Below are 110,463 nucleotides of genomic sequence, written 5' to 3' on the forward strand. Positions count from 1 at the left end.
AAGGCTCTTGGCTGGATGGGAAATTTCTCGCAACAGCTAACGCAGACATAGCGAACTCATTCGCCAAAGGCGGCGCAGCCGTCCCGGCTGACCTTGCAGGGCAGACCTTCGGCCTGCTTGGCGATTGAAATCGCCCCGACAGATATGTGCCAAGAGCGACGTCCATCACAGCCTGCAACTTGGCCGAAAATATCTCCTTTTGACCTGATCTATCGTTCTGCACCTACTAGGCTGCTGACAGAATCGGGACAAACAAGGGCCGCGTCACCAGCAGAAAAAGAAAAGCCCAATAAGAACAAACCCTTAGAGCTTGTGATCAGCATGACTAGCGCGATCAGCGTCGAACGTGTGTGCATGGAGTTCGGTGATCCGGGGCAGGGCGTGAAGGCCCTCGACGAAGTGTCCCTGGAAATCCGCGCCAACGAGTTCTTCACCCTCCTCGGCCCGTCCGGCTGCGGCAAGACCACCCTCTTGCGACTCATCGCGGGCTTCGAGCAACCCAGTTCCGGCGCCATCCGCCTTTACGGCGAACCGATGCAGGGCCTCCCCCCCTTCCGTCGTCCCGTCAACACCGTCTTCCAGAGCTACGCCCTGTTCCCGCACATGACGGTGGCGCAGAACATCGCCTTCGGCCTGGAGATGCGCGGCCTGGGCCGCGACGAGATCGAGCAGACGGTGCAGCGCATGTTGGAACTGGTGAAACTGCCGGACGTGGGCCGGCGTCGAGCCGACCAGCTCTCCGGCGGCCAGCAGCAGCGCATTGCCCTGGCTCGCGCCCTGGCCAACAAGCCCAAGGTGCTGCTGCTGGACGAATCGCTCTCGGCGCTGGACCAGAAGCTGCGCAAGGACATGCAGATTGAACTCAAGCGTCTGCAGCACGAAACAGGCATCACCTTCATCTTCGTCACCCACGACCAGGAAGAAGCCCTGACCATGTCCGACCGCATCGCGGTGATGAGCAAGGGGTGCATCCTCCAGGTCGGCACCCCGACGGAAATCTATGAAGCACCGCTAAACCGCACGGTTGCGGATTTCATCGGCGAAACCAACTTCCTCGAGGGCGAAGCCCTGGAGCGGGGCGTGCTGTTGCCAGACGGCCAGTTGCTCAGCGCCTTCAGCCCGCGCCGTGGCGCCGTGACCCTGGCGATCCGCCCGGAGCGCGCCTGCCTCGACAAGCAGGGCAACCTGGCCGGCGAAATCGAGAACGTGGTCTATGTCGGCACCGACACCGTCTACCACCTCAACATCGCCGGGCAGAGCGGCTTCCGCGTCCGCCAGCAGAACCGCAACGGCGCGCTGAACGCCTACTCCGCCGGCGAGAAGGTGCGGGTACAGGTGCCCAGCGAAGCCATCCGGGTGCTGGCCGAATGAGCACCCCGCGCGCCCGGGCAGAACGCCGCCAGCTGCGCCGACGCTTGCTGCTGACCAGCCCGGCCATGCTCGCCCTGCTTGTGTTTCTGGTGCTGCCGCTGGGAATCATGTTCCTGGTATCCGTCCTGGTGCCGGGCGATTACGGCGGCGTGAAATGGGACCAGTACTCGCTGGAGGCCTATGTCAACTTCCTCTACGAACGCGACCTGGACGACAGCCTGGTGTTCAACACCGATTACCTGCAGATCTTCCAGCGCTCCTTCTGGCTCTCGGTACTGACCACCGTCGGCTGCCTGCTGATCGGTTTCCCCACTGCGCTCTACCTGGCACTGCAGAGCGAGCGCAAGCGCAACCTGCTGCTGTTCTTGGTCACCGTGCCCTTCTGGACCAACCTGCTGGTACGGGTCTATGCGTGGATCCTGCTGCTGCGCAACGGTGGCCTGGTGGACAGCGGACTTGGTGTCTTCGGCCTGTCCGACGGCGCCCTGGGCCTGCTCTACACCGACGTGGCCGTGGTGATCGGCCTGCTCTACACCTTCCTGCCCTTCATGGTACTGCCCATCTACACCAGCCTCGAGAAGCTTGACTGGCGCCTGGTGGAAGCCGCCTTCGACCTCGGCGCCAACCGCTTCCAGGCCCTGCGCCGGGTCATCGTGCCGCTGGCCATGCCGGGCATAGTCGCCGGCGCGATCCTGGTGTTCATTCCGTCGCTCGGCAACTACATCATTCCCGAGCTGCTCGGGGGCGGTAAGTCGCTGATGATCGGCAACCTGATCCAGCTGCAGTTTGGCGCCTCCCACAACTGGCCGCTGGGCGCGGCGCTGTCCTTCGCCCTGCTGGGCTTTGTGCTGCTGGCGATGCTGTTTTACAGCCTGCGCTTCAAGCAGGCCGCCGGAGGCCATCCATGAACACGCGCAATCCGCTCTGGCGCTTCACCGGCGTACGCCCCACCGCCTGGCTGTTCTTCGCCTTTCTCTACCTGCCGATCTTGGTGCTGGTGGCGCTCAGCTTCAACAGCGGGCAATCGGCGACCATCTGGGAAAGCTTCAGCCTGAAGTGGTACTCGGTGGTGGCCAACGATCCGGAAATCGTCCGGGCGGCGAAGAACTCGCTGATAGTCGCCACCTTCGCCACGCTGATCGCCACGTCCCTGGCCACCCTCGCCGCGCTCGGCATGCGCGGCCGCGCTTTCCGTGGGCAAACGCTGATGAGCGGCGTACTCGGCCTGCCGCTGCTGGTGCCGGAAATCGTCACCGCCGTCGCCACGCTGATGTTCTTCGCCTTCATCGGCCTGAAGCTCTCGCTCTTCACCATCCTCATCGCCCACGTGGTGTTCTGCCTCCCTTTTGCCTACCTGCCGATCCGCGCCCGCCTGGAGGGCATGGACCCGCGCCTGGCCGAAGCCGCCGCCGACCTCTACGCCTCGCCCTGGAAGGCCTTCTGGAAAGTGACTTTCCCGCTGCTGATGCCCGGCATCCTTTCCGGCGCCATGCTGGCCTTCATCATTTCCATGGACGACTTCGTCATCACCTACTTCGTCGCCGGAGCCGGGTCCACCACCCTGCCGGTGTACATCTTCAGCTCTATCCGGATGGGAATTTCGCCAAAGATCAACGCGATATCCTCGATCATCCTCGTGATTTCCATAGCTTTCGTTGCATTGTCCTACTACGTCGGGCAGCGCAAGCGCTGACCCGCTTTCGACCAGCAAGGAGCTTGACCATGACCCGCCGTACCCCGCTTGCATTCGCTGTACTGCTCGCCACCGGCCTGACCGGTTCCGCCCAGGCCGCAGGCACCCTTCACTTTGCCAACTGGTCGGACTACTTTCCGCCGGAGCTGCTGAAGAAGTTCGAGAAGGACACCGGCATCAAGGCCACCCTGGACGCCTACGACAGCAACGAAACCCTGTTGGCCAAGCTCAAGGCCGGGGGCGGTGCCTACGACGTGGTGGTGCCGTCGGACAGCTTCATCCAAATCATGGCCGGCGACGGGCTGCTGCAGAAACTCGACAAGAGCAAGCTGCCCAACCTGAAGAACCTCAAGACCAACTTCCAGACCCTCGATTTCGACCCCGGCCACGACTACAGCGTGCCTTACCTCTGGGGCACCACCGGCTACAGCTATGACAGCAAGCAGGTGCCGGGCGGCAAGCTGGACGAGAGCTGGAAGCCCTTCTTCGAGCCGTCGGCCGAGCTGAAAGGCAAGGTCGTGGCGCTGAACTCCATTGAAGACCTTTACATTGCCGCGTCCCACTACCTGTCCATCGACCAGTGCACCGAGGACCCGAAGGACGCGAAGAAGATCCAGGACCTGCTACTGGCGCAGAAACCGCTGCTGGCGATGTACAACAGCGATGGCACCATCGAGCGCATGGCCGCCGGCGAAGTGGCCATGCACATGCAGTGGAACGGCGCCTTCCACCGCGCCCATGCCCAGCGCGAAAGCCTGGTTTACGTCTATCCGAAAGAAGGCATCCACGTCTTCATCGACAACCTCGTGATTCCCAAGGACGCGGTGAACGTCGAGGAAGCCCACGCCTTCATCAACTGGATGATGCTGCCGGAAAACATCGCCGCCGCTTCCAATTTCGCCAAGTACAACAACGCCATCGAGGGCTCGGACACGTTCATGGAGAAGGAACTGTTTGACGACCCGGCCATCAACACCCCGCAAGACAAACTCGACCGCCTGCGCACCTTCAAACTCTGCTCGCCCAAAGCCCTGAGCCTGCGCAGCAAGGTGTGGACCAAGCTGAAGAAATAAGACACCAGCCATAGCCCGTAGGATGGCGTGGAGCGAAGCGATACCCATCGGCGATGGTGATGGGTATCGCAGGCTCCACCCATCCTACTCAGCTGAGGAAGCAAGCACCCCACCTCATCAACCGGCCATTGAAGTTGGCCATTTCGATCCCATTTTGACCCTTTGCGGGGTTCTGCCCCCGATTGGGCGCTGACAGAATCGAAGCGCATACAGCTAGCAGGTGCCCCACAGACGGGTGCCGATCCAACAAGAACAACGGCTAGAGAGATATCAAAATGCCCTGTGCACATGCGCTTCGCACCGCCCTTCCTCCTTCCGTCCAACGGACGCCCCAACTCCACCCTTACTGACTGCCCGCGCACAGCCGGATGCGCAACGGACCCGGCCTAGCACCTGCCTGGATGGCTCGCCTTGCGACCCAGGCGCCGCCCAGCGGCGCGCAGTAAATCGGAGAGAAGAACAATGTCCAGCCCGTCCGCCCGCCTCGACAAGAGCGGCAGCCTACCCAATGAATTCACCCACAGCGCCCAGGGCACGGCCCTGCGCCGGATACTCGGGTTGCCCGCCCTGGTGTTCTTCGGCCTGGTCTACATGGTGCCGCTGACCATCTTCACCACCTACGGCGTCGTCACAGAAATGACAGGCGGACGCACCGCCCTAGCCTACGTGGTGACCCTGCTGGCGATGATCTTCACCGCCCTGTCCTACAGTTTCATGGTCCGCCGCTACCCCATCGCCGGCTCCGCGTACTCCTACACCAGTCTGAGTTTCGGCCCCAGCGTCGGCTTCCTGGCCGGCTGGTCACTTCTGCTGGATTACCTGTTCCTGCCGATGATCAACTACCTGGTGATCGGCCTGTTCCTCAATATCGCCTTCCCCGAGGTGCCCGCCTGGGTCTTCGTGGTCAGCGCCATCGGCCTGGTGACCGTGCTGAACGTCCTTGGCATCAGCTCAGTGTCGGGCATGAGCAACCTGATCGTGGCCGCCCAGGTAATCTTTGTCCTGGTGTTCCTGGCCATGGCCGGCAAGAGTCTGTTCGGCGCCCCCATCGACTTCACCGCACCCTTCATTGGCGATGGTAGCCAGCCCGGACTGGCGCCGTTGATGGCCGGCGCAGCGGTGCTTTGCCTATCGTTCCTCGGCTTCGACGCGGTTTCGACCCTGGCCGAGGAAGCCCGAGACCCGAAGCGCGACATCCCGCGTGCGATCATCATCACCACCCTCTGTGCCGGCGTACTGTTCTTCGTGCTGTCGCTGGTGGCGCAACTGGTGTTCCCCGGCAGCAGCTTCAAGGATGTGGATGCCGCCGCCAACGAAGTGATGTTGCAGGCTGGGGGCCAGTTCCTCGCCGCCTTCTTCACCGCCACCTACGTGGCTGGCGCTGCCGGTTCGGCGCTGGCTTCCCAGGCGTCGGTTTCGCGCATCCTCTATAGCATGGGTCGTGACGGCATCCTGCCACGTCGCCTGTTCGCTACCCTGTCGGCACGCTTCCACACCCCGACCGTGGCTATCCTGATCGTGTCGCTGGTATCGCTGCTGGCAGTGGTGATCGACCTCGCCACCCTGGCCTCGATGATCAGCTTCGGCGCCCTGGTTGCCTTCTCTGCCGTGAACCTGGCGGTGATCCGCACCCACCTGTTCGACGGCCGCCCGCGCCGGCCGGGCGACTTGCTGCGCTACGGGCTTGTCCCGCTGATCGGCTTCGCGCTGATCGCCTGGCTCTGGACAAGCCTGTCGGGGCTGACCCTGGCCATCGGCCTTGGCTGGTTCGCCATTGGCCTGGCCTACCTCGCCGCGCAGACTGGCGGCTTCCGCCGCAAGGCGCCGCAGGTGCAGTTTTCCGAGCACGAATGAACCCGATGACGCGCTAGCCGAAAGGAGACGCTGATGCTGACGATCTATTCCGACGACCACCACTTGCACCACGGCAAGCATGAGCTGATCGGTGGCCAGTTCACCCCCTGCTTCGAGAAGCCGAGCCGCGCCGACATGGTGCTGGACCGCGCCAGGGCGGTGGACCTGGGCGCCATCCAGGCGCCGACCGACTTCGGTCTATCGCCCATCCTGCGCGTGCACAGTGAAGGCTTCGTCAATTTCCTGAAGAACGCCTGGGGCGACTGGCAGGCCAAGGGCCGTAGTCATGACATGCTGCCGATCGCCTGGCCGACCCGGCGCCTGCGGCAGGTAGAACCCACCGATATCGATGGTCGCCTGGGCTATTACTCCTTTGACGCTGGCGCGCCCATCACCGCCGGAACCTGGCAGGCCATCACCAGCTCGGCCAACGTCGCGCTCAGCGGCCAGACGGAGCTTCGCAAGGGCGCACGCGGCATCTTCTCCCTGTGCCGTCCGCCGGGCCACCACGCCGCCGCCGACTACATGGGCGGCTACTGCTACCTGAATAACGCAGCCATTGCCGTGCAGGCCATGCTGGATGCCGGCGCGAAGCGGGTTGCTGTGCTGGATGTGGACTACCACCACGGCAATGGCACCCAGGACATCTTCTACGACCGTGCAGATGTGCTTTTCACCTCGATCCACGGCGATCCGCGCTTCGAGTACCCGTACTACCTGGGCTTCGCGGACGAGAAAGGCGTGGGTGCGGGCGAAGGCTTCAATTTCAATTACCCGCTGGCCTCGGGCATCGACTGGTCGGTTTGGAGCCTTGCCCTCGCCGACGCCTGCCGGCAGATCGCCGAGTACGCGCCGGATGCGCTGGTGGTATCGCTGGGCGTGGATACCTTCAAGGAAGACCCCATCTCGCAATTCAAGCTGGACAGCCCGGATTACCTGCGCATGGGCGAAATCATCGGCAAGCTCGGCCTGCAGACGCTGTTTGTTATGGAAGGGGGCTATGCGGTGGAGGAGATCGGCATCAACGCGATCAATGTGTTGCAGGGGTTCGACAGCGTGGCGTGAGGCGCTTTGTAGGAGCGAGCTTGCTCGCGAATGGTCCACGATGCCGGGCGATTCGCCAGCAAGCTGGCTCCTACGGTCGTAAACACGTCGTTACTTCACCTGCTCGACGAATTCCACATCCACTTCGCGGCCCATCAGGTCGCGGTCCACTTCACCGGTCAGCTTGACGGTGACCTTGTCGTCGATGGTCATCGGCGGCCAATCCTCGTCGTCGATTTCCACCTTCATGGTTCCGGTGGCGTCCTTGAACTCGTAGATATCGCCCTTGATGCGCTTGACGATCTGCCCCTGCATCACCACTGGTGCATCGTCGGCGGCCTCCAGCGCGGCCGCGACAGTGGTGATCTGGGAAGCGGCACCAGGGCCGGTGTAGTTGCTGGCCATGACGGCGGTGGAGAACAGCGGAACGGCTAGCAGAGCGAGGTATTTGGCTTTCATGGAGATGATCCCGTGTATGTGTGGAAGACGGGATCAGGCTACGGCGGCTGGCTGAAACGAGGCTTAAATGCGCCTTAAGCGAAGCTTAACGGCGGGTGCCCTAACTCGGACCGACGCTGGCCACCAGCTGCTTTCGGAACACGTAGAACAGGTTCGGCTCGCTGACGACGTAGATGTCGCCACTCTCGTCCATGGCCACGCCTTCGGCGCGGGGGATGCCGCTTTCAAGACCATTCATGCCACCGAGCAGGCTGATGAAGCTGACAGGCTCGCCCTGCTCGTCCAGCTCCAGCAGGAGATTGGACTGGGCGGAAAGCACCAGCAGGTGCCCAGTACGCGGGTCGATGCTCAATGCCGAAAGATTGCGCATGCCCAGGCCATAGCTGGGCAGCGGTCGAAGTACATCGCTGTGGGCTTCGCTGCCGTCGCTGCCGAGGCTGAACAACGCAACGGGGCCACGCTCCTTGCCGAGAATAAGCCGGCCCTGGGCCGGGTCCCAGGCGATGCCTTCGAAGCCCTTGTTGCCCGAATCGGGGAAACCGAGGTCGAACTCAGGCGTACTACCGGCGCTCAACTCGCGTGTTTCCGGGTCCAGCTCGAAAATCGACAAGGTGCGGCGGCGTTCATCGGTCACCGCCACATGACCACCTTCGAGCACGGCCACGCCTTCGGGATTGGAGAAGCCTTTCAGCGGAATCTTGCGCAGCACCTCGCCGTCTCGGCTCAGCTCCACCAGGGTCGGTGACTTGCCGGTGACGGTGAACAGGGTACCGGTAACCGGGTTGTAGGCCAGGTCCGAGGTTTCGTCGTTCTCCAGGCCAGCCAGTGGCTTGCCCTGCAGCACGGCCCTGTAGCCCGGCAGCCAGATGCTGTCGGCGCGCTGCGCCTGGGTCAGTTGCTGCTCACCCAGCCATACCAGGGCGCGGTCGTCCCAGTGCATGTAACGAGTCAGGGCGGTGGTCCCGGCGAAGGCGGCGACCAGTCCCAGCATCAGCCTGCGGCGGCGGATGAACGGCAGGAGGCGGAGCGGCATCGGATACTACTCAACGAAAGAGTGGCTAATAGATAGCCATATGCCAGTGAAAGTTTCGTGAAATGCATCTCCGCCGGTCGGCCGGATCAGATGACCCGGCTTTCGAAGCGGCTGTGGCCAACCAGTTCCAGCACCAGGTTATCACCCTGGTTCAGCGGGCCGACGCCCACCGGGGTACCGGTGAGGATGACGTCACCCGGTTGCAGGCTGAAGTGACCCGCCATGTGCTGGATCAACGGAAGGATGGGGTTGAGCATGTCACGGCTGTTGCCGTCCTGGCGGACTTCGCCGTTGATGGTCAGGCGAATGCCAATGTCGTCCAACTGTTCCGGCGCGTCGCCCGGCACGAAGGGCGCCAACACGCAGGCACCGTCGAAACTCTTGGCGATTTCCCAGGGCAGGCCCTTCTCCTTGAGCTTCGCTTGCACGTCGCGCAGGGTCAGGTCAAGGGCGGGCGCAAAGCCGGAGATGGCGTCACGCACTTCCTCTTCGTTCGGGTGGCGCGACAGCGGTTTGCCGATCAGCACGGCGATTTCCGCTTCAAAATGCACCGCGCCACGGTCCTGGGGAATGCTGAAGCCACCGGCCAGCGGCACCACGCAGGAGCCCGGCTTGATGAACAGCAGCGGCTCGGTGGGCACGGGGTTGTTCAGTTCCCTGGCGTGCTCGGCGTAGTTGCGGCCGACGCAGACCACCTTACCCAGGGAAAAGTGGATCGAGGTGCCATCGACATAGTGATGCTGGTAGCTCATTTACCGACTCCTGAACGGTCCATAAAGCAAAACGGCGGATGATCCTTCCGGAGTCATCCGCCGCTTTCTTGCTTATTTGAAAATCTTTCCGGGGTTCATGATCCCGTTTGGATCAAATACCGCCTTGATCGCCTTCATCACCGCGATCTCCGGCTCCGAGCGGCTGTAGCCGAGGTAGTCGCGCTTGGTCATGCCCACGCCGTGCTCGGCGGAGATCGAGCCGTTGTACTTCTCGACGGTCTCGAACACCCACTTGTTCACGGTGGCGCACTTGGCGAAGAACTCGTCCTTGGACAGGTTGTCCGGCTTGAGGATGTTCAGATGCAGGTTGCCGTCGCCGATGTGGCCGAACCAGACCACTTCGAAGTCCGGGTAGTTGGCTTCGACGATGGCATCGATGTCGTGCAGGAAGGCCGGTACCTTGGAAACGGTGACCGAGACGTCGTTCTTGTACGGCGTCCAGTGGGAGATGGTCTCGGAGATGTACTCGCGCAGCTTCCAGAGGTTCTGCAGTTGCTGCTCGCTCTGGCTCATCACGCCATCCAGCACCCAGCCCTGCTCGACGCAATGTTCGAAGGTGGCCAGGGCGTCGTTGGCGATCTCTTCGCTAGCGGCTTCGAACTCCAGCAGCGCATAGAAGGGGCAATCGGTTTCGAACGGAGCCGGCACGTCGCCGCGGGCCAGGACCTTGGCCATGGCCTTGTCGGAGAAGAACTCGAAGGCGGTCAGGTCCAGCTTGCTCTGGAAGGCATGCAGCACTGGCATGATCGAGTCCAGGTCAGGCGAGCCCAGCACCATCGCGGTGAGGTTCTTCGGCGCACGATCCAGGCGCATGGTGGCTTCCACCACGAACCCCAGGGTGCCTTCGGCGCCGATGAACAGCTGGCGCATGTCGTAGCCGGTGGCGTTCTTGATCAGGTCTTTGTTCAGCTCCAGCAGGTCGCCAGCGCCGGTGACTACCTTCAGGCCGGCTACCCAGTTACGGGTCATGCCGTAGCGAATAACCTTGATCCCGCCGGCATTGGTACCGATATTTCCGCCAATCTGGCTGGAACCGGCAGACGCGAAGTCCACCGGGTAATACAGGCCCTTTTCCTCGGCGAAGTTCTGCAGCTGCTCGGTAACCACGCCCGGCTGGCAGACCACGGTGCGGTCGAACTCGTTGAATTCGAGAATCTGGTTCATATAGTCGAAGGCGACCACGACCTCGCCATTGGCTGCTACAGCCGCGGCGGAGAGGCCGGTACGGCCGCCTGAGGGGACCAGCGCGACCTTGTGCTGGTTGGCCCAGCGAACGATTGCCTGTACTTGCTCGATGCTCTTGGGGAAGACGATGGCGCTGGGGGCAGGGGCGAAATGCTTGGTCCAGTCCTTGCCGTAAGCCTCCAGGGACGCGGCGTCGGTCAGCACCTTGCCGGGCTCAACCAGGGTCTTCAGCTCTTCGATCAGGGCAACGTTGGTCATCAGCGGAACTCTCAAATCATTCATGGTCGCCCTGAGAACGATTCAGGTCGCAACCGAGCAAGGGAAAAGGAGATCATGCTAGCATACGCACCCCGCGAATCGTGCTCTCCAGCCGATTTTCCGGGTAGCAGCCAAGTCCCCCCACGGCCCGCTTCTGTCATTTTTACCGGGATACATAGGTACGCAGATGAGCAAGACCTCTCTCGAAAAGAGCAAGATCAAGTTCCTTCTCCTCGAAGGTGTCCACCAGAATGCCGTGGACACCCTGAAGGCCGCCGGGTACACCAATATCGAGTACCTCAAGGGCGCCCTCTCGGGTGATGAACTGAAAGAGAAGATCGCCGACGTCCACTTCATCGGCATCCGCTCGCGTACCCAGCTCACCGACGAGGTGTTCGACTGCGCCAAGAAGCTCATCGCCGTCGGCTGCTTCTGCATCGGCACCAACCAGGTCAACCTGAGTGCCGCTCGCGAGCGCGGTATCGCGGTGTTCAACGCCCCCTATTCCAACACCCGCTCGGTCGCCGAACTGGTGCTGGCCGAAGCGATCCTGCTGCTCCGTGGCATCCCGGAGAAGAACGCTTCCTGCCACCGCGGCGGCTGGATCAAGTCCGCAGCCAACTCCTTCGAAATCCGCGGCAAGAAGCTGGGTATCGTCGGTTACGGCTCCATCGGCACCCAGTTGTCGGTCCTGGCCGAGGCCCTGGGCATGCAGGTGTTCTTCTACGACACCGTGACCAAGCTGCCGCTGGGTAACGCCACCCAGGTGGGCAACCTGCACGAACTGCTCGGCATGTCCGACATCGTGTCCCTGCACGTGCCCGAGCTGCCGTCCACCCAGTGGATGATCGGTGAGAAGGAGATCCGCGCCATCAAGCAAGGCGGCATCCTCATCAACGCCGCCCGCGGCACCGTGGTGAAGCTGGACGCCCTGGCCGAAGCCATCAAGGACGAGCACCTGATCGGCGCTGCGATCGACGTGTTCCCGGTCGAGCCCAAGTCCAACGACGAAGAGTTCGAGAGCCCGCTGCGTGGCCTGGACCGCGTGATCCTGACCCCGCACATCGGCGGTTCCACTGCCGAGGCCCAGGCCAACATCGGCCTGGAAGTGGCCGAGAAGCTGGTCAAGTACAGCGACAACGGTACCTCGGTGTCCTCGGTCAACTTCCCGGAAGTGGCCCTGCCGTCGCACCCGGGCAAGCACCGTCTGCTGCACATCCACGAGAACGTGCCGGGCGTGATGAGCGAGATCAACAAGGTGTTCGCCGACAACGGCATCAACATCTCCGGTCAGTACCTGCAGACCGACGAGAAGGTTGGCTACGTGGTGATCGACGTCGATGCCGAGTACTCGGACCTCGCCCTCGAGAAGCTGCAGCACGTGAACGGCACCATCCGCAGCCGCGTCCTCTTCTAAAGAGAGGCTGCTGCGCGTCGGCGACGCTTCGCCGGACATGAAAAAGGGAGGCTTCGGCCTCCCTTTCTCGTTTCCGACGTCTTTACTTGACCGTCACCGTGATCGTTTCCGAGATCACTGGCGGGTCCAGCGGTACGTGGTTCCTGTCGCCTACGAGCAGCCGCAGGCTGTGCTTGCCGGGCGGCAGGGTCAGTTGGGTTTCCGTCTGGCCCTTGCCGAAATGGCGGAGGTTGTCAGTCATGGGCAGCGGCATGTCCATCGCCGGCGCGTCATCCTGATTGATCAGCAGGTGATGGTGGCCGGTGGCGGGCGCATCAATACCGGCGGGCGCGACGCCCATGCCCTTGAGACCGAACTTGACGGTAAAGGTCTGGCCGACAGTGGCGCCATTGGCCGGTTCGATGAAGTACACCTGCGCACCTTCGGGCGAGGGGGTACGTGGAACGGCAGCCTGGGTGGCGGTGGCAGCGCCAAGCAGCAGGGCGCCAAGGCTCAGGAAAGACGTTGTCCTCATTGCACATCTCCATGTTTTTGTGAACCAGACACCAGACCCTATGCAACCAGATAGGTTCACTTGCTGTCCGAGCATGCGCTGCACCCCGCGCCAGCCGAAGAAAACATAACGAAACGAGGAAGTTCCCCATGCGCCTGCTGCACTGCCTGCCCGCCCTGTTCGCCCTGCTGAGCCCCCTCGCCCAGGCCGAACTGCTCGACGATATCTGGGAACGCGGCAGCCTGCGCATCGCCCTGGAAGACAACAATCCGCCCTACAGCTACCGCGAGGGCGGCAAGCTGATCGGCTTCGACGTCGAACTGGGTCGCGCCCTGGCGGCGGAGCTGAATGTCGAGGCGGACTTCGTGGTGGACGACGGCGGCAAGATGCTGGAAGGCCTGCAGAGCGGCCGCTACGACATTGCCCTGGACCCGCTCGAACCGTCGGAAGAAGGTCAGGACACCCTGGAGTTCAGCGAGCCTTACGTCTTCCCCCTGAGCGAAGCTGAAGGCGAAAGTCGCACAGCGGCCCCCATGACGATTCCCTTCCAGCAGGGTAACCCGGCCTTCCGCGACAGCCTGAACCGCGCCCTGACCAAGCTCCGTAGCGAGCGCAGACTCAGCGCGCTGTCCGAGCAATGGCTGGGCAAGGACCTCAGCCAGCCGCCGGCCGCTGCCTCGCGCTGAGTCTCAGGCGTCGTCCAACTCGGCCAGGCGAGCTGCCGCCTCGGCCAGTTCCTCCTCGCTGAACACCTCGACACCGACGCGGCGCAAGGCCGCAGCGGTGACGCCCTCGCCAGCGACACGAACGCCGCTGAAGCTGCCGTCATAGTTCTCGCGATTGCCGCAGGAGGGGCTGCGCGCCTTGAGCAGCGCAATGCGAATACCGTAGGTGGCCACCAGTTCGAGGGCGATGCGCGCCCCGGCAACGAATTCGGTCGTCACATCCTGACCGTCGTTGGTAAGCACCGGCAGCTCGCCGTCCAACACCGCAGCACCACGCCCACCGGCAATCTCTGCCGGTGCCCGCGGTGTCGGCAGCCCACCGGCCACCTCCGGGCAGAGCGGCACGATGCGGCCCTCCGCCTGCCAGCGCTCCAGCAAGCCGAACGGCCCGTGGGCGCCACCGTCATAACGCACCCGCTGCCCCAACAGGCAGCGGCTGACCAGAATCTTCTGCATCCTCTTCTCCAAAGGGGCAACCCTTGAGGTCACCCCGGGTAACACCCATTTCACTGGCGCGAACCGGGCACTGATCGAAGGTAGGGCCTTGGGCGGACAACTGCCAAGCCGCCTCATGGAGAAGCCGACGAGCTTCCCCATCCTTAGACGGGAAGCGCCCTGCGTCAGTGGCTGTGGCTCACGCGGCGCTCCAGACTCTGCGCGCAACCTGCACAGGAGCGTGCCATGCCCAGAACAACAAACAACCTCCGCCTTGCCCTGGCTTGCGGCACCGCCCTGCTCAGCGGTACCGGCCAAGCCGCCCTGGAATCCCTGGACAACCAGGCCCTCAGCGAGATCAGCGGCCAGGCCGGGATCAACCTGCGCCTGGACGTGATGGCCCGCATCGACAGCATCAGCTGGAACGACGATGGCGGCAGCCTGTCGCTGCGCAACGTGCGCATCGACAACGGCTGCCTGAAACCCGGCGATTGCCCCAACGGAGCTGGTGGCAACTTCCTCCTGGGCCCGGCGCAACTGGGCCTGACCGTCCCTGCCCTGGGCGCCGACCAGCCGACGCTCAAGCTGGACGTGGTCAAGTCCGCTTCAGGTACTCAGCAGATCCGCCTGGAGCTGCCCGACCTGACCACCATCAACGAACAACTGCAGGCCAGCTTCATTCCGGCCCAACGCATCCGCGTGCGAGTCGCCGCCGACATGCACATCGGCGAGAGCCGGCTTGGCAGCCTGGAAATCCGCGACATCACTGACCTGCGCGGTAACTTCCGGGTCTGGGGCCACTAGCCCCGGCGATCAGAGCGCTCCGCCGCGCCGCCGGAACCAACCCGCCAAAGACAGGCGCTCGCGGTTCGCCGGCAAGACTTCGTGGGGTAACTCGGCGGACAGGAACACCACCAGACTGCCGCCCTCGGGTTGCACGTCATGTTCGCCGTCGGCCAGGTACAGGCGCAGAGCGCCGCCCTGATCCGGCTGCCAATCGGGATTCAGGTACGCCACCACCGACACCGCACGACGGTCGTCGTCGCGGAAGCGGTCCAGGTGCTTTTGATAGAAGGCGCCGGGAGGATAGAGGGCGAAATGGCACTCGAAATCCTCCAACCCCAGATAGAGCTCACGGTTGAGCCGCTGGCGCAGCTCGTCCATCAGCGCCAGGTAGGCGTCGCTGGCGGCCGATTGGCCGGGTTCCAGCCAGTGGATACGGTCGCCACGCACCCCCTCGCGAATCTGCTGTCCCTCGCCACGACCGACCGAAGCCGGCGCAAGACTCCCGGCAGCGGAGCGGGTGCGGCATTCTTCGGCCAAGGCGGTAGTGAGGTCAGCAGGCAGCACGAGGTGCTGGTGGGACCAGCCCTGATTGGCCAGGTCGTCGACGATCAGGGCAGTTAGCGGGGATTCGGCAGGTGCAGTCATGATGGCGGCATTCTATCAGCGCATAGGACATCGCCTACATGACTTGCAGCAGTTTCCGACACCTCGACAATAAAGCCCAAGTCCGCTGAGAATAGCCGCACGCTCAACCCCGCCTCACCTGCCCGCCGCCAACGCCTTCCCCCGCCGAACCGATGCCGTACGAGTGGGTCCGATACGAACAGCGGACTGCGTCATCAAGGAGTTTTCATGCGCCTGCTCTTCGCCGTTACCCTCCTTTTCTTCGGCCTGCCCGCCCTGGCCGACGATCACGCCAACCTTTACCAGGCGGCCGGCTGGCCAGAACAGCGTGCGCACTTCAACGACGCCCTTGCAGCGGCTCAGCAGCGCTACCAGAAGACCCTGCCGCCGGCGGTCTATCAGGCCCTTGTGGACAACAGCAATCGCCGCTTCCAGCCCCAGGCCATCGACCAGCGCGCCCAGGTTGCCCTACGCGGCCAGTTGAACGACCCACGCCCGGCCCTGGCCTTCTTCCAGTCGCCTCTGGGACGCAAGATCATCGCCGCCGAAACCCTGGCCACCCGACGCGACCAGTTGGCCCTGCATGTCAACGGCCTGCCACGCATAGAGGCCGACGCCACGCGACGCCTGCTGATCCGCCACCTGGCCCAGGCACTGCCAGCCCGCGAAGCCGGCGCCGAAGTCAGCCTTGCCCTGGCCGGCGTCGCCGCTGACAGCCTGAGCCAGATGCTCCCCGGCCTGCTGGGCGGCGGTCAGGCCCAGGGCATGATCGACGGCCAGCGCCAGCGGCTGATGGAGCAGATTGGCAACGACCTGGATAACACCCTGCTCTATGTCTACCGCGAACTGTCTGATCCGGAACTGGAAGAGTTCGTCACCTTCGCCGAATCCGCCGATGGCAAGGCCTACTACCAGGCCGCCCTGGCCGCCGTACGCGCCGGCCTTGCCGTGGGCCAGGAGGCCTCCGCACAGCAGGGCCTCTGAGCCGTCGGGCAACGACTCCGGGCGGGATTCAGTGCGTAGGATCGGTCGGGCGGCGCTCCGCTCAACCCTTCCGAAGACTCCTGCTGAGCTAGCCCAGTCGCTCCCGCAAGAACCCGAAGTACTGCTCCCGATAGGCTGGCGCCTCGTTCACCAGATGGTGGCCGGCCCCTTCCAGCATCAGCACCTCCGGCCGATCGAACTTATCCGCCAGCACCCGCAGGTTGTGCCGCCAATCCACTGTCATGTCACCGCTCCCCTGGATCACCAGGGGCCGGCGCGTGCTGCGTTGCGCGTTCTCGATGCACGGCACCCAGCGCGCCAGGGCTCCCACCCAGGCAGTGGGCAGGGTCTGCGGCTGCAGCGGGTCCTTGTGGTGGACGAACTCAATGAACTCGGCGTCGCTGGAGTTGACGCTGAAGCGCCGTGGAATGCCTTCGACAAAATGCCGCATCAGCTGGTAGCTGAACTTCGACCAGCCCCAGGCGCGCGGCCGCACCAGCGGGGCGAACAGCAGGGTCTCGCCCAGCTCCGGACGCGGCGCACCGGTCAGCAGGTAGTCCAGCAGGATGGCACCGCCAGTGCTCTGCCCAGCCAGGTGCCAAGGCTGTGGAAGGTTCAGGGCGGCAGCCTCTCCCAGCAGCGCCTGGAGTGTGGCCTGATACTCGGCGAAATCGCCGATGCTGGCTCGCGCGCCGCTGGATAGCCCATGGCCCGGCAGGTCGCAGGCGATCACCGCGAAGCCCATGCCCAGTGCCCAGTCCACCAGGTGGCCATAGAGCCCCATGTGGTCGTAGTAGCCGTGCAGCATCACCAGACTGGCGCGGGGCTCGGGCGGCAACCAGAGCTGGGTGACCAGTGAGTACCCGGCCGCCTCGACACAGCCCATACGGCTCAGTACGCCCGGATGGCGCGTGGCGAAATCCAGCCGGTAGAACGCGCGATAGCTCTGCGCCTGGCGCAAGTCGGCAGCACCTGCGGCCAAGGGTCGCAACAGCGGGCGCAGGAGATCGGGCTGGAACGGGTCTGGCATCGGGTTTTCCCTGAGTGAAGCAACTCTATCCACAGGACCACCTGGGTCCCTGGCCGGCTGCCGATATTCTGCTGCCCAGCGCAACGTGGCAAGCTACGCGCCCCCGCACAGGCCTTTCACCATGCGTGCACCCAAGCTCAAGACACTGATCACCAGCCTCGTCCTCCTCGCCGGCGTCTGCGCCATCCTGCTGGCCCTGCACTGGTACGAGTCGCGCTATGTCCGCCCCTTCAATACCCAAGCCACGGTATTTTCCGGCGAGCAACTGCGCCTGCCAGCCGAGCTCGCCGGACCTGGACCGATCCGCCTGGTGCATTTCTGGGACCCAGCCTGCCCCTGCAATGCCGGCAACCAGCAACACCTGGCCGAGCTGATCCAGCGATTCGCCTCCCAGGGCGTGACCTTCCATGCGCTGCAAAAGCCCGGCAGCAAGGGCCAACTGCCGCCGGGCCTGGAAGCCTTGCAACCCCTGGTCGAGGTGCCCGGTGCCGAGCAACTGCCGGCGGTGCCCGCTGTCGGCATCTGGGACCGCGACGGCCGTCTGGCCTACTTCGGCCCCTACAGCGAAGGCGCCGTGTGTAATTCGGCCAACAGCTTCATCGAGCCGATTCTCGAGGCCCTGCTCGACAACCGCCCGGTGAGCGCCGGCAGCACCCTGGCGGCAGGTTGCTTCTGTGCCTGGCGGAGCCCGTCCTAACCCGCCCGCAAACGCTCCCGATAGGCGTCCGGCGGCATCCCGTACCAGCGGCGGAAGGCCCGGTAGAACGGCGACAGCTCGGAAAAACCGCAGGCTCGGGCCACCTCACGCATCGCCTTCCCGTCCTGCAGCAGTTCCACCGCGCGGACCTGCTGTACCGACTCCCGCACCCGCCGCAGGTTGCTGCCCTGCTCCGCCAGGGCCCGCTGCAGGGCACCGCCGCTCAAGCCCAGTTCGGCGGCGCAGGCTTCAAGTGAGCAATCCGCCTGACCGAGTCGCACGCCCAGCAGGTAACGCAGACGGTTGAGCAGGTCGTTGCCCACCAGCGCATCCAGCTGCGTCTCCGCGTGTTGCCAGAGCACCTGATGCAGTTCCGGGTTGGCGGTGCGCGAGGGGCGTTTCAGCAGCGCCGCCGGGAACAGCAACGCATCATGCTCACAACCGAATGCCGGCAACAGGCCAAACAGTCGCTGGTGCTCGCTCACCCGCGCCGGTCGCCCATGACGGAACTGCACGCCCTCCAGGCGGAATTCGCCGTCGGTGATGAAACCCAACAGCTTGGTGAACAACAGGGCCAGGCATTCCATCTGCTGGCGCAGCGAAGAGAAGCCCAGGTAGTTGAGGTCGATCACCAGGCGCGCCTGCGCCCCCTCTGCTTGCAACTGGGCGACGAAACCACCGGAAAGGATGTGCTGGAAGCGCAGGAAGCTCGTCAGCGCCTCACCCAGGTCACGGCTGGCCAGCAACAGGTAGCCCACCACGTCGAGCAGACGCGGCTTCATCACCTCCCCCAGGTGCAGGCCAATATCGGGGTCGCCGATCAGCGTGTCAGCGGCCAGCCAGAACTGCGGCGCATCGTCATGGCGCAGGCGGCCGTCCACCGGGGGCGGCCCGAGGCGACGGTGCTGGTTGACGCCGAGATAGATCTTCCCCGGGTCCAGGCCGAGCTCCGCCAGCGCCTCGTAGAGCAGACGGCGCAAGGTGGCGGAATGGGTCAGCGGAACGAAGCTGGCGGCATCGGGCTCAGCGTTGGACATGGCGGCTCCTCGGTATTGACCGAAGAGTTTCAGCTTGCAGGTCTCCGGTCAATGCCCGCGAAGGTCGGCTTGGGGAGAATGCCGCGACCATAACAACAAGGAGATTCGTGCATGAAACGCACCCTGACTGCCCTGGCCGTCATCATCGCCGCGACCGCCGCCGGCGCCACCTGGTACAGCGAGAGCAAGAAGCCCGTGCGCGACGGCGAACTGTCCCTGGCCCATCTCCAGGCTCCAGTCACCGTCCACTACGACCAGCGCGGTGTACCGCACATTCAGGCCGCCAACGAAGCCGACATGTACCGCGCCCTGGGCTTCGTCCATGCCCAGGACCGCCTGTTCCAGATGGAAATGCTGCGCCGCCTGGCCCGTGGCGAACTGGCCGAGATCCTCGGCGCCCGCCTGGTGGACACCGACCGCCTGTTCCGCACCCTGGGCATTCGCGCCCACGCTGACGAGTACGCCCTCAGGATGGACAAAGACAGCCCGGCGACCCAGGCACTGCAGGCCTACCTCGACGGCATCAACCAATACCAGGACAGCCGCCCGGCGCCGGTGGAGTTCGACCTGCTGGGCATCGAGAAGCGCCCCTTCACCGTCGCCGACACCCTCTCCGTGGCCGGCTACATGGCCTACAGCTTCGCCGCCGCCTTCCGTACCGAACCGGTGATGACCTATGTGCGCGACGAGCTGGGTGCCGGCTACCTGACCGCCTTCGATGTCGACTGGCACCCCGAAGGTGTGATCAGCCAGCCCCTGGCCAGCGCCGACTGGCAGGACCTCAACCGCCTCGCCCAGCTCAGCCAGCAGGCGCTGGTGGAAGCCGGCCTGCCGCAGTTCGAGGGCAGCAACGCCTGGGCCGTGTCCGGCAGCCACACCGCCAGCGGCAAGCCGCTGCTGGCCGGCGACCCGCATATCCGCTTCGCCGTGCCGGCCGTGTGGTACGAGGCGCAGCTGAGCTATCCGGGCTTCGAGCTCTATGGCCACCACCAGGCTCTGAACCCGGTCGCCTCCCTGGGACACAACCGGCAGTTCGCCTGGAGCCTGACCATGTTCCAGAACGACGACCTCGACCTGATCGCCGAGAAGAGCAATCCGGACAATCCCGGTCAGGTCTGGCACCAGGGCCAGTGGGTCAACCTGGAAAGTCGCGAGGAAACCATCACGGTCAAGGATGGCGAACCCGTAAAGCTGACCCTGCGCCGCTCGCCCCACGGCCCGATCATCAACGATGCCCTGGGCGCCGCCGCCGGCAAGACGCCCATCGCCATGTGGTGGGCCTTCCTCGAAACCGAAAACCCCATCCTCGATGCCTTCTACGACCTCAACCGCGCCAGCAGCCTGGACCTGGCCCGCGCCGCCGCCGAGAAAATCCACGCCCCCGGCCTCAATGTGATCTGGGCCGGCGCCAGCGGCGATATCGGTTGGTGGGCCTCGGCCAATCTACCGCAGCGGCCGGAGGGCGTGAACCCAACCTTCATCCTCGACGGCAGCACCCACGAGGCGGACAAGCCGGGTTATCTGCCGTTCAGCGCCAACCCGCACGAGGAAAACCCGGAGCGTGGCTACATCGTCTCGGCCAACTACCAGCCGCTGTCGCCTACGGGCGTGGCGATTCCCGGCTACTACAACCTGCCGGACCGCGGCCAGCGCCTGAACGAGCGCCTCGCCAGGCCCGGGGTCAAGTGGGATGTGCAGAACAGCCAGGCACTGCAACTGGAAACCGGCACCGGCTACGGCCCGCGCCTGCTGGCGCCATTGCTCGACGAGCTGCGCGCGGCGGCGGCCGACGACCGGGAGAAAGCGCTGGTGGAACAACTGGCAGGCTGGGACGGCGACCACACGCTGGACTCAGTGGCCGCCACCCTGTTCAACCAGCTCACCTTTGAACTGGCCAATGCGGCCATGCGCGACGAACTGGGTGACGCCTTCTTCGACAGTCTGCTGCAGACCCGCGTGCTCGACACCGCACTGCCGCGCCTGGCGGCAGACGTCGGTTCGCCCTGGTGGGACAAGCGCGATACGCCGCAGAAGGAAAGCCGCGCGGAGGTGGTCAAGGCCGCTTGGCAGGCCAGCCTCGCGCACCTGAAAAAGACCCTCGGTGAAGACAGCTCGAAATGGCTCTGGGGCACCGGCCACACCCTGACCCACGCTCATCCGCTGGGCCAGCAGAAGCCGCTGAACCTGCTGTTCAACGTCGGCCCCTTCGCCGCACCGGGCGGCCACGAGGTGCCCAACAACCTCTCCCACCGCGTCGGCCCGGCACCCTGGGAAGTGTTCTATGGTCCCTCGACGCGCCGCCTGGTCGACCTGGCCGACGCCGAACACGCCCTGGGCATCAACCCGGTGGGCCAGAGCGGCGTGCCCTTCGACCGTCACTACAAGGACCAGGCCGAGGCGTACATGCGCGGCGAGTACGTGCCAATGCACTTCGCCGAGAATGAGGTGAAGGCCAATAGCCGTGAGGTGCTGAAGCTGGTACCTGGGAACTGACGCCCAGCCCCTCTCCTTGAACGGGAGAGGGGTGACTCGCGCCGGCAAGGTCGGCGTTTTCCTGAAGCACCGTCCCCGGATTGCATCCAGGCTACCAACGCACGCCGAACTGCCCCCTCTCCATGAGGGAGAGGGGTGGGGTGAGGGGGAAAGCCATCAGCCAGCGCGGGGTCGACCCTGGATGGCCGCCTTCAAACCCTCCCCAACGCCTGCGCCAGATCCGCGCGCAGGTCATCCACATCCTCCACCCCAACCGACAAGCGCACCAGCGAATCACCAATGCCCAGCTCCGCGCGGATCTCCGCCGGGATGCTGGCGTGGGTCATGATCGCCGGGTGCTCGATCAGGCTTTCCACGCCGCCCAGGCTCTCCGCCAGCGTGAAGATGCGTACCGCCTCGAGGAAGCGCCGGGTGCCCGCCAGGTCGGCCCGCAGGTCGAGTGAAATCATGCCGCCGTAGCCATGCATCTGCCGCCGCGCCAATGCGTGCTGCGGATGGGACTGCAGGCCGGGGTAGTAGACCCGCGCCACCTGCGGCTGCTGCTCCAGCCAGTAGGCCAACTCCAGGGCGTTGCTGCAGTGACGCTCCATGCGCAGCGCCAAGGTCTTCACCCCGCGCAGGGTGAGGAAGGCGTCGAAGGGACCGGCGATGGCGCCTACGGCGTTCTGCAGGAAGCCCAGGCGCTCGCGCAACAGGTCGCAGCGACTGTCTCCGGAGACGATGGCGATGCCACCGATTACATCGGAGTGGCCATTGAGGTACTTGGTGGTGGAGTGCACGACCACATCGAAGCCCAGCTCGAGCGGGCGCTGCACCCAGGGACTGGCGAACGTGTTGTCCGCCACCAGGATGATGCCCCGCCCCTGGCAAAGCTCCCCGATGGCCTCGAGATCGGCCAGCCGCAGCAGGGGGTTGCTCGGGGTTTCCACCCAAAGCATGCGCGTATCGTCGGTCAGCGCCGCACCGATCGCGCCGATGTCGCTGAAGTCGACGAAGCTGAAGCGGTGTCCGGCGCTGATCCGGCGTACCCGTTCGAACAGGCGAAAGGTCCCGCCGTAAAGGTCATTGCTGGCGACGATGTGGGAGCCACTGTCCAGCAGTTCCAGCACGGTGGCGATGGCAGCCAGCCCGGAGGCGAACGCGAAGGCCTGGGTACCGCCCTCCAGATCCGCGACACAACGCTCCAGGGCCCAGCGCGTGGGGTTGTGGGAGCGGCCGTAGTCCAGGCCCTTGTGCACGCCGGGGCTTTCCTGGGCGTAAGTGGAGTTGGCGTAGATGGGCGGCATGATGGCCCCGGTGGAAGGGTCGGGGGCCTGACCAGCGTGGATCACGCGAGTGGCAAAGGCACGTGCTTCGGCGTCTTCCTGCTGGCTCATGCGAGGGTCCTCCGCAGGTGGTTGAGCAGGTCGGAACGGGTAATCAGGCCATGGAAGCCGGAAGCATCGGCGATGATGGCCACCAGGCCACGGTCCAGCTCGGCCTGCAGTTCAGCCAGGCTTGCGCCCGGCGCCAGCGTCTCCAGGCGCGTGGTCATGACGCTCGCCACCGGCTGGCGGAAGTGCGTGGCATCGGCATGCACGCCGAGCAGGATGTCGGATTCGTCGACCACCCCCGCCAGTTGCCCATCCCGCAGCACCGGCAACTGCGAGACATCCGCCAGGCGCATGCGCTGGAACGCAGTGAGCAGGGTGTCGTCAGGCCCCACGCTGATCACCCGTCCGTCTTCGAAGCGCCGCGCGATGATGTCGCGCAGGTCGCCGTAGCGCTTGCGCGCCAGCAGGCCCTGGTCGGTCATCCACTGGTCGTTGTAGACCTTGGACAGGTAGCGGGTGCCGGTGTCGCAGACGAAGCTGACCACGCGTTTTGGCGTCTTCTGCTCGCGGCAGTAGCGCAGCGCCGCCGCCAGCAGGGTGCCGGTGGACGATCCACCGGGAATGCCCTCGGCGCGCAGCAGCTCGCGAGCGTGGGCGAAGCTCTCTGCATCGCTGATGGAATAGGCGTGGCGCACGCTGGACAAGTCGGCTATGGACGGCACGAAGTCCTCGCCGATGCCCTCCACTGCCCAGGAGCCTACCGTGCCCAGGGTGCCGCTGCGCACGTACTCGGCCATCACCGAGCCCACCGGGTCCGCGAGGATCATTTCCAGCTCGGGCTGTACCCGGCGGAAATAACGGGTCAGGCCGGTGAGGGTACCGGCGGAGCCGACACCCACCACTATGGCGTCCACGTCCTGGCCGGTCTGCTGCCAGATCTCGGGGCCAGTGGTGGACTCGTGGGCCAGGGGGTTGGCCGGGTTATTGAACTGGTCAGCGAAAAAGGCCCCGGGAATCCCCGCCGCCAGGCGACCGGCCAGGTCCTGGTAATACTCCGGATGGCCCTTGCCGACGTCGGAGCGGGTGATGTGTACCTCGGCGCCCATGGCTTTCAGGTGCAGCACCTTCTCGGTGGACATCTTGTCCGGCACCACCAACACCACCCGGTAGCCCTTGGCCCGTCCCACCAACGCCAGGCCAAGGCCGGTATTGCCGGCGGTGGCCTCGACTATGGTGCCGCCAGGCTTCAACCGGCCGTCACGCTCGGCCGTATTGATCATGGCCACGCCGATGCGGTCCTTGATGGAGCCGCCGGGGTTCTGGGATTCGAGCTTGAGAAACAGGGTGCAGAGGCCGGTATCGAAACGCGTGACCCGCACCAGCGGGGTGTTGCCGATCAGGTCGAGGACCGCGGGACGGACATCTTTGGCACTGTTCATGGCGTCACCTCCTTGCGCGACCAGGCAGGCGCGAAGCAGGCGCCCCACGCTGGAAAATAGGCCGCAAGGCGAGGTGCCGCCACGGGTTCCGACGAAGGGGAGAGATGCAGAAAAGGGGAAATGGTAGGCCCTGATGTGCCCGTAGGAGCCAGCTTGCTAGCGAATGGGGCCTTTTCGCCAGCAAGCTGGCTCCTACAAGGACGAGCGGCTCAGCGTGCGTTGAGCACCGACACCTGGGTGTTCAGGGTCCAGAAGTCGTAGAGCACGCCGATCAGGAAGAAGCCGCCGGTGAGCAGGTAGAGGATGCCGCTGATCCACTTGCCTTGGTACATGCGGTGCACGCCGAAGATGCCGAGGAAGGTCAGCAGGATCCAGGCGACGTTGTAGTCGTACTGGCCGGCGTTGAAGCGCAGGCTAGCCTCGCGGTCCATGGACGGGATGAGGAACAGGTCGATGATCCAGCCGATGAAGAACAGGCCCAGGGTGAAGAACCAGAGGGTCCCGGTCACCGGCTTGCCGTAGTAGAAGCGGTGGGAACCGAGGAATCCGAAAATCCAGAGCAGGTAGCCGATGGCCTTGCTGTGGGTGTCCTGACGGGTGTTCATGCTGCCTCCTGCAGGGTGTGAATGTGTCCGGGCACGAAGAAGCCCGCCGAGGCGGGCTTCTTCTTCGGGCGCAAGCTTAACGGAAGCGGCGACCCGGGTCTTCTTCCGAAACCTGCAGCGACAGGCCGTCGCTCATGTGCTGCAGGTGCTCGCCGTCGGTCTCCGAGCCCAGCTTGATCAGCAAGCGCAGGTCGTTTGCCGAATCGGCGTAGAGCAAGGCGTCTTCGTAGGTGATCTCGCCCTGGGAATAAAGGTTGTAGAGCGCCTGGTCGAAGGTCTGCATGCCGTGCTCGGTGGAGCGTTTCATCAGGGCCTTGAGCTCATGCACCTCGCCCTTGCGGATGAGGTCGGCGGCCAGCGGCGTGTTCAGCAGCACTTCGATCACTGCGCGACGGCCCTTGCCATCGGGGGTCGGCACCAGTTGCTGGGCGACGATGGCCTTGAGGTTCAGCGACAGGTCCATCCACACCTGCTGCTGCCGGTCGGCGGGGAAGAAGTTGATGATGCGGTCCAGCGCCTGGTTGGCGTTGTTGGCGTGCAGAGTGGCCAGGCACAGGTGGCCGGTTTCCGCGAAGGCGATGGCGTGGTCCATGGTCTCGCGGGTCCGCACCTCACCGATCAGGATCACGTCGGGCGCCTGCCGCAGCGTGTTCTTCAAGGCCACCTCGAACGACTCGGTGTCAATGCCCACTTCACGCTGCGTAACGATGCAGCTTTGGTGCTGGTGAATGAATTCGATCGGGTCTTCGATGGAGATGATGTGGCCGCTGCTGTTCTTATTGCGGTGGCCGATCATTGCCGCCAGGGAGGTGGACTTGCCGGTACCGGTGGCGCCCACGAAGAGCACCAGGCCACGCTTGGTCAGCGACAGCTTCTTGAGGATTTCCGGCAGCTTCAGCTCGTCGATGGTGGGAATGGTGGTCTCGATCCGGCGCAGCACCATGCCCACCAGGTTGCGCTGATAGAAGGCACTGACCCGGAAGCGGCCGATGCCTCGCGCGCTGATGGCAAAGTTGCACTCGTGGTTCTCGGCGAACTCGCGGCGCTGCTGCTCGTTCATCACGCCGATCACGGTTTCCCGCGTCATTTCCGGCGACATGGGGTTCTTGGTCACCGGCATGATCTTGCCGTTGACCTTCATCGACGGCGGCACGCCTGCCGTGATGAAGAGGTCGGAACCGCCTTTTTCCACCATCAGGCGCAACAGTTTCTCGAATTCCATGACGTTCTCGCTGGCCGCTCAGGCGGATCAGAAGTTTTCTGGGCTCTTGGCCTTTTCCCGTGCGCTCTCGCGGCTGACCAGCCCCTTGGCGACCAGCCCCTTGAGGCACATGTCGAGGGTCTGCATGCCGAGCGAGCCACCGGTCTGGATGGCGGAATACATCTGCGCCACCTTGTCTTCGCGAATCAGGTTACGGATGGCCGGGGTGCCGATCATGATCTCGTGCGCCGCCACCCGGCCGCCGCCGATCTTCTTCAGCAGGGTTTGGGAAATCACCGACTGCAGGGATTCTGAGAGCATGGAGCGGACCATGGACTTTTCCTCGGCGGGGAACACGTCGACTACCCGGTCGATGGTCTTGGCCGCGGAGGTAGTGTGCAGGGTGCCGAACACCAGGTGGCCGGTTTCCGCGGCGGTCAGCGCCAGGCGGATGGTCTCCAGGTCACGCATCTCGCCCACGAGGATGATGTCCGGGTCTTCACGCAGGGCCGAGCGCAGGGCTTCGTTGAAGCCAAGGGTGTCACGGTGCACTTCCCGCTGGTTGATCAGGCACTTCTTCGACTCGTGGACGAATTCGATCGGGTCTTCCACGGTGAGGATGTGGTGGTACTTGGTGCTGTTCAGGTAGTCGAGCATCGCGGCCAGGGTGGTGGACTTACCCGAACCGGTGGGGCCGGTGACCAGCACCAGGCCACGGGGAACGTCGGAGATTTTCTTGAAGATCTCGCCCATCCCCAGGTCTTCCATGCTCAGGACCTTGGAGGGAATGGTCCGGAACACGGCGCCAGCACCGCGGTTCTGGTTGAAGGCGTTGACCCGGAAACGCGCGACACCAGGAACTTCGAAGGAGAAGTCGGTCTCGAGGAACTCCTCGAAATCCTTGCGCTGCTTGTCGTTCATGATGTCGTAGATCAGCGCGTGGACCTGCTTGTGGTCCAGGGCCGGCAGGTTGATCCGACGCACATCGCCATCGACGCGAATCATCGGTGGCAGGCCGGCCGAGAGATGCAGGTCCGAAGCGCCCTGCTTGGCGCTGAAGGCAAGCAGCTCAGTAATGTCCATTCGGTTCCCCAATTCGAAGCAAACGGTTTGCAGACCGCTGAATGATCACTGCGCCGGGCCCGCGGCTATCGAAGCCGACCAGCCTGGCCGTCGCTCGCTACATTTTTCAGCGGCAGTTAGAATGCCGCAGACCCCACTCAGGCCGGGCTGTAGAGCGCAGGTAATGTCCACGATAGCAGACAATATTGCAAAGGTTCGCGCGCGTATCCGTGAGGCGGCGCAAGCCTCTGGGCGAGAATTTTCCAGCATCGGCCTGCTGGCCGTGAGCAAGACCAAACCCGCCACGGCCATCCGCGAGGCCTTTGCCGCTGGCGTGGCCGATTTCGGCGAGAACTACCTGCAGGAAGCCCTGACCAAGCAGACCGAGCTCACCGACCTGGCGCTGACCTGGCATTTCATCGGTCCCATCCAGTCGAACAAGACCAAATCCATTGCTGAACATTTCCACTGGGTGCACTCGGTGGATCGTTTGAAGATCGCCGAGCGCCTCTCCGCCCAGCGCCCACCGCACCTGGCGCCGCTGAACATCTGCCTGCAGGTGAACGTTAGCGGCGAAGTCAGCAAGTCCGGCTGCGCCCCCGAGGAGCTGCCGGCCCTGGCCGCTGCCGTGGCCGAACTGCCGAACCTGCGCCTGCGCGGCCTGATGGCCATCCCGGAGCCCACTGACGACCTGGCGCAGCAGCACGCCGCCTTCGCCCACCTGCGTCAGTTGCAGGCCGCACTGAACCCCGCCCTGGACACCCTATCCATGGGCATGAGCCATGACCTCGAAGCGGCCATCGCCGAAGGCGCCACCTGGGTGCGGATTGGCACCGCGCTGTTCGGCGCCCGCGACTATGGCCAGCTCCCGCAATCATAAGGAAGCATTCATGAGCACTCCCCGCATTGCATTCATCGGCGCCGGCAATATGGCCGCCAGCCTGATTGGCGGCCTACGCGCCCAGGGCGTCGCCGCCGACCATATTCGCGCCAGCGACCCGGGCGCCGAGCAGCGCGCGAAAGTCGCCGCCGAGCACGGTATCGACGTAGTGGAAAGCAACGCCGACGCCGCACAGGGTGCGGACGTGGTCGTCCTGGCGACCAAGCCGCAGGTCATGAAGACCGTCTGCCAGGCCCTGGCGCCCAGCCTAAAGGGCGGCCAGCTGGTGGTCTCCATTGCCGCCGGCATCACCTGTGCCAGCCTCGCCGCCTGGCTCGGCGCGCGACCGATCGTGCGCTGCATGCCCAACACCCCGGCGCTGCTGCGCCAGGGCGTCAGCGGCCTGTACGCCAACGCCGAGGTCAGCGCCGCCCAGCGCGAGCAGGCCGAGCAGCTGCTGTCTGCCGTGGGCATCGCCCTCTGGCTGGAAGAAGAGAAGCTGATCGACGCGGTGACCGCCGTGTCCGGTAGCGGTCCGGCCTATTTCTTCCTGCTGATGGAAGCAATGACCGCCGCTGGCGAAAAACTCGGCCTGCCTCGCGCCACCGCCGAGCAATTGACCCTGCAAACTGCCTTGGGCGCCGCGCGCATGGCGGTTTCCAGCGACGTGGACGCCGCCGAGCTGCGCCGTCGCGTGACCTCGCCCAACGGCACCACCGAAGCGGCGATCAAGACTTTCCAGGCCGGCGGCTTCGAAGCCCTGGTGCAACAGGCCCTGAACGCCGCCGACCGGCGTTCGGCCGAACTGGCCGAACAACTCGGCCAATAAGGAGCTTTCGATGACCGGACTCAACACCGCAGCCATCTATGTGATCCAGACCCTCGGCAGCCTCTACCTGCTGATCGTCCTGCTGCGTTTCATCCTGCAACTGGTGCGTGCCGACTTCTACAACCCCTTGAGCCAGTTCGTGGTGCGCGCCACCAAGCCGCTGCTCAACCCGCTGCGCAAGATCATCCCCGGCCTGGGCGGACTGGATCTCGCTTCCCTGGCGCTGGCCATCCTCGTCCAACTGCTGCTGATGGTCATCACCCTGACCCTGATGGGTTATGGCGTGGGCGGCTACCTGATGCAGTTGCTGATCTGGTCGATCATCGGCGTCACCTCGCTGTTCCTGAAGGTGTTCTTCTTCGCCCTGATCATCAGCGTGATCCTGTCCTGGGTCGCCCCGGGCAGCTACAACCCCGGCGCTCAGCTGGTGAACCAGATCTGCGAGCCGTTGCTGATGCCGTTTCGCAAGCTGCTGCCGAACCTCGGCGGCCTGGATATTTCGCCGATCTTCGCCTTTATTGCGCTGAAACTGCTGGACATGCTGGTGATCGGTAACCTGGCCGCCATGACCGGCATGCCGCAGATTCTCAGTCCCTTCCTATGACCTGGTTCCGCTGGGCAGGCGAGGACCTGATCCTCGACTGCCATTTGCAGCCCAAGGCGAGCCGTGATGAGTTCGCCGGGCTGCACGGCGAGCGCCTGAAGATCCGCCTTACCGCCCCGCCGGTGGAGGGCAAGGCCAATGCCCAGTTGATGGCGTTCCTGGCGGACGCCTTCGGTGTTGCCAAGAGCCAGGTGAGCCTTGAAATCGGCGAACTGAACCGCCAGAAGCGGGTGCGCATCCAGCGCCCGCGCACCCTCCCCAGCCTGCCCGGACTGACCGCTCGGCAACCCTGACCGACCTTAAGGCGGGCTTAGCGCGCCCGGCAATTGACGGCCAACCCCCAAGGCGCATAATGCCGAGCAATGACCAGCTGGCACTCTGCCTTTACCGCATACCGGAGCAAGTCCCCGGATGACGCCGTATGACCGCCAGCACCGTCGACAACCGAATTCGAAGTTCGTCCATTCCCGTACGCAGGATGCGTGATCACGAGGAGAGTCTGAATGAGCATGGAGCGTCTCAGTCAGCAAGTCGACGCCTACGTTGCCTGGAAACGTGAGCTGCTGCGGGAGATCACCCGCTACCGGAGCTGGCTGGAGCACAACCGGCTCAATTCCGACGCGCTCTCGGCCAAGCTGGAACGGGCCCAGCGCCTGCTCCGCACCGATCACATCACCCTGGCCTTCGTTGGCGAGTTCTCCCGCGGCAAGACCGAGCTGATCAACAGCCTGTTCTTCTCCGAGTTCGGCCAGCGCATGCTGCCGTCCCAGGCCGGGCGCACCACCATGTGCCCCACCGAACTGTTCTACGACCCCCGTTCCGAGCGTTCCTACATTCGCCTGCTGCCCATCGAGTCGCGCACCGCTTCCGCCAGCGTGGCCCAGTTCAAGCGCGCACCGCGGCACTGGGTGAACATTCCGCTCGACCCGAGCGACCCGAACAACATAATCCAGGCCTTTGCCCAAGTGGCGCGGACCAAGCCGATGCCAGTCGAGCAGGCCATCCAGCTCGGTTTCCATCCGGACATGCTCGACCCCACCGGCCGCCCGGGTGAAGTGTTGGTGCCGGCCTGGCGTCACGCCATGGTCAACTTCGACCACCCACTGCTACGCCAAGGCCTGCGCATCCTCGACACTCCCGGACTGAACGCCCTTGGCAGCGAGCCCGAACTGACCCTGTCGATGCTGCCCAGCGCCCAGGCCATCATCTTCCTGCTCTCGGCCGATACAGGCGTCACCGCCAGCGACATGAGCGTCTGGCAACAGCACATCCGTCAGCTGGATGAGGACACCCAGTCCCATCTCTTTGCCGTGCTGAACAAGATCGACGTGCTGTGGGATGACCTGGCCGGCGAGACCTTCGTGCAGAACGCCATCCGCCGTATCCAGGAATCGACCGCCCGGCAACTCGGCATCCGCAGTGACGAAGTGCTGCCGCTGTCGGCCAAGCAGGCACTGCTGGCCAAGGTGCGCAAGGACAGTGAACTGCTCGCCCGCAGCCAGATCAGCGCCCTCGAAGAGCTGCTCTGCGACCGGATTGTCACGCAAAAGGAGCGCCTGATCGAAGACCGTGTGGCGCATCAGATGCTGACGTTGCTACAGAACAACCTGCATGTGCTCAACCTCCGCCTGGAGAAGGTCCGCGAGCAGCAGACGATGCTCGACAACCACCAGCAGGACAACGGCCAGATGCTGTTCGAGCTGACCGCACGCACCAAGGAAGACCATGCCCAGCACCATCGTCGCCTGCTCGGCCTGAAGACCAACCAGCGCCTGCTCAAGCGCCAGGGCGATGTCCTGCGCAACGCCGCACGCACGGAGCGCCTGGACGAGCACCTGGCACGCCTGCGCCGCGAACTCACCGGAAGCTGGACCACCGTTGGCATCAACCAGAGCATCCTGCACTTCTTCCGTTCGCTGGAGCATGACCTGCGCAGCCTGGAGCACGAGGCTGACATGGCCAACAAGATGGTCGCGGCCATCTACCGGCGGCACAACGAAGAAAACCCGCTGAACGGCGTCGATGCGCCGCAGTTCAATGTCCAGCGCTACCTGCGCGAGATTGCCCAGCTACGCACCAAGGCCGATCAATTCCGCCTGCACCCGAAGACCCTACTGACCGAACAACGCCAGCTCGGCAAGCGCTTCTTCGACACCCTGGTGCAGGAAGTCATCGGCATGCACCAGCGCCTGCGCCTGGAAGTCGCGCAGTGGGCCAGCGACGCGCTGATGCCGTTGATGCAGCACACCCTGGAACATAAGCAGTTGCTGGAAACCCACATGCTGCGACTCAAGGCCCTGGCCCAGGAAACCCAGCTCACCCGCCAGCGCGGCCAGCAGTTGGAGCGCTATACCGAAGAGCTGGAGCAGCAGATCACCGAGGCCAACGAGATGCTGCGCACCTTCCGCCTCCCTTCACCCATGCGCCGTATGGGCAAGGTGGTCAATCTGCCGGTGGTACCCCGCAAACAGCGTGGCAACGAGTCCGCCTGAACGCCCGCGGCGCCTGATTATTCAACGCTTTAGCCGCCGCCCCCTGCGCTTGCCGCAGGGGGCGGCGCTCTTTAGACTGGCGCCCTTCCCAGATTGAGAGCAGGGTCGCGATGCCCACCGCCATTCCCGCAGATTCCGTCGGCCTGGTAACCCCCCAGGTGCAGCGCTTCAGCGAGCCGCTGGCACTCGCCTGCGGCCGAAGCCTGGCCGACTACGAACTGGTCTTTGAAACCTACGGCGAACTGAACGCAGACCGCAGCAATGCGGTGCTGATCTGCCATGCGTTGTCGGGCCATCACCACGCCGCCGGTTACCACAGCATGGAAGACCGCAAGCCGGGTTGGTGGGACAGCTGCATCGGCCCGGGCAAGCCCATCGACACCCTGAAATTCTTCGTCGTCAGCCTGAACAACCTCGGCGGTTGCAACGGCTCCACCGGGCCATCCAGCATCAACCCGGCGACCAACACGCCCTTCGGCGCCGACTTCCCGGTGATGACGGTGGAAGACTGGGTCAACAGCCAGGCGCGCCTGGCCGACACCCTCGGCATCCAGCAATGGGCCGCCGTGGTAGGTGGCAGCCTCGGCGGCATGCAGGCCCTGCAGTGGACCATCAGCTACCCGGACCGCGTGCGCCACTGCCTGGCCATTGCCTCGGCCCCCAAGCTCTCGGCTCAGAACATCGCCTTCAACGAAGTGGCGCGCCAGGCCATCCTCACCGATCCGGACTTCCACGGCGGTCACTTCCAGGACCAGGGCGTGATCCCCAAGCGCGGCCTGATGCTGGCGCGCATGGTCGGCCACATTACCTACCTGTCGGATGACGCCATGGGCGAGAAATTCGGCCGCGGCCTGAAGAGCGAGAAACTCAACTACGACTTCCACAGCGTGGAGTTCCAGGTCGAAAGCTACCTGCGCTATCAGGGCGAAGAGTTCTCCGGGCGCTTCGACGCCAACACCTACCTGCTGATGACCAAGGCGCTGGACTACTTCGACCCCGCCGCCGCCCACGACGGCGACCTGGCGCGCACCCTGGCCGGTGCCAAGGCGGACTTCTGCGTGATGTCCTTCACCACCGACTGGCGCTTCTCCCCGGCCCGTTCGCGAGAGATCGTCGACGCCCTGACCGCGGCAAGGAAGAACGTCTGCTACCTGGAAATCGACGCCCCGCAGGGTCACGATGCCTTCCTTATTCCAATCCCGCGTTACCTCCAGGCCTTCAGCAGCTACATGAACAGGATTGTGGTGTAACCCATGCGTGCCGACCTAGAAATCATCCAGGACTGGATTCCCGCCGGCAGCCGGGTGCTCGACCTCGGCTGCGGCCGGGGCGAACTGCTGGCCTGGCTGCGTGACAACAAACAGGTCACCGGCTACGGCCTTGAGATCGACCCGGAGAACATCGCCCACTGCATCGACCATGGCGTGAACGTGATCGAGCAGGACCTGGACAAGGGCCTGGGCAACTTCGCCAGCAACAGCTTCGACGTGGTGGTCATGACCCAGGCCCTGCAGGCCGTGCATTACCCCGACCGCATCCTCCAGGAGATGCTGCGGGTTGGCCGTGAGTGCATCATCACCTTCCCCAATTTCGGCCACTGGCGCTGCCGCTGGTACCTGGCACGCTATGGACGCATGCCGGTGTCGGAGTTCCTGCCCTACACCTGGTACAACACGCCGAACATCCATTTCTGCACCTTCAAGGACTTCGAGGCACTGTGCCGCGAAATGCAGGTGAAGGTCCTCGACCGCCTGGCCGTGGACCACGCTCACCGGCACAATCTGCCCAGCCGCGTTTGGCCTAATCTGTTGGGTGAGATCGGCATCTATCGCGTCAGCGGTCCGGGCCTTGCGGACCACCGCGTCGCGGTCTGAATCAAAGGAGTCCTGCCATGCGTCGTCTAGCCCTGTTCCTTTTCGCCCTTTGTCTGGCCCTGCCGGCAGCTGCCGAGCGCAAGCAGACCTTTGGGGACTTGGACGTGCACTACAACGCGTTCAATTCCAGCTTCCTGCAACCCGACATCGCCGCCGCGGTGGGTCTGACCCGCAGCAAGACCCAGGGCGTGGTCAACGTCGCCGTGCTCAAGTCCGGCAAGGCCAGCACCGCCCAGGTCAGCGGCCAGGTGAAGAACCTGCTTGGCCAGGTCACCGTGCTGAAGTTCAAGCAGGTCACCGAGGGCGAGGCCATCTACTACCTGGCGCAGTTCCCCTTCGACGAGCGTGAGATGCTGAACTTCACCCTCAATGTGCAACGCGGAGATGAAGCCCCCCACAGCTTCAGCTTCGACCAGGAATTCTTCCCCGACGAATGATGCCCTTCAAAGAACTGGTGCTGGCCAGCCACAACGCCGGCAAACTCAAGGAACTCCAGGCCATGCTCGGCGACAGCGTGAAGGTACGCTCGATCGCCGAATTCAGCGCCGTCGAACCGGAAGAAACCGGTCTGTCCTTCGTCGAAAACGCCATCCTCAAGGCCCGCAACGCGGCGCGGGTGTCCGGCCTGCCCGCGCTGGCCGACGACTCCGGCCTGGCGGTGGACTACCTCGGCGGCGCCCCCGGCATCTACTCGGCACGCTATGCCGACGGCAAGGGTGACGCAGCGAATAACGCCAAGCTGCTGGACGCCCTGCGTGACGTGCCTGAGGCCGAGCGCGGCGCCCAGTTCATCTGCAGCCTGGCGCTGATGCGACACGCGGAAGATCCGCTGCCGATCCTCTGCGAGGGCATCTGGCGCGGCCGCATCCTGTTCGAAGCCCGCGGCGAACAGGGTTTCGGCTACGATCCGCTGTTCTGGGTCCCTGAAAGCGGATGCTCCAGCGCCGAACTCTCCCCCACCGACAAGAACCAGCTCAGCCACCGCGCCCGCGCCATGGCCCTGCTCAAGCAGCGGCTGGCCATATGAAAGCCAGCGTCGCGCACCCGGGGGCGGGAAGCCAGGCCATCGGCTTCCAGCTGCCCCAGCTGGCGCTCTACGTCCATATTCCCTGGTGCGTGCGCAAATGCCCCTACTGCGACTTCAACTCCCACGCCGCCGGCTCCGAGCTGCCTGAAGAGGCCTACATCGACGCCCTGCTCGCCGACCTCGAGCAGGACCTCGGCCATGTCCATGGCCGCGAGCTGACCTCGATCTTCTTCGGCGGCGGAACCCCCAGCCTGTTCAGCGCCAACGCCATCGGCCGGCTGCTGGACGGCGTCGAGCAGCGGATACCCTTCGCCCGCGATATCGAGATCACCCTCGAAGCCAACCCCGGCACCTTCGAGCAGGCCAAGTTCGCCGCCTACCGCCAGCTCGGCATCAACCGCCTGTCCATCGGCGTGCAGAGCTTCCAGGAAGCCAAGCTCAAGGCCCTGGGGCGCATCCACGATGGCGAGGAAGCCGTGCGCGCTGCCGACATGGCACGCAAGGCCGGCTTCGACAACTTCAACCTGGACCTGATGCACGGCCTGCCAGACCAGTCCCTGGAGGACGCCCTGGAAGACCTGCGTACAGCCATCGCCCAGGGACCGACGCACCTGTCCTGGTACCAACTGACCATGGAGCCGAACACGGTGTTCTGGAGCCAGCCACCGGAGCTGCCCGAGGACGACATCCTGTGGGACATCCAGGAAGCCGGCCAGGCGCTCCTGGCCGACCACGGCTACGCGCAGTACGAGGTATCCGCCTACGCCCGGGACGGCCTGCGCGCACGCCACAACCTCAACTATTGGTCCTTCGGCGACTTCCTCGGCATCGGCGCCGGTGCGCACGCCAAGCTGAGCAGCCCGGAAGGCCGCATCATCCGCAGCTGGAAGACCCGCCTGCCGAAGGACTACCTGGACTCGGCCAAGCGCTACCGGGCCGGTGAGCGCCACCTCGATCACAACGAACTGCCCTTCGAATTCCTCATGAACGTGCTGCGCCTCACGGACGGCGTGCCCGCGGAGTTGTTCACTCAACGCACCGGTATGCCACTGGCCAGCCTGGCGGCGGCCCGTACCGAAGCCGAGGCACGCGGCCTGCTGCTGAAGGACCCGCAACGGCTGGTCGCCACTCACGAAGGCCAGCTGTTCCTGAACGATCTGCTGCAGCACTTTCTGCCTTGACGGGCAGCGTGCGGATTTGGAATCGTCTGCCCCCGAACCACTTCGCCAAGGACCCCCTGGATGGACGTCGTACTGGACCTGATCGCCACCTTGTCGCGCTGGAGCCGCGGCCACCTGCACGATATCGCGCTGGCCATCATGGCCACCGTTCTGGTGCTGTTCGGACCCTCGCTGAACGCCTGGGTGCAGCAACGCATCGGTAGCCTCAACTTCCTCTTCCGTACCCTGCTATTCGTGCTGCTCTGCGCGGTCGGCTACGGGCTGGCCATGATCTACCTCACACCCTGGCTGGCCCAAGGGCTGGGCTACTTCAACAACTACACCCTGGCGCCCGTCCTGCTGCTAGTCTTCTTCGTGATTGGCGTGATCGCTGATCGCAACTGAGAACCCGTTGTACGACCTCGCGAGCTAGAGCCATGCACGGCGAAAACAGGCGAGGACGCGGAGTTTACGAGCTGTAAATGAGCATTACTCACTTCGCTCACCCTTCGGGCCGCGCTGAAGCGCGTTAGCCGCAAGCGGCTTTCCGAGCGTGTTTTTAGCGCAGCAGGGCCGACGCACAGCAGGTCGTAAATGGGTTCTGAGGCCGGCGGCGGCCCCGGCGGCCAATGGCCGCCACTCCAGGGAGCACGCCCATGAAGCCGATCAAGCACCTTTACCTGCACTTTCAGGATGGCCAGCGCCTGGCCCTGCGTTTTCCGCAGCAATCCGCCGACCCGGTGGAAGTCGCCCGCGGCCTGCGCCGCCAGCTGGAATCCCCTTTCCTCAGCATCGAAGTGGATGGCGACCTGCTGCTGATTCCTCGGGAGAGCATCAAGTACATGCAGATCAGCCCTGCGCCCCCTTCGCTGCCGGAATCGACCCTTACGGGGGCAGAGCTAATCAATTGAAAGACGTGCTGAAGGGACGTGGGGGGCACGCCTTTCGCTGCACCAATCGTGGCCAGGCCTGATATCGACCCACTCGGGCTGAGGCTGCGCCCATTAAAAAGCCGCCCCGAGGGGCGGCTGGGATGGCCAGGCAGGCCGGAATCAGTTGCCTTCGCGTCGTAGCGCCTGGGGCGTGAAGTCCCTCGGGCTGAGCGCGGCTTTGAAATCATACATGGGTTCGTTGTTGTCGAGACCATCGACGAAGTAACGATTGCCCACGAAATCGTAGATGGTTTCCAGCGTACTGCCGAACATGGGGACATCGTAGTAGCTGATCGGATGGCTTTCCTGCAGGCCGCTGAGGCGACCGCCCTTGTCGTAGAGGTCGACGGCGAGGATCTGCCAGCTGTCCTCATCCAGATAGAAGCGGCGCTTGGCATAGGGATGGCTGAAGCCCTTGCGCAGGGTCGCCTCCACCACCCAGACGCGGTGCTGCTCGTAGCGCAGCAAGTCGGGGTTCACATAGCTGGCGCTCAAAATCTGCTCATAGGCAATGCCCTTCTGGTGCACCGCGTAGCTGTTGTAGGGCACCAGCATTTCCTGCTTGCCGAGCAACTGCCACTCGTAACGGTCCGGCGCGCCGTTGTAGGCGTCCACCACGTCGGCCGTAGCCAGGCCATTGGTGTCGGGCTGCAGGGTGTCGTACGCCAGCATCGGCAGGCGTCGCACCCGACGCTCGCCACGGTTGAAGCGCCAGGCCTTGCGGATCGACAGCACCTGGTCGAGGGTTTCCTGCACCACCAGCGCCGACCCGGACAGCTTAGCCGGCGCCACGACGCGGTACTTGTAAAAGAACAGGGTGTTCTCCAGGTTCCCCGGCGTCATGCCCTCGCGACCGTAGACGAAGTAGATGTCCCGCTCCAGCTTCAGCAGGTTGTAGCTGCCGTTGGCGAGGACCGCCGCCTGGTTGGTGGTGAAGTGAATCTGCTCACCGCGATAGCGCAGGATGTGGTTCCAGATGGCTTCCAGACCGTTAGCCGGGAGCGGGAAGGGAACACCGGCAGCCACACCTTCCACGCCGTTGCCGCCGGCAATCAGCGAGCCGTTCTCGGCATTGAAGCGGGTCGCGTCGTAGATACGCTGCGGAGCGGCAGCACTGCGGTGGGTCGGGAAAACCCGCAGCCTGTAGTCCGGATGCGCCTGAAGCAGGGCCTTGTGGCCCGGAGTCAGGAGTTGCTCGTACTGGCCGAGGTTCTTGCCGTCGATGACAAAGCGCAGGGCTTCGCCAGCGTAGGGGTCGGGGTGGTGCATACCCGGCTGGTAGCCGGCCGGCGGGGTGGCGAGACCGCCGTCCCAGGCCGGGATGGTGCCGGCGGCATTGCCGGCGCGCTCGCCGCCCATGGGGGTGAGGTCCTGCCCGAGACGGGCGGCCTGGGTAACGTCGACCTTGGCCTGGGCCTGCAGTGCGCAACTGGCCAGAAGCAGATATCCGAATGTTTTCAACAACACAGCCTTCTCCTAACGACGTACTTGGCGCTACGTCGCTCTTATTCTTATGTCGCCCGCTCAGTGGCAGGCGTTGCTATCGTCGGATCAGGTGAGGTGCCGGGTCGACCCGGTCTAGTCAGGTGTACCGATGCGCCGCTGGGCGGCGCCCGGTCAATCGATGCGCTGGAACTTGAGGTCCCAGACGCCGTGGCCGAGGCGTTCGCCGCGGCGCTCGAACTTGGTCACCGGGCGCTCGTCCGGACGCGGGACGTAGCGACCGTCCGCGGCCAGGTTGCGAAAGCCCGGCGCGACGTTCATCACTTCCAGCATGTGTTCAGCGTAGTGCTCCCAATCAGTGGCCATGTGCAGCACACCGCCGACCTTGAGTTTCTGCCGCACGAGTTCGGCGAAGGCCGGCTGGACGATGCGTCGCTTGTGGTGGCGGGACTTGTGCCAGGGATCGGGGAAAAACAGCAGAACGCGGTCCAGACTGGCGTCAGCGACGCAGTCGCGCAGCACTTCCAGGGCATCGCAGCTGTAAACGCGGATGTTGGAGAGGCCCTGGGTCATGGCGCCGTTCAATAGCGCACCGACGCCCGGACGGTGCACCTCAACGCCGATGAAGTCCTGCTCCGGCGCGGCAGCAGCCATCTCCAAGGTGGCGTGGCCCATGCCGAATCCGATCTCGAAAGTGCGCGGCGCACTGCGGCCGAACAGGGCGTCGAAGTCCTGCGGCCCATCGGCCAGCTCCAGGCCGAATTTCGGCCAGCCCTGGTCGAGGCCGCGCTGCTGGCCTTCGGTCATGCGCCCGGCACGCATCACGAAACTCTTGATGGTGCGGCGGTGGCGCGTTTCGTCGGCGGCGGCCGGCGAGCCCTGTTCTTCAATCATGCGTACGAAACCTGTCAGTAAATCTCAGCGGATCAGACCATCCAGCGGCGACGAGGCGCTGGCGTAAAGCTTGCGGGGCATGCGTCCGGCCAGATAGGCGAGACGACCCGCGACGATGGCATGCTTCATGGCCTCGGCCATCATCACCGGGTTCTGTGCGTGCGCGATGGCGGTGTTCATCAGCACAGCCTCGCAGCCCAGTTCCATGGCGATGGTGGCGTCAGAGGCAGTGCCGACACCGGCATCCACCAGCACCGGAACCTTGGCCTCTTCGAGGATGATGCGCAGGTTCCAGGGGTTGCAGATGCCCATACCCGAGCCAATCAGGCCAGCCAGGGGCATCACGGCGATGCAACCCATTTCGGCCAGTTGGCGAGCGATGATGGGGTCATCGCTGGTGTAGACCATGACGTCGAAGCCGTCCTTGACCAGCTCCTCGGCAGCCTTGAGGGTTTCGACGACATTGGGGAAGAGCGTTTTCTGGTCAGCCAGGACTTCCAGCTTGACCAGGTTGTGGCCATCCAGCAGCTCGCGAGCCAGACGGCAGGTGCGTACGGCCTCTTCGGCGTTATAGCAACCGGCGGTGTTCGGCAGGATGGTGTACTTGTCCGGGGAAATCACGTCCAGCAGGTTCGGCTCGCCCGGGTTCTGGCCGATGTTGGTGCGGCGCACGGCAACCGTGACGATCTCGGCACCGGACGCCTCGATGGCAACGCGAGTTTCCTCGAGGTCCTTGTACTTGCCCGTACCCACCAGGAGACGCGACTGATAGGTGCGGCCCGCGAGGGTAAAGGGCTTGTCGATCGGCGTTTGGCTCATGCTGGACTCCTGGCGGGCAGAGGAAAGTGCGCGAAGCGCGGAACGGATGCTGCAAATGGGGCGACCGGGCAGGCACATGGCCCGCGCGACTAGCCGCCGCCTATGGCGTGTACCACCTCGACGCGGTCGCCCTCACGCAGGGCGGTGCTGGCGTGCTGGCTGCGCGGCACGATGTCGAGGTTGAGCTCGACCGCGACGCGGCGGCCGGCCAGATCCAGGCGGGCAATGAGGTCCGCGACGGTTTGGCCATCGGGCAGCTCGAAGGAATCGCCGTTCAACTGAATGCGCATGACGGATCAGTCACAACTGGAAAGGGGACGGCATTCTAGCCCGATCACCGCGCGGGACCAAGGCAAAAGGACGCCATTCGTCCCGCAATTTGACGCCACGGTCAAGTTACCGATTGGCGAGGCTCCAGGCGGCCAACCCCAAGCACAGCCAGCCGGCGAGGAAGGCCAGTCCGCCAAAAGGGGTAATGATGCCGAGCTTGCCGACACCGGATAGGGTCAGCAGGTAGAGGCTGCCAGAGAACAACAGTATGCCGAAGGCGAAGAAGCCACCCGCCAGGTTCACCAGCCGACCGGGCGCATGCAGCGCCAGCAGGGCGACACCGAACAGGGCCAGGGCATGGATCAGTTGGTAATGCGTGCCGGTCTGGAACACCGCCAGGTACTCCGGGGTCAGCCTGTTTTTCAATCCGTGGGCGGCGAAGGCCCCCAGGGCCACTCCGGTGAAGCCGGCGAATGCAGACAGCAGCAGAAACAGGCGTGTCATGGAGACTCCAGACCAGGGACAGACGGCCGCTATAATGGCGCGCAACTTTCCCCGGGCCAAGTTAGATGTTCCACACCATTCGCCGCCGCCTCTTCAAATTGCTGCTCTGGTTCGCGGCGGCTTCCGTGCTGCTGGTGATCCTGTTCCGCTGGGTGCCGCCGCCAGGCTCGATGCTGATGGTGGAACGCAAGATCGAGTCGTGGATCGACGGCAAACCCATCGACATCAAGCGCGACTGGGTGTCCTGGGACGAGTTGCCGAATGACCTGAAAATCGCGGTGATCGCCGCTGAAGACCAGAAATTCGCCGAGCACTGGGGATTCGATGTTCCCGCTATCCGCAAGGCCCTGGCGCACAATGAGCGCGGCGGGTCCGTCCGCGGCGCCAGCACCCTCAGCCAGCAGGTGGCGAAAAACCTGTTCCTCTGGTCTGGCCGCAATTGGGTCCGCAAGGGGCTGGAAGTCTGGTTCACCGGACTGATCGAACTGTTCTGGCCGAAGCAGCGCATCCTAGAGGTCTACCTGAATAGCGTCGAATGGGGCAGCGGCGTATTTGGCGCCGAAGCTGCGGCACACCAGCATTTCCGGGTGTCCGCCGGACGGCTGTCACGCCAGCAGGCGGCCCTGCTTGCAGCGGTGCTGCCCAACCCGCGCAAATGGAGTCCTTCGCGGCCAAGCGGGTATGTCGCCACTCGCGCCGGCTGGATTCGCCGACAGATGAACCAGTTGGGAGGCAGTAGCTACCTGGAGCAGCTCTGAGACCTGCGGCAACTCAGTTCTTCATTGCCTCACGCGGCACCAGGTGCAGCAGCTGCAGCTTGCCTTCGAGCAAGTGCACGCTCAGCCCCTGCTGGGGATAGACCCAGACTTCACCTTCGCCGGTGCGCAGCCGCAGCCGCGGCGGGCCGATACTGGCGGCCAGGCGCGCCACCGAAACGTCGGACATGGGTACCATATTCAGCACCGCCACGCGGTGCCCACTCAGCTGCCCCAGCATCTCGCCGCTCAGGGGCTGCTCTTCGGTTCCCTTGCCCAAGGCCTTGGCCAAGCTCGCGTGCTCACTGTCACTGAGCTCCAGCTCTGCTTCCAGACGCCAGATCCCTTCCTCCCTCTCCTGTTCGGAGCGGTAGACCAGACGCGGTCCTTCTGCCCGCGGCTGCAACCAGAGCTCTCCCGACGCCAGCTCCGTTAGCCTTTCCAGGGTCAGGTCATCGTCGGCCAGGGGGACAATGACCGACTCCTGCCAGTCCACCAACCAGGGCAGGGGCTCGGCCCGGTCGGACTGCTTGCTCATCCACAGCGCCAGGGAAAAGAACAGCACGGCGACCGCGGCGAGCAGCAGCCAGTGACTGGAACGCAGGGACGGCAGGGGCATGGCAATTTTCTCCAGACAGAAAAAAGCCGCACCAAGGTGCGGCTTTTTCGGGTTTCAACGTCACGCCTGAATGAAGCCCTTGAGCTTGTTCATGGCGTTCTTCTCCAATTGGCGAATACGCTCGGCGGATACGTTGTACTTGGCCGCCAGGTCGTGCAGCGTCGCCTTTTCCTCGGCCAGCCAGCGCTGGTAGAGAATGTCTCGACTGCGATCGTCCAGGCCATCCAGCGCCTCGTGCAGGTTGGCGGTGGAGCTGTCGCTCCAGTCGGCTTCCTCCAACTGGCGCGCCGGGTCGTAGCGGTGGTCTTCCAGGTAGTGCGCAGGCGAATGGAAGGCAGTGTCATCGTCGGCATCCGCCGCCGGGTCGAACGCCATGTCCTGGCCAGTGAGACGGCTTTCCATCTCGCGCACTTCGTGTGGCTCGACACCAAGGGTGTTGGCCACCGCGTGGACTTCATCGTTGTTCAGCCAAGTCAGACGCTTCTTCTGGCTGCGCAGATTGAAGAACAGCTTGCGCTGCGCCTTGGTGGTGGCGACCTTGACGATTCGCCAGTTGCGCAGGATGAACTCATGGATCTCGGCCTTGATCCAGTGCACAGCGAAGGACACCAGGCGCACGCCCATTTCGGGGTTGAAGCGCTTGACGGCCTTCATCAGGCCGACGTTGCCTTCCTGGATCAGGTCGGCCTGGGCCAGACCGTAGCCGGAATAACTCTTGGCGATATGCACGACGAAGCGCAGGTGCGCCAACACCATTTGCCGTGCCGCTTCCAGATCTTGTTCATAGAAGAGGCGTTCGGCCAGTTCGCGCTCCTGCTCGACAGACAACAGCGGGATGCCGTTGACCGCATGCACGTATGCCTCCAGGTTCGCACCGGGGGCCAGGGCATAGACAGGTTGCAGGGAAGTGGTCATGCGAATCCTCCGATTCACTAAAGCTCGCGCAGTGTAGCACTGGCCTATATGACTGCAAGGGGGTGTAAAAGTTTCCTTACACCCCTCGCGAAAGCTGCGAAACCCGCCGCCTTTTAGCGCGGCGCCAACTCGCTGAGATGACGGGCTACGGCCAGCCAGGCGCCAATGTAACCCAGCAGCACGGCGCCCAGAAGCAGGGATAGACCATCGGCTAATGGCACACCTGCCAGGGCGAAGTCGCTGCCGTACAGCCCGGCAAGACGCACCACGGCGTCGTTCAGCCAGTCCAGGCCGTAGGCCAGCACCAGCCAGGCCAGCAGGCCGGCGCCGGTGCCATAGAGCGCGCCCATATAGAGGAAGGGACGACGCACATAGCTGTCGGTCCCGCCCACCAGCTTGATCACCTCGATCTCGGTACGGCGGTTCTCGATATGCAGACGAATGGTATTACCGATCACCAGCAGCAGCGCCAGGATAAGCAGCACCGCCAGGCCGAAGACGAAACGCTCGCCCAGTTTGAGGATGGCCGACAGGCGCTCGACCCAGACCAGGTCCAGCTGCGCCTGCTCGATGCCGGGCAGTTCGGACAGGCGCTGGCGCAGGGCTTCCAGGCCGGCCTTGTCGACTTCCTTGGGCGTCACCAGGACCACGCCCGGCAGCGGGTTCTCCGGTAGCTCCTTGAGGGCTTCTCCCAGACCGGACTGCTGCTGCAGTTCCGCTAGGGCCTGCTCGCGGCTGATCCACTCGGCCTCGGCCACGTCAGGCATGCCGGCGATCTCATCGCGCAGCTTCTGGCCCTGGGACTCGCTGGCGTCGATCTTCATGAACAGGGAAATCTGCGCCGCTCGCTGCCAGGAGCCACCCAGGCGCTCGACGTTGCTAAGCAGGAGGGACAAGCCCATGGGCAGGCTGAGGGCGATAGCCATTACCAGGCAGGTGAAGAAGCTGCCGATGGGCTGACGTCCAAGACGACGCAGGCTGTCCACCAGGCTGGCTCGATGGCTTTCCAGCCAGGCGTGCAACAAGGTGCGGAAATCCGGGCCTTCATCACCCTGCTCCGGCGACTCGACATGCCGGGGCGAAGCCCCTACACGCTCGGCAGGCTTTGGCGGCGGCATCTGCTTGGCACTCATCAGACAGCCTCCCCATCGCCGATCAGGCGCCCGCGTTGCAAGGTGAGCAGACGGTGGCGCATGCGCGCGATGAGCGCCAGGTCGTGGCTGGCGATCAGCACTGTGGTGCCCAAACGATTGATGTCCTCGAACACGCCCATGATCTCGGCGGCCAGGCGAGGGTCCAGGTTGCCGGTGGGTTCGTCGGCCAGCAGCAGGGCCGGCCGGTGCACCACGGCGCGGGCGATGCCAACGCGCTGCTGCTGACCGGTGGACAGGTCGGCCGGATAGAGCTCGGCCTTGTCCGCCAATGACACGCGCTCCAGCGCCACGCTCACCCGCTTGGCGATCTCCGCCTTGGACAAACCGTGGATCTGCAGCGGCAGGGCGACGTTGTCGAACACGCTACGGTCGAACAGCAATTGGTGGTTCTGGAAGACGACGCCGATCTGACGACGCAGGAAGGGAATCTGCGAGTTGGTGATGCTCGACAGGTCCTGGCCGGCCAACAGCAACTTGCCACTGGTGGGGCGCTCCATCGCCAGCAGCAGGCGCAGCAAGGTGCTCTTGCCGGCGCCGGAGTGACCAGTAACGAAGAGGAACTCGCCGCGGCGGACGCGGAAGCTCAGTTCGTGCAGGCCAACATGGCCATTGGGGTAGCGTTTACCGACCTGCTCGAATCGAATCATGCGGACTCCCGCTCAGCGAAGAGGGCCTTCACGAAGGCGTCGGCTTCGAAGGTACGCAGGTCGTCGATGCCTTCACCCACACCGATGTAGCGGATCGGCAGGCCGAACTGCTTGGCCAGGGCAAAAATCACCCCACCCTTGGCGGTGCCGTCCAGTTTGGTCAGCGCCAGGCCAGATAGATTGACTGCCTGGTGGAACTGCTTGGCCTGGTTGATGGCGTTCTGCCCAGTGCCGGCATCCAGCACCAGCAGCACTTCGTGGGGAGCCGACTCGTCCAGCTTGCCGATCACGCGGCGCACCTTCTTCAGCTCTTCCATCAGGTTGTCTTTTGTGTGCAGGCGGCCGGCGGTGTCGGCAAGCAGCACGTCGATGCCCCGGGCCTTGGCGGCCTGCACGGCATCGAAGATCACGGAAGCGGAATCGGCGCCGGTGTGCTGGGCGATCACGGCGATGTTGTTGCGCTCCCCCCACACTTGCAGCTGCTCAACTGCAGCGGCGCGGAAGGTGTCGCCGGCAGCCAGCATGACCTTCTTGCCTTCCAGTTGCAGTTTCTTGGCCAGCTTACCGATGGTGGTGGTCTTGCCGACGCCGTTCACGCCGACCACGAGGATCACGTAAGGCGTACGGCCGCCGTCGATCTTCAGCGGCTGCTCGACCGGACGCAGCAGGGCAGCCAGTTCGTCCTGCAGCGCTTTGTAGAGGGCATCGCTGTCGGCAAGCTGCTTGCGCGCGACCTTCTGGGTCAGGCTCTGTACGATGACACTGGTCGCTTCCACGCCAACGTCCGCCGTCAGCAGGCGAGTCTCGATCTCATCCAGCAGATCGTCGTCGATGACCTTGCGCCCGAGGAACAGGCTGGCCATGCCTTCGCCGATACTGGCGCTGGTCTTCGACAGGCCCTGCTTGAGGCGGGTGAAGAATCCAGCCTTGGAAGGCTCAGCCGGGACGGCAGGCGCAACGTCGGCAACCAGCGCAGGTACGGCGGACGCAGCTGGCGGTGCGGCTACAGGTGCAGGTGCAGGTGCAGGTGCAGGTGCAGGTGCAGGTGCAGGTGCAGCAGGCACGGCGACAACCGGAGATTCAACAACCACAGGCGCGGCGACCGGTGCAGGGGCGAAATGCGGGGCCTCGGCCGCCACGGGCGTGGCTTCGGGCACAGGCACTTCGGCAATCGCAGGAGCGGCCGCTGGGGTCGTCTCGGCCATCGTGTCAGTGACCGGTCCGGGAGCTGAAACTGCTTCGGGCGCAGGCGTGGATGCGGCCGGCACCTCGGCCTCGACAGGAACCACCGGCTCCGCCGGAGTGGCGGGGGCGGATTCCTGGGGCTTCTTGCGCAGCCAGCCGAACAAGGATTTCTTTTCCCCGGCCTGGGCCGGAGCTTTCTTGTCGTCGTTGGAACCAAACATGAGTCGATTGCATCTCAAGGGAGCGACCGTGCTGGCTCTATGCCGGCCAGCTTCGCCGCCCCGGGAAAGGATGGGGTATCCTAGCACCTCTTCGCCCGCAGGCGGTACGACCGCCGGGGCCGTCCGACAGGTCAAGAACATCCATGAAAGCCATAGCCCGACAAGCCGCCGGCTTGCTGTATTGCGCCCTCTGCCTGCCTGCTCTGGCCCTCGCTGCAGACAACCAGCCCACCCACGAGTTCACCCTGGACAACGGCCTGAAGGTCGTCGTCCGCGAGGACCATCGTGCTCCCGTGGTGGTGTCCCAGCTCTGGTACAAAGTTGGCTCGAGTTACGAAACGCCCGGCCAGACCGGTCTCTCCCACGCCCTCGAGCACATGATGTTCAAGGGCAGCCGCAAACTCGGCCCCGGCGAAGCCTCGCGCATACTCCGGGAGCTCGGCGCCGAGGAAAACGCCTTCACCAGCGACGACTACACCGCCTATTACCAGGTGCTTGCCCGTGACCGCCTGGGCGTCGCCTTCGAGCTGGAAGCCGATCGCCTCGCCAGCCTCAAGCTGCCGCCCGAGGAGTTCACTCGGGAGATCGAGGTCATCAAGGAAGAACGCCGCCTGCGCACCGATGACAAGCCCACGGCCAAGGCATTCGAGCGCTTCAAGGCGATGGCCTATCCGGCCAGCGGCTACCACATTCCCACCATCGGCTGGATGGCTGACCTCAACCGCATGAAGGTGGAAGAGCTGCGCCACTGGTACGAATCCTGGTACGCCCCGAACAACGCCACCCTGGTGGTGGTGGGCGACGTTACCCCGGACGAGGTCAAGGGCCTTGCCGAGCGCTATTTCGCCGGCATTCCCAAGCGCGAAGTGCCGCCCGCGAAGAAACCCCTGGAGCTGGCCGCCCCTGGCGAACGCCGCCTGACCTTGCACGTGCGCACCCAGCTGCCGAGCCTGCTGATGGGCTTCAACGTGCCCGGCCTGGCGACCGCCAAGGATGCTCGCCAGGTCCATGCCCTGCGTCTGATCTCCACCCTGCTCGACGGCGGCTACAGCGCACGCCTGCCGAGCCGCCTGGAGCGTGGCGAAGAACTGGTCAGCGGTGCCTCCGCCTGGTACGACGGCTTTCCCCGAGGCGACAGCCTGTTCGTCATCAGTGCCACTCCCAACATGCAGAAGGGCAAGACCCTGGAGCAGACAGAGGCCGGCATCTGGCGCCAGCTGGAAGACCTGAAGAACACCCCGCCCAGCGCCGACGAGCTCAAGCGCGTGCGCGCCCAGGCCATCGCCGGCCTGGTCTACCAGCGCGACTCCATCACCAGCCAGGCCACCACCATCGGCCAGCTGGAAACCGTCGGTCTGTCCTGGACATTGATGGACCAGGACCTCGCCGCCCTGGAAGCCGTGACCCCCGCCGATATCCAGGCCGCTGCCAAGACTTACTTCACCCGCGACCGCCTGAGCGTCGCCCACATCCTGCCCGAGGAGGCCCACCATGAGTGAGCGCAACGGCCTGCGTTACGGCCTGCTCGGTCTGGCCCTGATCGTCCTGCTCGGCGTGCTCGGCGTCATCGTCAACCGCCCGGCCAGTACCGCCACCGCTGAAACCGCCACCCCGGCACCGGCTGAAGGCCTGCAGTCACTGACTGCGCTGGGTAACAAGGCGCCCGTCCGCCGCACGCTGAACATCCAGAGCTGGACTACAGCCGAAGGCGCCAAGGTGCTGTTCGTCGCCGCTCCCGAGTTGCCGATGTTCGACCTGCGTCTGACCTTTGCCGCCGGCAGTAGCCAGGACAGCGGCACGCCCGGATTGGCGACCCTGACTAACGCCATGCTCAACGAGGGCGTGGCCGGCAAGGATGTCACCGCCATCGCCGAAGGTTTCGAGAGCCTGGGCGCGGAGTTCGGCAACGGCGCCTACCGCGACATGGCCATTGCCAGCCTGCGCAGCCTCACCGCCGCCGAGCAACGCGCGCCTGCCCTGGCGCTGTTTACCCAGGTGATCGGTGCGCCGACCTTCCCTGAAGACTCCCTGGCGCGGATCAAGAATCAGATGCTCGCGGGCTTCGAGTACCAGAAGCAGAACCCGGGCAAGCTCGCTGGCCTGGAACTCTTCAAGCAGCTCTACGGCCAACATCCCTACGCCCACTCCAGCGAAGGCAACGAGAAGTCCATCCCCGGTATCACGGTCGCCCAGATGCGCGACTTCCACCGGAAGGCCTACGCCGCCGGCAACGTGGTGATCGCCCTGGTCGGCGACCTGTCCCGCGCCGAAGCGGAAAACATCGCCAACCAGGTATCCCAGGCCCTGCCCAAAGGCCCAGCGCTGCCCAAGTTGCTCGAGCCGGAGACACCCAAACCCGGCCTCAACCATATCGAGTTCCCCTCCAAGCAGACCCACCTGATGCTGGCGCAGCTCGGCATAGACCGGAACGACCCGGACTACGCGGCGCTCTACCTGGGCAACCAGATCCTCGGCGGCGGCGGCTTCGGCACCCGGCTGATGGAAGAGATTCGCGAGAAGCGCGGCCTGACCTATGGCGTCAGCTCCGGCTTCACCGCCATGCAGGTGCGAGGCCCCTTCATGATCGGCCTGCAGACTCGCGCCGAAATGAGCCAGGGCACGCTCAAGCTGATCCAGGACATTGTCCGCCAGTACCTGGCCGATGGCCCCACCCAGAAGGAACTGGACGACGCCAAGCGCGAACTGGCCGGCAGCTTCCCGCTCTCCACCGCGAGCAACGCCGACATCGTCGGCCAGTTGGGCGCCATCGGTTTCTACGACCTGCCGCTGACTTACCTGGAAGACTTCATGGCGAAGGTCCAGACGCTGGACGTCACCCAGGTCAAGGCCGCTATGGCCAAACACCTGAATCCCGACCAATTCGTCATCGTCACCGCCGGTCCGACTGTCACCCAGAAGGACCTGCCGCCGCCCACCGACAAACCCGCCGAAATGCCCAGCGGCGTACCGGAGCACTGATGCGCAAGCCAAACGCCAAACCCGCCAGGCCAACCCACGGTGGCCAGGGCCAGCTCCGCATCATCGGCGGCGAATGGCGCTCGAGGCGCTTTGCCTTCCCCGACGGCCCCAGCCTGCGGCCCACTCCCGACCGGGTGCGCGAGACGCTGTTCAACTGGCTGGCGCCCTACGTGGAAGGCGCGCGCGTACTGGACCCCTTCGCCGGCAGCGGCGCGCTTTACCTGGAAGCCTTGTCGCGCGGCGCGGCAGAAGGGCTGGCGCTGGATCTCAACCCCGACTCCGTGGCTGCCCTGCGCGGTCACCTGAACGTGCTGCGCTGCGACAGGGGCCAACTGCTGCAGCGTGATGCCCTGCGTTACCTGGACAACCAGGCGCCCAGCACATTCGACCTGGTGTTCCTCGATCCGCCCTTTAACCAGGGCCTGCTGCAGCCCGTCTGCAACCTGTTGGAAAACCGTGGCTGGCTGACCCCCCGCGCCTGGGTCTATACCGAAAGTGAGAACCCACCCTCCGCACTGGGCCTTCCAGGCAACTGGCGCCTGCACCGCGAAAAGAAAACCGGCCAGGTGTACTACGCCCTTTGGCAACGCGCAGACAGGGAAATCCCGCCCTCTGAGTAACGGCCGCGCCGATGAACTCGTTCCATACCCCAGTCACCAACCGCACCAGCTTCCAGCCCGCCTGGTGGTTGCCCGGTCCGCACCTGCAGACCCTCTGGTCGCCGTTCTGTCGCACACCACCCCACCTGGAGCGGCAACGCGAGCGACTGTGGCTGGAGGACGGCGACTTCCTCGACTTGGACTGGTACGGCCCCCATGAAGCCGATGCCCCCCTGGTGCTGGTCCTGCATGGGCTGACCGGCTCGTCCAACTCGCTCTACGTGCTTGGCCTGCAGCGAGAACTGGCCACCCGTGGCTGGGCCAGCGTGGCCATCAACTGGCGCGGATGCTCGGGCGAGCCCAACCTGCTGCCCCGCGGTTACCACTCGGGCGTCAGCGAGGACTTGGCGACCACGGTTCGGCACCTGCGCGCCAGCCGGCCGCTGGCACCGCTCTACGCAGTGGGCTATTCGCTAGGGGGCAACGTACTACTCAAACACCTAGGGGAAACCGGCAACGACTGTGGCCTGCAAGCAGCAGTAGCAGTATCGGTGCCGTACCGCCTGGACCAGTGCGCCGACCGCATCGCCCTGGGTTTTTCACGGGTCTACCAGGCGCATTTCATGCGCGAGATGGTGGCCTACGTGAAGAGCAAGCAGCGTTTGTTCGCCCACCAGGGTCAGGCCGAGCATCTGTCCACCCTGGAACGCCTTGGCCCACTGGAGGGCATGCGCACCTTCTGGGACTTCGACGGTCGCATCACCGCGCCGCTGCACGGCTACAACGACGCCCACGACTACTACCGCCGCGCCTCCAGCCGCTTTTATCTGGGTGGTATCCGCATCCCCACGCTGCTGATCCAGTCCTCCGACGACCCCTTCGTCTTCCGCCACAGCCTGCCGGACGCCCACGAACTTTCGGCCACCACCCGCATGGAGCTGCATTCGCGCGGCGGGCATGTGGGCTTCGTCGAAGGATCGCCGCAGAAACCCGCCTACTATCTGGAGCGACGGATTCCAGATTGGTTGGGGAGCTGCCGCTAGTTTGGAACAACCTGCTCCAGCGGCACGTATAGCTTTTCGTAAAGCGCCTTGACCGCCGGCCGCGCCTCGGGCGCGAGGTAGCCACCTTCCAGCGCCAGCACCTGGTAGATGCCGCGGCGCAGCAGTTCCTGGCTGAGATCGGCGGAATTGCCCCGCGTTGTACAGAGGAAACGCACCCAGGAGGTGACGATGATCCAGCTATTGAGAGTCAGGGCTTCGACCTGCGCGGGGTTCATCAAGAGGATGCCGGCAGCGACGAACCCCCGGTAGATGGCCTGGGCGTGGTCCAGGCAGCGTTGGGCGAACAGGCGGTAGCGCGCGGCGAGCTCCGCATCCGACTCCAGCAAGTGTTCCAGGTCGCGGTGCAGGAAGCGGAAGTCCCACATGGCCGCCAACAGGGATTCCAAGTAAAAGGTCTTGTCCTCTACCGATACCTCGCGCCCCTCCGGAAGGCGAAGAAAGCTGTCCACCCGTGCTTCGTAGTGATCGAACAGCTCGGCGATGATCTCCTGCTTGTTGCGGAAGTGGTAATACAGGTTGCCCGGCGACATGCCCAGATGTGCAGCGATGTGGTTGGTGGTCACATTGCGCTCGCCCTGGGTATTGAACAGCGCGAGGCTCTCCAGAACGATACGGTCGCGGGTCTTGGGTCTTGGGGCCATCGGGTGAATCTTCCTGCAATCGGTGGGGCACGGCGTGCGCCAAAGGTACACCGCCCAAGCGCTGGGAAACACCCGGTGTTACCCGCATCCACCCCGCCCAGCTTTTCGTTGGGCTGCCGCCGGGCAGTCCGGCAGGCAAGCTATTTGACACTTTAGAGCAATTGCTCTAAAAACCAGCGACACTACAACAACAGAGCCGCTTCGTATCCACCCAGTGGATTCGAACACTTCCGGAACCCCCGAGGAACCGCGCCATGGTCGCCGACATCGCCTACCTGCAACAGAGCCAGCAGCAGATCAGCCAGCTGGAAACCCTCTTCCAGCGCCAGCGCGAGGCTTTCCGCGCGAACCCCATGCCCAGCGCAGACCAACGCATCCAGTGGCTCAACGCCCTTCGTGATCTGCTGCTCGCCGAAAAACAGGCTCTGATCGACGCGATTTCTCAGGATTTCAGCAACCGCTCGGCCAACGAGACCCTGCTGGCCGAGATCATGCCCAGCCTTCATGGCATCCACTATGCCGCCAAGCGTCTGAAGAAGTGGATGAAGCCTTCCCGCCGCGGCGTCGGCCTGGCCTTCCAGCCAGCATCGGCCAAGGTCGTGTACCAGCCGCTTGGTGTGGTCGGCGTGATCGTGCCCTGGAACTACCCGCTGTACCTGGCCATCGGACCGCTGGTGGGCGCCCTGGCAGCCGGCAACCGGGTGATGATCAAGATGAGCGAATCCACCCCGGTCACCTCCCAGTTGGTCAAGGACCTGCTGGCGCGCATCTTCCCCGAGGACCTGGTGGCCGTGGCGCTGGGTGAGGCCGAAGTCGGCGTGGCCTTCTCCCGACTGCCCTTCGACCACCTGCTGTTCACCGGTGCCACCAGCATCGGCAAGCATGTGATGCGCGCCGCCGCCGAGAACCTGACCCCCGTCACCCTGGAGCTGGGCGGCAAGTCACCGGCCATCGTCTCCGCCGACGTGCCCCTGGCCGATGCCGCCGAGCGCATCGCGTTCGGCAAGACCATGAACGCCGGCCAGACTTGCGTGGCGCCGGACTACGTGCTGGTGCCGGAAGACCGCGTCGAGGGCTTCGTCGAGGCCTATCGCCAGGCGGTGCAGGGCTTCTACCCGCAGTTGAGCGACAACCCCGACTACACCGCCATCATCAACGAGCGCCAGTTGGGCCGCCTCAAAGGCTACCTGAGCGACGCAGAAGCCAAGGGCGCGCGCCTGGTGCCGCTGTTCCCCGAATCCCAGGGCCGCCGCCTGCCCGCCACCCTGGTGCTGAACGCCACCGACGACATGAAGCTGATGCAAGAGGAAATCTTCGGCCCCTTGCTGCCTGTCGTCCCTTACCGCCGTATCGAAGACGCCTTCGCCTATATCAACGACCGCCCGCGCCCACTGGCCCTCTACTACTTCGGCTACGGCAAGTCGGAACAGCAGCGCGTGCTGCACGAGACCCATTCCGGCGGCGTGTGCCTGAACGACACCCTGCTGCACGTGGCCCAGGACGACATGCCCTTCGGCGGGATCGGCCCCTCCGGCATGGGCCACTATCATGGCCATGAAGGCTTCCTGACCTTCAGCAAGGCCAAGGGCGTATTCATCAAGCAGCGCTTCAATGCCGCGAAGTTGATTTACCCGCCTTACGGCAAGGCCATCCAGAAGCTGGTCTACAAACTCTTCGTCCGCTGAGCCGGGCTTTCGCAGGCAGATGACAAGAATGAGCGAAACCACCCTCGACGTGCCGGGCCTGTCCCGGCGCAACCTGCTCAAGGTCGGCCTGTTCGGCTCGGCCTTCCTCGCCACCGCCGGGGTCACCGCGAGCCTCACCGGCTGTTCGGCCAGCGTGCCGGCGGGCGGCTTCGCCGTGCTGCGTGAATCCGACCTGCCCTTCCTTCGCGCGCAGGTCCCGGTCATGCTCGAGGGCGCCGTGCCCGCCGAGAAGATGGTCCAGGCCGTGGACGGCACCCTGCAGAGCCTCGACTACGCCCTGCACCGTTTGTCGCCGGAAATGCTCAAACTGACCCAGCAGCTCTTCGACGTACTGGCCCTGCCGGTCACCCGCGGCCCACTGACCGGCGTCTGGGGCAGTTGGGAGAAAGCCAGTGCCCAGGACATTCGCGACTTCCTCACGCGCTGGGAAAACAGCTCCTTCGGCCTTCTGAGAATGGGCCACGCGTCCCTGCTGCAACTGGTGATGATGGCCTGGTACGGCCGCCCGGAATCCTGGGTGCACTGCGGTTACCCAGGGCCGCCCGCCATCTGATCCCCCATAACGACAAGAACTCGCCCGAGACCCTGACATGCCTGTACCCGATCTGTTCGCCGAGGGCCTGGCCCGTGGCTGGAAAACCCACAACGGCTCACGCCTGGAACAAGACCTGACCCTGGAAGCCGATGTCGCCATCGTCGGCAGCGGCGCCGGTGGCGGCACTACGGCGGAAATCCTCAGCGCAGCCGGTTTCAAGGTGCTGCTGATCGAGGAAGGCCCGCTGAAGACCAGTTCCGACTTCAAGATGCAGGAAGCCGAGGCCTACCCGAGCCTCTACCAGGAAGGCATCGGCCGCATGACCAAGGATGGCGCCATCACCATCCTCCAGGGCCGCGCAGTGGGCGGAACCACCCTGGTGAACTGGACCTCCAGCTTTCGCACCCCCGATCCGACGCTGGAGCACTGGGCGCGCGAGCACGGGGTCAAGGGCCTGTCGGTGGCCGAGATGGCCCCCTGGTTCGAGAAGATGGAAAAGCGCCTCGGCGTTGCGCCCTGGGCCATCCCGCCGAACCCGAACAACGACGTGATCCGCCTGGGCTGCGAAAAACTCGGGCTGCACTGGAAGGTCATCCCGCGCAACGTGCGCGGCTGCTGGAACCTCGGGTACTGCGGCATGGGCTGCCCGACCAACGCCAAGCAGTCGATGCTGGTCACCACCATTCCCGCCACACTGGAAAAGGGCGGCGAGCTGCTTTATCTGGCCCGCGCCGACAAGCTGTTGATGGAGGGCGACAAAGTCACCGGCATCGAGTGCCTCGGCCTGGACGACCGTTGCGTGGCACCCAATGGCCGCAAAATCACGGTCAAGGCGCGCCATTACGTGCTATCCGGTGGCGGCATCAACACCCCCGGCCTGCTCCTGCGCTCCAACGCGCCGGACCCGCACGGCCGCACCGGCAAGCGCACCTTCCTGCATGTAGTGAACTTCTCCGCCGCGCAGTTCGACCGGGTGATCAACCCCTTCTACGGCGCGCCCCAGTCCATCTACTCCGATCACTTCCAGTGGGACGACGGCGCCACCGGGCGCATGTCCTACAAGCTGGAAGTGCCGCCGCTGCAGCCCGCGCTCACCACCACCTTGCTGGGACGATGCGGCATCGACAACGCCCTGCGCATGGAGCAGCTGCCGCATACCAACGTGATGCTGGCGCTGATGCGCGACGGCTTCCACCCGGACAGCGCCGAGGGTTCGGTAGAGCTGCGCGGAGACGGCAGCCCGGTGCTCGACTACCGCATGACCGACTACACCTGGGACGGCATCCGCCGGGCCTACCACACCATGGCCGAAATCCAGTTTGCAGCAGGCGCCCGAGCCGTGCTGCCGATGCACAACGACGCCGACTACGTGAAAACCCTGGACGAAGCACGCAACCTGATCGACGGCCTGTCGATGGAGCTCTACCGCGCACGCCTGGGTAGCGCCCACGTGATGGGCGGCTGCGCCATGGGCGAGGACCCGAAGCAGGCGGTCACCGACAGCCTGGGCCGGCACCATCAACTGGCCAACCTGTCGATCCACGACGGCTCGCTGTTCCCCACCAGCATCGGCGCCAACCCGCAGCTGTCGGTCTACGGCCTCACGGCCAAGCTCGCCAGTGCACTGGCGGAGCGGATGAGCAAGACTTGATGCATCACTGCTCAAGGACGAAACCATGGACAAGCTCATCTCCGGCCTGCTGATCGTCGCAGGCATCATCCACCTGCTGCCGGTCAGCGGCCTGCTCGGCGCCGAACGGCTCGCGGCGCTCTATGGCCTGTCCTTCAGCGAACCGAACCTGCTGATCCTGATGCGCCACCGCGCGGTGCTGTTCGGGCTGCTCGGCGCACTGCTGGCCTCGGCAGCCTTTCGTCCGGCGCTGCAACCGGCCGCCATGTTGGGCGGGATGATTAGCGTACTGTCGTTCCTGCTGCTGGCCTGGCTCACGCCGGGCTACAACACCGCGCTGCACAAGGTGGTGATCGCCGACTGGGTAGCACTGGTCTGCCTGGTGTTGGCCATCGTGCTGTGGCTGGTACGCAGGCCGGCGGCGAGTGGATGAGCGCACTTCTTGGCCGCAGTGATTCGCTGCGCTACCATCCGATTCCCTTTCGGTCCCCTGCCAGGACGTCGCGATGAACCGAGTGTTGTATCCGGGCACTTTCGACCCTATCACCAAGGGTCACGGCGATCTGATCGAACGCGCCTCGCGTCTGTTCGATACCGTGATCATCGCCGTAGCCGCGAGCCCGAAGAAGAATCCGCTGTTCAGCCTGGAGCAGCGCGTAGAACTGGCCCGCGAAGTCACCAAGCACCTGCCGAACGTCGAGGTAGTGGGCTTTTCCACCCTGCTGGCGCACTTCGTCAAGGAGCAGAATGCGAATGTCTTCCTCCGCGGCCTGCGCGCGGTCTCCGACTTCGAGTACGAGTTCCAGCTGGCCAACATGAACCGCCAACTAGCGCCGGACGTGGAGAGCATGTTCCTCACTCCGTCGGAAAGGTACTCCTTCATTTCCTCCACCCTGGTACGTGAAATAGCGGCCCTGGGTGGTGACATCAGCAAGTTCGTCCATCCGGCTGTCGCTGCGGCATTGGCCGAGCGTTTCAAGCGCTGATACTGAAGGCTCGCCAGCGCCGGCCCTGAACCATGGCGATCGGCGCGTGCGCCGATCACGGCAATCCGGCACAATTCCGCTATTTTCTGTTCAAGGCCGCCGCTGTCTGGCGACGGCAGGAGTTGTTCCCATGTCCCTCAAGATCACCGACGACTGCATCAACTGCGACGTCTGCGAGCCAGAGTGCCCGAACGGCGCGATTTCCCAGGGCGAAGAGATCTACATAATCGACCCCAACCTGTGCACCGAGTGCGTCGGCCACTACGACGAGCCCCAATGCCAGCAGGTTTGCCCCGTCGACTGCATTCCCCTCGACGAAACCCATGTCGAAAGCAAGGATGAGCTGATGCAGAAGTACCTGAAGCTCACCGGCAAGGCCTGACCCATGGGCCGCCCGGTACGCGGCGCCTACCGTGGCGCACTGCTCGCGACGCTGCTGCTGTTCTCGAGCGTTTCCCAGGCCTCCGAGCCGGGCCGCGCGGCCGTCGCCACGCCCAATCCGTCCGCCACTGTGGCCGGCCTGGAAACCCTGGCTCAGGGCGGCAACGCCTTCGATGCCGCAGTGGCCATCAGCGCCGCACTGGCAGTCGCCGAACCTTACGGCTCCGGTCTGGGCGGCGGCGGATTCTTTCTGCTCCGCCAGGGTGGTGACAAACCCGCGTACCGTTTCCTCGATGCCCGCGAGCGTGCGCCGCTGGCTGCCAACGCGCGCCTGTATGTCCGCGACGGCAAGGTCGATCCGGCGCTGTCCCTGGACGGCCCGCTGGCCGCCGCCATTCCCGGCCTGCCTGCCGCCCTTGTCGACCTCGCCAGCCGCTACGGCCGCCTGCCACTGGCCGACAGCCTGACGCCGGCCATCCGCCTGGCTCGTGACGGCATCTCGGTGGATCGCATCTACCGCGAACGCGCCTCCTGGCGGCTGTCGTCCATGCGCGACGACCGGGAGACGACGCGCCTGTTCCTCGACCACAAGGGTGAAATTCCGGAGGAGTTCAGCCTGCTGCGCCAGCCGGAGCTGGGTAACACCCTCGAGCGCATGGCCCGTTATGGCAAGGCCGGCTTCTACAGCGGCCCCACCGCCGAGAGGTTGGTGCAGGGCGTGAACGCTGCTGGCGGCATCTGGAGCCTTCGCGACCTGGCCGAGTACAAGACTGTGGAGCGAGAGCCGATCCGCTTCCGCCTTGCCGATGGCCGTGAACTGATCGGTGCCCCGCCGCCTTCGGCCGGCGGCATCGCCCTAGCCCAGAGCCTGGCCATGCTGCAGGAACTGCCCTGGCGCAAGGCCGATCGCGTACAGCGCACCCACTACGTGGTGGAGGTGCTGCGCCGTGCCTACCGCGACCGTGGCCTGCTCGGCGATCCGGACTTCGTTGCGATTCCGCAGGCCAGGCTGCTCGATGCCAGCTACCTGAAAGGCCTCGCCAAGGGTATCGATGCCCGCCGCGCCACTCCGAGCAGCAGCCTGCCGCCATCACCGCCGTGGCGAGAGGGTGACCACACCACGCACTTCGCGGTAATCGACAAGGACGGCAACGCAGTGGCCGCTACCCTGTCCATCAACCTGCCCTTTGGTGCCGCCTTCACCGTGCCCGGCACCGGTGTGCTGCTGAACGACGAAATGGACGACTTCGCCGCCAACCCCGAAGGCGCCAACGCCTACGGCCTTGCCGCCAGCCAGGCCAATGCTGTCGGCTCGGGCAAGCGCCCGCTGTCGTCCATGAGTCCTACGTTCATCGAAAGCGAATCGGAATTCGCCGCCTTCGGCACGCCCGGTGGCAGTCGGATTCCCAGCATGGTGCTGCTGTCGGTGCTGGAGTACCTCGACGGCCAGCCGGTGAGCCGCTGGCCAGCCGTGGCGCGCTACCACCACCAATACCTGCCGGACCAGATCGAGCACGAGCCAGGCGCCTTCAGCAGCAGCGAAAGCGCCGAACTGCGCGCTCGCGGCTACAGCCTGAAACCGCTTGAGCGCAACTATGGCAACCAGCAGGTGCTGTTCTGGAACAAGGCCAAGGGCAGCCTTGAAGCCGCCAGCGACCCCCGCGGCCTGGGCCTGTCCGAAACGCTTGAAATCGAGAAGATGAAGTAGGGGCGAATTCATTCGCCAAGGGCCGCGCAGCGGCCCTATGCATGCGGGTATGGAGGCGCCGTGCGCACCCTGCGGACTACGGACAATTCCCCTCAAGCACGATCAGCGATTCGTCATCCTGATCCAGCCGCCGCAGCTCGCGGAACAGCAACTGCCCTTCACCCAGCATCAAGACGTTGCGCAGGCTCTGGAAAATGCGACTCGCGTAGCCCAGGTCATTCATCAGCGAACTGGTCTGCAAGCCGTCCAGATCGCCCTTGCGCACGGAATTGAACAGGCGCGTGCGGAAAGCGCCGTCGAAGGCTGCAGCTCTCCCATCCAGCCAACCCAAGCGCTCGTTCCAGGCGTCCTCGGGCAAGTCGGAGCGGCCCAGCTCGCGCAGCTCGTGGAGCATCGCCAGCAGGTGGCGGCGCAGGTCCACGTAGGCATCCCGGATGGGTGACGGGTCCTGGTCCAGGTAGCGGCCGAGGTTCTTCTGCAGGTGCTTGGCATCCTTCACCGCATCCACCAGTTGCAGCGCCGCCAACTGGCAGCTGACCCAGAACTGCTGGTGTGCTTCGTCGAGCGGCAGATCGAGCCGGCCCATGAAGCTCAGCAAATCGCCGTACACGCCCTTGATATGCCGCTGATAGAGCGCTTCGGCATCCAGGTGATAGCGTTCCGGCCGCGCGCGTAGCAGACTTTCGTCGACCTGCGCACGGGCCAACTGGTCCACCGGCAGGTAGAGCGCGTGGCAGATCACCTCCAGGCTCAGGCGACCAAGGTGGCGCAATTCGCGCACCACCGCGCTGGCGGCAGCGTCCACCGAATCCAGCGCACGCTCATTGAGGTAGCGAGCCTGGGTGCGCGGCAGCTGTTCCGGTCCTGCAGCCAGCTCGGTGATCAGCACCTGCGGCTCTTCGCGCTCCGGCAACCAGTGCACCAGCCAGCCGGCGAGGCGCTCCTGCAGTGGCCAGAACAGCAGCACGCCCATGGCATTGATCAAGCTATGGAACATCGCCAATTGGATCAGCTCGTTGTCGCCCAAGCCCGTTGCCTCGGCAATCCGATCGACCAGCCAGCTCAACGGCCCGAGCAGGATGAACGCCAGCGTGCAGGTGACCACGTTGAAGGTTACGTGTGCCAAGGCCAGGCGCTGGCCACTGCGGTTGCCGCCAAGGGAGCCGACGAAGGCCGTGGTGACGCTGCTGCCGACATTGGAGCCGATGGCGATGGCGAAGCCCTGGGCCAGATCCAGCTGGCCGCCGGCAAGGGCCGCCAGGGTCAGCATCAGGGTGGCGTGGCTGGACTGCAGTACAACCGTTATCAACAGACCGATCAGGGCGAACAGCAAGCTGCCCACCAGGCCGTCGGCCTGGTAGGCGCTGAGGTCGAAGCCATCTCCGAAGGCGGAGAAGCCTTCCTTGATCTGGTCGATGCCGAGAAAGATGAAGGCGATGCCGAGGACAATGCGTCCGGCCGCCTTGCTCTTTTCGCCCATGAAACCGCCGAGCACACCGAAGACCAGCAGGGGCAGCGCAATCGGACTAAGGCTGAGATTCTGCCCGGCCAGTGCGAGCAGCCAGATGCCGCTTGTGGCGCCCAGGTTCGCGCCGAAGAGAATCGCGATGCCGCCAGCCAACTGGATCAGCCCCGCACTGATGAACGCGATGGTGAGCAACGACACCAGGGTGCTGGATTGCAGCAGCAAGGTGCCGCAGATGCCGAACATCAACCCCTTGAAGGAAGTGGCCGTGCTGCGCGCCAAGAGATGCTCCAGCTTGCCGCCGGCCAACTGCCGCAAGCCTTCTTCGAGGCACTGCATGCCGAACAGGAACAGCGCGAGGCCCGCGCAGAGTTCCAGCCAGCCGGAGCTGAACCAGAAGCTCAAGGCCAGGCCGATGGCGGACAGGGCGAGCAGAACAATACGGGAGTAGTGCTTCACGGACGGTATTCCTTCACCAGACGAGGCCCAGCTATTACCCGATGCGGCGGCCGGCCGGCAACCCGCAGGGTGCCCGAAAACGCCGACGGCCCCGAAAAGGGGCCGTCTCGATGATGCCAGAGCGAGGGGTCAGTCAGCCTTATAGCCACTGATGGTGCAGCCCAGGCAGCGCACGAAGGTTTCCTTTGCCGGCACCACCACCAGCTCATGGGCAGCCTCACCGACGTTCCCGCCCAGCGCGGAGAACGGCAGGCTGATGATGAACAGGCCGGTACCGATGATGGTGGCCCCCAACAGCAGCGGGCGGGCGATGATCACATCGCCGGCCATGCTGTAGCCGCTGGGCGCGTTGACGGTGTACATGGGGTCGCCGCTGGTATTTTCCTGCACCACTTCCGCATTAGCCGGCAGCGCCAGCAGGCCAGTGGTCAGCGCCAGGACAGCAGCGGATGTGCGGAACAGGTTCATGCGGGCGATCCTTCAGCTAGGGGTGTGCGGAAAACTATAACAGTGCATGGCGCATTGACGGCGTGACGGCCTTCAATCGCCATTGAAAGCGTAGTCGGGTTTTTTCGGCACGTAAGGACCATAGAAGGCCAGCAACTGGCGCAGATCGGCCTGCTCGTCGCCCGTGGGGTAGAACGGCTGGCCGAGCACTACCCGGCGGTTGGCATAGTCCAGCGCAGCCGGAACTATAGGCACTCCGGCGCCGCAGGCGATGTGATAGAAGCCCATTTTCCAGCGATCGACCCGCTTGCGAGTGCCTTCCGGCGAGATCACCAGCATGAACTCGCGGTTCTCACGGAAACGCTCTACGGCCTGATCCACCATGTTCAGCTTGAGGTGACGGCGGATCGGCACGCCGCCCCAACGCTGCATCAATCCAGCGAAAGGCCAGCGGAAGATGGTGTGCTTGCCGAACCAGCGCGCGTTGAGCCGCAGCACGAACTTGACCGCAAGGAAAATCACGAAATCCCAGTTGGAGGTGTGGTGGGCGCCGATCACCACGAACTTGTCGAGTGGCGGCAGGCGCCCTTCGATGCGCCACCCCATCAGGCGCAGCACGCCGCGGCCGATCGTTTCGGCAAAGGGATTGCGGGGCAGGTAGTTACCGTACATAGGACAGACTTCTTTCTTGTTCCAGGAATGCTCGACGCCGAGTCTGCCGACCCGGCGAGGGATTAGCGTTGGCAACGCGGACAGTAGACGCTGGCACGCTGGCCCAGACGGATTTCCCGCAGGGTCGAGCCGCAGCGCTTGCAGAATTCGCCCGCGCGGCCGTAGACGAACAGTTCCTGCTGGAAATAGCCCGGCTTGCCGTCACCGCCGACGAAATCACGCAGCGTGGTGCCACCGCATTCGATGGCCTGGGCGAGGATGCGTTTGATCTCCACGGCCAGCGTCAGGTAGCGCGCCCGCGAGATGGAACCGGCCTCGCGACGCGGGTCGATGCCGGCGGCGAACAGCGCCTCGCTGGCGTAGATGTTGCCGACGCCCACCACCACTGCGTTGTCCATGATGAAGGGCTTCACCGCCATGCTTCGGCCACGGGACAACTGGAACAGGCGCTCGCCGTCGAACAGATCGGTCAGGGGCTCCGGGCCCAGATGGCGCAGCAGCTCGTGGTTCAGCGGATCGTCGCTCCAGAGCAACGCGCCAAAGCGACGCGGATCGGTGTAGCGCAGGGCCATGCCCGATTCCAGCTCGATATCCACATGCTCGTGCTTGGCCGCAGCCAGTCCGGCCTCCACCAGGCGCAAGCTGCCGGACATACCCAGGTGGCTGATCAGGGTGCCGACCTCGGCCTCAAGCAGCAGGTACTTGGCGCGGCGCTCCACATGCAGGATGCGCTGGCCGGACAGGCGCACATCCAGGTCCTCGGGAATCGGCCAGCGCAGTCGACGCTCACGAACGATCACCCGGCTGACGCGCTGGCCTTCGAGGAAGGGCGCGATGCCTCGGCGGGTAGTTTCGACTTCGGGTAATTCAGGCATGACGTATCTCGAATGCGTACTGCGGCTCTCGGTCGGTAGCCCGGATGAAATCCGGGAGCTCGCCAGACACCGCCCCCGGATTGCATCCGGGCTACGACACCTGACGGGGGGCCTCGATGGGCAGGTATCAGTGGGCGCCCAGCTCGCGGATGCTTTCCTTGAGATTCTCGAAGTCGTACTCCGACAACCCCACGTAGTCCAGCACCTGGGAGCGGATGCTCATCCATTCGTAATCCTCGGCCTGATTGCCCAGCACCAGGTGCGACGCGCAGATGTGCTCGGCCATCTTGAGGATCGCCAGCAAGGTCTTGAGCGGCGCATCGCGCCCCGACTCGTCGGTGAAGATGGACAGCGCGTTGTGATGATTGGCGATCGCCTCGCAGAGATGCTCCGGCAAACGCCAGGACCGCGCGGTGAAGTAGCCGACCACCGCATGGTTGGTGTTCAGCAGGCGATTCTCGGTGTCCACCACGCGGCGCTCCGGACCTGCACTGGCATAGGCCTCCTCCAGCACCATCATGTAGTCGGGGAAGCGCTTGAGCATCAGCGGGATGCCGCAGTTGTGGAACAGACCAAGCGCGTAGGCCTCGTCGGCGGACTGGTAGCCGATGCGCTTGGCCAGGGTCAGGCACGTCATGGCCACGTCCTGGGCGGTATCCCAGAAGCGGTTCAGCGTGACGATGGTCTCATCGGTCATCTCGCCCTTGATCGACTGCGCGTTGATCAGGTTGATCACGGTGTTGCAGCCAAGCAGGTTGACCGCTTGCTGGATCGAGGCGATGCGATTGGTCAGGCCGAAGAAGGGCGAATTGACGATCTTCAGCAACGCGCCCGACAGGCCAGGGTCCTGGCTGATGAGGCGGGCGATTGACTTGAGGTCCGGCGACGGCATGACCTGCTCCATTTGCAGGTCGACCATGATCTGCGGTTGCGGCGGCACACTTATGCCCTGCAGGACCTGACGGATCTGATCTGCGGAAAGTTCTTGAGGCATGGGGGATGGGGGATGGGGAGTGAAGGTTGACCGAGTCGACAGTCTACCCGGTTGCACCCGCCAGTTGCGCGGGATTTCGGGCGATTTTCCGACCATCGTGCCAAGTGCCCCGAAGCGCCGCCGGGCGGACCCCGGAGCACATGCGGGCTAGGGTATAATCCTGGCCTTTTTTCCGGAGAGCGACACATGTCCCTGCCCAGCCTGCGCCTCAAAGCCAACGCCGATCGACGCCTGCGCGCCGGCCACCTGTGGGTCTACAGCAACGAAGTGGACGTGGTCGCCACCCCGCTGAACCTCTTCCAGCCTGGCGATCAGGCCATCCTCGAGGCCGCTGGCGGCAAGCCGCTGGGCGTGGTCGCGCTCTCGCCGAACAACCTGATCTGCGCGCGCCTGGTGTCCCGCGATATCAAGCACACCCTGGACAAGTCCCTGCTGGTGCACCGCATCAATGTCGCCCTGAGCCTGCGCGAGCGCCTCTTCGACAAACCCTTCTATCGCCTGGTCTATGGCGACTCCGACCTGCTGCCGGGCCTGGTGGTGGACCGCTTCGGCGATCACCTTGTGGTGCAGCTCGCCTCCGCTGCCATGGAGCGCAACAAGGACGCCGTGCTCGACGCCCTGGTGCAAGTCCTCAAGCCGCGCGGCGTGCTCTGGAAGAACGACTCCAGCGCGCGTGAGGCCGAAGGCCTGGAGCGTTACGTGGACACCGCGTTCGGCGTGGTGCCCGAGTGGGTCGCCCTGGAAGAGAACGGCGTGAAATTCGAGGCCCCGGTAATGGAAGGCCAGAAGACCGGCTGGTTCTATGACCACCGCATGAACCGCGCGCGCCTGGCCCCCTACGTCAAGGGCAAGCGCGTGCTCGACCTGTTCAGCTACATCGGCGGCTGGGGCGTGCAGGCGGCAGCCTTCGGTGCCAGCGAAGTGTTCTGCGTCGATGCTTCCGGCTTCGCCCTCGATGGCGTGGAGCGCAACGCCACCCTCAACGGCGTGGCCGAGCAGGTCACCTGCGTGGAAGGCGACGTCTTCGAGGCCCTCAAAGAGCTCAAAGCCGCCGAGGAGCGTTTCGACGTCGTAGTCGCCGACCCGCCGGCCTTCATCAAGCGCAAGAAAGACCTGAAGAACGGCGAGGCCGCCTACCGCCGCCTCAACGAGCAGGCAATGCGCCTCCTGAACAAGGACGGCATCCTGGTCAGCGCCTCCTGCTCCATGCACCTGCCGGAAGACGACCTGCAGAACATCCTCCTCAACAGCGCCCGCCACCTGGACCGAAACATCCAGCTGCTGGAACGCGGCGGCCAGGGCCCCGACCACCCGGTGCACCCAGCCATTGCCGAAACCCGCTACATCAAGAGCCTGACGGTTCGCCTGCTGCCCAACAGCTAAGCACCTCTGCTCGGCACCGGGCCGGCCGCTGCGCCGGCCCGACCGTCAGCCTTTCCCTGCCGGCCGGGCCCGGCGTAGAATCGGGCCATTCCTCGCCAACCATCCTCCGGCGGGCCAGTGAGCCACGGCCGAGCGAGCGGTGACCCCGCCCCGCCTTCCGGCCCCTTCCGAACGCACGGCCAACTGCCGTTTGCAACCGGCACAGGCGGCGCTCACCATACGCTTACAACCGATACCTGATTAGCCGCAGGAAACCGCCATGCCTGATTACCGTTCGAAAACCTCCACCCACGGCCGCAACATGGCCGGCGCCCGTGCCCTGTGGCGCGCCACCGGGATGAAGGACGAGGATTTCAAAAAGCCGATCATCGCCATCGCCAACTCCTTCACCCAGTTCGTGCCCGGCCACGTGCACCTGAAGGACCTGGGCCAGTTGGTCGCCCGCGAGATCGAGAAACACGGCGGCGTGGCCAAGGAATTCAACACCATCGCCGTCGACGACGGCATCGCCATGGGCCACGACGGCATGCTCTATTCCCTGCCGAGCCGCGAGATCATCGCCGACTCCGTGGAGTACATGGTCAACGCCCACTGCGCCGACGCCATCGTCTGCATCTCCAACTGCGACAAGATCACCCCCGGCATGCTGATGGCCGCCCTGCGCCTGAACATCCCGGTGGTCTTCGTCTCCGGCGGCCCGATGGAAGCCGGCAAGACCAAACTGGCCAACCACGGCCTGGACCTGGTGGACGCCATGGTCGCCGCCGCCGACGACTCCTGCTCCGACGAGAAGGTCGCCGAATACGAGCGCAGCGCCTGCCCCACCTGCGGCTCCTGCTCCGGCATGTTCACCGCCAACTCGATGAATTGCCTGACCGAGGCCCTCGGCCTGTCCCTGCCGGGCAACGGCTCCACCCTGGCCACCCACAGCGACCGCGAGCAGCTGTTCCTGCGCGCCGGCCGCCTGGCCGTGGAACTCTGCCAGCGCTACTACGGCGAAGGCGACGACAGCGTGCTGCCGCGCAACGTCGCCAGCTTCAAGGCCTTCGAGAACGCCATGGCCCTGGACATCGCCATGGGCGGCTCGACCAACACCATCCTGCACCTGCTGGCCGCCGCCCAGGAGGCGGAAATCGACTTCGACCTGCGCGACATCGATCGGCTGTCGCGCAAGGTGCCGCAGCTGTGCAAGGTGGCGCCGAACATCCAGAAGTACCACATGGAAGACGTGCACCGCGCCGGCGGCGTCTTCAGCATCCTCGGTGAGCTGGCCCGTGGCGGCCTGCTGCACACCGACGTACCTACCGTGCACAGCCCCAGCATGAGTGATGCCATCGCCCAGTGGGACATCACCCAGACCCAGGACGAAGCCGTACACACCTTCTTCAAGGCCGGCCCGGCAGGCATCCCGACCCAGACCGCGTTCAGCCAGAGCACCCGCTGGCCGACCCTCGACGACGACCGCGCCGAAGGCTGCATCCGCAGCGTCGAGCACGCCTACTCCCAGGAAGGCGGCCTGGCCGTGCTCTACGGCAACATCGCCCTCGACGGCTGCGTGGTGAAGACCGCCGGCGTGGACGAGTCCATCCATGTGTTCGAAGGCACGGCGAAGATCTTCGAAAGCCAGGACGCCGCGGTGAAGGGCATCCTCGCCGACGAAGTGAAGGCCGGCGACGTGGTGATCATCCGCTACGAAGGTCCGAAAGGCGGCCCAGGCATGCAGGAAATGCTCTACCCCACCAGCTACCTGAAGTCCAAAGGGCTGGGCAAGCAGTGCGCCCTGCTCACCGACGGCCGCTTCTCCGGCGGCACCTCGGGCCTGTCCATCGGCCACGCCTCGCCTGAAGCCGCCGCCGGCGGCGCCATCGGCCTGGTGGAGGATGGCGACCGGATCCACATCGACATCCACAACCGCACCATCCAGCTGCTGGTCAGCGACGAAGAGCTGTCCCACCGCCGCCACGCGCAGGACAAGAAGGGCTGGAAACCGGCCGCGCCGCGCGCGCGCAAGGTGACCACCGCTCTCAAGGCCTACGCCCTGCTGGCCACCAGCGCCGACAAGGGCGCGGTGCGCAACAAGGCGATGCTGGACCACCTGTAAGCCCCGCCAACGAAGACGCCCGGCCCCCGCGCCGGGCTTTTTCTTTTCCTTATGGGGCGAATTCATTGGCTATGTCTACGTTAGTAGCTGCATTGCCCGTGGGAGCTGGCTTGCCAGCGAATGGCCCCGTTTCGCTGGCAAGCCAGCTCCTACAGGGCGCCCTGCCCGATGGTAAATCTTTCGCAACAGCTAACGCAGACATAGCGAATTTATTCGCCAAGCAGGCCGCAGGTCTGCCCTGCAAGATCCCAGGGGGCAGCTGCGCCGCCCTTGGCGAATGAATTCGCCCCCACAATTCCAAGGCCAACCTCCCTCCATGCAGCTCAGGTAGAATCGCCGCTTTTTTGCGGTCGATCACCATGACTTCACTGGAAAAGCCTCCCGTTCCCGACGCTCGCAACGAGCTGCTTTACGGCCTGGAAGACAAGCCGCGCCCGCTGGCCGCCCTGCTCGCCGCGCTGCAGCACCTGCTGGCGATCATCGTGCCCATCGTCACGCCCGGCCTCTTGATCTGCCAGGCGCTGGGCGTGTCGGCGCGGGATACCAACCTGATCGTTTCCATGTCCCTGGTGGTCTCGGGCATCGCTACCTTCGTCCAGTGCAAGCGCTTTGGGCCGTTCGGCGCCGGGTTGCTGATCGTCCAAGGCACCAGCTTCAACTTCGTCGGCCCGCTGATCGCCGGCGGCGCGCTGATGGTCAAGCAGGGCACGCCGGTGGAGGCCGTGATGGCCGCGATCTTCGGCGTGGTGATGGCCGGCGCTTTCGTGGAGATGGGCATCTCCCGCGTCTTGCCCTTCATCAAGCGGCTGATCAACCCACTGGTGACCGGCATCGTGGTGCTGATGATCGGCCTGACGCTGATCAAGGTGGGCCTGATCAGCATGGGTGGCGGCTTCGGCGCCATGGCCAACGGCAGCTTCGCCAACGGCGAGAACCTGCTGCTGTCCGGCACCGTGCTCGGCGTGATCCTGCTGCTCAACCGCATCCCATTGGTGTGGATGCGCAGCTGCGCCATCGTCATCGCCCTGCTGGTGGGCTACGCCCTGGCCGCCTGGCTCGGCCGCCTGGACTTCAGCAGCCTGCATGAGGCACCGCTGGTGCAGGTGCCGGTGCCGCTGCACTTCGGCCTGGGCTTCTCCTGGTCGCTGTTCGTGCCGATGCTGGTGATCTACCTGGTGACCTCCCTGGAAGCCATCGGCGACGTCACCGCCACCAGCAAGGTCTCGCGCCAGCCGGTGGAAGGCCCGCTGTGGATGCGGCGGATCAAGGGCGGCGTGCTGGTCAACGGCGCCAATTCGCTGCTGGCCGGCCTGTTCAATACCTTCCCCAGTTCGGTCTTTGCGCAGAACAACGGGGTGATCCAGCTCACCGGCATCGCCAGCCGCCATATCGGCCTGTGGATCGCCCTGATGCTGGTGCTGCTCGGCCTGTTCCCGGCGGTGGCCGGCGTGCTCCAAGCCATCCCCGAACCCGTGCTGGGCGGTGCCGCCATGGTGATGTTCGGCGCGGTGGCCGCATCCGGTATCAATATCCTCGCCGGCACCACCCTGGACCGCCGCGCGCTGCTCATCATCGCCGTGTCCCTGGCCCTGGGCCTGGGCGTGTCCCAGGTGCCGGAGTTCCTCGTGCACATGCCGGCGGCGCTACGCAACATCCTCGAATCGGGCGTCGCCACTGGCGGCCTCTGCGCCCTGCTGCTCAACTGGTTCCTGCCGGAAACCCCGACGCAATCCCGCTAAGTGGCAGAATGGGCCTCGTTTCCCGACGAGGCCCTGAACATGACAGCCCTGCGCATTGGCCTGATCTCCGATACCCACGGCCTGTTGCGGCCCGAGGCCGTGGCGGCGCTGCAGGGCTGCGACCACATCCTCCACGGCGGCGACATCGGCAAGCCGGAAATCCTCGCTGCCTTGCGCGAACTGGCGCCGCTGACCGCCGTGCGCGGCAACAATGACCGCGACGCCTGGGCGGAGGCGATCAAGGAGGTCGAAGAGCTCTGTCTGGGCGAGATCGGGATTTATCTGGTGCACGACCAGGCGGATATCCCCGACGACCTGGCCGAGCGCGGCTTCAGCGTCGTGGTCACCGGGCATTCCCACAAGCCACTGATCGTCGAGCGTGATGGACTGCTGCACATCAACCCCGGCAGTGCCGGGCCGCGACGCTTCAAGCTGCCGGTATCGGTGGGGTTTCTCCATCTACAAGCGCACGGGGTGAACGCGGAGCTGTTGGACATCCTGCCCTGAGCCGCCGGCATCGGCGCATCGCCTCGCAAGGCGAGCCCGGCCCGTTGAAACCCGCTCCAAACTGCCTGCCCATGCTCGCCGGACTCAAGCTTCAGGTTGCTCATGAACACCCCCACGCTGGACATCGACTGCCTACCGCACGCCGGTCAGGCACTCCTCTACGCGCTGGCCACCGCCTTCGGCGGCAAAGGCAAGACCGCTCTGCTCAAGCTGCTGCAGATGCGCAATGTGAAGACGGCTGGCGGCTGGCCGATTTCCAGCGAACACATGCCGGACCTGCTGGACACCCTTGAGCAACTGGGCTGGGGCTACCACGAAGAGCTTCCCCGGGGGCGCTTCTATAATCTGGCGCACGAGCAGCGCAACCGCGTCCTGCTGCATCTCATGCAATCACCTCATGCAGCGAGCTGGCTGGCGACACTGAAAGCAAGCCTGCCTGGGCGCGGCGACTGCCAACGCCTGGAAACCCTTGGCGAGCATGAATACAGCCTGTTCCGCGAGGTCATCACCAGCTTGTTGAGCGGTACCGTTCAGCGCGCTCTGGAACTCACCAGGGAATGGCTCGCCGGCGTGCGGAAGCAGACCGGAAAGCGCAAACTCGACCTGCCCTCCATTCTCAATCACCTCTACTGCCTGGCCCTGATCGGCGCCTACGAGCCCGGACACCGGGTCGCGCTCAAGCAGACGCTGGCAACGGGCGTGAAGAATAATTACGGCCGCGCCTACCCGATCCTCTACAGCGACCGCTACGAGCTGCCCACGGATTCGGCCCTGATCGCACTGGTGGGACATCCGGCGCTGTTCTGGATGGACCGGCCCGATGTCCGCCTTGACCTGGTGGCCGGACAACCCGGACTGCACCTGCAGGTCGAAGGTGAATGCATCCATCTGCGGCTTGCGCCTGAGAGCCTCGTCGCCAACAGCAACCTGGTGATCGAGAAGGAAACCCCGACCCGGGTGCTCGTCTACCCGGTCAGCCCGGAGCTGAGACAGATCGCCGCTATCGTCGGCACTGGCCTGAGCATGCCGCTATCGGCCAAGGCGCAGTTGATAGAGGCCATGGGCGCGATCGCGCCGTTGCTGCCAATCCATTCCGAAATCCCGGAACAGGCCGCTCACCTGGAAACGGTGCCTGCGGATGCGCGGCTGTATGCCCATCTGCTGCCGCTGGAAACCGGACTGCGCCTGCAGTTGCTGGTGCGGCCACTGGCCGAAGGCGGCTGGTTCCGCCCTGGCCAAGGTAGTCGCAACCCGCTCGGCGAACGCAACGGCAAGACCATCCAGATCCTGGCGCTACTGCTTGAGCGAGCGGCACAAGGCCCCCAGCTGGTCGTCGCCCCTACCTCGGCGACCCTCAACTGGCGGGCGGAATGTACCCGCTTCGCCCCCACCCTCAGAGCACGCCTCTACCACGAGACGCGTAGCCTGGAAGACCTCGGTCCCATGGACCTGGTGATCGTCAGCTACGGCCTGCTGCAACAGGATAGCGACGCCTTCACGGCGCGCCGCTGGACCAGCGCGGTGCTCGATGAGGCACAAGCGATCAAGAACGCCCAGACCAAGCGCTCCCAGGCGGCCATGGCCCTGCAGGCGGATTTCCGCATGGTTGCCCCACCGGCACCCCGCTGGAAAACCATCTGGGCGAACTCTGGAACCTGTTCCGCTTCATCAACCCGGGCCTTCTCGGTAGCCAGGAAAGTTTCTCGGCGCGCTTCACCACCCCCATCGAACAAGGTGATGCAGCCGCACGCAGGGCCCTCAGGACCCTGATCCAACCCTTCATCCTGCGTCGCCTGAAGAGCCAGGTACTGGACGAGCTTCCACCCCGAACCGAGATCACCTACCGGGTGCCGCTCTCTACAGAAGAGGCGCACCTGTACGAGGCATTACGCCAACAGGCACTGGACAGCATCAGCCAGCTCTACTCGAACGCCAGTCGCCCCCTGCAGGTGCTCGCAGAGATCACCCGCCTGCGACGCTTCTGCTGCCATCCCTCGCTATCGGTACCCGGCAGCGCGCTACCGGGGAGCAAGCTGCAAGCCTTCGCGGAAATTGCCGACGAGTTGCTGGACAATGGTCACAAGGCGCTTGTGTTCAGCCAGTTCGTCGACCATCTGGAGATCGTTCGCGCCTGGCTCGAACAGAATGGCATGCATTACCAGTACCTGGATGGCTCCACCCCCGCCATGGAGCGCCAGAAGCGCATCGACGCCTTCCAGGCCGGCAACGGCAACCTCTTCCTCATCAGTCTCAAGGCCGGTGGCAGTGGCTTGAACCTGACGGCGGCCGACTATGTGATCCACCTCGACCCCTGGTGGAACCCGGCCGTTGAGGACCAAGCCAGCGACCGTGCCCACCGCATGGGCCAGCAGCGGCCGGTGACCATCTACCGCCTGGTGACCGAAAACACCATCGAAGAGCAGATCGTGGCCCTGCACCGGAAGAAACGCGAGCTGGCGGACAGCTTGCTGGAGGGCGGTGAGCTGAGCGTCAGAATGGATGCAGACGCCTTGTTACGCTTGCTGCGCGGCGAAACGGACTGAGCCTGCCTCGACAGCGTTGACTCAACGCCTCTCCCACACCTCGAAGGCATAGGCGGGCGTGTCGGTCGTCGCCTCGTGCTCGATGCTGGAAGCCAGGCGCCAGTCCTGCTGCGACACTTCAGGGAAGTGAGCATCGCCTTCCGGGGCCAGTTCCACACGGGTCAGGTAGAGACGATCGGCCTGGGCCAAGCCCTCGGCGTAGAGCTGGGCGCCGCCGATCAGCATCAGCTCCTCGGCCTCTTCCTCGCGCGCCCAGGCGGCAGCGCGCTCGATTGCGGATTCCAGGCTGGGGAAGACTTCCGCTCCCTCCAGCACCAGTCCGCTCTGGCGGCTGACCACCAGATTGAGCCGGCCAGGCAGCGGGCGACCGAGGGAGTCCCAGGTCTTGCGGCCCATGATGATCGGCTTGCCGAGGGTCATGGCCTTGAAGTGCTTGAGGTCCGCCGGCAGGTGCCAGGGCAGTTGGTTATCACGGCCGATCACGCGGTTCTGCGCGAGGGCGGCGATCAGGCAGAGGGGCATGGTCTTGTTCATGGCGGCGAGGATACCGACTGCCGCCTGCGAGAGAAAGCCAACGGAGGGTGGGCGCCGGCCGCTGCGCGAATGGATATCACGGCTCCCATCCGGCCCCTCCACCATCGCCATTCGTCGACAGGCACCAACCTGACCAAAAGGTCAGGAACATGTTTCCAAGATTTCGCTGAATTTGGCCGTAAAAATCAGGAGATAGGCGAAAAAGGCCGTATAAAAAATTGTATACAAAGCACTAGTCAATAGGCTTAGTAATTGTCTACAGTTGCCGGCACAATAACAAAACCGAGAGCCCACCATGACAGTCCCATCCGCAAGTCCGTCTCCGGTGCAACGCCCGGAAGACGAAAACCTCGGCATTGGAGCCAACCTCGCCTACGGTCTGCAGCATGTGCTGACCATGTATGGCGGCATTGTCGCGGTACCCCTGATCATCGGCCAGGCTGCCGGGCTTTCGCCCGCAGACATCGGCCTATTGATTGCAGCCTCCCTGTTCGCCGGCGGCCTGGCCACCCTGCTACAAACCATCGGCCTGCCCTTATTCGGCTGTCAGCTCCCCCTGGTGCAAGGCGTGTCCTTCGCAGGCGTGGCGACCATGATCGCCATCATCGGCAGCAACGGCGCCGGCGGCATCCCCGCCGTCCTGGGTGCCGTGATCGCGGCCTCGCTGATCGGCCTGCTGATCACGCCGGTGTTCTCGCGCATCACCAAGTTCTTCCCGCCGCTCGTGACCGGCATCGTGATTACCACCATCGGCCTCACCCTGATGCCTGTTGCGGCACGCTGGGCGATGGGCGGCAATAGCCAGTCGCCGGAGTTCGGCAGCATGGCCAACGTCAGCCTGGCCGCCTTCACCCTCGCGACCGTACTGCTGCTGAGCAAGCTGGGCAGCTCGAGCATCTCGCGCCTGTCGATCCTGCTGGCCATGGTTATCGGTACCGTGGTGGCCGTGTTCTTCGGCATGGCGGACTTCTCCAATGTGCTCGAAGGCCCGCTGGTAGCCCTGCCCACGCCGCTGCACTTCGGCATGCCGGAGTTCCATATCGCGGCGATCCTGTCGATGCTGATCGTGATCATCGTGACCCTGGTGGAAACCTCGGCGGACATCCTCGCCGTCGGCGAAATCATCGGCACCAAGGTCGACTCCAAGCGCCTGGGCAACGGCCTGCGCGCCGACATGATTTCCAGCTCCCTGGCGCCGCTGTTCGGCTCCTTCACCCAGAGCGCCTTCGCCCAGAACGTCGGCCTGGTGGCCGTGACCGGTGTGAAGAGCCGCTACGTGGTAGCCACTGCGGGCCTGATCCTGGTTACCCTCGGCCTGCTGCCGGTGATGGGTCGCCTGATCGCCGCCGTGCCCACCTCGGTTCTGGGTGGCGCGGGCGTGGTGCTGTTCGGCACCGTGGCTGCCTCCGGTATCCGCACCTTGGCGCAGGTGGACTACCGCAACAACATGAACCTGATCATCGTCGCCACCTCGATCGGCTTCGGCATGATCCCGATCGCTGCGCCGACCTTCTACCACCACTTCCCGGCCTGGTTCGAAACCATCTTCCACTCCGGCATCAGCTCGGCCGCCATCATGGCCATCGCGCTGAACCTCATCTTCAACCACTTGAAGGCCGGCAATTCGGACCAGCAGTCGGTATTCGTCGCCGCCAGCGAGCGCACCCTGCGCTACCAGGACATCGCCGCCCTGCACGAGGGTGACTATTTCCGCGACGGCAAGCTGTATGACTGCGACGGCAACGAGGTCAAGGTAACCGGCCAGGATGATCACCACGACGCGCCACCACCACCGAGGGTGAAGGTAGCGGCCAGTTCCCACAGCCATTAACCAGAAAGGCCGGCGCCCATCGCCGGCCTTTCTCTAGATGAAGGGGCCGCCCGCAGCGGCTATCCTCACGGCTCACCCTTGGCCAAGAGGCCCTTCGTGAGCGATACCAGCCCCACCTCCACCTCCTTTTCCCGCCTCGACCAACTCTGGCTGACCGAGGCCATTCGCCTGCGTGAAGAACATGCCGGCCCACTCGAAGATGCCGAAGCCAATCGTCGCGCCAATGCCGCCGGCGGCGACCTGGGGCAGCGCATCCAGGCCCGCGCCCTCTGGCTGGCCCAGCGTGACGGTCAGGCTCAGGCGCTGCAGCTTTGGCGCCAGGGTGCCCGGCTCGCAATCCTGCTGCTGGTGGTACTGGCCCTGGCCAGCGGCGCCGGCCTGGCCATTGCCGCCTTGGGTGACGGCCAACGCCCGGTCAACCTGTTCTGGTCCCTGGGCACCCTGCTCGGACTGCACTTACTGACGCTATTGGGCTGGGCCTTGTCTTTCGGCCTCGGCAGCAGCGCCAGCGCGCTTGGCCGACTCTGGCTCTGGACGAGCGGCAAGCTGGCGCGCGATGCACAAGCCGCACACCTGGCCCCGGCCCTGCTCCTGCTGCTGCAGCGCCAGGGGCTGACCCGCTGGGGTCTGGGCGCGCTGGTCCATGTCGCCTGGCTGCTGGCGCTGGGTAGCGCCCTGATGGTGCTGCTACTGCTGCTCGCCACCCGCCGTTACGGTTTCGTCTGGGAAACCACCCTCCTCGGCAGCGACACGTTCGTCTTCCTCACCCAGGCGCTGGGCGCCCTGCCCGGCCTGCTCGGCTTCAGCCTGCCGGATGCCGAAACCATCCGCGCGAGCAGCAGCGTGGTCGGCGCGGAGCCCGCACGTCAGGCGTGGTCGGGCTGGCTGCTGGGCGTCACTTTCACCTATGGCCTGCTGCCACGCCTGCTGCTCGCGCTGTTCTGTCTGTGGCGCTGGACGCAGGGGCGCGCGCGCCTGAACCTGGACCTCGGCCTGCCCGGTTACAGCCTGCTGCGCGAGCGCCTGCAGCCGGCCAGCGAGCGCCTGGGCGTTCTCGACGCGGAGCCCACCGAACTGATGCAACCTCGGGCGGGAAGCCTGAACGGCGAGAGCCAGGGTGCGCTGCTGGTGGCCATCGAACTGGATGACCGCCGCCCCTGGCCACCGACCCTGCCCAAGGGTGTAGGCGATGCCGGCGTGCTGGACAGCCGTGAGCAACGCCAGCGCTTGCTGGACCAACTCAGCCGCTTCCCGCCGGAGCGCCTGGCGGTGGCCTGCGACCCGCGTCGGTCGCCGGACCGAGGCACCCTGGCACTGATCGGCGAACTGGCACGCAGTGCCGCGCAAACCCGCGTCTGGCTGCTGCCCCCGCCGTCCGGCGAAGCCCTCGACAGCCAGCGCCTGGAGGACTGGCACCAGGCGCTCGATAACCTGGCCCTTCCGCACGCCCAAGGGGCGCCGATGAACTGGCTGGAGACCGGCCATGACTAAGCCGCTGAAGTTGGCCGTGGTCGGCCACACCAACGTGGGCAAGACCTCGCTGCTGCGCACCCTGCTGCGCGACCGTGCGTTTGGCGAGGTGTCCCATCGCCCCAGCACCACGCGCCATGTGGAAGGCGCGCGGCTGTCGGTGGAGGGCCAACCGCTGCTGGAGCTCTACGACACCCCCGGCCTGGAAGACGCCATCGCCCTGCTGGACCACCTGGAGCGGTTGGAACGCCCTGGCGAGCGCCTGGATGGCCCCGCCCGACTCGCCCGCTTCCTCGATGGCAGCGAGGCGCGCCAACGCTTCGAACAGGAAGCCAAGGTGCTGCGGCAACTGATGGCCTCCGACGCCGGGCTCTATGTGATCGACGCCCGCGAGCCGGTGCTGGCCAAGTACCGCGATGAGCTGGCGGTACTCGCCATGTGCGGTCGCCCCTTGTTACCCGTGCTGAACTTCGTCGCCGTCCAAGGCCACCGCGAAGCGGATTGGCGCGAGGCCCTGGCCCGCCTCGGCTTGCACGCCCTCGTGCGCTTCGACAGTGTGGCGCCGCCGCTGGATGGCGAGCAGCGGCTCTATGACAGCCTGGCCCTGCTGCTGGAGCGGGCCCGCCCGCAGCTGCAACGACTGGTGGACGACCATCAGGCACAGCGTCGCCTGCGCCTGGAGGCCGGCAGCCGGCTGATCGCGGAGTTGCTGCTGGACGTGGCAGCCTGCCGGCGCAGCGTGCCGGCGCAGGACGCCGCCCTGCAGGCCGCTACCGAGGCGCTGCGCCAGCAGGTGCGCCAGCGCGAGCAACGCTGCGTGGAGGCCCTGCTACGGCTCTACGCCTTTGGCCAGGATGACGCCTCCGCCAGCGAACTACCGCTGCTGGGAGGACGCTGGGGTGACGACCTGTTCAACCCGGAAACCCTCAAGCAGCTTGGCGTGCGCCTGGGCGGTGGCATGGCGGCTGGCGCGGCGGCCGGTGCGGGGGTCGACCTGCTGGTGGGCGGTCTCACGCTTGGTGCCGCGGCAGCGCTGGGTGCCCTGGCCGGTGGCGCCTGGCAGACCTTCGGCCATTACGGCGAACGCCTGCTGGGCAAGATCAAGGGACAGCGGGAGCTGACGGTGGACGACGCGATCCTGCGTCTCCTGGCCCTGCGCCAGCGCAAGCTTCTGGCAGCACTGGATGCGCGTGGGCACGCTGCGTTCGAGGCCGTTCACATCGATACGCCAGAAGAGAAACAGTGGCGAGAAGGCAAGCTGCCAGCCGTGCTGGCCAAGGCTCGCGCCCATCCGGAATGGTCGTCGCTGAATCCTGGTGCGGAGTTGGAGCAGGCGGAGCGCCAGGGTTGGGTCGCCACCCTGGCGGAAGGTCTGAGGCCCTGATGCAGGGCCTTCACCATCAGCGACCGCCGGCCTCGATCAGAATGCGGTCGGCACGGCATTCGCTGCGATCGCGCGAGCGGTTGGCGGCGAACTGGCCATCGACCACGCCCACCAGGCTGTCCGCCGGCTTCAGCTCGCGCGGCAGGGCCACACGGATCTCCTGAAGGTATTGGCCGCTGCAGATGAGCAGGAAGTTGTTCGCAGCGGAGGCATCACCGAAGTCCTTTCCCACGTGCTCGTAGAAGGTACGCCGGGAGATAGCGCCGCCAATGTTGGCAACGATGTACTGCCCCGCCGCCGACTGATCCAGCTGCCGCACGAGGTCCACTGCGCGGCGGAAATAGGCATCGTCGTCCATCTGGGTCTGGCAAACACCGTGCTTGTCCCACTGGTAACGACCAAAGCTGGTGCCGTAGCGGAAGTTCGGCATCCAGGGGCGGACATAGCTCAAGGTGTCGGCACTGAGCTTCATGTCCGGTCCGGCGCAGTGACCATAGCTCTTGCCGCAGGACAGACGGTTGGGCCAGAGGCCGTGCAGCGTCAGGTGGGAAATCTGCAGCTCACCGGCGTCCAGGCCCTCACATTCAGGTTTCGTCCCCTTGTAGCGGGCGTGTTCGCAGAAACCCGGCTGCCAAGTGGCCGCCAGCACGTAGCCGTCGTGCTGATCGGGCAGGCTGCAGACATCACCATTGCTCCCTGCCTTGGTGGCCGCCTGGCCCGTATTGAAGGCAAGCCCCTCGGCCGAGCCGCAGTCGGCAGACACCCAGCGCAACGGTGTGTCACTGCCCGGAACGCGAATACGTAGCCAGTCGTACTCGCGCTTGTTCACCTCCACCACCTCGTAACGCTGGCCCGGCTGCACCTTGAGGTCGTCCGGGTTGGTCTGTTTGCGGATGGACTGGAAAGCCTCGCAACGCTGGCTGGCAATGAAACTGCCCTGGGCAGGCTCGGCCCAGGTGGCGAAGGACGGCCAGAGGCCGAAAAGCCCCGTGAGCAGGGCTGCAAGCGGGGCTTTCATGGTGACTCCTGTCAGCAGAAGGCCGGAGCGTTGCCGCCCGGGCAGATCAGACGGCAACCGGGGCCTTTATGTGCGGGTGCGACTGGTAGCCCACCAACTCGAAATCCTCGAACGTGAAGGCGAACAGGTCCTTCACGTCTGGATTGATCTTCATGGTCGGCAACGGCAGCGGCTCGCGGGTGAGTTGCAGGTCCGTCTGCTCGATGTGGTTGGCGTAGAGGTGGCAGTCGCCGCCAGTCCAGATGAACTCGCCCGGTTCCAGGTCGCACACCTGGGCCACCATCAGGGTCAGCAGCGCGTAGCTGGCGATATTGAACGGCACGCCGAGGAAGATGTCGGCCGAGCGCTGGTACAGCTGGCAACTCAGCTTTCCGTTGGCCACATAGAACTGGAATAGCGCATGGCAGGGTGGCAAGGCCATCTCGTCCACCAGCGCCGGGTTCCAGGCGGAAACGATCAGCCGGCGCGAGTCCGGATTTTTCTTGATCATTTCCACGACCTTGGCGATCTGGTCGATGGACTCGCCGTTGGGCGCCGGCCAGGAGCGCCACTGGTAGCCATAGACCGGCCCCAGGTTGCCCTCTTCATCGGCCCATTCATCCCAGATGGAGACGCCGTTGTCCTTCAGGTACTTGATGTTGGTGTCGCCCTGAAGGAACCACAGCAGCTCATGGATGATGGATTTGAGGTGGCACTTCTTGGTGGTCACCATAGGGAAACCATCGGCCAGATCAAAGCGCATCTGGTGGCCGAACACACTGTAGGTGCCAGTGCCGGTGCGGTCGCTCTTGAAGGTGCCGGTCTCGCGCACGCGGCGCATCAGGTCAAGGTACTGTTTCATCAGATGACTCCTTGGGCGGCCTGGCGGCGGTGGGCCCAGACGATCATGGCAATGCCGCCGATGATCATGGGCAGGCAGAGGATCTGGCCCATGGTCAGCCAGCCAAAGGCCAGGTAACCGAGCTGGGCATCAGGTACGCGAACGAACTCCACCGCGAAACGGAAAATGCCGTAGAACAGCGCGAACATGCCGGAAACCGCCATGGTCGGACGCGGTTTGCGCGAGTAGAACCAGAGGATGGCGAACAGCGCCACGCCTTCCAGGGCGAACTGGTAGAGCTGCGATGGATGGCGCGGCAACTGCGCCGGATCGGTGGGGAAGATCATCGCCCAGGGCAGGTCGGTGGCCTTGCCCCACAGCTCGGCGTTGATGAAGTTGCCTATGCGGCCGGCACCCAGGCCGATGGGCACCAGGGGCGCGATGAAGTCCATCAGCTGGAAGAAGCTCTTGTTGTTGCGCTTGCCGAACCAGAGGGTCGCCAGCATCACGCCGATCAGGCCGCCGTGGAACGACATGCCGCCCTTCCAGACTTCAAGAATCAACAGCGGGTTGGCGATGTAGGCCGACAGGTCGTAGAACAGCACGTAACCGAGGCGCCCACCGGCGATCACACCCAAGGCGACCCAGAACACCAGGTCGGAGAGCTTCTCCTTGGTCCAGGCGGGGTCGAAGGCCTTCAGCCGGCGCGAGGCCAGCCACCAGGCGCCACCGATGCCGATGAGGTACATCAGGCCATACCAGTGGATTTTCAGTGGACCGATAGCCAGGGCCACCGGGTCGATCTGGGGATAAGCCAGCATCACAGCTCCTTAGATCAGGAAGTTCAGGCCCACTGCCAGCAGCAGCAGGGCGAACAGGCGCTTCAGCAGGCGCGGCGACAGCCGATGGGCCAGACGCGCGCCGAAGCGGGCGAAAAACATGCTGGTGACGGCAATGCCCACCAGCGCCGGTAGGTAGACGAAACCCAGGCTGTAAGGCGGCAGATTGGCGTTGTTCCAACCCAGCGCCATGAACGACAACGCGCTCGCCGCAGCGATCGGCAGACCGCAGGCCGAGGAAGTAGCCACCGCCTGCTGGATGGGTACGCTGCGCCAGGTCAGGAAGGGAACGGTCAGCGACCCGCCGCCTATACCGAAGATGGCCGACGCCCATCCGATCACCAGGCCTGCCAGGGTCAGCCCCGGCTTGCCTGGGACATCGCGGCTGGCCTTGGGTTTCAGGTCAAGGCCCATCTGTATCGCTACCAGTATGGCGAAGATACCGATGATCTTCTGCAACATCGGCCCCTGGATGCCGGCTGCCGTCAGGGAGCCCAGGCCGGCGCCAAGCAGGATGCCGACCGCCATCCAGGCGAAGACCGGCCAACGCACCGCACCCTTGCGGTGATGCTCGCGCACCGAGTTAACAGAAGTGAAGATGATGGTTGCCAGGGACGTACCCACGGCCAGGTGAGTGAGGATGCCCGGGTCGAAGCCGTGAGCGGTGAAACTGAACACCAGCACCGGCACGATGATCATGCCGCCACCGACGCCGAACAGCCCGGCCAGCACCCCGGCGCAGGCGCCAAGCACCAGGTAGAGCAGGAATTCCATGGATACCCCCGAAAACAAAGCGGCATGTTAACGGAAGGCCGTTTCACGCTCCACCTGGGGCGATGGATACCCGTCAAATGCTGCCGATAACCCCCATGGAAAAGCTCGTTCAGCCGATGTAGCTTTCATACCGGCTGCTACACTCCGGCTCACAACAAGGAGATGACTCCATGTGCCTGATCGTATTCGCATGGCGCCCCGGACACGAAGTCCCGCTGGTGCTCGCTGCAAACCGCGATGAATTCTACGCACGTCCCACCCTTCCCATGGCGAGATGGGAAGACGCGCCTGGCGTGATTGCCGGACGCGACCTGGAAGCCGGAGGTACCTGGCTCGGCGCCGGGCCCAAAGGCCGCTTTGCCGCACTTACCAACATCCGCGACGCGCGCACGCCCCCGGTTGGCCGCACGCGGGGCGAGCTCTGCGTGCAGTACCTGCGCGGCAGCATGGGACCGGGAGAATTTCTCGAAGACGCCTGGCGCCGCGCCAACGACTACGCGGGCTTCAACCTGGTGATAGGGGACGACCGCGAACTCTGGTTCCTCAACCCACGCAGTGGTGGACCGATCAACCTCAAGGCCGGTGTCTATGGCGTCTCCAACGCGGACCTGGACACCCCTTGGCCCAAGGTCGAGCGCGGCAAGGCGGCCATCGCCGAATGCCTGGCGCCGCCGTCCACCGATGCCCTGCTGAACTTGCTGCACGACCCGGAGGTAGCGCCGGATCACATCCTGCCGGACACCGGCGTGGGCCTGAACACCGAGCGCATGCTCTCCAGCGTGTTCATCGCCACCCGTACCTACGGCACCCGCGCCAGCTCGGCATTGATCGTCCGCTCCGACGGCAGCCGCGAGCTGGTGGAACGCAGCTACGGTCCCTATGGCGCCAAGCTGGGGGATGTGAAGGTGAAACTGCAGGACTAGCCCCGGAAGCCTGCGGGCGCCATTTCAATCGCGAAGGCATTCGCTCACAAGAAATGGCGCCTTGATTCCTGGAAAAACAAAGGCCACCCGAAGGTGGCCTGTGTGTTTTGCAGCGCTGGATCAGGCGGTCTGGGTGGACGCCGGTTTCCAGTTGGAGGACGAAGCTTCCTCGGCCATGGTTTCCATCGCCTGCTGGATCGCGCGCTTGCGACGCTCCTCGGCCTGACGGGTGAAGAACCAGGCGAAGAAGGTGAACAGCGAAACGGTCAGCAGGATCAGGCTGGCCACCGCGTTGATCTCCGGCTTCACGCCCAGACGCACGGCGGAGAAGACCTCCATCGGCAGGGTGGTGGAACCGGGACCGGACACGAAGCTCGCCAGCACCAGGTCGTCCAGGGACAGGGCAAAGGACATCATGCCGCCCGCTGCCAGGGACGGTGCGATCATTGGGATGGTGATCAGGATGAACACCTTCCAGGGCCGCGCCCCGAGGTCCATGGCGGCTTCCTCGATGGACAGGTCCAGCTCGCGCAGGCGCGCCGACACCACGATGGCCACATAGGCCGAGCAGAAGGTGGTGTGAGCGATCCAGATGGTGACGATGCCGCGCTCCTGGGGCCAGCCGATCAGTTGCGCCATGGCCACGAAGAGCAGCAGCAGCGACAGACCGGTGATCACCTCAGGCATGACCAGCGGTGCCGTGACCATGCCACCGAACACGGTGCGGCCACGGAAACGCGGGATGCGGGTCAGCACGAAGGCAGCCAGGGTCCCCAGGGCCACGGCGGCGACTGCGGTGTAGAGGGCGATCTCCAGGGAACGACCCACCGAGTTCATCAGCTGGGTATTGTCCAGGAGGCCCACGTACCACTTCACCGACCAGCCGCCCCAGACCGTCACCAGCTTGGAAGCGTTGAAGGAATAGATGACCAGGATGACCATCGGCAGGTAGATGAACAGCAAACCTGCCCACAGCATCAGCGTGGAGAAACTGAAGCGCTTCATACCTTGCCCTCCAGCTCTTTCGCCTGGTTACGGTTGAAGAGAATGATAGGTACCAGCAGGATCGCCAGCATCACCACCGCCAGGGCGGACGCCACCGGCCAGTCGCGGTTGTTGAAGAACTCCTGCCACAGCACCTTGCCGATCATCAGGGTCTCGGGGCCGCCCAGCAGTTCCGGGATCACGAACTCGCCCACCACCGGGATGAACACGAGCATCGAGCCGGCAATGATGCCGTTCTTCGACAGCGGCACGGTGATCTTCCAGAAGTTGTTGAAGTTGCTCGAACCCAGATCCGAGGCAGCCTCCAACAGGCTCGGATCATGCTTCACCAGGTTGGCGTAGAGCGGCAGGATCATGAACGGCAGGTACGAATAGACGATGCCGATGTACACCGCCAGGTTGGTGTTGAGGATCTGCAGCGGTTCGTCGATCAGACCAATGCCCATCAGGAAGGCATTGAGCAGGCCGTTGTTGCTGAGGATGCCCATCCAGGCATAGACGCGGATCAGGATCGCAGTCCAGGTCGGCATCATGATCAGCAGCAGCAGCACGGTCTGGGCTTCCTTGCTGGCGCGGGCGATGGCGTAGGCCATCGGATAGCCGATCAGCAGGCACAACAGGGTGCTGAGGAAGGCGATCTTCAGCGAGCCCATGTAGGCTGCCAGATACAGCTCGTCCTCCTGGAGCATCAGGTAGTTGCCCAGGTTGAGGATGAGCTGGATCTGGTTGTCCGCCCAGGTGTAGATCTCCGTGTACGGAGGGATCGCCACATCAGCTTCGGCGAAGCTGATCTTCAGCACGATGGCGAAGGGCAGCAGGAAGAACAGGAACAGCCAGAAGAACGGTAGCCCGATGACGAGTTGTCGACCGGTCGGCAGCAGGTTTTTCAGTTTGGGAGTTTTCATGACCGCAGCACCACTCCGCTGTCGTCTTCCCACCAGACGAACACTTCGTCATCCCAGGTCGGACGGGCGCCGCGGCGCTCGGCGTTAGCCACGAAGGACTGGACGATGGTGCCGTTCGGCAGCTTGACGTAGAACACCGAGTGACCGCCCAGGTAGGCGATGTCGTGGACGCGGCCGCGCGACCAGTTGTACTCGCAGGTCGGCTGCTCGGTGGTCACCAGCAGCTTCTCCGGGCGCAGCGCGTAGGTGATGCGCTTGTCCTGCACCGAGGTGGTTACACCATGGCCGACGAAGATCGGGCGCTCCAGTTGCGGGCAGGCGATCAGCGCATGGGCCTCGGCGTCTTCCACCACTTCACCGTCGAAGAGGTTGACGTTGCCGATGAATTCGCACACCAGGCGGCTGATGGGGGTTTCGTAGATATCCACAGGACTGCCGATCTGCTCGATGCAGCCCAGGTGCATGATGGCGATGCGTTGGGCCATGGTCATGGCCTCTTCCTGGTCGTGGGTCACCATCACGCAGGTCACGCCAACGCGCTCGATGATTTCCACCAGCTCCAGCTGCATCTGCGAACGCAGCTTCTTGTCCAGGGCGCCCATGGGCTCGTCGAGCAGCAGCAACTTCGGACTCTTGGCCAGGGACCGTGCCAGGGCCACGCGCTGGCGCTGGCCACCGGACAGTTGGTGCGGCTTGCGCTTGGCGAACTGGGTCATCTGCACCAGCTTGAGCATCTCGTTGACGCGCGCATCGATTTCAGCGGCTGGCAGCCTGTCTTGTTTAAGTCCGAAGGCGATGTTCTGCGCAACAGTCATATGCGGGAAAAGCGCATAGGACTGGAACATCATGTTGATCGGGCGCTCGTAGGGGGGCATGTCGGTGATGTCGACGCCATCGAGGAAGATGCGTCCTTCCGACGGCCGCTCGAAGCCCGCGAGCATCCGCAGCAAGGTTGATTTACCCGAACCGGAGCCGCCGAGCAGGGCGAAGATCTCACCCTTCTTGATGTCCAGGGACACGCTGTCCACAGCCACCGTCTCGTCGAACTTCTTGGTTACCCGGTCGATTTTCACCAGCACCTCTTTGGGTTGCTGGTTGCCCTCGAGGGCTTTCTTGTAGGCACCGGAGGCTATTGCCATTACCACAACTCCCAGAATTTGCTACCCGACCACCGCGGCCGGGCGCGTCTATACAGCATGGGCGCGAGCCGGGCATCCTGCCTGCCACCGCCTGGTTGATCCGACGGGCCCGCCACACTGCGGGCACCGCCGGCCGTGCATCACTTGCCCGACTTGACCTTGGTCCAGCTGCGGGTCATCAGCCGCTGGACTTTCGGCGGCAGTTCCGCCGAAACATAGAGCTTGTCCAGCACCGCTTGTGGCGGGTAGACGGACTCGTCGGTGCGTACTTCCTGATCCATGAACTCTCCAGCCTTGAGGTTGGGGTTCGCGTAGCCAACGTAGTCGCTGACCTTGGCGATCACCTCGGGCTTGAGCAGATAGTTGATGAAGGCGTGAGCTTCCTTGGCGTTCGCGGCATCGGCCGGGACGGCCAGCATGTCGAACCAGAGGTTGCCGCCCTCTTTCGGGATCGCGTAGGCAATCTCGATACCCTTGCCGGCTTCTTCGGCGCGAGCGGCAGCCTGGAAGATGTCACCGGAGAAACCGGCAGCGACGCAGATGTCGCCGTTGGCCAGATCGCCGATGTACTTGGAAGAGTGGAAATAGGTGACGTAGGGGCGTACCGCCATCAGCTTCTCCTCGGCCTTCTTGTAGTCGTCCGGGTTGGTGCTGTTGGGGTCCAGGCCCATGTAGTTGAGTACGGCGGGAATCATCTCATCCGCCGAGTCGAGGAAGGCCACGCCGCACTGGCTGAGCTTCTTCATGTTCTCGGGTTCGAAGATCGCCGCCCAGGAATCGATGTGGTCGACGCCGAGCACAGCCTTGACCTTCTCGACGTTGTAGCCGATGCCGTTGGTGCCCCAGAGATAGGGGACAGCGTACTGGTTACCCGCGTCGTTACGCTCGAGCTGCTTGAGCAGGTTGGGGTCCAGGTTCTGCCAGTTGGGCAGTTGGCTGCGGTCGAGTTTCTGGAACGCGCCCGCCTTGATCTGTTTGCCGAGGAAGTGGTTGGACGGCACAACGACGTCGTAGCCGGTACGGCCCGCCAGCAACTTACCTTCCAAGGTCTCATTGGAATCGAATACGTCATACACCGGCTTGATGCCGGTTTCCTTCTGGAAATCCGCCAAGGTGGTCTCGCCGATGTAGTCCGACCAGTTGTAGATATGCACCGTCTGGTCCGCCTGGGCCTGTGACGCCAGGGTCAAGGTGGCGGCGGCAGTGATCATCATCTTGCGGATGGGAGATTGCACAGGTTCGTCCTCTTGTTGTGCCCGGCCGGTGCCGGAAGAAGCCCAGGTTCGTCCCGCAACCGGAGCCAGTGAACTTGCGGTCCGCGCACCGGCGGGATTCCCCCGCCGGGCACGGCAGCCGTACTTACTTGCCCGACTTGATGGTGGTCCAGCTACGGGTCATGGCGCGTTGCACCTTGGCCGGCAGGTCCGGGAAGGCGTAGAGCTTGGCCATGGTTTCCGCGCTCGGGTAAATGCCCGGGTCCTGGCGAATCGCCTCGTCGACCAGCGCGGTAGCAGCGGCGTTGCCGTTGGGGAACTGCACCTCGTTGGTGATCTCGGCCATGATTTCCGGCTTCATCAGGAAGTTCATGAACGCGTAGGCGGCTTCCGGGTTCGCAGCGTCGGCCGGGATGGCGACCATGTCGAAGAAGGTACCTGCGCCCTCTTTCGGAATGTTGTAGGCCACGGTCACACCAGCCTTGGCCTCTTCGGCGCGGGACTTGGCCTGGTACACGTCACCCGAGTAACCAACCGCCACGCAGAGGTTGCCGTTGGCCAGGTCGGAGATGTACTTGGAGGAGTGGAAGTAGGTCACATGCGGACGGATCTTCAGGAACAGCGCTTCGGCTTCCTTCAGCTCCTTGGCGTCCTGGCTGACCGGGCTGTAGCCGAGGTAGTGCAGAGCGATCGGCAGGATCTCGGTCGGCGAGTCGAGGAAGGACACGCCGCAAGACTTCAGCTTCTCGATGTTTTCCGGCTTGAACAGCAGGTCCCAGGAATTGACCGGGGCGTTGTCGCCCAGAACGGCCTTGACCTTGTCCGGGTTGTAACCGATGCCGATGGAGCCCCACATGTAGGGGAAGGCGTACTGGTTGCCCGGGTCGGAGACTTCGACGGTCTTCAGCAGGTTGGGGTCCAGGTTCTTCCAGTTCGGCAGCTTGGACTTGTCCAGCGGCTGATAGACCTTGGCCTTGATCTGCTTGGCCAGGAAGTTGTTGGACGGCACCACGATGTCGTAACCGGACTTGCCGGCCAGGAGCTTGGCTTCGAGGGTTTCGTTGGAGTCGAAGACGTCGTAGACGACCTTGATACCGGTTTCCTTGGTGAACTTCTCGACGGTATCCGCTGCAATGTAGTCCGACCAGTTGTAGACGTGCAGCACCTTGTCGTCAGCCTGGGCCATACCGGCCACGGCGCCCGCCAGGGTGATGGCGAGCAGGGTCTTGCCGAAGGTTTTGATCATGCGGGTAGCTCCATTTTTGTTGAAGTGTCCGAGTGGCGTCGTACCGAATACGCCACCACTCGGTGAGCCTGGCCAACGCACCAGCGAAGTCTGGCAAGGTAGAGGGCTTGCTTACAACAGGCGGCATCTCGAAATGCCACCACCAAGCCCTCTTTTCTTAACCTTTGACTTCAGCCGCGGTGAGGTCCAGGCACTTGCGTGCCTTGGTCACCAGTTCGTCGACTTCGTCTTTGCTGATCACCAGCGGCGGGGAAATGATCATCGTGTCCCCTACCGCGCGCATGATCAGGCCGTTACGGAAGCAGTGCTCACGGCACAGCATCCCCACACCACCAGCGAAACGCTCACGGGTCTGCTTGTTCTTGACCAGTTCCAGGGCCGCTACCATGCCAACACCGCGCGCTTCGCCAACCAACGGGTGGTCAGCCAGCTCTTGCCAGCGTTGCTGCAAATACGGTGCCGTTTCGGCCTTGACCTTCTCGACAATCTTTTCTTCGCGCAGGATGCGGATGTTCTCCAGCGCCACAGCCGCCGCCACTGGATGACCAGAGTAGGTGAAGCCGTGATAGAACTCCCCACCCTCATTCAGGGTATGGACGATCTCGTCGCGGACAATCACGCCGCCCATGGGGATGTAACCGGAGGTCAGGCCCTTGGCGATCGGCATCAGGTCCGGGGCGTTACCGTAGTACTGGCTGCCAAACCATTCGCCGGTACGGCCGAAGCCGCAAATCACTTCGTCGGCGACAAAAAGGATGTCGTACTTGGCGAGGATCTCGCGGATTTTCGGCCAGTAGGTTTCCGGAGGAACGATCACGCCGCCCGCGCCCTGGATCGGTTCGGCGATGAAGGCCGCAACCTTGTCCTCGCCAACCTCGAGAATCTTCTTCTCCAACTGCTCGGCAGCCCAGACACCGAACTCGGCGGGCGCCATGTCACCGCCCTCGCCGAACCAGTAAGGCTGGTCGATGTGCTCGATGCCGGGAATCGGCAGATCACCCTGACCGTGCAGGGCCTTCATCCCGCCCAGGCTGACACCGGCGACGGTGGAGCCGTGGTAGCCGTTCCAGCGGCCGATGATGACTTTCTTCTGCGGCTGCCCCTTGGTCGCCCAGTAATGGCGGACCATGCGCAGCACCGTGTCGTTGGCTTCCGAACCCGAGCCGGTGAAGAACACATGGTTCATGCCTTCCGGCGCGATCTCGGCAATCGCCTTGGAGAGTTCCACCGCCGGCGGGTGCGCGGTCTGGAAGAACAGGTTATAGAAAGGCAGTTCTCGCATCTGCCGGGTCGCCGCCTGAACCAGCTCCTCGCGGCCGTAGCCGACGTTCACACACCAGAGGCCGGCCATGCCATCGAGGATCTTGTTGCCTTCGCTGTCCCAGATGTACACGCCTTCGGCCTTGGTGATGATCCTCGCACCCTTGGCGTTCAGCGCCTTGTAGTCGGTGAACGGCGGCAGGTGGTGGTCACGACCGAGCGCTTGCCATTCAAGGGTCTTGGGGTTGGTCACTTGGCTATTCATTTCTCTACCTCAGTAAACACGTATCAGGAGGGCCGGCCGAGGCGGCCGGCCTCCGTTCCGGATCAGACGGAGAGCAGCAGGAACTCGCGTTCCCAGGAGCTGATCACCCGTTTGAAGTTCTCATGCTCGGCACGCTTGACCGCCACATAGGCCGTCACGAACTTGCCGCCCAGGTATTTCTCGATATCCCGGCAGGACTCCATGCGCTCCAGCGCTGCCTCGAGGGTCAGCGGCAGGCGCAGGTTGCGGCGTTCATAGCCGCGGCCCTTGACCGGTGCGCTGGGGTTCACACCCTCTACCATGCCGATGTAACCGCACAGCAGGCTGGCGGCGATGGCCAGGTAGGGGTTGGCGTCGGCCCCGGCCAGGCGGTTCTCCACGCGGCGGTTCTGCGGACCGGCATCCGGTACACGCAGGCCCACCGTGCGGTTCTCCTCGCCCCATTCCACGTTCACCGGCGCGGAGGTGTCCGGCAGGAAACGGCGGAAGGAGTTCACGTTCGGCGCGAACAGCGGCAGCACTTCGGGGATGTACTTTTGCAGGCCGCCGATGTGGTTCAGGAACAGCTCGCTCATGGAACCGTCATCGTTGGAGAAGATGTTCTTCCCGGTCTTGATGTCGATCACGCTCTGGTGCAAGTGCATGGCGCTGCCCGGCTCATCGGTGATCGGCTTGGCCATGAAGGTCGCCGCCACGTTGTGCTTGAGCGCGGCCTCGCGCATGGTGCGCTTGAACACCAGGATCTGGTCAGCCAGGTCCAGGGCGTCGCCGTGGCGGAAGTTGATCTCCATCTGCGCCGGACCTTCCTCGTGGATCAAGGTGTCGAGGTCAAGGTCCTGCGTCTCGCACCAGTCATACATATCCTCGAACAGCGGGTCGAACTCGTTCGCCGCATCGATGGAGAAAGACTGGCGACCGGTTTCCGGGCGGCCCGAGCGACCCAGCGGGGCCTGCAGCGGGAAGTCCGGGTCGTCGCAACGCTTGGTCAGGTAGAACTCCATCTCCGGCGCGACGATGGGCTTCCAGCCCTTGTCGGCATAGAGCTTGAGCACGCGCTTGAGCAGGTTGCGCGGGGACAGCTCGATGGGGTTGCCCTGCTTGTCGAAGGTGTCGTGGATCACCATCGCGGTGGGCTCGATGGCCCAGGGCACCAGGTATACGGCGTTTTCGTCCGGGCGGCAGAACATGTCGATGTCCGCCGGGTCGAGCAGCTCGTAATAGATGTCGTCCTCAACATAGTCGCCGGTCACGGTCTGCAGCAGTACGCTCTCAGGGAGACGCATGCCCTTCTCGTCCAGGAACTTGTTGGTCGGCGAGATCTTACCGCGAGCAATGCCAGTAAGATCGCTGATCATGCATTCAACTTCGGTGATTTTGCGTTCTTTCAGCCAGCTAGTCAGCTGGTCGAGCTTGGTAGTCATAAAGACCTCAGGGTTGAGAGCTTCGCTAGGAGGCATCTACAGGTTCGTGCCGTTCACGCCCATCGAGGTACCGGCCGCGATCAGTACAGTCCGAACTGTGCGACACGGCAAATCGCCGGTTTCCTGAAGAGTTCTCCCGCTCAGCGTTGCCCCGCCTTCTCCCTGCAAGCCTCACCAAAGGCCTGGAAGATGGCGAGATAGTTCGGGTTGGTCCGCACTTGCCACTCGGGATGCCACTGCACCCCAAGGGCAAAGCTCTTGGCGCCTTCGACCGAAAAGGCCTCGACCAACCCATCGGGCGCCAGAGCCTCTACATGCAGGCCCGGCGCCAGACGTTCAACGCCCTGGCCATGAATGGAGTTGACTTGAATCTCGGACGGCAAGCCGATGCCGTCGAGAACGCCACCCGGCTGCACCCGCAGCAGGTGACGGGGAGCGTATTGCACCTCGAGCGGCTCGTCGGCCGGCTCGCGGTGGTCCATGAATCCTTCTACTTCATGCACGCGCTGGTGCAGGGTGCCGCCAAAGGCCACGTTCATTTCCTGGAAACCACGGCAGATACCCAGAACGGGAATACCGGCGGCGATGGCCGCACGGACCAGAGGCAGAGTAGTGCGATCCCGGGCGGGATCATGACGGGTGCCGGGCTCGGAAGCGGGGCCGCTATAATGATGGGGCTCTACATTAGAAGGAGAGCCGGTAAAGAGAAGACCGTCCAGGCTGGCCAGCAGGCTCGCCTGATCCATCAGTTCAGCCAGGGCCGGGATCACCAGCGGAACACCACCAGCTCCGACCGCCACCGCACGAACATACTTGTCACCCGCTATATGATAAGTCTGAGGACCGATCTCTCTGGTGCAAGCGGAGACGCCGATCAACGGCAGGCGAGACATGAGACACCCGTTTTATTTGTCTGTTATGGGTTGCGACCGAGCTTAGCGTTGTTCATTTTTTTACACAATAGGGCTGTAAAAAATTGAACACGCCCCGCTGAGCACCGCAGCCGACAGGGCTCTGAGAGAGGTTCGGATGCCCCGGAACGCCCCAAAACTGGCCATCGAGCCCGTTTTTGGGGCAAAATAGGGCTCGCTTGACATCGAAGGGTGATTCGGATTGACTCACACCTTAGATAGAGCGTGATTGATATTTTTAACAATAAAGGTGTTGCATCATGTCGGTACCCCCGCGTGCCGTTCAGCTTCAAGAAGCGAACGAGTTCCTTAAGGAGCATCCTGAGGTCCAGTTCGTCGACCTGTTGATTGCAGATATGAATGGAGTGGTACGAGGCAAGCGAATCGAACGCGCCAGCCTGACCAAAGTCTACGAGAAAGGCATCAACCTCCCCGCTTCCATCTTCGCTCTCGATATCAACGGATCCACCGTCGAAAGCACCGGCCTTGGCCTGGACATCGGCGACGCAGACCGCATCTGCTATCCCATCCCCGACACCCTCAGTGACGAGCCTTGGCAGAAGCGCCCGACCGCGCAGCTGCTTATGACCATGCATGAGGTCGAAGGCGAAGGCGAACCCTTCTTTGCCGACCCGCGCGAGGTTCTGCGTCGTGTGGTGCAAAAGTTCGACGAGCTCGGTCTGACCATCTGCGCCGCGTTCGAGCTGGAGTTCTACCTGATCGACCAGGAGAACATCAACGGCCGCCCGCAGCCGCCGCGTTCGCCCATCTCCGGTAAGCGTCCGCAGTCCACCCAGGTGTACCTGATCGACGACCTCGACGAGTACGCGGACTGCCTGCAGGACATCCTCGAAGGCGCCAAGGTCCAGGGCATCCCGGCCGACGCCATCGTCAAGGAAAGCGCCCCGGCCCAGTTCGAAGTCAACCTGCACCATGTCGAAGACGCCCTGAAGGCCTGCGACTACGCCGTGTTGCTCAAGCGCCTGATCAAGAACATCGCCTACGACCATGAAATGGATACCACCTTCATGGCCAAGCCCTACCCGGGCCAGGCGGGCAACGGCCTGCACGTGCATATCTCGCTGATCGACAAGAAGACAGGCAAGAACATCTTCGCTGCCGATGATCCCGAGCAGAACGCCGCTTTGCGCCATGCGGTCGGCGGTGTGCTCGAGACCATGCCTGCATCCATGGGCTTCCTCTGCCCGAACGTGAACTCCTACCGCCGTTTCGGCGCGCAGTTCTACGTGCCGAACGCGCCGAGTTGGGGTCTGGACAACCGTACCGTAGCTGTTCGCGTGCCTACCGGTAGCGCAGATGCCGTGCGCATCGAACACCGCGTAGCCGGCGCCGACGCCAACCCCTACCTGATGATGTCGGCCATCCTCGCGGGCATTCACCACGGCCTGACCAACAAGGTCGAGCCGGGGGCGCCCATCGAAGGCAACTCTTACGAGCAGCTGGAGCAAAGCCTGCCGAACAACCTGCGCGATGCCCTGCGCGAGCTGGACGACAACGAAGTTCTGAACAAGTACATCAGCCCGGATTACATCGACATCTTCGTCGCCTGTAAGGAAAGCGAGCTGGAGGAGTTCGAGCACTCCATCTCCGACCTCGAGTACAACTGGTACCTGCATACCGTGTAAGCGAGTCCACAACGCCGGCCCCAGGGCCGGCGTTGTCGTATCTGGACCCTTTGCAACATCCGGCGCAACGGACGCTTCCGGCCGCCTGCGTCTTGCCGCACCCGTAAGAAACCACAACAAACAGAACCTGCATGCTTTATCAGGGAGGACGTCATGCCCCGCTTGCTCGCCCCGCTGTTGCTCGCATTGCTCCCCGCACTGGCCCAGGCCGAAGACCTGATCCGTGTCTACAACTGGAACGACTACATTGCCCCGGAGGTGCTGGAAGAGTTCCAGAAAGAAACCGGCATCAAGGTCGAGTACCACACCTTCAGCAGCGCCGATGAGCTGGACAAGGCCCTGGCCAGCGGCGAACCGATCGACGTGGCAGTCCCCTCGCACAACGACCTGCCACGACTGATCAAGGAAGGCCGCCTGCAATCCCTGGACGTCTCCCGACTGCCCAACCGCCAGCACCTGGACAAGCAACTGCTGAGCAAGCTGGCCGCCATGGACCCGAACAACCAGCATGCCGTGCCCTACCTCTGGGGTGCCGTTGGCCTGGCAGTGAACACGCCCCTGGCGGAGAAGGCCTTCGGCGGCCCGCTGCCCCAGAGCTGGAGCCTGCTGTTCGATGCCGAACAAAGTGCGCGCCTTGGCCAGTGCGGCATCAGCCTGCTGGACGCCCCCGACGAAACCCTCGCCGTGCTGTTCAACTACCAGGGTCGCAACTTCGCCCGCAGCGCGCCGAGCCGGCTCAAGCGCAGCGCAGAAACCCTCACCGCCCTGCGCCCGCACCTGCGCTATATCGACGGTGAGCGCTACATTGCTGATCTCAATGCCGGCAACCTCTGCATCGCCATGGCCTGGGTCGGCGACGCCCTTAACGCCGCCGCGGCCGGCCAGCCGGTGACCTTCATGGTGCCGGACGAAGGCTCGGTGCTGTTCATCGACAACCTGGCGATCCCCACCAGCGCCAATCGCGCTGACCTCGCGCACCGGTTCATCGACTTCATGTTGCGTCCGCAGGTGGCGGCAAAGGTCACCAGTGCCACCCTCTACCCAAGCGCTAACGCTGACGCTCGCCAGTACCTGGACGAAACCCTGCGCAACCAGCCCGGCCTCTATCCGGACAAAGAGACCAAGCGTCGCCTGTTCCCGGTCGAGCCAGTGCCGGAGAAGCTCAGCGCCACCCGCGATGAGGTGTGGGCGGCATTCCGCGAGGGGAAGTAGGCCAGGTCGAATCAACCTGTAGGGGCGAATTCATTCGCCAAGCAGGCCGAAGGTCTGCCCTGCGTGCCTCCGGCGACAGCCATTCCACCCGCCCCACAGCCCTCCCCTCGCCGGTCGCCCCTGAAGGGAGAGGGGGCTGTCCGTGCAGGCCGCAGGCATGCCCTGCACTCCCGCTCACTTGCTCCGACCCCACCGCCTGGCGTCCAATAGCGCCTCTACGGAAAGGAGCCTCCCATGCCGCGTCCCGCCACCGCCCGCAAACCGCGCGCCAGCAGTCAGCTGCGCATCGCCGGGATTCTCGACGCAGCCCGTGCCCTGCTGGCCGAACAGGGCGTGGCGAACCTGTCGATCTACAGCGTTGCCGAGCGCGCAGAGATGCCGCCCTCCTCCGTCTACCACTTCTTCGCCAGTGTGCCGGCGATCCTCGAAGCGCTGACTGCCGACATCCACGCCGCCTTTCGCGCCTGCCTGCAGCAACCCATCGAGCACGACGGCCTGCGCCACTGGCACGACCTCTCGCGGCTGGTGGAAGAGCGCATGCTGTCGATCTATGCCGCCGACGCCGCTGCGCGTCAGCTGATCCTCGCCCAGCACGGCCTCACCGAAGTCACTCAGGCCGACCGCCAGCACGACATCGAACTGGGCCGACTGATGCACGCCCTCTTCGCGCGTCACTTCGAGTTGCCGGTGCTACCAGAAGAAGTCGACGTCTTCGCCCTGGCCATGGAACTGGGCGACCGCGTCTACGCCCGCTCGGTGCAGCTACACGGCGCAATCACCCCGCGCCTGGCTGAAGAAGGCATGCGCGTATTCGACGCCTACCTCGGTCTCTACCTGCCGCCCTACCTGCCCAAGCGCGCCCTTCCGCGGGACGACTGAACCCGCTAAAAACCGATATTTATCTGCAAATAAATCGGAATTCAGGCTCTGATAGATAAATCTCGCTTTGAAAGCGGATTTTTATCGGATATAAAGTCGACATCCGCACGGCGGCACACTCCGCCAGCACGGAAAAACTACCGATTGCCGATAGATATCCGGCAGCCGGACCTGATTCGTACTGACGAGGTGTTCCATGTCCCGCATCGTTACTGTCGCCGCCACCCAGATGGCCTGCTCCTGGAATCGCGCCGCGAATATCGCCAACGCCGAAAAACTGGTTCGCCAGGCCGCCGCCAAGGGCGCCCAGATCATCCTGATCCAAGAGCTCTTCGAGACCCCGTACTTCTGCCAGAAGCCCAACCCGGACTACCTGCAACTGGCGACGCCCACCGAGACCAACGAAGCCATCGCACACTTCCAGAACGTCGCCCGTGAACTGCAGGTCGTGCTGCCCATCAGCTACTTCGAGCAGGCCGGCCGTGCGCGCTTCAACAGCATCGCCATCATCGATGCCGACGGCTCCAACCTTGGCGTCTACCGCAAGAGCCACATCCCGGACGGCCCCGGCTACCACGAGAAGTACTACTTCAACCCGGGCGACACCGGTTTCAAGGTCTGGAACACCCGCTACGCCAAGATCGGCGTAGGCATCTGCTGGGACCAATGGTTCCCGGAAGCGGCCCGCAGCATGGCCCTGCTGGGTGCCGAGATCCTCTTCTACCCGACTGCCATCGGCAGTGAGCCGCATGATGCGAACATCACCTCGCGTGATCACTGGCAGCGTGTGCAGCAGGGCCATGCCGGCGCCAACCTGATGCCGCTGGTGGCGTCCAACCGCATCGGCAAGGAAGAGCAGGACGGCTACGACATCACCTTCTACGGCTCCTCCTTCATCGCCGACCAGTTCGGCGCCAAGGTCGAGGAACTCAACGAGACCGAAGAAGGCGTCCTGGTGCACAGCTTCGACCTCGACAAACTGGAGCTCGTGCGCAGCGCCTGGGGTGTGTTCCGCGACCGTCGCCCGAACCTATACTCCCCGATCAAGACCCTGGACGGCTCCCTCGAGTCGTAATGCCCGAATCCAGGGGCCAGCCCGATGGCGATGCACTGTTCGCCAGCGGGTTGGCCCCTGCTCCATTTCAGACGGTGAATTGTTGATGAACACACTGAACAGCCTCCCCCGCGACGACGGCTTTCGCATGCCTGCCGAATGGGAACCCCACACCCGCACCTGGATGGTCTGGCCGGAACGCCCCGACAACTGGCGCCTGGGCGGCAAGCCCGCGCAAGCGGCCTTTACCGCCGTGGCCAAGGCGATTGCCCGCTTCGAACCGGTGACCGTCTGCGTCTCCGCCACCCAGTACGAGAACGCCCGCGCACGCCTCGACGAGCCGAACATCCGCGTAGTGGAAATCAGCACCGACGATGCCTGGGTCCGCGATACCGGCCCGACCTTCGTGGTCAACGACAACGGCGACGTACGCGGTGTGGACTGGACCTTCAACGCCTGGGGCGGCTTCGACGGCGGCCTCTACTTCCCCTGGAACCGCGATGACCAGGTGGCCCGCAAGGTCCTCGAAATCGAAGGCTGCAAGCGTTACCGCACCGACGGCTTCGTGCTGGAAGGCGGCTCCATCCACGTGGATGGCGAAGGCACCCTGATCACCACCGAAGAGTGCCTGCTGAACAAGAACCGCAACCCGCACCTGACCCGCGACCTGATCGAAGCCGTGCTGCGCGAGCAGCTGTCGATCGAGACTGTGATCTGGCTGCCGGACGGCCTGTACAACGACGAGACCGACGGCCATGTGGATAACTTCTGCTGCTACGTGCGCCCGGGCGAAGTCCTGCTGGCCTGGACCGATGACCCGCACGACCCGAACTTCCCGCGCTGCCAGGCGGCCATGAAAGTTCTGGAGCACGCCCGCGACGCCAAGGGTCGCCAACTGGTGGTGCACAAGATGCCGATCCCCGGCCCGATCTACGCCACCGAAGAAGAATGCGCCGGCGTGGACCTGGTGGAAGGCACCCAGGAACGCGATCCGTCGATTCGACTGGCCGGCTCCTACGTGAACTTCCTGATCGTCAACGGCGGCATCGTTGCGCCGAAGTTCGACGACGCCAAGGACGCCACGGCCGAAGCCATCTTGAAGCGCATCTTCCCGCAGCACGAAGTGGTGATGGTGCCGGGCCGCGAGATCCTCCTCGGCGGCGGCAACATCCACTGCATCACCCAACAGCAACCGGCGCCGCAAAAGCGCTGAGCGAAGGCTGGATAAAACGAACCCCCGCAGATGCGGGGGTTCGTTTTTTATGGGGTTTAGAGGCGAAATCCTGTAGGGGCGAATTCATTCGCCCCTACAAAAGCCTCTCTCCCGCAGGGTCACAACTTCGCGATGGACACCTCCGTCGACTTCACGAAGGCGATCACTTCCGAACCCACCCCCAGCTCCAGCTCGCGCACGGAGCGGGTGGTGATGACGGAGGTCACGATGCCGGCGGCGGTCTGCACGTCGATCTCGGAGAGCACCGGGCCCTCGATGATCTCCTTGATGGTGCCCTTGAACTGGTTGCGGACGTTGATGGCTTTGATGGTCATGGCGGTTATTCCTTTGCTCGGGGTATTGGGGTTTGGGTCAAAGCGCCCAACGCAGTTGCGTGGGCAGGGGGGAAACGGGTTCGGGTTCCGGCGGGGCCGGCGGCAGCGCCAGCACCCGGTCCAGCACTTCGGCTTCCAGCGCGGCCAGGCGCGCCGAGCCACGGGCTCGGGGGCGGTGCAGCTCGGCGGCGAGATCCAGGCCGATGGCGCCTTCCTCAATCAGGATCACCCGGTCGGCAACGGCCACCGCCTCACTCACGTCGTGAGTCACCAGCAGCACGGTGAAACCGTGCTGCTGCCAAAGGCGCTCGATCAGCTGCTGCATCTCGATACGGGTCAGGGCATCCAGCGCGCCCAGCGGTTCGTCCAGCAGCAGCAGGCGCGGTTGGTGGATCAGGGCGCGCGCCAGGGCCACACGCTGCTTCTGGCCGCCAGACAGTGCCGCCGGCCACTCATTCGCACGGTCGGCCAGACCCACTGCGTCCAAGGCTTCCAGGGCGCGCGAACGCCAATCGCCGGAAAGTCCCAGGCCGACGTTGTCGATCACCCGTTTCCAGGGCAGCAGACGCGCATCCTGGAACATCAGGCGAGTGTCCTCGCGGGCGTCTTCCAGCGGCGCCGAGCCGGCCAGCAGCTCGCCACGGGAGGGCTTGTCCAGCCCCGCGAGGAGGCGCAGCAGGGTGCTCTTGCCGCAGCCACTGCGGCCGACCACGGCAACGAACTGGCCGGCAGGAATCAGCAGGTCGATGCCCTTGAGCACTTCGCGCTCACCGAAGGATTTGCCAATGTCGCGCAGGGCCAGCGGGATGCCGCGCTTGAGACGCTGAGGAACCTGGGCAGCGGTCATGCGGCACCTCCCTTGGCCTGATAAGCCGGGTGCCAGCGCAGCCACACGCGCTCCAGGCCACGAGCGGCGACGTCAGCCAGCTTGCCGAGCACCGCGTAGAGCAGGATCGCCAACACCACTACATCGGTCTGCAGGAACTCGCGGGCGTTCATCGCCAGGTAGCCGATGCCGGAGCTGGCGGAAATCGTCTCGGCGACGATCAACGTCAGCCACATGAAGCCGAGGGCGAAGCGCACGCCCACCAGGATCGACGGCAGTGCGCCGGGGAGGATCACCTGGCGGAACAGTGCGAAGCCGGACAGGCCGTAGCTGCGCGCCATTTCCACCAGCGCCGGGTCGACGTTGCGGATGCCGTGGTAGGTGTTGAGGTAAATGGGGAACAGGGTGCCGAGAGCGACCAGGAAAATCTTCGCCGACTCATCGATGCCGAACCACAGGATCACCAGCGGAATCAGCGCCAGGTGCGGCACGTTGCGAATCATCTGCACCGAGCTGTCGAGCAGGCGTTCGCCCCACTTCGACAGGCCGGTGGTGAAGCCCAGCAGCAGGCCGAGGCCGCCGCCGATCGCAAAGCCGATGCCGGCACGCCAGCCGCTGATGGCCAGGTGGGTCCAGATCTCGCCGCTGGCGAGCAGGCCCCAGCCCGCCTCCAGTACCGCGCTCGGCGCGGGCAGGATGCGGGTGGACAACAGGCCGGACTCCACCGCGATTTGCCAGATCGCCAGCAGTGCCACGGGCAGTGCCCAGGGCGCCAGGCGCAGGAGTATCGAATCGAGCTTCATCCCCGCGTCCTCAGCTTTGCGATGCGACTGTGTGCAACGTGCGTTCGGGCAGTGCCTCGTTGGCCACCATCTCGCCGAAGGGGCTGACGAAGGCCAGGCCGTCGTTGTTCTGCGGCCGTGCCACGTCCAGGTGCGGGAACAGCAGTTCGGCGACGCGGTAGGACTCTTCCAGGTGCGGGTAGCCGGAGAAAATGAAGGTGTCGATGCCGAGGTCGGCGTACTCCTTCACCCGCGCCGCCACGGTCGGGCCGTCGCCCACCAGCGCCGTACCGGCGCCGCCGCGTACCAGACCGACGCCGGCCCAGAGGTTGGGGCTGACTTCGAGCTGGTCGCGCCTGCCGTTGTGCAGAGCGGCCATGCGCTGCTGGCCGACCGAGTCGAAACGGGCGAAGGCAGCCTGGGCCTTGGCGATGGTCGCGTCGTCGAGGTTCTCGATCAGGCGGTCGGCAGCGGCCCAGGCGGCTTCATTGGTCTCGCGGACGATCACGTGCAGGCGGATGCCGAAGCGCACCGTGCGCCCCAGTTTCGCCGCCTTGGCGCGCACCTGTTCGATCTTCTCCTTCACCGCTGCCGGCGGCTCGCCCCAAGTCAGATACAGCTCGACCTGCTCGGCCGCCAGGTCCTGGGCCGCTTCGGAAGAGCCCCCGAAGTACAGCGGCGGACGCGGCTGCTGCAGCGGCGGGTAGAACAATTTGGCGCCCTTCACCTGGAGGTGCTTGCCGTCGTAATCGACGGTTTCGCCCTCCAGCACGCGGCGCCAGATGCGGGTGAATTCCACCGAAGCTTCGTAGCGCTCCGCGTGGTTCAGGTGCAGGCCATCGGCGGCCAGTTCATCCGGGTCGCCACCGGTGACCAGGTTGAACAGGGCGCGGCCACCGGACAGGCGATCCAGGGTCGCCGCTTGGCGCGCGGCCACGGTCGGCGAAATGATTCCGGGGCGCAGGGCCACGAGGAACTTCAGGCGTTGGGTCACCGGGATCAGCGAAGCCGCCACCAGCCAGGAGTCCTCGCAGGAACGTCCGGTGGGAATCAGCACGCCGCCGAAGCCGAGGCGATCGGCCGCCTGGGCGATCTGTTGCAGGTAACCGTGGTCGACGGCGCGGGCGCCCTCGGAGGTGCCGAGGTAATGGCCGTCGCCGTGGGTCGGCAGGAACCAGAAGATGTTCAAGCTCATGGAGTGGTCTCCTTCAATTTCACCCCTCTCCCTTTGGGAGAGGGGCCGGGGGAGAGGGAAGCGCCAGGCGGCACCGACCTCAACCAGTGCGTCGGACTTACTGCTGCGCGACCTTGGCCGGCGGATTCCAGATCACGTCGGCGATGCTGAGTTTTTTCGGGATCAGCTTCAGCGCGGTGAAGGTGTCGGCGATCTTCTGCTGCGCAGCGACCACCTCCGGGCTCAGCGGCTGGGCACCGTAGCCCTGGCGCTTCACCGCGATGGCGGTGATGTCCTTGGGCAGGCCCAGAAGCGGCGCAACCTGTTCGGTGACCTTGTCCGGATCGGCCTTGGAGTCCTCGCCCACGGCGCGCACTTCCTCGATCAGGGTGTTGATCACCTGCGGGTGCTTCTGGGCATAGGTGCGGGTGGCCAGGTAGAACTGGTGGTTATCCACAAGCCCTTCGCCATTGCGCAGGGTGCGGGCTTCCAGCTGCTGCTCGGCAGCCGCCTGGAAGGGGTCCCAGATCACCCAGGCATCCACGCTGCCGCGCTCGAAGGCGGCGCGGGCGTCGGCCGGGGGCAGGTAGACGGGCTGGATATCGCTGTACTTCAGACCGGCATCTTCCAGCGCACGCACCAACAGGTAGTGCACATTGGAACCCTTGTTCAGGGCGACCTTCTTGCCGGCCAGTTCCTTCACCGACTGGATGGACGACCCCTTGGGCACCAGGATCGCTTCGCTCAGCGGCGCTGGCGGCTCATAGGCCACGTAGAGCAGGTCGGCGCCAGCGGCCTGGGCGAATACCGGCGGGGTTTCGCCGGTCACGCCGAAGTCGATGGAGCCCACGTTGAGACCCTCCAGCAGCTGTGGGCCGCCGGGGAACTCGGTCCATTTCACCTCGATGCCCTGGTCGGCCAGGCGCTTCTCCAGCGTGCCCTTAGCCTTGAGCAGCACCAGGGTGCCGTACTTCTGGTAGCCGATTCGCAGGGTCTCGGCCTGTGCCTGGGTGATGGCGCCGAAAGCCAGGGCAGCCGCGAACAGGGCAGCCAGGCTCCGACGCAAAGTGATGGTGCGCATGGCGCTCTCCTCTAACTTTGCTTGTGATGTCGTTGCCTGCTGGCCCGTTGGCGGGTGAGTAAGGCGGGGGTTACGTGCGCGCGGGGCGCCGGATGAATCAGCGGTTGGGTTGCGGGGTCAGGCGCAGGTAGGGCCGGACTGCCTTGTAGCCGCGCGGGAAGCGCTGGCGGATTTCGTCCTCATCCTTGAGCGAGGGCACGATCACTACGTCGTCGCCGTCCTGCCAGTTGGCCGGAGTGGCGACCTTGTGGTTGTCGGTCAGTTGCAGGGAGTCGATCACCCGCAGGATCTCGTTGAAGTTGCGCCCGGTGCTGGCCGGGTAGGTGATGATCAGACGCACCTTCTTGTTCGGGTCGATGATGAACAGTGAACGCACAGTGAGGGTGTCGTTGGCGTTCGGGTGGATCAGGTCGTAGAGGTCGGACACCTTGCGGTCGGCGTCGGCGATGATCGGGAAATTCACCAGGATGCCCTGGGTGTCGTTGATGTCATCGATCCAGCGGTGATGGGAATCCACCGGGTCGACCGACAAGGCAATCGCCTTCACGCCACGGGCCGTGAATTCATCCTTGAGCTTGGCGGTGAATCCCAGTTCGGTGGTGCACACCGGCGTGAAGTCAGCGGGGTGCGAAAACAGCACGCCCCAACTACCGTCCAGCCATTCATGGAAGCGGATGCGGCCTTCGCTGGAGTCCTGTTCGAAGTCGGGGGCGATGTCGCCGAGGCGGATACTCATGGTGCGGCTCCTGTGTCTGGGTGTCGTTCCGTGGGGCCCACTATGGGCAGTCGCGTTGAAAATTAAAAAGAATAAATAAAAATTTATTTATTACTTTATGAGCTATCAAATTGCAGTCGTGAAAATGCCGGGAAGGCCTTTGCGACGAGGCTCCCCGGCAGTTTCCGCGTTCACCCTGTAGGGGCGAATTCATTCGCTATGTCTGCGTTAGCTGTTGCGAACGATTTCCCATCCGGCCAAGAGCCTTGTTGGAGCTGGCTTGCCAGCTCCTACGGGCAATGCAGCTGCCTACAACACGTCATGCAGACATAGCCAATTCATTCGCCAAGCAGGCCACAGGCCTGCCGTAGGTTGGTCCGAGCGAAGCGAGGCCCAACAAACCCAGGCACCGAGCAGGCCCAAGCTTCCCTCACCCCCAGCCCCTCTCCCGGGGGGAGAGGGGAGCAAAAGCCTTACAGCAACGTCAGGGTGTAGCTCAGGATCAGGCGGTTCTCGTCCTGGTCGCGCGCCGCATCGCTGCGCAGCGCGGCGTTGCGCCAGGACACGCCCAGGCCTTTCAGCGGACCGCCCTGCAGCACGTAGTCGAGGCGGAAATCGCGTTCCCACTCGCCCTGGTCATCGCCCTGGGTCTCGATGTTCGTCCCCTTGAGGTAGGTCGCGGTGGCCTTCAGCCCCGGCACGCCGACCTTGGCGAAGTCGTAGCCGTACTCGGCCACCCAGGTGCGCTCGCCGGCGCTGAGGAACTTGCCGATCTGGCGGTCGGTGATCAGGTAGGCGGTGGCGCCGTCGCCCTGGTTGAGGAAGGGGAAGGCGCTGTCGCCGGAGAGCTGCTGGTAGCCCAGGCTCGCCGCGTGGCCGGCCAGGCTGTAGGTGAACAGGGCGCTCCAGGTGCGGTTGTCGACCTCGAAGCGATCCGGGTCGTTGGCCGCCCAGTTGCCGGCACTGCGGAAGCCCTCGGCACGCCCGGCGACGCTGCCGTTCTGGCCGTCGGAGGTGTTGTAGAAGTAGCGCAGGTCGGACTTCAGCGCGCCCACCGGCAGCGCCCAGGTGTGGGTCAGGCCGAGGAAGTGCTGCTGGTAGAAGTCTTCCAGGTTGCCGTAGTAGTACTGCGCGAGCAGGTTGTCGCTGACCTTGTAGTCGCCACCGGCGAAGTAGAACGTGTTGACGAACTGACCAGTGCGGGCGTTGTTCGCGCCGGCGATGGACAGGCCGCGGGCATCGCTGGAGTTGCGCCCCTTGGCGTGTTCCAGCTGGCCGCCGACCAGGGTCAGCTTATCGATCTCGTTGGAGGTGATCTGCCCGCCCTCGAAGGTCTGCGGCAGCAGGCGACCGTCGTTGTAGGTCACCACCGGCAGCTTCGGCAGCAGGGTACCGAGGCGCGCTTCGGTCTTGGAGAAGCGCAGCTTGCCGGTCACGCCGAGGCTGCCGAAGTCGTCCTTGGCGCGGCCATCGTTGTCGGTCGGGAACACGGTGCCGCCGTAGCTGGCGCTGGTCGGGTTGTAATGGCGGCCCTTGCCGGAATCCAGCTTCACGCCGAGCAGGCCGAGGGCATCGACGCCCACGCCGACGGTGCCTTCGGTGTAGCCGGAGGCGTAGTTGAAGAGGAAGCCCTGGCCCCACTCTTCCTGCTTGGACGGCGCGGCCGTGCCTTCGCGGTTGTCCGAGTTGATGTAGAAGTTGCGCAGGGTCAGGCTGGCCTTGCTGTCTTCGATGAAACCGCCAGCGGCGGCTTGCTGGGCCAGCACGCCGAGGGCGACGGCCAAGGCGAGGGACGACGTGTTCATGCTCGATGCTCCATTGCGATCTTGTAGGGGGGGATGCCCGGAGCAGGAGCAGACGCGATGCGCCGCTGCGTGACCTTCGAAGCCACTGTTGTTCTCACAGGCTCCGGTGCATATGCGATGCGGCGGTCCGCTTTCGGCAGGCCGTCACTCTAAAAGGCGATGGTTAATTTCTAAAAAGAATTATTTTTAAGATGCAAATAACTTTAAGCAATAAGCAATTTTACGGAGTTCAATCCGTTCCCCAATTCGCCGGACCTAAGCTAATGCCAAAAAATTATTTATTTCTTATTTTTTAGATCAATAAGATCACTTCCACCGGACCACCGGACACCCCTGAGCGCACCCCCCTGTCCCGTGGACCGGCCTCCAAGACCGGCCCCAGCCCGTTGAGGAGCACCCCCATGATTCCGTCCCTGTTCCCCCGTCGCCTGCTGGCAGCCTTGACCCTTGGCGGCCTGGCACTGAGCGCCCAGGCCGCGGACTTCACCGTCGCCTACCAAACCACTGTCGACCCGGCCAAAGTGGCCCAGGCCGATGGCGCCTATGAAAAGGCGAGCAAATCCGAGATTGACTGGCGCAAGTTCGACAGCGGCGCTGAAGTCATCACCGCCGTCGCCTCCGGTGACGTGCAGATCGGATATGTCGGCTCCAGCCCCCTGGCCGCCGCCGCCACTCGCCAGCTCCCGATCCAGACATTCCTCATTGCCACCCAGATCGGCGACGCCGAAGCCCTGGTGGCGCGCAATGGCGCTGGCATCACCAAGCCCGAAGACCTGATCGGCAAGAAGATCGCCGTGCCCTTCGTCTCCACCGGTCACTACAGCCTGCTGGCCGCGCTCAAGCACTGGCAGATCGACCCCACCAAGGTCACCATCCTCAACCTCGCGCCGCCGGCCATCATCGCTGCCTGGCAGCGTGGCGACATCGACGCCACCTACGTCTGGGACCCAGCCCTGGGCGTCGCCAAATCCAACGGTAAGGTGCTGATCAGCTCCGGCGAGCTGAGCAAGCTGGGCGCACCCACCTTCGACGCCTGGATCGTGCGCAAGGACTTCGCCAAGAAGCATCCGGAAGTCGTCCGCGCCTTCGCCAAGGTGACCCTCGACGCCTACGCCGCCTACCGCAAGGATCCGCAGGCCTGGCTGGCCGACAAGGCCAACGTCGACAAGCTGGTGAAGCTCTCCGGCGCCAAGGCCGAGGACATTCCGCTGCTGCTGCAGGGCAACGTCTTCCCGCTGGCCGCCGACCAGGTAACCGCCCTCGGCGCACCGACCACCCAGGCCATCAGCGAGACCGCGGCCTTCCTCAAGGAGCAGGGCAAGGTCGACGCGGTGCTGCCTGACTACGCGCCCTACGTCAGCACCCAGTTCGTCACCAACTGACCGGCTGCGCGCCGACGGGGAGGCCGATTGCGGCGCCCCGCCGGCGCTTGGCGGATCAACCTTCCCGCTTATCCAGAGCATGTGAAAAATGGCCCTACTCCAGCTGGAGCGCATCAGCGCACAGTACCCAGGCGCGGCCGAGCCGGTACTGATCGACATTTCCTTCGACCTCGGCCCCGGCGAGCTGCTGGTGGCCCTCGGCCCTTCCGGCAGTGGCAAGACCACCCTACTCAACCTCATCGCCGGTTTCGTCAGCCCCAGCGCCGGCCGCATCAGCCTCGATGGCGTGCCCGTCAAGGGCCCCGGCGCCGAACGCGGCGTGGTGTTCCAGGACGACGCCCTGCTGCCCTGGCAGGACGTGCTCGGTAATGTCGCCTTCGGCCTCGAACTCGCCGGCGTGGCCCGTGCCGAGCGCGAGGCCCGCGCCCGCGAGATGCTCGCCCTGGTGGACCTGGCCGGCTTCGACAAACGCCGTATCTGGGAGCTTTCCGGTGGGCAGAAACAGCGCGTCGGCATCGCCCGCGCACTGGCTGCCGACCCTCGCGTGCTGTTGATGGACGAGCCCTTCGGTGCGCTGGATGCCTTCACCCGCGAGCAGATGCAGGAGCTTTTGCTGCAGGTCTGGCGACGCGCTGCCAAACCGGTGTTCCTGATCACCCACGACATCGAGGAAGCGGTCTTCCTCGCCAGCGAACTCATCCTGCTGTCGCCCAATCCGGGCCGCATCAGCGAGCGCCTGCGCCTGGACTTCGGCCAGCGCTACGCCGCCGGGGAAAGTGCGCGGGCGATCAAGTCCGACCCGCGCTTCATCGAAACCCGCGAGCACGTGCTCGCCCAGGTCTTCGCCGAACGCCAGAGGAGAAGTGCATGAGCAGCCTCGACCTTTCCCTGGCCAGCAAGGCCGCAGCGGCCGTGACCGCACGTCCGCGCCAGCCCATAAGCACCCTGTCCATCAGCCTGCTGACCCTGGCCGCCCTGTTGTTCGCCTGGTGGACGGTGACCGCCGCCGGGCTCATCGAACCCCTGTTCCTGCCCAGCCCGCAGGCCATCGCCCGCAAGGGGTGGGTGCTGCTGACCCAGGGCTACATGGACGCCAGCCTCTGGCAGCACCTGGGTGCGAGCCTCGGGCGCATTGGCTTGGCTCTGCTGGCGGCGGTGCTGATGGCTGTGCCGCTGGGTATCGCCATCGGCCGCAACCGCATTGCGCGCGGCATCTTCGACCCGCTGATCGAGTTCTACCGGCCCATCCCGCCGCTGGCCTACCTGCCGCTGATCGTGATCTGGTGCGGCATCGGTGAGCTGTCCAAGGTGCTGCTGATCTTCCTCGCGATCTTCGCCCCCATCGCCATCGCCACCGCCACCGGCGTGCGCAATGTTGACCCTGCGCGGCTGCGGGCAGCGCAATCCCTTGGCGCCACCCAGGCCCAATTGATCCGCTATGTGATCCTGCCCAGCGCCCTGCCGGACATCCTCACCGGCGTGCGCATCGGCCTTGGCGTCGGCTGGTCCACCCTGGTGGCCGCCGAGCTAGTAGCCGCCACCCGTGGCCTGGGCTTCATGGTGCAGTCGGCGGCGCAGTTCCTGGTCACCGATGTGGTGATCCTCGGCATCCTGGTCATCGCCCTGATCGCCTTTGCTCTGGAACTCGGCCTGCGCGCCCTGCAACGCAAGCTCGTGCCCTGGCATGGGCAAGGACGCTAGGCCCAGCTCCCTCACCCCCAGCCCCTCTCCCAAAGGGAGAGGGGAGCCAGTTGGTGCCACACAAGAATTCCCAGTTCACACGAACATCCCCCTCTCCCTCTGGGAGAGGGCCGGGGTGAGGGAATCCCCGCCCCAAGGCTTCAGGAGATACACCATGACCCTGCACATCACCCCGCTCTCCCCCGCCCTCGGCGCCGTGGTCGAAGGCCTCGACCTCAGCAAGCCGCTCGATTCCTCGCTGCGTGAAGCAGTTGAAAGCGCCCTGCTCGCCCACCAGGTGCTGTTTTTCCGCGACCAGCCGCTAAACCCGCCGCAGCAAGCGGCCTTCGCCCGCAACTTCGGCGACCTGCACATCCACCCGATCTACCCGAACATTCCCGAGCAGCCGGAAGTGCTGGTGCTCGACACCGCCGTCACCGACGTGCGCGACAACGCCCTCTGGCACACCGATGTGACCTTCCTGGAAACCCCGGCCCTGGGCGCGGTGCTCGCCGCCAAGCTGCTGCCGCCCAACGGCGGCGACACCCTGTGGGCCAGCAGCAGCGCGGCCTATGACGCACTGTCGAAACCCATCCAGCAGCTACTGGAAGGCCTGACCGCCACCCACGACCTGTCCCGTTCCTTCCCCGAGGAACGCTTCAGCCTCACCGCCGAGGAACACGAGCGCCTGGAAGACGCCAAGCGCAAGCACCCGCCGCGCAGCCATCCGGTGGTGCGCACCCATCCGGTCACCGGACGCAAGGGTTTGTTCGTCAACGAAGGCTTCACCACCCGCATTAACGAACTCTCGGCGCAGGAAAGCGATGCGCTGCTGCGCCTGCTCTTCGCCCACGGCACCCGCCCGGAGTTCACCATCCGCTGGCGCTGGCAGGCCAATGACGTGGCCTTCTGGGACAACCGCATCACCCAGCACTTCGCCGTCGACGACTACCGTCCGCAGCGTCGCGTGATGCACCGCGCGACGATCCTGGGGGACAAGCCGTTCTGAACGTCCGCGACACGCCACCGGACTGGGCGTTGCGTTGAAACGCAGCGCTACCCATCAGCGCTGGCCGATGGGTATCGCGAGCTCCACCCATCCTACGTTCTGGCTCTTAGGAGCAGAGGGCGGCGGAACCCAACTCCCGCAAGTACTCCCAGGGATAAATCCCCCGCTCGTGCCCATCGCTGAACACCAGTTGCACGCCGTAACCCTGGAGCGCGATGCGTTCCAGGCGCACGTCGTGATCCACCACCCCGATCGCCCCACGCAGCCGCGCCGCCTTGCACTGCGAGCAGGGGCAGGCACCACGCAAGCGGGCATGACTGATCTCCCGCCGCCCCCCATCTGCCCACTCCAGAAACAAACGTGCTTCGCTGCGCGAATTGCGCAGGGTACTGGGGGCGTCCATCAGGCCGCTCCCTGCAGTTGCGCCAGGGCAATGCGTACCGCCTTGCGCACTTCCGGATCACCATCGACCTCGGCCTGGCGCAGCGCCGGCAACGCGGCGGCGTCGCCCAGCTCGCCCAAGGCCAGCGCAGCCTCCTTGCGCAAGTTGGCGATGCCGTGGCCGAGCAGCACGGAAAGCTCCGCAAGAGCCTCGCAATAGCGCAGGCGACCGAGGGCACGCGCGGCGCGCAAACGCACCTGCCAGTAATCGTCTTCCAAGGCCCGCACCAGTGCCGCGCCAGCGTCGGCCAGGCCGACCTTGCCGAGGGTGGTGGCGGCCTCCTCGCGCACCTGCCAGGCGCTATCAGCCAAGGCGGCGTAAAGGGCTGGCAGTACCTCCCCGTCGCTGGCCAGCCCCAGGGCGCCGGTGGCGGCGCGGCGTACTTCGGTATCCGCGTCGTCACTGGCCAGGCGGGCCAGTGCTGGCAGCGCGGCTTCGTGTTTCAACCAGCCGAGGATGCCCACCGCCTCCCGGCGCACCGGCGCTTCACCGTCGTCCAGCGCCAACAATGCCGGGCCGGCGGCCTCCTCTAGTCGCAGCTCACGCAGGGCACGTAGCGCACTGGCGCGGACGAAGCCGTCGGCATGGGTCACCCACGGCAGGATCAGCCGCCCCGCCTCCAGGCTCTTCAGTTCACTGAGGCTCTGGGCAGCGGCCAGGCGCACCGGCTCGGCCCCATCAGCCAGGGCCGCGCAGAGTGCCTGGACGACGTCGGGCTCCTCCCAGGCCTCCAGCAGACGCGCAGCCTCGGCGCGTACCTCAGCAGCGTCATCCGCGGCAAGGGCGTCGGTGAGCCAGGGCAGGCCCTCCGGGTCTTCCAGGTCGGCGAGTTCGATCAGGGCAATGCGGCGCACACCGGCATCGTCATCCACCAGGCGTGGCAGCAGTTCGAGGATGTCGGGGTTGTCGATTTCACGGTTGGTCATAGGGCAACTCGCAGTGGCGGGTGATCGGTGGGCAGCCCAAGCGGCGTCAGGCGTGGCAACTCGCGGCCGTCTTCATGGCGCAGCAGTTCCAGGCAATGGCGCTTGAGATGGGTGAAGCCGGGGGTGGTGAGGAGGCTGGCGCGGCGCGGACGTGGGAAGTCCAGGCGCAGGTCTTCGATGAAGCGTCCAGGGCGCGGGCTCATCACCAGGATGCGGTCGGCCAGGAACAAGGCTTCGTCGATGTCGTGGGTGACGAACACCACGGTGGTGCGGATGCGCATCCAGATATCCAGCAGCAGTTCCTGCATGCGCGAGCGGGTCTGCGCATCCAGCGCGCCGAAGGGCTCGTCCATCAGCAGCAGACGCGGGCGGTTGATCAGCACGCGGGCAATCTCGGCGCGCTGCTGCATGCCGCCGGAAAGCTGGCTGGGCCAACGCTCGGCGAAATCGCCCAACCCCACCAGACCGAGGAACTCAGCGGCGCGGCGCTGCCGTTCGGCCTTGCCGATGCCCTGCATCTTCAAGCCGAAGGCGACGTTGTCGAGCACGCTGCGCCAGGGCAACAGCGTGTGGTGCTGGAACACCATGCCGCGCTCGGGTGAGGGTCCCTCCACCGGCTGGCCATCCACGTCCAGGCTGCCGGCGCTGGGCTTGAGGTGGCCAGCCAGCGCGCCGAGCAAGGTGGACTTGCCGCAACCTGAAGGGCCTAGGATGCAGACGAATTCCCCCGGCGCGATGGCGAAGTCCAACGTCTGCACCGCCTCGAAGGCATCGCGGCCCTGACCCAGGCGGATGGAGACGCCCCTGGCCTCGATGCGGCCGGGTTCCACTGCGCGTTCGAAGCTGCTCATCAGGCGTTCCTCCGCGCGCGGTACCAGGGCGTGGCGAGCGCGCCCAGGCGTTTGACCAGGGCACTGCTGCCCATGCCGAGCAGGCCGATCAGCAGCATGCCGACGACGATGTCGGCGTAGTTCTGCACCACGTAGGACTCCCAGGTGTAATAACCGATGCCGAACTGCCCGGAGATCATCTCGGCAGTGACCAGGCAGAACCACGACGTGCCCATGCCGATGGCGAGGCCAGTGACGATGCTCGGCGCCGCGCCGGGCAGGATCACCTCGCGCAGGATCGCCAGACGCCCAGCGCCAAGGCTGCGCGCCGATGCGATCAGCCGGGGGTCGACGCCTTCGACGCCATGCACGGTGTTGAGCAGGATGGGGAACAGCGCACCGGTGAAAGTGATGAACACCATGGACAGCTCGGACGAGGGAAACATCAGGATGGCCAGGGGAATCCAGGCCACCGCGGGAATCGGCCGCAGCACTTCCAGCGGCGGCAACAGGCTGTCTTCGGCCCACTTCGAACGGCCGATTGCCAGCCCCAGCAGAACGCCGACCAGGGCGGCACTGAGATAACCGGCAAACACCCGCGACAGGCTGCTGGACAGGTGCGGCAACAGCTTGCTGGAGTGCGCCAGTTGCCAGGCGGCGTCGAGCACGGCGGCGGGCGTGGGCACATAGGTGAAGGTGAACAGGCCAAGGTCCAGCCGCGTCGTAGCCGCCATCTGCCAGAACAGCAGGCAGGCGGCCAGCGAGGCGAGGCGCAGGGGCCAGCGGTACAG

The 110,463-nt window shown here is 64.6% G+C and carries 109 protein-coding genes; 55 read left to right on the plus strand and 54 right to left on the minus strand.

Annotation, left to right across the window (positions count from 1 at the left end; translation table 11 throughout):
- The first annotated feature begins 321 nt into the window (after window positions 1-321).
- The 6 genes from AAHM40_RS13020 (at window position 322) to AAHM40_RS13045 (ending at window position 7,056) form a co-directional block, all read left to right on the plus strand.
- Window positions 322-1,371, plus strand: a complete 1,050-nt coding sequence (locus AAHM40_RS13020; protein WP_342245018.1) for an ABC transporter ATP-binding protein — start codon at window positions 322-324, stop codon at window positions 1,369-1,371.
- Entirely contained in the window at window positions 1,368-2,279 is a 912-nt protein-coding gene (locus tag AAHM40_RS13025) for an ABC transporter permease (RefSeq protein WP_342245019.1), read from the plus strand. Before AAHM40_RS13020 ends, AAHM40_RS13025 begins: the two co-directional genes overlap by 4 nt.
- A complete protein-coding gene (locus AAHM40_RS13030) occupies window positions 2,276-3,064 on the plus strand; it encodes an ABC transporter permease (protein ID WP_342245020.1) in 789 nt (262 codons plus the stop codon). The genes AAHM40_RS13025 and AAHM40_RS13030 overlap by 4 nt, the downstream gene beginning before the upstream one ends.
- A 29-nt stretch (window positions 3,065-3,093) precedes the next feature.
- On the plus strand, window positions 3,094-4,137 hold the full coding sequence (locus AAHM40_RS13035) for an ABC transporter substrate-binding protein (RefSeq protein WP_342245021.1): 1,044 nt from the start codon (window positions 3,094-3,096) through the stop codon (window positions 4,135-4,137).
- A 462-nt stretch (window positions 4,138-4,599) separates the two neighbouring features.
- On the plus strand, window positions 4,600-5,991 hold the full coding sequence (locus tag AAHM40_RS13040; protein ID WP_342245022.1) for an APC family permease: 1,392 nt from the start codon (window positions 4,600-4,602) through the stop codon (window positions 5,989-5,991).
- 33 nt (window positions 5,992-6,024) lie between these two features.
- Complete coding sequence (locus tag AAHM40_RS13045) at window positions 6,025-7,056, plus strand: histone deacetylase family protein (protein WP_342245023.1); 1,032 nt, start codon at window positions 6,025-6,027, stop codon at window positions 7,054-7,056.
- 90 nt (window positions 7,057-7,146) lie between these two features.
- On the opposite strand, the gene AAHM40_RS13050 is transcribed toward AAHM40_RS13045, so the two are convergent.
- The 4 genes from AAHM40_RS13050 to AAHM40_RS13065 all read right to left on the minus strand — a co-directional run bounded on the left by AAHM40_RS13050 (window position 7,147) and on the right by AAHM40_RS13065 (window position 10,743).
- Complete coding sequence (locus AAHM40_RS13050) at window positions 7,147-7,494, minus strand: NirD/YgiW/YdeI family stress tolerance protein (protein ID WP_342245024.1); 348 nt, start codon at window positions 7,492-7,494, stop codon at window positions 7,147-7,149.
- A 100-nt stretch (window positions 7,495-7,594) separates the two neighbouring features.
- Window positions 7,595-8,485 (minus strand): SdiA-regulated domain-containing protein, encoded by an 891-nt coding sequence (locus AAHM40_RS13055; protein ID WP_342245106.1) that lies wholly within the window; start codon window positions 8,483-8,485, stop codon window positions 7,595-7,597.
- Window positions 8,486-8,613: 128 nt separating this feature from the next.
- On the minus strand, window positions 8,614-9,279 hold the full coding sequence (locus tag AAHM40_RS13060) for a fumarylacetoacetate hydrolase family protein (RefSeq protein ID WP_342245025.1): 666 nt from the start codon (window positions 9,277-9,279) through the stop codon (window positions 8,614-8,616).
- A gap of 72 nt (window positions 9,280-9,351) precedes the next feature.
- Window positions 9,352-10,743: an FAD-binding oxidoreductase gene (locus tag AAHM40_RS13065; protein ID WP_342245026.1), complete on the minus strand. Its 1,392-nt coding sequence runs from the start codon at window positions 10,741-10,743 to the stop codon at window positions 9,352-9,354.
- Window positions 10,744-10,930: 187 nt separating this feature from the next.
- Between AAHM40_RS13065 and serA the strand changes: the two genes are divergently transcribed.
- The gene (gene serA, locus AAHM40_RS13070) at window positions 10,931-12,160 is read left to right on the plus strand and encodes a phosphoglycerate dehydrogenase (RefSeq protein ID WP_028629523.1); all 1,230 of its coding nucleotides are present in this window, start codon (window positions 10,931-10,933) and stop codon (window positions 12,158-12,160) included.
- A gap of 82 nt (window positions 12,161-12,242) precedes the next feature.
- Here the strand turns inward: serA and AAHM40_RS13075 are convergent, their stop codons facing one another.
- The gene (locus AAHM40_RS13075; protein WP_342245027.1) at window positions 12,243-12,674 is read right to left on the minus strand and encodes a DUF4399 domain-containing protein; all 432 of its coding nucleotides are present in this window, start codon (window positions 12,672-12,674) and stop codon (window positions 12,243-12,245) included.
- Between the two features lie 128 nt (window positions 12,675-12,802).
- Here AAHM40_RS13075 and AAHM40_RS13080 point away from each other — a divergent pair, with 128 nt between their 5' ends.
- Complete coding sequence (locus AAHM40_RS13080; RefSeq protein ID WP_342245028.1) at window positions 12,803-13,339, plus strand: transporter substrate-binding domain-containing protein; 537 nt, start codon at window positions 12,803-12,805, stop codon at window positions 13,337-13,339.
- Between the two features lie 3 nt (window positions 13,340-13,342).
- Here AAHM40_RS13080 and AAHM40_RS13085 read toward each other — a convergent pair whose 3' ends face one another.
- Entirely contained in the window at window positions 13,343-13,834 is a 492-nt protein-coding gene (locus tag AAHM40_RS13085; RefSeq protein ID WP_342245029.1) for a DUF523 domain-containing protein, read from the minus strand.
- Window positions 13,835-14,059: 225 nt separating this feature from the next.
- On the opposite strand from AAHM40_RS13085, the gene AAHM40_RS13090 reads away from it, so the two are divergent.
- On the plus strand, window positions 14,060-14,617 hold the full coding sequence (locus AAHM40_RS13090; protein WP_342245030.1) for a DUF6160 family protein: 558 nt from the start codon (window positions 14,060-14,062) through the stop codon (window positions 14,615-14,617).
- Between the two features lie 9 nt (window positions 14,618-14,626).
- On the opposite strand, the gene AAHM40_RS13095 is transcribed toward AAHM40_RS13090, so the two are convergent.
- Window positions 14,627-15,244 carry a 2OG-Fe(II) oxygenase gene (locus AAHM40_RS13095; RefSeq protein WP_342245031.1) on the minus strand — a complete coding sequence of 206 codons (618 nt, stop codon included), beginning with the start codon at window positions 15,242-15,244 and terminating at the stop codon, window positions 14,627-14,629.
- A gap of 207 nt (window positions 15,245-15,451) precedes the next feature.
- On the opposite strand from AAHM40_RS13095, the gene AAHM40_RS13100 reads away from it, so the two are divergent.
- Window positions 15,452-16,207 carry a hypothetical protein gene (locus AAHM40_RS13100; RefSeq protein ID WP_342245032.1) on the plus strand — a complete coding sequence of 252 codons (756 nt, stop codon included), beginning with the start codon at window positions 15,452-15,454 and terminating at the stop codon, window positions 16,205-16,207.
- Window positions 16,208-16,295: 88 nt separating this feature from the next.
- Here AAHM40_RS13100 and AAHM40_RS13105 read toward each other — a convergent pair whose 3' ends face one another.
- A complete protein-coding gene (locus AAHM40_RS13105) occupies window positions 16,296-17,237 on the minus strand; it encodes an alpha/beta hydrolase (RefSeq protein ID WP_342245033.1) in 942 nt (313 codons plus the stop codon).
- 121 nt (window positions 17,238-17,358) lie between these two features.
- On the opposite strand from AAHM40_RS13105, the gene AAHM40_RS13110 reads away from it, so the two are divergent.
- The gene (locus AAHM40_RS13110) at window positions 17,359-17,934 is read left to right on the plus strand and encodes a DUF6436 domain-containing protein (RefSeq protein ID WP_342245034.1); all 576 of its coding nucleotides are present in this window, start codon (window positions 17,359-17,361) and stop codon (window positions 17,932-17,934) included.
- On the opposite strand, the gene AAHM40_RS13115 is transcribed toward AAHM40_RS13110, so the two are convergent.
- On the minus strand, window positions 17,931-18,971 hold the full coding sequence (locus AAHM40_RS13115) for an AraC family transcriptional regulator (RefSeq protein WP_342245035.1): 1,041 nt from the start codon (window positions 18,969-18,971) through the stop codon (window positions 17,931-17,933). The genes AAHM40_RS13110 and AAHM40_RS13115 overlap by 4 nt on opposite strands.
- 111 nt (window positions 18,972-19,082) lie before the next feature.
- Here AAHM40_RS13115 and AAHM40_RS13120 point away from each other — a divergent pair, with 111 nt between their 5' ends.
- Window positions 19,083-21,464 (plus strand): penicillin acylase family protein, encoded by a 2,382-nt coding sequence (locus AAHM40_RS13120; protein WP_342245036.1) that lies wholly within the window; start codon window positions 19,083-19,085, stop codon window positions 21,462-21,464.
- A 191-nt stretch (window positions 21,465-21,655) separates the two neighbouring features.
- Here the strand turns inward: AAHM40_RS13120 and AAHM40_RS13125 are convergent, their stop codons facing one another.
- The 5 genes from AAHM40_RS13125 to pilT all read right to left on the minus strand — a co-directional run bounded on the left by AAHM40_RS13125 (window position 21,656) and on the right by pilT (window position 27,105).
- Window positions 21,656-22,840 (minus strand): trans-sulfuration enzyme family protein, encoded by a 1,185-nt coding sequence (locus tag AAHM40_RS13125; protein WP_342245037.1) that lies wholly within the window; start codon window positions 22,838-22,840, stop codon window positions 21,656-21,658.
- A complete protein-coding gene (locus tag AAHM40_RS13130) occupies window positions 22,837-24,216 on the minus strand; it encodes a pyridoxal-phosphate dependent enzyme (RefSeq protein WP_342245038.1) in 1,380 nt (459 codons plus the stop codon). Before AAHM40_RS13130 ends, AAHM40_RS13125 begins: the two co-directional genes overlap by 4 nt.
- 209 nt (window positions 24,217-24,425) lie before the next feature.
- Window positions 24,426-24,821, minus strand: coding sequence for a TM2 domain-containing protein (locus tag AAHM40_RS13135; protein WP_342245039.1), 396 nt, complete (start codon window positions 24,819-24,821; stop codon window positions 24,426-24,428).
- Between the two features lie 76 nt (window positions 24,822-24,897).
- Complete coding sequence (locus AAHM40_RS13140; RefSeq protein ID WP_342245040.1) at window positions 24,898-26,043, minus strand: PilT/PilU family type 4a pilus ATPase; 1,146 nt, start codon at window positions 26,041-26,043, stop codon at window positions 24,898-24,900.
- A gap of 27 nt (window positions 26,044-26,070) precedes the next feature.
- Complete coding sequence (gene pilT / locus AAHM40_RS13145; RefSeq protein ID WP_028629028.1) at window positions 26,071-27,105, minus strand: type IV pilus twitching motility protein PilT; 1,035 nt, start codon at window positions 27,103-27,105, stop codon at window positions 26,071-26,073.
- Window positions 27,106-27,268: 163 nt separating this feature from the next.
- Here pilT and AAHM40_RS13150 point away from each other — a divergent pair, with 163 nt between their 5' ends.
- From AAHM40_RS13150 to AAHM40_RS13205, 12 genes are all read left to right on the plus strand, one after another.
- Entirely contained in the window at window positions 27,269-27,964 is a 696-nt protein-coding gene (locus AAHM40_RS13150; protein ID WP_342245041.1) for a YggS family pyridoxal phosphate-dependent enzyme, read from the plus strand.
- 10 nt (window positions 27,965-27,974) lie between these two features.
- A complete protein-coding gene (proC, locus tag AAHM40_RS13155; protein ID WP_342245042.1) occupies window positions 27,975-28,793 on the plus strand; it encodes a pyrroline-5-carboxylate reductase in 819 nt (272 codons plus the stop codon).
- Between the two features lie 10 nt (window positions 28,794-28,803).
- Window positions 28,804-29,397 carry a YggT family protein gene (locus tag AAHM40_RS13160; RefSeq protein ID WP_342245043.1) on the plus strand — a complete coding sequence of 198 codons (594 nt, stop codon included), beginning with the start codon at window positions 28,804-28,806 and terminating at the stop codon, window positions 29,395-29,397.
- A complete protein-coding gene (locus AAHM40_RS13165; RefSeq protein WP_342245044.1) occupies window positions 29,394-29,690 on the plus strand; it encodes a DUF167 domain-containing protein in 297 nt (98 codons plus the stop codon). The genes AAHM40_RS13160 and AAHM40_RS13165 overlap by 4 nt, the downstream gene beginning before the upstream one ends.
- Window positions 29,691-29,900: 210 nt before the next feature.
- Window positions 29,901-31,889 carry a dynamin-like GTPase family protein gene (locus tag AAHM40_RS13170; protein ID WP_342245045.1) on the plus strand — a complete coding sequence of 663 codons (1,989 nt, stop codon included), beginning with the start codon at window positions 29,901-29,903 and terminating at the stop codon, window positions 31,887-31,889.
- Window positions 31,890-31,999: 110 nt separating this feature from the next.
- Window positions 32,000-33,139, plus strand: coding sequence for a homoserine O-succinyltransferase MetX (gene metX / locus AAHM40_RS13175; RefSeq protein WP_342245046.1), 1,140 nt, complete (start codon window positions 32,000-32,002; stop codon window positions 33,137-33,139).
- 3 nt (window positions 33,140-33,142) lie between these two features.
- Window positions 33,143-33,763 carry a methionine biosynthesis protein MetW gene (gene metW, locus AAHM40_RS13180; protein WP_028629035.1) on the plus strand — a complete coding sequence of 207 codons (621 nt, stop codon included), beginning with the start codon at window positions 33,143-33,145 and terminating at the stop codon, window positions 33,761-33,763.
- 17 nt (window positions 33,764-33,780) lie between these two features.
- Complete coding sequence (locus AAHM40_RS13185; protein ID WP_342245047.1) at window positions 33,781-34,200, plus strand: DUF4426 domain-containing protein; 420 nt, start codon at window positions 33,781-33,783, stop codon at window positions 34,198-34,200.
- Window positions 34,197-34,790: an RdgB/HAM1 family non-canonical purine NTP pyrophosphatase gene (rdgB, locus tag AAHM40_RS13190; RefSeq protein WP_342245048.1), complete on the plus strand. Its 594-nt coding sequence runs from the start codon at window positions 34,197-34,199 to the stop codon at window positions 34,788-34,790. The genes AAHM40_RS13185 and rdgB overlap by 4 nt, the downstream gene beginning before the upstream one ends.
- Complete coding sequence (hemW, locus tag AAHM40_RS13195) at window positions 34,787-35,971, plus strand: radical SAM family heme chaperone HemW (protein ID WP_342245049.1); 1,185 nt, start codon at window positions 34,787-34,789, stop codon at window positions 35,969-35,971. Before rdgB ends, hemW begins: the two co-directional genes overlap by 4 nt.
- A 60-nt stretch (window positions 35,972-36,031) precedes the next feature.
- A complete protein-coding gene (locus tag AAHM40_RS13200) occupies window positions 36,032-36,355 on the plus strand; it encodes a DUF3392 domain-containing protein (RefSeq protein ID WP_028629039.1) in 324 nt (107 codons plus the stop codon).
- A gap of 251 nt (window positions 36,356-36,606) precedes the next feature.
- The gene (locus tag AAHM40_RS13205) at window positions 36,607-36,861 is read left to right on the plus strand and encodes a hypothetical protein (protein ID WP_280281933.1); all 255 of its coding nucleotides are present in this window, start codon (window positions 36,607-36,609) and stop codon (window positions 36,859-36,861) included.
- Between the two features lie 141 nt (window positions 36,862-37,002).
- Here the strand turns inward: AAHM40_RS13205 and AAHM40_RS13210 are convergent, their stop codons facing one another.
- The 5 genes from AAHM40_RS13210 to AAHM40_RS13230 all read right to left on the minus strand — a co-directional run bounded on the left by AAHM40_RS13210 (window position 37,003) and on the right by AAHM40_RS13230 (window position 40,812).
- Window positions 37,003-38,346 carry a DUF1329 domain-containing protein gene (locus AAHM40_RS13210; protein ID WP_342245107.1) on the minus strand — a complete coding sequence of 448 codons (1,344 nt, stop codon included), beginning with the start codon at window positions 38,344-38,346 and terminating at the stop codon, window positions 37,003-37,005.
- A gap of 153 nt (window positions 38,347-38,499) precedes the next feature.
- On the minus strand, window positions 38,500-39,219 hold the full coding sequence (trmB, locus tag AAHM40_RS13215; protein ID WP_342245050.1) for a tRNA (guanosine(46)-N7)-methyltransferase TrmB: 720 nt from the start codon (window positions 39,217-39,219) through the stop codon (window positions 38,500-38,502).
- 24 nt (window positions 39,220-39,243) lie between these two features.
- On the minus strand, window positions 39,244-40,038 hold the full coding sequence (locus AAHM40_RS13220; protein WP_028629043.1) for a thiazole synthase: 795 nt from the start codon (window positions 40,036-40,038) through the stop codon (window positions 39,244-39,246).
- An 89-nt stretch (window positions 40,039-40,127) separates the two neighbouring features.
- Window positions 40,128-40,328 (minus strand): sulfur carrier protein ThiS, encoded by a 201-nt coding sequence (gene thiS, locus AAHM40_RS13225; RefSeq protein WP_028629044.1) that lies wholly within the window; start codon window positions 40,326-40,328, stop codon window positions 40,128-40,130.
- A 106-nt stretch (window positions 40,329-40,434) separates the two neighbouring features.
- A complete protein-coding gene (locus tag AAHM40_RS13230) occupies window positions 40,435-40,812 on the minus strand; it encodes a DUF423 domain-containing protein (RefSeq protein WP_342245051.1) in 378 nt (125 codons plus the stop codon).
- A 65-nt stretch (window positions 40,813-40,877) separates the two neighbouring features.
- On the opposite strand from AAHM40_RS13230, the gene mtgA reads away from it, so the two are divergent.
- Window positions 40,878-41,570, plus strand: a complete 693-nt coding sequence (gene mtgA / locus AAHM40_RS13235; RefSeq protein WP_342245052.1) for a monofunctional biosynthetic peptidoglycan transglycosylase — start codon at window positions 40,878-40,880, stop codon at window positions 41,568-41,570.
- Window positions 41,571-41,583: 13 nt separating this feature from the next.
- Here the strand turns inward: mtgA and AAHM40_RS13240 are convergent, their stop codons facing one another.
- From AAHM40_RS13240 to ftsY, 5 genes are all read right to left on the minus strand, one after another.
- Window positions 41,584-42,186, minus strand: coding sequence for a hypothetical protein (locus AAHM40_RS13240; RefSeq protein WP_342245053.1), 603 nt, complete (start codon window positions 42,184-42,186; stop codon window positions 41,584-41,586).
- Between the two features lie 60 nt (window positions 42,187-42,246).
- Entirely contained in the window at window positions 42,247-43,101 is an 855-nt protein-coding gene (rpoH, locus tag AAHM40_RS13245) for an RNA polymerase sigma factor RpoH (protein ID WP_028629048.1), read from the minus strand.
- Between the two features lie 113 nt (window positions 43,102-43,214).
- Window positions 43,215-44,234 carry a permease-like cell division protein FtsX gene (ftsX, locus tag AAHM40_RS13250; RefSeq protein WP_342245054.1) on the minus strand — a complete coding sequence of 340 codons (1,020 nt, stop codon included), beginning with the start codon at window positions 44,232-44,234 and terminating at the stop codon, window positions 43,215-43,217.
- Window positions 44,234-44,902, minus strand: coding sequence for a cell division ATP-binding protein FtsE (gene ftsE, locus AAHM40_RS13255; RefSeq protein WP_280281940.1), 669 nt, complete (start codon window positions 44,900-44,902; stop codon window positions 44,234-44,236). The genes ftsX and ftsE overlap by 1 nt, the downstream gene beginning before the upstream one ends.
- On the minus strand, window positions 44,899-46,308 hold the full coding sequence (ftsY, locus tag AAHM40_RS13260; protein WP_342245055.1) for a signal recognition particle-docking protein FtsY: 1,410 nt from the start codon (window positions 46,306-46,308) through the stop codon (window positions 44,899-44,901). Before ftsY ends, ftsE begins: the two co-directional genes overlap by 4 nt.
- A gap of 143 nt (window positions 46,309-46,451) precedes the next feature.
- On the opposite strand from ftsY, the gene AAHM40_RS13265 reads away from it, so the two are divergent.
- From AAHM40_RS13265 to AAHM40_RS13280, 4 genes are read left to right on the plus strand one after another with little or no spacing between them, the layout of a single operon-like run.
- Entirely contained in the window at window positions 46,452-47,807 is a 1,356-nt protein-coding gene (locus tag AAHM40_RS13265) for a M16 family metallopeptidase (RefSeq protein WP_342245056.1), read from the plus strand.
- Entirely contained in the window at window positions 47,800-49,287 is a 1,488-nt protein-coding gene (locus tag AAHM40_RS13270; RefSeq protein WP_342245057.1) for a M16 family metallopeptidase, read from the plus strand. Before AAHM40_RS13265 ends, AAHM40_RS13270 begins: the two co-directional genes overlap by 8 nt.
- Window positions 49,287-49,907 carry a 16S rRNA (guanine(966)-N(2))-methyltransferase RsmD gene (gene rsmD, locus AAHM40_RS13275; RefSeq protein WP_342245058.1) on the plus strand — a complete coding sequence of 207 codons (621 nt, stop codon included), beginning with the start codon at window positions 49,287-49,289 and terminating at the stop codon, window positions 49,905-49,907. The genes AAHM40_RS13270 and rsmD overlap by 1 nt, the downstream gene beginning before the upstream one ends.
- 11 nt (window positions 49,908-49,918) lie before the next feature.
- Window positions 49,919-50,929, plus strand: coding sequence for a hydrolase (locus AAHM40_RS13280; protein ID WP_342245059.1), 1,011 nt, complete (start codon window positions 49,919-49,921; stop codon window positions 50,927-50,929).
- On the opposite strand, the gene AAHM40_RS13285 is transcribed toward AAHM40_RS13280, so the two are convergent.
- A complete protein-coding gene (locus AAHM40_RS13285; protein ID WP_342245060.1) occupies window positions 50,926-51,591 on the minus strand; it encodes a TetR/AcrR family transcriptional regulator in 666 nt (221 codons plus the stop codon). The two genes, AAHM40_RS13280 and AAHM40_RS13285, sit on opposite strands and share 4 nt — an antisense overlap.
- A 254-nt stretch (window positions 51,592-51,845) precedes the next feature.
- Between AAHM40_RS13285 and AAHM40_RS13290 the strand changes: the two genes are divergently transcribed.
- The 7 genes from AAHM40_RS13290 (at window position 51,846) to ggt (ending at window position 58,537) form a co-directional block, all read left to right on the plus strand.
- On the plus strand, window positions 51,846-53,276 hold the full coding sequence (locus AAHM40_RS13290) for a coniferyl aldehyde dehydrogenase (RefSeq protein ID WP_342245061.1): 1,431 nt from the start codon (window positions 51,846-51,848) through the stop codon (window positions 53,274-53,276).
- A gap of 28 nt (window positions 53,277-53,304) precedes the next feature.
- Window positions 53,305-53,850 (plus strand): twin-arginine translocation pathway signal protein, encoded by a 546-nt coding sequence (locus AAHM40_RS13295; protein ID WP_342245062.1) that lies wholly within the window; start codon window positions 53,305-53,307, stop codon window positions 53,848-53,850.
- Window positions 53,851-53,887: 37 nt separating this feature from the next.
- Window positions 53,888-55,483 carry a GMC family oxidoreductase gene (locus AAHM40_RS13300; protein WP_342245063.1) on the plus strand — a complete coding sequence of 532 codons (1,596 nt, stop codon included), beginning with the start codon at window positions 53,888-53,890 and terminating at the stop codon, window positions 55,481-55,483.
- Window positions 55,484-55,508: 25 nt separating this feature from the next.
- Window positions 55,509-55,895: a phosphopantetheine adenylyltransferase gene (locus tag AAHM40_RS13305; protein WP_342245064.1), complete on the plus strand. Its 387-nt coding sequence runs from the start codon at window positions 55,509-55,511 to the stop codon at window positions 55,893-55,895.
- Between the two features lie 73 nt (window positions 55,896-55,968).
- The gene (gene coaD, locus AAHM40_RS13310) at window positions 55,969-56,448 is read left to right on the plus strand and encodes a pantetheine-phosphate adenylyltransferase (RefSeq protein WP_028629060.1); all 480 of its coding nucleotides are present in this window, start codon (window positions 55,969-55,971) and stop codon (window positions 56,446-56,448) included.
- A 130-nt stretch (window positions 56,449-56,578) separates the two neighbouring features.
- Window positions 56,579-56,830: a YfhL family 4Fe-4S dicluster ferredoxin gene (locus AAHM40_RS13315; RefSeq protein WP_342245065.1), complete on the plus strand. Its 252-nt coding sequence runs from the start codon at window positions 56,579-56,581 to the stop codon at window positions 56,828-56,830.
- 3 nt (window positions 56,831-56,833) lie between these two features.
- The gene (ggt, locus tag AAHM40_RS13320) at window positions 56,834-58,537 is read left to right on the plus strand and encodes a gamma-glutamyltransferase (RefSeq protein ID WP_342245066.1); all 1,704 of its coding nucleotides are present in this window, start codon (window positions 56,834-56,836) and stop codon (window positions 58,535-58,537) included.
- 76 nt (window positions 58,538-58,613) lie between these two features.
- Here ggt and AAHM40_RS13325 read toward each other — a convergent pair whose 3' ends face one another.
- From AAHM40_RS13325 to AAHM40_RS13345, 5 genes are all read right to left on the minus strand, one after another.
- Window positions 58,614-60,461 (minus strand): Na/Pi cotransporter family protein, encoded by a 1,848-nt coding sequence (locus AAHM40_RS13325; protein WP_342245067.1) that lies wholly within the window; start codon window positions 60,459-60,461, stop codon window positions 58,614-58,616.
- Window positions 60,462-60,590: 129 nt separating this feature from the next.
- Window positions 60,591-60,929, minus strand: a complete 339-nt coding sequence (locus AAHM40_RS13330) for a multidrug transporter (protein ID WP_342245068.1) — start codon at window positions 60,927-60,929, stop codon at window positions 60,591-60,593.
- A gap of 72 nt (window positions 60,930-61,001) precedes the next feature.
- Window positions 61,002-61,580 carry a lysophospholipid acyltransferase family protein gene (locus tag AAHM40_RS13335; RefSeq protein ID WP_342245069.1) on the minus strand — a complete coding sequence of 193 codons (579 nt, stop codon included), beginning with the start codon at window positions 61,578-61,580 and terminating at the stop codon, window positions 61,002-61,004.
- A gap of 62 nt (window positions 61,581-61,642) precedes the next feature.
- A complete protein-coding gene (gene mutM / locus AAHM40_RS13340; RefSeq protein WP_137822331.1) occupies window positions 61,643-62,455 on the minus strand; it encodes a bifunctional DNA-formamidopyrimidine glycosylase/DNA-(apurinic or apyrimidinic site) lyase in 813 nt (270 codons plus the stop codon).
- A 127-nt stretch (window positions 62,456-62,582) separates the two neighbouring features.
- The gene (locus AAHM40_RS13345; protein ID WP_342245108.1) at window positions 62,583-63,395 is read right to left on the minus strand and encodes an HDOD domain-containing protein; all 813 of its coding nucleotides are present in this window, start codon (window positions 63,393-63,395) and stop codon (window positions 62,583-62,585) included.
- Window positions 63,396-63,635: 240 nt separating this feature from the next.
- Between AAHM40_RS13345 and AAHM40_RS13350 the strand changes: the two genes are divergently transcribed.
- From AAHM40_RS13350 to AAHM40_RS13375, 6 genes are all read left to right on the plus strand, one after another.
- A complete protein-coding gene (locus tag AAHM40_RS13350) occupies window positions 63,636-64,832 on the plus strand; it encodes a class I SAM-dependent rRNA methyltransferase (protein WP_342245070.1) in 1,197 nt (398 codons plus the stop codon).
- A 259-nt stretch (window positions 64,833-65,091) separates the two neighbouring features.
- The gene (gene ilvD / locus AAHM40_RS13355) at window positions 65,092-66,933 is read left to right on the plus strand and encodes a dihydroxy-acid dehydratase (protein ID WP_342245071.1); all 1,842 of its coding nucleotides are present in this window, start codon (window positions 65,092-65,094) and stop codon (window positions 66,931-66,933) included.
- A 359-nt stretch (window positions 66,934-67,292) separates the two neighbouring features.
- Window positions 67,293-68,672 carry a nucleobase:cation symporter-2 family protein gene (locus tag AAHM40_RS13360; RefSeq protein WP_342245072.1) on the plus strand — a complete coding sequence of 460 codons (1,380 nt, stop codon included), beginning with the start codon at window positions 67,293-67,295 and terminating at the stop codon, window positions 68,670-68,672.
- A gap of 39 nt (window positions 68,673-68,711) precedes the next feature.
- Entirely contained in the window at window positions 68,712-69,179 is a 468-nt protein-coding gene (locus AAHM40_RS13365) for a metallophosphoesterase family protein (RefSeq protein WP_446731568.1), read from the plus strand.
- A gap of 102 nt (window positions 69,180-69,281) precedes the next feature.
- Complete coding sequence (locus AAHM40_RS13370) at window positions 69,282-70,949, plus strand: SNF2-related protein (RefSeq protein WP_342245073.1); 1,668 nt, start codon at window positions 69,282-69,284, stop codon at window positions 70,947-70,949.
- Window positions 70,847-71,722, plus strand: a complete 876-nt coding sequence (locus AAHM40_RS13375) for a DEAD/DEAH box helicase (protein ID WP_342245110.1) — start codon at window positions 70,847-70,849, stop codon at window positions 71,720-71,722. Before AAHM40_RS13370 ends, AAHM40_RS13375 begins: the two co-directional genes overlap by 103 nt.
- A 21-nt stretch (window positions 71,723-71,743) precedes the next feature.
- On the opposite strand, the gene AAHM40_RS13380 is transcribed toward AAHM40_RS13375, so the two are convergent.
- Entirely contained in the window at window positions 71,744-72,244 is a 501-nt protein-coding gene (locus AAHM40_RS13380; RefSeq protein WP_342245074.1) for a dihydrofolate reductase, read from the minus strand.
- A gap of 307 nt (window positions 72,245-72,551) precedes the next feature.
- Between AAHM40_RS13380 and AAHM40_RS13385 the strand changes: the two genes are divergently transcribed.
- The 3 genes from AAHM40_RS13385 (at window position 72,552) to AAHM40_RS13395 (ending at window position 76,941) form a co-directional block, all read left to right on the plus strand.
- Window positions 72,552-74,087: a nucleobase:cation symporter-2 family protein gene (locus AAHM40_RS13385; protein ID WP_342245075.1), complete on the plus strand. Its 1,536-nt coding sequence runs from the start codon at window positions 72,552-72,554 to the stop codon at window positions 74,085-74,087.
- A 96-nt stretch (window positions 74,088-74,183) separates the two neighbouring features.
- Window positions 74,184-75,578 (plus strand): DUF2868 domain-containing protein, encoded by a 1,395-nt coding sequence (locus AAHM40_RS13390; RefSeq protein ID WP_342245076.1) that lies wholly within the window; start codon window positions 74,184-74,186, stop codon window positions 75,576-75,578.
- Window positions 75,571-76,941, plus strand: a complete 1,371-nt coding sequence (locus tag AAHM40_RS13395; protein WP_342245077.1) for a GTPase/DUF3482 domain-containing protein — start codon at window positions 75,571-75,573, stop codon at window positions 76,939-76,941. Before AAHM40_RS13390 ends, AAHM40_RS13395 begins: the two co-directional genes overlap by 8 nt.
- A 16-nt stretch (window positions 76,942-76,957) precedes the next feature.
- Here AAHM40_RS13395 and AAHM40_RS13400 read toward each other — a convergent pair whose 3' ends face one another.
- The 4 genes from AAHM40_RS13400 to AAHM40_RS13415 are packed head-to-tail and all read right to left on the minus strand — an operon-like array spanning window position 76,958 to window position 80,392.
- On the minus strand, window positions 76,958-77,959 hold the full coding sequence (locus AAHM40_RS13400; RefSeq protein ID WP_342245078.1) for a ribonuclease T2 family protein: 1,002 nt from the start codon (window positions 77,957-77,959) through the stop codon (window positions 76,958-76,960).
- Between the two features lie 46 nt (window positions 77,960-78,005).
- Window positions 78,006-78,800, minus strand: a complete 795-nt coding sequence (locus AAHM40_RS13405; protein WP_342245079.1) for a thymidylate synthase — start codon at window positions 78,798-78,800, stop codon at window positions 78,006-78,008.
- Window positions 78,800-79,600, minus strand: coding sequence for a prolipoprotein diacylglyceryl transferase (lgt, locus tag AAHM40_RS13410; RefSeq protein ID WP_342245080.1), 801 nt, complete (start codon window positions 79,598-79,600; stop codon window positions 78,800-78,802). Before lgt ends, AAHM40_RS13405 begins: the two co-directional genes overlap by 1 nt.
- Before the next feature lie 9 nt (window positions 79,601-79,609).
- Window positions 79,610-80,392, minus strand: a complete 783-nt coding sequence (locus AAHM40_RS13415) for a sulfite exporter TauE/SafE family protein (protein WP_342245081.1) — start codon at window positions 80,390-80,392, stop codon at window positions 79,610-79,612.
- Between the two features lie 170 nt (window positions 80,393-80,562).
- Between AAHM40_RS13415 and AAHM40_RS13420 the strand changes: the two genes are divergently transcribed.
- Window positions 80,563-81,315, plus strand: a complete 753-nt coding sequence (locus AAHM40_RS13420; RefSeq protein ID WP_342245082.1) for an NRDE family protein — start codon at window positions 80,563-80,565, stop codon at window positions 81,313-81,315.
- A gap of 120 nt (window positions 81,316-81,435) precedes the next feature.
- Here the strand turns inward: AAHM40_RS13420 and AAHM40_RS13425 are convergent, their stop codons facing one another.
- The 8 genes from AAHM40_RS13425 to AAHM40_RS13460 form a co-directional block, all read right to left on the minus strand.
- Window positions 81,436-82,320: an ABC transporter permease subunit gene (locus AAHM40_RS13425; RefSeq protein WP_342245083.1), complete on the minus strand. Its 885-nt coding sequence runs from the start codon at window positions 82,318-82,320 to the stop codon at window positions 81,436-81,438.
- Window positions 82,317-83,198, minus strand: coding sequence for an ABC transporter permease subunit (locus AAHM40_RS13430; RefSeq protein ID WP_342245111.1), 882 nt, complete (start codon window positions 83,196-83,198; stop codon window positions 82,317-82,319). Before AAHM40_RS13430 ends, AAHM40_RS13425 begins: the two co-directional genes overlap by 4 nt.
- A 23-nt stretch (window positions 83,199-83,221) precedes the next feature.
- On the minus strand, window positions 83,222-84,364 hold the full coding sequence (locus AAHM40_RS13435; RefSeq protein WP_342245084.1) for an ABC transporter ATP-binding protein: 1,143 nt from the start codon (window positions 84,362-84,364) through the stop codon (window positions 83,222-83,224).
- A gap of 140 nt (window positions 84,365-84,504) precedes the next feature.
- Window positions 84,505-85,575, minus strand: a complete 1,071-nt coding sequence (locus AAHM40_RS13440) for a polyamine ABC transporter substrate-binding protein (protein WP_446731569.1) — start codon at window positions 85,573-85,575, stop codon at window positions 84,505-84,507.
- 148 nt (window positions 85,576-85,723) lie between these two features.
- Window positions 85,724-86,824 carry a polyamine ABC transporter substrate-binding protein gene (locus tag AAHM40_RS13445; RefSeq protein ID WP_342245085.1) on the minus strand — a complete coding sequence of 367 codons (1,101 nt, stop codon included), beginning with the start codon at window positions 86,822-86,824 and terminating at the stop codon, window positions 85,724-85,726.
- Between the two features lie 157 nt (window positions 86,825-86,981).
- The gene (locus tag AAHM40_RS13450; protein ID WP_280281968.1) at window positions 86,982-88,349 is read right to left on the minus strand and encodes an aspartate aminotransferase family protein; all 1,368 of its coding nucleotides are present in this window, start codon (window positions 88,347-88,349) and stop codon (window positions 86,982-86,984) included.
- 62 nt (window positions 88,350-88,411) lie between these two features.
- On the minus strand, window positions 88,412-89,770 hold the full coding sequence (locus tag AAHM40_RS13455) for a glutamine synthetase family protein (RefSeq protein ID WP_028629088.1): 1,359 nt from the start codon (window positions 89,768-89,770) through the stop codon (window positions 88,412-88,414).
- Window positions 89,771-89,910: 140 nt separating this feature from the next.
- Window positions 89,911-90,663, minus strand: coding sequence for a gamma-glutamyl-gamma-aminobutyrate hydrolase family protein (locus AAHM40_RS13460; RefSeq protein ID WP_028629089.1), 753 nt, complete (start codon window positions 90,661-90,663; stop codon window positions 89,911-89,913).
- Between the two features lie 278 nt (window positions 90,664-90,941).
- Between AAHM40_RS13460 and AAHM40_RS13465 the strand changes: the two genes are divergently transcribed.
- The 5 genes from AAHM40_RS13465 (at window position 90,942) to aguA (ending at window position 96,685) form a co-directional block, all read left to right on the plus strand.
- On the plus strand, window positions 90,942-92,327 hold the full coding sequence (locus tag AAHM40_RS13465) for a glutamine synthetase family protein (RefSeq protein WP_342245086.1): 1,386 nt from the start codon (window positions 90,942-90,944) through the stop codon (window positions 92,325-92,327).
- 153 nt (window positions 92,328-92,480) lie between these two features.
- Window positions 92,481-93,539 (plus strand): polyamine ABC transporter substrate-binding protein, encoded by a 1,059-nt coding sequence (locus AAHM40_RS13470; protein WP_342245087.1) that lies wholly within the window; start codon window positions 92,481-92,483, stop codon window positions 93,537-93,539.
- 234 nt (window positions 93,540-93,773) lie between these two features.
- Window positions 93,774-94,418 carry a TetR/AcrR family transcriptional regulator gene (locus AAHM40_RS13475; RefSeq protein WP_342245088.1) on the plus strand — a complete coding sequence of 215 codons (645 nt, stop codon included), beginning with the start codon at window positions 93,774-93,776 and terminating at the stop codon, window positions 94,416-94,418.
- 196 nt (window positions 94,419-94,614) lie between these two features.
- On the plus strand, window positions 94,615-95,493 hold the full coding sequence (gene aguB, locus AAHM40_RS13480; protein WP_342245089.1) for an N-carbamoylputrescine amidase: 879 nt from the start codon (window positions 94,615-94,617) through the stop codon (window positions 95,491-95,493).
- 85 nt (window positions 95,494-95,578) lie between these two features.
- A complete protein-coding gene (gene aguA / locus AAHM40_RS13485) occupies window positions 95,579-96,685 on the plus strand; it encodes an agmatine deiminase (protein ID WP_342245090.1) in 1,107 nt (368 codons plus the stop codon).
- Window positions 96,686-96,804: 119 nt separating this feature from the next.
- On the opposite strand, the gene AAHM40_RS13490 is transcribed toward aguA, so the two are convergent.
- The 7 genes from AAHM40_RS13490 to AAHM40_RS13520 all read right to left on the minus strand — a co-directional run bounded on the left by AAHM40_RS13490 (window position 96,805) and on the right by AAHM40_RS13520 (window position 103,403).
- Window positions 96,805-97,020 carry a TOBE domain-containing protein gene (locus AAHM40_RS13490; RefSeq protein ID WP_342245091.1) on the minus strand — a complete coding sequence of 72 codons (216 nt, stop codon included), beginning with the start codon at window positions 97,018-97,020 and terminating at the stop codon, window positions 96,805-96,807.
- 37 nt (window positions 97,021-97,057) lie between these two features.
- Complete coding sequence (gene ssuB / locus AAHM40_RS13495) at window positions 97,058-97,867, minus strand: aliphatic sulfonates ABC transporter ATP-binding protein (protein WP_342245092.1); 810 nt, start codon at window positions 97,865-97,867, stop codon at window positions 97,058-97,060.
- A complete protein-coding gene (gene ssuC / locus AAHM40_RS13500) occupies window positions 97,864-98,649 on the minus strand; it encodes an aliphatic sulfonate ABC transporter permease SsuC (RefSeq protein ID WP_342245093.1) in 786 nt (261 codons plus the stop codon). The genes ssuB and ssuC overlap by 4 nt, the downstream gene beginning before the upstream one ends.
- A 10-nt stretch (window positions 98,650-98,659) precedes the next feature.
- Window positions 98,660-99,823: an FMNH2-dependent alkanesulfonate monooxygenase gene (gene ssuD, locus AAHM40_RS13505; RefSeq protein WP_342245094.1), complete on the minus strand. Its 1,164-nt coding sequence runs from the start codon at window positions 99,821-99,823 to the stop codon at window positions 98,660-98,662.
- A gap of 97 nt (window positions 99,824-99,920) precedes the next feature.
- Complete coding sequence (locus tag AAHM40_RS13510) at window positions 99,921-100,883, minus strand: sulfonate ABC transporter substrate-binding protein (RefSeq protein WP_342245095.1); 963 nt, start codon at window positions 100,881-100,883, stop codon at window positions 99,921-99,923.
- A gap of 97 nt (window positions 100,884-100,980) precedes the next feature.
- On the minus strand, window positions 100,981-101,619 hold the full coding sequence (locus tag AAHM40_RS13515; protein WP_342245096.1) for a peroxiredoxin: 639 nt from the start codon (window positions 101,617-101,619) through the stop codon (window positions 100,981-100,983).
- A 452-nt stretch (window positions 101,620-102,071) separates the two neighbouring features.
- Window positions 102,072-103,403: an OprD family porin gene (locus AAHM40_RS13520; protein ID WP_342245097.1), complete on the minus strand. Its 1,332-nt coding sequence runs from the start codon at window positions 103,401-103,403 to the stop codon at window positions 102,072-102,074.
- 401 nt (window positions 103,404-103,804) lie between these two features.
- On the opposite strand from AAHM40_RS13520, the gene tauA reads away from it, so the two are divergent.
- The 4 genes from tauA (at window position 103,805) to tauD (ending at window position 107,474) form a co-directional block, all read left to right on the plus strand.
- Window positions 103,805-104,785 (plus strand): taurine ABC transporter substrate-binding protein, encoded by a 981-nt coding sequence (tauA, locus tag AAHM40_RS13525; RefSeq protein ID WP_342245098.1) that lies wholly within the window; start codon window positions 103,805-103,807, stop codon window positions 104,783-104,785.
- An 88-nt stretch (window positions 104,786-104,873) separates the two neighbouring features.
- Window positions 104,874-105,656, plus strand: a complete 783-nt coding sequence (tauB, locus tag AAHM40_RS13530; RefSeq protein WP_342245099.1) for a taurine ABC transporter ATP-binding subunit — start codon at window positions 104,874-104,876, stop codon at window positions 105,654-105,656.
- Window positions 105,653-106,486, plus strand: coding sequence for a taurine ABC transporter permease TauC (gene tauC, locus AAHM40_RS13535; RefSeq protein WP_342245100.1), 834 nt, complete (start codon window positions 105,653-105,655; stop codon window positions 106,484-106,486). The genes tauB and tauC overlap by 4 nt, the downstream gene beginning before the upstream one ends.
- A gap of 154 nt (window positions 106,487-106,640) precedes the next feature.
- On the plus strand, window positions 106,641-107,474 hold the full coding sequence (gene tauD / locus AAHM40_RS13540; RefSeq protein WP_342245101.1) for a taurine dioxygenase: 834 nt from the start codon (window positions 106,641-106,643) through the stop codon (window positions 107,472-107,474).
- A gap of 106 nt (window positions 107,475-107,580) precedes the next feature.
- On the opposite strand, the gene AAHM40_RS13545 is transcribed toward tauD, so the two are convergent.
- The 4 genes from AAHM40_RS13545 to AAHM40_RS13560 are packed head-to-tail and all read right to left on the minus strand — an operon-like array spanning window position 107,581 to window position 110,463.
- Window positions 107,581-107,877, minus strand: a complete 297-nt coding sequence (locus AAHM40_RS13545; RefSeq protein ID WP_342245102.1) for a DUF971 domain-containing protein — start codon at window positions 107,875-107,877, stop codon at window positions 107,581-107,583.
- Window positions 107,877-108,842: a HEAT repeat domain-containing protein gene (locus tag AAHM40_RS13550; RefSeq protein ID WP_342245103.1), complete on the minus strand. Its 966-nt coding sequence runs from the start codon at window positions 108,840-108,842 to the stop codon at window positions 107,877-107,879. Before AAHM40_RS13550 ends, AAHM40_RS13545 begins: the two co-directional genes overlap by 1 nt.
- Complete coding sequence (locus AAHM40_RS13555) at window positions 108,839-109,693, minus strand: ABC transporter ATP-binding protein (protein WP_342245104.1); 855 nt, start codon at window positions 109,691-109,693, stop codon at window positions 108,839-108,841. Before AAHM40_RS13555 ends, AAHM40_RS13550 begins: the two co-directional genes overlap by 4 nt.
- Entirely contained in the window at window positions 109,693-110,463 is a 771-nt protein-coding gene (locus AAHM40_RS13560) for an ABC transporter permease (RefSeq protein WP_342245105.1), read from the minus strand. The genes AAHM40_RS13555 and AAHM40_RS13560 overlap by 1 nt, the downstream gene beginning before the upstream one ends.

This window comes from Pseudomonas sp. OTU5201, assembly GCF_038440135.1.
In the GTDB taxonomy this organism is placed as follows: domain Bacteria; phylum Pseudomonadota; class Gammaproteobacteria; order Pseudomonadales; family Pseudomonadaceae; genus Metapseudomonas; species Metapseudomonas resinovorans.

Coding starts and splice junctions, on each gene's coding strand:
- metW (WP_028629035.1), top strand. CDS start 33,143: ATGCGTGCCGACCTAGAAATCATCCAGGACTGGATTCCCGCCGGCAGC.
- tauC (WP_342245100.1), top strand. CDS start 105,653: ATGAGCAGCCTCGACCTTTCCCTGGCCAGCAAGGCCGCAGCGGCCGTG.
- AAHM40_RS13380 (WP_342245074.1), bottom strand. CDS start 72,244: ATGCCCCTCTGCCTGATCGCCGCCCTCGCGCAGAACCGCGTGATCGGC.
- trmB (WP_342245050.1), bottom strand. CDS start 39,219: ATGATTGAAGAACAGGGCTCGCCGGCCGCCGCCGACGAAACGCGCCAC.
- AAHM40_RS13075 (WP_342245027.1), bottom strand. CDS start 12,674: ATGAGGACAACGTCTTTCCTGAGCCTTGGCGCCCTGCTGCTTGGCGCT.
- AAHM40_RS13290 (WP_342245061.1), top strand. CDS start 51,846: ATGGTCGCCGACATCGCCTACCTGCAACAGAGCCAGCAGCAGATCAGC.
- hemW (WP_342245049.1), top strand. CDS start 34,787: ATGAAAGCCAGCGTCGCGCACCCGGGGGCGGGAAGCCAGGCCATCGGC.
- AAHM40_RS13305 (WP_342245064.1), top strand. CDS start 55,509: ATGGACAAGCTCATCTCCGGCCTGCTGATCGTCGCAGGCATCATCCAC.
- AAHM40_RS13030 (WP_342245020.1), top strand. CDS start 2,276: ATGAACACGCGCAATCCGCTCTGGCGCTTCACCGGCGTACGCCCCACC.
- AAHM40_RS13125 (WP_342245037.1), bottom strand. CDS start 22,840: ATGAGCCAGCAGGAAGACGCCGAAGCACGTGCCTTTGCCACTCGCGTG.
- AAHM40_RS13055 (WP_342245106.1), bottom strand. CDS start 8,485: ATGCTGGGACTGGTCGCCGCCTTCGCCGGGACCACCGCCCTGACTCGT.
- AAHM40_RS13205 (WP_280281933.1), top strand. CDS start 36,607: ATGAAGCCGATCAAGCACCTTTACCTGCACTTTCAGGATGGCCAGCGC.
- AAHM40_RS13545 (WP_342245102.1), bottom strand. CDS start 107,877: ATGGACGCCCCCAGTACCCTGCGCAATTCGCGCAGCGAAGCACGTTTG.
- mutM (WP_137822331.1), bottom strand. CDS start 62,455: ATGCCTGAATTACCCGAAGTCGAAACTACCCGCCGAGGCATCGCGCCC.
- AAHM40_RS13460 (WP_028629089.1), bottom strand. CDS start 90,663: ATGTCTCGCCTGCCGTTGATCGGCGTCTCCGCTTGCACCAGAGAGATC.
- AAHM40_RS13445 (WP_342245085.1), bottom strand. CDS start 86,824: ATGATCAAAACCTTCGGCAAGACCCTGCTCGCCATCACCCTGGCGGGC.
- AAHM40_RS13295 (WP_342245062.1), top strand. CDS start 53,305: ATGAGCGAAACCACCCTCGACGTGCCGGGCCTGTCCCGGCGCAACCTG.
- mtgA (WP_342245052.1), top strand. CDS start 40,878: ATGTTCCACACCATTCGCCGCCGCCTCTTCAAATTGCTGCTCTGGTTC.
- AAHM40_RS13435 (WP_342245084.1), bottom strand. CDS start 84,364: ATGGCAATAGCCTCCGGTGCCTACAAGAAAGCCCTCGAGGGCAACCAG.
- AAHM40_RS13105 (WP_342245033.1), bottom strand. CDS start 17,237: ATGCCAGACCCGTTCCAGCCCGATCTCCTGCGCCCGCTGTTGCGACCC.
- aguA (WP_342245090.1), top strand. CDS start 95,579: ATGAACACACTGAACAGCCTCCCCCGCGACGACGGCTTTCGCATGCCT.
- thiS (WP_028629044.1), bottom strand. CDS start 40,328: ATGCGCATTCAGTTGAACGGCGATTCCTTCGAGCTGCCCGATGGCCAA.
- AAHM40_RS13365 (WP_446731568.1), top strand. CDS start 68,712: ATGACAGCCCTGCGCATTGGCCTGATCTCCGATACCCACGGCCTGTTG.
- AAHM40_RS13160 (WP_342245043.1), top strand. CDS start 28,804: ATGACCGGACTCAACACCGCAGCCATCTATGTGATCCAGACCCTCGGC.
- ssuC (WP_342245093.1), bottom strand. CDS start 98,649: ATGAAGCTCGATTCGATACTCCTGCGCCTGGCGCCCTGGGCACTGCCC.
- AAHM40_RS13350 (WP_342245070.1), top strand. CDS start 63,636: ATGTCCCTGCCCAGCCTGCGCCTCAAAGCCAACGCCGATCGACGCCTG.
- AAHM40_RS13470 (WP_342245087.1), top strand. CDS start 92,481: ATGCCCCGCTTGCTCGCCCCGCTGTTGCTCGCATTGCTCCCCGCACTG.
- tauA (WP_342245098.1), top strand. CDS start 103,805: ATGATTCCGTCCCTGTTCCCCCGTCGCCTGCTGGCAGCCTTGACCCTT.
- AAHM40_RS13440 (WP_446731569.1), bottom strand. CDS start 85,575: ATGATCACTGCCGCCGCCACCTTGACCCTGGCGTCACAGGCCCAGGCG.
- ssuD (WP_342245094.1), bottom strand. CDS start 99,823: ATGAGCTTGAACATCTTCTGGTTCCTGCCGACCCACGGCGACGGCCAT.
- AAHM40_RS13230 (WP_342245051.1), bottom strand. CDS start 40,812: ATGACACGCCTGTTTCTGCTGCTGTCTGCATTCGCCGGCTTCACCGGA.
- AAHM40_RS13450 (WP_280281968.1), bottom strand. CDS start 88,349: ATGAATAGCCAAGTGACCAACCCCAAGACCCTTGAATGGCAAGCGCTC.
- metX (WP_342245046.1), top strand. CDS start 32,000: ATGCCCACCGCCATTCCCGCAGATTCCGTCGGCCTGGTAACCCCCCAG.
- AAHM40_RS13115 (WP_342245035.1), bottom strand. CDS start 18,971: ATGTCCAACGCTGAGCCCGATGCCGCCAGCTTCGTTCCGCTGACCCAT.
- AAHM40_RS13420 (WP_342245082.1), top strand. CDS start 80,563: ATGTGCCTGATCGTATTCGCATGGCGCCCCGGACACGAAGTCCCGCTG.
- AAHM40_RS13080 (WP_342245028.1), top strand. CDS start 12,803: ATGCGCCTGCTGCACTGCCTGCCCGCCCTGTTCGCCCTGCTGAGCCCC.
- ftsY (WP_342245055.1), bottom strand. CDS start 46,308: ATGTTTGGTTCCAACGACGACAAGAAAGCTCCGGCCCAGGCCGGGGAA.
- AAHM40_RS13385 (WP_342245075.1), top strand. CDS start 72,552: ATGACAGTCCCATCCGCAAGTCCGTCTCCGGTGCAACGCCCGGAAGAC.
- AAHM40_RS13425 (WP_342245083.1), bottom strand. CDS start 82,320: ATGAAGCGCTTCAGTTTCTCCACGCTGATGCTGTGGGCAGGTTTGCTG.
- AAHM40_RS13415 (WP_342245081.1), bottom strand. CDS start 80,392: ATGGAATTCCTGCTCTACCTGGTGCTTGGCGCCTGCGCCGGGGTGCTG.
- AAHM40_RS13120 (WP_342245036.1), top strand. CDS start 19,083: ATGAAACGCACCCTGACTGCCCTGGCCGTCATCATCGCCGCGACCGCC.
- AAHM40_RS13330 (WP_342245068.1), bottom strand. CDS start 60,929: ATGAACCTGTTCCGCACATCCGCTGCTGTCCTGGCGCTGACCACTGGC.
- serA (WP_028629523.1), top strand. CDS start 10,931: ATGAGCAAGACCTCTCTCGAAAAGAGCAAGATCAAGTTCCTTCTCCTC.
- AAHM40_RS13455 (WP_028629088.1), bottom strand. CDS start 89,770: ATGACTACCAAGCTCGACCAGCTGACTAGCTGGCTGAAAGAACGCAAA.
- AAHM40_RS13050 (WP_342245024.1), bottom strand. CDS start 7,494: ATGAAAGCCAAATACCTCGCTCTGCTAGCCGTTCCGCTGTTCTCCACC.
- AAHM40_RS13100 (WP_342245032.1), top strand. CDS start 15,452: ATGCGCCTGCTCTTCGCCGTTACCCTCCTTTTCTTCGGCCTGCCCGCC.
- AAHM40_RS13110 (WP_342245034.1), top strand. CDS start 17,359: ATGCGTGCACCCAAGCTCAAGACACTGATCACCAGCCTCGTCCTCCTC.
- AAHM40_RS13065 (WP_342245026.1), bottom strand. CDS start 10,743: ATGACCAACGTTGCCCTGATCGAAGAGCTGAAGACCCTGGTTGAGCCC.
- AAHM40_RS13475 (WP_342245088.1), top strand. CDS start 93,774: ATGCCGCGTCCCGCCACCGCCCGCAAACCGCGCGCCAGCAGTCAGCTG.
- AAHM40_RS13185 (WP_342245047.1), top strand. CDS start 33,781: ATGCGTCGTCTAGCCCTGTTCCTTTTCGCCCTTTGTCTGGCCCTGCCG.
- AAHM40_RS13265 (WP_342245056.1), top strand. CDS start 46,452: ATGAAAGCCATAGCCCGACAAGCCGCCGGCTTGCTGTATTGCGCCCTC.
- pilT (WP_028629028.1), bottom strand. CDS start 27,105: ATGGACATTACTGAGCTGCTTGCCTTCAGCGCCAAGCAGGGCGCTTCG.
- AAHM40_RS13300 (WP_342245063.1), top strand. CDS start 53,888: ATGCCTGTACCCGATCTGTTCGCCGAGGGCCTGGCCCGTGGCTGGAAA.
- ftsE (WP_280281940.1), bottom strand. CDS start 44,902: ATGATTCGATTCGAGCAGGTCGGTAAACGCTACCCCAATGGCCATGTT.
- AAHM40_RS13405 (WP_342245079.1), bottom strand. CDS start 78,800: ATGAAACAGTACCTTGACCTGATGCGCCGCGTGCGCGAGACCGGCACC.
- AAHM40_RS13165 (WP_342245044.1), top strand. CDS start 29,394: ATGACCTGGTTCCGCTGGGCAGGCGAGGACCTGATCCTCGACTGCCAT.
- AAHM40_RS13400 (WP_342245078.1), bottom strand. CDS start 77,959: ATGAAAGCCCCGCTTGCAGCCCTGCTCACGGGGCTTTTCGGCCTCTGG.
- AAHM40_RS13045 (WP_342245023.1), top strand. CDS start 6,025: ATGCTGACGATCTATTCCGACGACCACCACTTGCACCACGGCAAGCAT.
- AAHM40_RS13240 (WP_342245053.1), bottom strand. CDS start 42,186: ATGCCCCTGCCGTCCCTGCGTTCCAGTCACTGGCTGCTGCTCGCCGCG.
- tauB (WP_342245099.1), top strand. CDS start 104,874: ATGGCCCTACTCCAGCTGGAGCGCATCAGCGCACAGTACCCAGGCGCG.
- AAHM40_RS13270 (WP_342245057.1), top strand. CDS start 47,800: ATGAGTGAGCGCAACGGCCTGCGTTACGGCCTGCTCGGTCTGGCCCTG.
- AAHM40_RS13200 (WP_028629039.1), top strand. CDS start 36,032: ATGGACGTCGTACTGGACCTGATCGCCACCTTGTCGCGCTGGAGCCGC.
- lgt (WP_342245080.1), bottom strand. CDS start 79,600: ATGCTGGCTTATCCCCAGATCGACCCGGTGGCCCTGGCTATCGGTCCA.
- AAHM40_RS13040 (WP_342245022.1), top strand. CDS start 4,600: ATGTCCAGCCCGTCCGCCCGCCTCGACAAGAGCGGCAGCCTACCCAAT.
- AAHM40_RS13020 (WP_342245018.1), top strand. CDS start 322: ATGACTAGCGCGATCAGCGTCGAACGTGTGTGCATGGAGTTCGGTGAT.
- ilvD (WP_342245071.1), top strand. CDS start 65,092: ATGCCTGATTACCGTTCGAAAACCTCCACCCACGGCCGCAACATGGCC.
- coaD (WP_028629060.1), top strand. CDS start 55,969: ATGAACCGAGTGTTGTATCCGGGCACTTTCGACCCTATCACCAAGGGT.
- AAHM40_RS13370 (WP_342245073.1), top strand. CDS start 69,282: ATGAACACCCCCACGCTGGACATCGACTGCCTACCGCACGCCGGTCAG.
- AAHM40_RS13170 (WP_342245045.1), top strand. CDS start 29,901: ATGAGCATGGAGCGTCTCAGTCAGCAAGTCGACGCCTACGTTGCCTGG.
- ftsX (WP_342245054.1), bottom strand. CDS start 44,234: ATGAGTGCCAAGCAGATGCCGCCGCCAAAGCCTGCCGAGCGTGTAGGG.
- AAHM40_RS13520 (WP_342245097.1), bottom strand. CDS start 103,403: ATGAACACGTCGTCCCTCGCCTTGGCCGTCGCCCTCGGCGTGCTGGCC.
- AAHM40_RS13285 (WP_342245060.1), bottom strand. CDS start 51,591: ATGGCCCCAAGACCCAAGACCCGCGACCGTATCGTTCTGGAGAGCCTC.
- proC (WP_342245042.1), top strand. CDS start 27,975: ATGAGCACTCCCCGCATTGCATTCATCGGCGCCGGCAATATGGCCGCC.
- rpoH (WP_028629048.1), bottom strand. CDS start 43,101: ATGACCACTTCCCTGCAACCTGTCTATGCCCTGGCCCCCGGTGCGAAC.
- AAHM40_RS13140 (WP_342245040.1), bottom strand. CDS start 26,043: ATGGAATTCGAGAAACTGTTGCGCCTGATGGTGGAAAAAGGCGGTTCC.
- AAHM40_RS13130 (WP_342245038.1), bottom strand. CDS start 24,216: ATGAACAGTGCCAAAGATGTCCGTCCCGCGGTCCTCGACCTGATCGGC.
- rsmD (WP_342245058.1), top strand. CDS start 49,287: ATGCGCAAGCCAAACGCCAAACCCGCCAGGCCAACCCACGGTGGCCAG.
- AAHM40_RS13220 (WP_028629043.1), bottom strand. CDS start 40,038: ATGAGCCAAACGCCGATCGACAAGCCCTTTACCCTCGCGGGCCGCACC.
- rdgB (WP_342245048.1), top strand. CDS start 34,197: ATGATGCCCTTCAAAGAACTGGTGCTGGCCAGCCACAACGCCGGCAAA.
- AAHM40_RS13095 (WP_342245031.1), bottom strand. CDS start 15,244: ATGACTGCACCTGCCGAATCCCCGCTAACTGCCCTGATCGTCGACGAC.
- AAHM40_RS13280 (WP_342245059.1), top strand. CDS start 49,919: ATGAACTCGTTCCATACCCCAGTCACCAACCGCACCAGCTTCCAGCCC.
- AAHM40_RS13515 (WP_342245096.1), bottom strand. CDS start 101,619: ATGAGTATCCGCCTCGGCGACATCGCCCCCGACTTCGAACAGGACTCC.
- AAHM40_RS13025 (WP_342245019.1), top strand. CDS start 1,368: ATGAGCACCCCGCGCGCCCGGGCAGAACGCCGCCAGCTGCGCCGACGC.
- AAHM40_RS13465 (WP_342245086.1), top strand. CDS start 90,942: ATGTCGGTACCCCCGCGTGCCGTTCAGCTTCAAGAAGCGAACGAGTTC.
- AAHM40_RS13315 (WP_342245065.1), top strand. CDS start 56,579: ATGTCCCTCAAGATCACCGACGACTGCATCAACTGCGACGTCTGCGAG.
- AAHM40_RS13135 (WP_342245039.1), bottom strand. CDS start 24,821: ATGAACACCCGTCAGGACACCCACAGCAAGGCCATCGGCTACCTGCTC.
- ggt (WP_342245066.1), top strand. CDS start 56,834: ATGGGCCGCCCGGTACGCGGCGCCTACCGTGGCGCACTGCTCGCGACG.
- AAHM40_RS13490 (WP_342245091.1), bottom strand. CDS start 97,020: ATGACCATCAAAGCCATCAACGTCCGCAACCAGTTCAAGGGCACCATC.
- aguB (WP_342245089.1), top strand. CDS start 94,615: ATGTCCCGCATCGTTACTGTCGCCGCCACCCAGATGGCCTGCTCCTGG.
- AAHM40_RS13510 (WP_342245095.1), bottom strand. CDS start 100,883: ATGCGCACCATCACTTTGCGTCGGAGCCTGGCTGCCCTGTTCGCGGCT.
- tauD (WP_342245101.1), top strand. CDS start 106,641: ATGACCCTGCACATCACCCCGCTCTCCCCCGCCCTCGGCGCCGTGGTC.
- AAHM40_RS13550 (WP_342245103.1), bottom strand. CDS start 108,842: ATGACCAACCGTGAAATCGACAACCCCGACATCCTCGAACTGCTGCCA.
- AAHM40_RS13035 (WP_342245021.1), top strand. CDS start 3,094: ATGACCCGCCGTACCCCGCTTGCATTCGCTGTACTGCTCGCCACCGGC.
- AAHM40_RS13335 (WP_342245069.1), bottom strand. CDS start 61,580: ATGTACGGTAACTACCTGCCCCGCAATCCCTTTGCCGAAACGATCGGC.
- AAHM40_RS13360 (WP_342245072.1), top strand. CDS start 67,293: ATGACTTCACTGGAAAAGCCTCCCGTTCCCGACGCTCGCAACGAGCTG.
- AAHM40_RS13090 (WP_342245030.1), top strand. CDS start 14,060: ATGCCCAGAACAACAAACAACCTCCGCCTTGCCCTGGCTTGCGGCACC.
- AAHM40_RS13150 (WP_342245041.1), top strand. CDS start 27,269: ATGTCCACGATAGCAGACAATATTGCAAAGGTTCGCGCGCGTATCCGT.
- AAHM40_RS13395 (WP_342245077.1), top strand. CDS start 75,571: ATGACTAAGCCGCTGAAGTTGGCCGTGGTCGGCCACACCAACGTGGGC.
- AAHM40_RS13085 (WP_342245029.1), bottom strand. CDS start 13,834: ATGCAGAAGATTCTGGTCAGCCGCTGCCTGTTGGGGCAGCGGGTGCGT.
- ssuB (WP_342245092.1), bottom strand. CDS start 97,867: ATGACCGCTGCCCAGGTTCCTCAGCGTCTCAAGCGCGGCATCCCGCTG.
- AAHM40_RS13060 (WP_342245025.1), bottom strand. CDS start 9,279: ATGAGCTACCAGCATCACTATGTCGATGGCACCTCGATCCACTTTTCC.
- AAHM40_RS13555 (WP_342245104.1), bottom strand. CDS start 109,693: ATGAGCAGCTTCGAACGCGCAGTGGAACCCGGCCGCATCGAGGCCAGG.